The 98,460-nt window shown below is 46.1% G+C and carries 73 protein-coding genes and 1 pseudogene; 28 read left to right on the top strand and 46 right to left on the bottom strand.

The annotated features are described in order from the left end of the window. Window positions 1-75 (top strand): annotated as a pseudogene (locus DWX62_RS18170) (DNA-3-methyladenine glycosylase I); the annotation flags it as partial. A 125-nt stretch (window positions 76-200) separates the two neighbouring features. On the opposite strand, the gene DWX62_RS18165 reads toward DWX62_RS18170, so the two are convergent. The 9 genes from DWX62_RS18165 to DWX62_RS18125 all read right to left on the bottom strand — a co-directional run bounded on the left by DWX62_RS18165 (window position 201) and on the right by DWX62_RS18125 (window position 18,036). Next, on the bottom strand, window positions 201-3,296 hold the full coding sequence (locus tag DWX62_RS18165; RefSeq protein WP_120173059.1) for a glycoside hydrolase family 2 TIM barrel-domain containing protein: 3,096 nt from the start codon (window positions 3,294-3,296) through the stop codon (window positions 201-203). A 178-nt stretch (window positions 3,297-3,474) separates the two neighbouring features. Next, the gene (locus tag DWX62_RS18160; RefSeq protein WP_005830131.1) at window positions 3,475-5,424 is read right to left on the bottom strand and encodes an alpha-L-arabinofuranosidase C-terminal domain-containing protein; all 1,950 of its coding nucleotides are present in this window, start codon (window positions 5,422-5,424) and stop codon (window positions 3,475-3,477) included. 54 nt (window positions 5,425-5,478) lie between these two features. Then, entirely contained in the window at window positions 5,479-7,470 is a 1,992-nt protein-coding gene (locus DWX62_RS18155; RefSeq protein ID WP_016273052.1) for a glycoside hydrolase family 127 protein, read from the bottom strand. A 49-nt stretch (window positions 7,471-7,519) separates the two neighbouring features. Continuing rightward, window positions 7,520-10,060 (bottom strand): alpha-L-arabinofuranosidase C-terminal domain-containing protein, encoded by a 2,541-nt coding sequence (locus DWX62_RS18150; RefSeq protein WP_035449162.1) that lies wholly within the window; start codon window positions 10,058-10,060, stop codon window positions 7,520-7,522. 225 nt (window positions 10,061-10,285) lie between these two features. Continuing rightward, on the bottom strand, window positions 10,286-12,232 hold the full coding sequence (locus DWX62_RS18145; RefSeq protein WP_120173058.1) for a glycoside hydrolase family 97 protein: 1,947 nt from the start codon (window positions 12,230-12,232) through the stop codon (window positions 10,286-10,288). 30 nt (window positions 12,233-12,262) lie between these two features. Next, window positions 12,263-14,191 carry a family 43 glycosylhydrolase gene (locus DWX62_RS18140; RefSeq protein WP_229122389.1) on the bottom strand — a complete coding sequence of 643 codons (1,929 nt, stop codon included), beginning with the start codon at window positions 14,189-14,191 and terminating at the stop codon, window positions 12,263-12,265. 122 nt (window positions 14,192-14,313) lie between these two features. Next, window positions 14,314-15,441 (bottom strand): glycoside hydrolase family 88 protein, encoded by a 1,128-nt coding sequence (locus tag DWX62_RS18135; protein ID WP_120173057.1) that lies wholly within the window; start codon window positions 15,439-15,441, stop codon window positions 14,314-14,316. Between the two features lie 17 nt (window positions 15,442-15,458). Next, complete coding sequence (locus DWX62_RS18130; protein ID WP_120141496.1) at window positions 15,459-16,790, bottom strand: BNR repeat-containing protein; 1,332 nt, start codon at window positions 16,788-16,790, stop codon at window positions 15,459-15,461. After that, window positions 16,783-18,036 carry a DUF2264 domain-containing protein gene (locus DWX62_RS18125; RefSeq protein ID WP_061411251.1) on the bottom strand — a complete coding sequence of 418 codons (1,254 nt, stop codon included), beginning with the start codon at window positions 18,034-18,036 and terminating at the stop codon, window positions 16,783-16,785. Before DWX62_RS18125 ends, DWX62_RS18130 begins: the two co-directional genes overlap by 8 nt. 505 nt (window positions 18,037-18,541) lie before the next feature. Between DWX62_RS18125 and hemW the strand changes: the two genes are divergently transcribed. From hemW to DWX62_RS18095, 6 genes are all read left to right on the top strand, one after another. Continuing rightward, window positions 18,542-19,672 (top strand): radical SAM family heme chaperone HemW, encoded by a 1,131-nt coding sequence (hemW, locus tag DWX62_RS18120; RefSeq protein ID WP_119993524.1) that lies wholly within the window; start codon window positions 18,542-18,544, stop codon window positions 19,670-19,672. A 20-nt stretch (window positions 19,673-19,692) separates the two neighbouring features. Beyond that, window positions 19,693-20,238, top strand: a complete 546-nt coding sequence (locus DWX62_RS18115; protein WP_005833278.1) for an RNA polymerase sigma-70 factor — start codon at window positions 19,693-19,695, stop codon at window positions 20,236-20,238. Window positions 20,239-20,524: 286 nt separating this feature from the next. Next, window positions 20,525-21,043: a DUF4974 domain-containing protein gene (locus tag DWX62_RS18110; protein WP_005833280.1), complete on the top strand. Its 519-nt coding sequence runs from the start codon at window positions 20,525-20,527 to the stop codon at window positions 21,041-21,043. A gap of 2 nt (window positions 21,044-21,045) precedes the next feature. After that, complete coding sequence (locus DWX62_RS18105) at window positions 21,046-23,784, top strand: TonB-dependent receptor (RefSeq protein ID WP_243636288.1); 2,739 nt, start codon at window positions 21,046-21,048, stop codon at window positions 23,782-23,784. 15 nt (window positions 23,785-23,799) lie between these two features. Then, the gene (locus DWX62_RS18100; RefSeq protein WP_120173056.1) at window positions 23,800-24,942 is read left to right on the top strand and encodes a DUF4249 domain-containing protein; all 1,143 of its coding nucleotides are present in this window, start codon (window positions 23,800-23,802) and stop codon (window positions 24,940-24,942) included. Window positions 24,943-25,232: 290 nt separating this feature from the next. Next, the gene (locus tag DWX62_RS18095; RefSeq protein ID WP_005830102.1) at window positions 25,233-25,586 is read left to right on the top strand and encodes a hypothetical protein; all 354 of its coding nucleotides are present in this window, start codon (window positions 25,233-25,235) and stop codon (window positions 25,584-25,586) included. Between the two features lie 138 nt (window positions 25,587-25,724). Here DWX62_RS18095 and DWX62_RS18090 read toward each other — a convergent pair whose 3' ends face one another. Both DWX62_RS18090 and DWX62_RS18085 read right to left on the bottom strand, forming a co-directional pair. Then, window positions 25,725-26,477 (bottom strand): LytTR family DNA-binding domain-containing protein, encoded by a 753-nt coding sequence (locus DWX62_RS18090; RefSeq protein WP_120173055.1) that lies wholly within the window; start codon window positions 26,475-26,477, stop codon window positions 25,725-25,727. A gap of 132 nt (window positions 26,478-26,609) precedes the next feature. Then, the gene (locus DWX62_RS18085; RefSeq protein WP_005830098.1) at window positions 26,610-28,640 is read right to left on the bottom strand and encodes a histidine kinase; all 2,031 of its coding nucleotides are present in this window, start codon (window positions 28,638-28,640) and stop codon (window positions 26,610-26,612) included. A 346-nt stretch (window positions 28,641-28,986) separates the two neighbouring features. On the opposite strand from DWX62_RS18085, the gene DWX62_RS18080 reads away from it, so the two are divergent. The 7 genes from DWX62_RS18080 (at window position 28,987) to DWX62_RS18050 (ending at window position 37,693) form a co-directional block, all read left to right on the top strand. Beyond that, window positions 28,987-30,432, top strand: coding sequence for a serine/threonine-protein kinase (locus DWX62_RS18080; protein ID WP_005830096.1), 1,446 nt, complete (start codon window positions 28,987-28,989; stop codon window positions 30,430-30,432). Further along, a complete protein-coding gene (locus DWX62_RS18075; RefSeq protein ID WP_005830094.1) occupies window positions 30,419-31,189 on the top strand; it encodes a BACON domain-containing carbohydrate-binding protein in 771 nt (256 codons plus the stop codon). The genes DWX62_RS18080 and DWX62_RS18075 overlap by 14 nt, the downstream gene beginning before the upstream one ends. A gap of 72 nt (window positions 31,190-31,261) precedes the next feature. Then, entirely contained in the window at window positions 31,262-32,086 is an 825-nt protein-coding gene (locus DWX62_RS18070) for a zinc ribbon domain-containing protein (protein ID WP_034525861.1), read from the top strand. Between the two features lie 11 nt (window positions 32,087-32,097). Further along, window positions 32,098-33,372 (top strand): FHA domain-containing serine/threonine-protein kinase, encoded by a 1,275-nt coding sequence (locus tag DWX62_RS18065; RefSeq protein WP_005830090.1) that lies wholly within the window; start codon window positions 32,098-32,100, stop codon window positions 33,370-33,372. Between the two features lie 16 nt (window positions 33,373-33,388). After that, window positions 33,389-35,131, top strand: a complete 1,743-nt coding sequence (locus tag DWX62_RS18060; RefSeq protein WP_005830088.1) for an FHA domain-containing protein — start codon at window positions 33,389-33,391, stop codon at window positions 35,129-35,131. An 8-nt stretch (window positions 35,132-35,139) separates the two neighbouring features. Then, window positions 35,140-36,198 (top strand): protein phosphatase 2C domain-containing protein, encoded by a 1,059-nt coding sequence (locus DWX62_RS18055; protein WP_005830086.1) that lies wholly within the window; start codon window positions 35,140-35,142, stop codon window positions 36,196-36,198. A gap of 16 nt (window positions 36,199-36,214) precedes the next feature. After that, entirely contained in the window at window positions 36,215-37,693 is a 1,479-nt protein-coding gene (locus DWX62_RS18050) for a serine/threonine-protein kinase (protein ID WP_005833302.1), read from the top strand. A 59-nt stretch (window positions 37,694-37,752) separates the two neighbouring features. Here the strand turns inward: DWX62_RS18050 and DWX62_RS18045 are convergent, their stop codons facing one another. Next, window positions 37,753-38,883, bottom strand: a complete 1,131-nt coding sequence (locus DWX62_RS18045) for a DUF2027 domain-containing protein (RefSeq protein ID WP_005833304.1) — start codon at window positions 38,881-38,883, stop codon at window positions 37,753-37,755. 127 nt (window positions 38,884-39,010) lie between these two features. Between DWX62_RS18045 and DWX62_RS18040 the strand changes: the two genes are divergently transcribed. Further along, complete coding sequence (locus tag DWX62_RS18040) at window positions 39,011-40,240, top strand: S-adenosylmethionine:tRNA ribosyltransferase-isomerase (protein ID WP_005833306.1); 1,230 nt, start codon at window positions 39,011-39,013, stop codon at window positions 40,238-40,240. Between the two features lie 5 nt (window positions 40,241-40,245). Next, window positions 40,246-40,749, top strand: coding sequence for an NUDIX domain-containing protein (locus DWX62_RS18035; RefSeq protein ID WP_005830075.1), 504 nt, complete (start codon window positions 40,246-40,248; stop codon window positions 40,747-40,749). A gap of 16 nt (window positions 40,750-40,765) precedes the next feature. Here the strand turns inward: DWX62_RS18035 and DWX62_RS18030 are convergent, their stop codons facing one another. The 9 genes from DWX62_RS18030 to DWX62_RS17990 form a co-directional block, all read right to left on the bottom strand. Further along, complete coding sequence (locus DWX62_RS18030; RefSeq protein WP_120173054.1) at window positions 40,766-42,121, bottom strand: alanine/glycine:cation symporter family protein; 1,356 nt, start codon at window positions 42,119-42,121, stop codon at window positions 40,766-40,768. Between the two features lie 99 nt (window positions 42,122-42,220). Then, entirely contained in the window at window positions 42,221-43,609 is a 1,389-nt protein-coding gene (gene glmM, locus DWX62_RS18025; protein WP_035450077.1) for a phosphoglucosamine mutase, read from the bottom strand. A 25-nt stretch (window positions 43,610-43,634) separates the two neighbouring features. After that, window positions 43,635-44,246, bottom strand: a complete 612-nt coding sequence (locus tag DWX62_RS18020; protein ID WP_005830068.1) for a DUF4827 domain-containing protein — start codon at window positions 44,244-44,246, stop codon at window positions 43,635-43,637. 103 nt (window positions 44,247-44,349) lie between these two features. Further along, a complete protein-coding gene (locus DWX62_RS18015) occupies window positions 44,350-45,387 on the bottom strand; it encodes a bifunctional oligoribonuclease/PAP phosphatase NrnA (RefSeq protein WP_005830066.1) in 1,038 nt (345 codons plus the stop codon). Window positions 45,388-45,473: 86 nt separating this feature from the next. Continuing rightward, complete coding sequence (locus tag DWX62_RS18010) at window positions 45,474-47,510, bottom strand: ComEC/Rec2 family competence protein (protein WP_120173053.1); 2,037 nt, start codon at window positions 47,508-47,510, stop codon at window positions 45,474-45,476. Window positions 47,511-47,568: 58 nt separating this feature from the next. Next, window positions 47,569-48,219 (bottom strand): ribulose-phosphate 3-epimerase, encoded by a 651-nt coding sequence (rpe, locus tag DWX62_RS18005; RefSeq protein ID WP_044467757.1) that lies wholly within the window; start codon window positions 48,217-48,219, stop codon window positions 47,569-47,571. 265 nt (window positions 48,220-48,484) lie between these two features. Then, entirely contained in the window at window positions 48,485-49,456 is a 972-nt protein-coding gene (gene fmt / locus DWX62_RS18000) for a methionyl-tRNA formyltransferase (protein ID WP_005833316.1), read from the bottom strand. A gap of 173 nt (window positions 49,457-49,629) precedes the next feature. Further along, window positions 49,630-51,420, bottom strand: coding sequence for a chloride channel protein (locus DWX62_RS17995; RefSeq protein ID WP_016273078.1), 1,791 nt, complete (start codon window positions 51,418-51,420; stop codon window positions 49,630-49,632). Window positions 51,421-51,428: 8 nt separating this feature from the next. Beyond that, the gene (locus DWX62_RS17990) at window positions 51,429-51,992 is read right to left on the bottom strand and encodes an L-threonylcarbamoyladenylate synthase (protein ID WP_005830050.1); all 564 of its coding nucleotides are present in this window, start codon (window positions 51,990-51,992) and stop codon (window positions 51,429-51,431) included. A gap of 80 nt (window positions 51,993-52,072) precedes the next feature. On the opposite strand from DWX62_RS17990, the gene DWX62_RS17985 reads away from it, so the two are divergent. Next, window positions 52,073-52,507, top strand: a complete 435-nt coding sequence (locus DWX62_RS17985) for an acyl-CoA thioesterase (RefSeq protein WP_005830048.1) — start codon at window positions 52,073-52,075, stop codon at window positions 52,505-52,507. Between the two features lie 67 nt (window positions 52,508-52,574). Then, a complete protein-coding gene (locus tag DWX62_RS17980) occupies window positions 52,575-53,747 on the top strand; it encodes a DNA-binding transcriptional regulator (RefSeq protein WP_005830046.1) in 1,173 nt (390 codons plus the stop codon). 1 nt (window position 53,748) lies between these two features. Here DWX62_RS17980 and DWX62_RS17975 read toward each other — a convergent pair whose 3' ends face one another. The 12 genes from DWX62_RS17975 to yaaA all read right to left on the bottom strand — a co-directional run bounded on the left by DWX62_RS17975 (window position 53,749) and on the right by yaaA (window position 73,631). Further along, entirely contained in the window at window positions 53,749-55,197 is a 1,449-nt protein-coding gene (locus tag DWX62_RS17975; RefSeq protein ID WP_005830044.1) for a PA14 domain-containing protein, read from the bottom strand. Window positions 55,198-55,209: 12 nt separating this feature from the next. Further along, the gene (locus DWX62_RS17970) at window positions 55,210-57,531 is read right to left on the bottom strand and encodes a glycoside hydrolase family 20 protein (protein WP_120173052.1); all 2,322 of its coding nucleotides are present in this window, start codon (window positions 57,529-57,531) and stop codon (window positions 55,210-55,212) included. Further along, window positions 57,528-58,979, bottom strand: coding sequence for a glycoside hydrolase family 125 protein (locus DWX62_RS17965; RefSeq protein ID WP_119993509.1), 1,452 nt, complete (start codon window positions 58,977-58,979; stop codon window positions 57,528-57,530). The genes DWX62_RS17970 and DWX62_RS17965 overlap by 4 nt, the downstream gene beginning before the upstream one ends. A gap of 14 nt (window positions 58,980-58,993) precedes the next feature. Further along, complete coding sequence (locus DWX62_RS17960; protein ID WP_044468242.1) at window positions 58,994-60,598, bottom strand: trehalase family glycosidase; 1,605 nt, start codon at window positions 60,596-60,598, stop codon at window positions 58,994-58,996. Between the two features lie 21 nt (window positions 60,599-60,619). Beyond that, the gene (locus tag DWX62_RS17955) at window positions 60,620-61,762 is read right to left on the bottom strand and encodes an alkaline phosphatase (RefSeq protein WP_008664179.1); all 1,143 of its coding nucleotides are present in this window, start codon (window positions 61,760-61,762) and stop codon (window positions 60,620-60,622) included. A 13-nt stretch (window positions 61,763-61,775) separates the two neighbouring features. After that, the gene (locus DWX62_RS17950; protein ID WP_120173051.1) at window positions 61,776-62,639 is read right to left on the bottom strand and encodes an endonuclease/exonuclease/phosphatase family protein; all 864 of its coding nucleotides are present in this window, start codon (window positions 62,637-62,639) and stop codon (window positions 61,776-61,778) included. 18 nt (window positions 62,640-62,657) lie between these two features. Then, window positions 62,658-65,588 (bottom strand): GH92 family glycosyl hydrolase, encoded by a 2,931-nt coding sequence (locus DWX62_RS17945; RefSeq protein WP_120173050.1) that lies wholly within the window; start codon window positions 65,586-65,588, stop codon window positions 62,658-62,660. A 202-nt stretch (window positions 65,589-65,790) separates the two neighbouring features. Beyond that, window positions 65,791-67,428, bottom strand: coding sequence for a RagB/SusD family nutrient uptake outer membrane protein (locus tag DWX62_RS17940; protein WP_005833325.1), 1,638 nt, complete (start codon window positions 67,426-67,428; stop codon window positions 65,791-65,793). A 22-nt stretch (window positions 67,429-67,450) separates the two neighbouring features. Next, entirely contained in the window at window positions 67,451-70,633 is a 3,183-nt protein-coding gene (locus DWX62_RS17935) for a TonB-dependent receptor (protein WP_005830023.1), read from the bottom strand. A 173-nt stretch (window positions 70,634-70,806) separates the two neighbouring features. Further along, complete coding sequence (locus DWX62_RS17930) at window positions 70,807-71,631, bottom strand: ROK family protein (RefSeq protein WP_005833328.1); 825 nt, start codon at window positions 71,629-71,631, stop codon at window positions 70,807-70,809. Window positions 71,632-71,714: 83 nt separating this feature from the next. After that, on the bottom strand, window positions 71,715-72,710 hold the full coding sequence (locus DWX62_RS17925) for a phosphatidylinositol-specific phospholipase C (protein ID WP_005830019.1): 996 nt from the start codon (window positions 72,708-72,710) through the stop codon (window positions 71,715-71,717). A 147-nt stretch (window positions 72,711-72,857) separates the two neighbouring features. Next, a complete protein-coding gene (gene yaaA / locus DWX62_RS17920) occupies window positions 72,858-73,631 on the bottom strand; it encodes a peroxide stress protein YaaA (RefSeq protein WP_005830017.1) in 774 nt (257 codons plus the stop codon). A 195-nt stretch (window positions 73,632-73,826) separates the two neighbouring features. Here yaaA and recJ point away from each other — a divergent pair, with 195 nt between their 5' ends. The 9 genes from recJ (at window position 73,827) to dnaG (ending at window position 86,101) form a co-directional block, all read left to right on the top strand. Continuing rightward, on the top strand, window positions 73,827-75,542 hold the full coding sequence (recJ, locus tag DWX62_RS17915; protein WP_005833333.1) for a single-stranded-DNA-specific exonuclease RecJ: 1,716 nt from the start codon (window positions 73,827-73,829) through the stop codon (window positions 75,540-75,542). Between the two features lie 121 nt (window positions 75,543-75,663). Continuing rightward, the gene (locus tag DWX62_RS17910) at window positions 75,664-77,610 is read left to right on the top strand and encodes an ATP-dependent DNA helicase RecQ (RefSeq protein ID WP_120173049.1); all 1,947 of its coding nucleotides are present in this window, start codon (window positions 75,664-75,666) and stop codon (window positions 77,608-77,610) included. A gap of 113 nt (window positions 77,611-77,723) precedes the next feature. Continuing rightward, on the top strand, window positions 77,724-78,683 hold the full coding sequence (locus tag DWX62_RS17905; RefSeq protein WP_120173048.1) for a tetratricopeptide repeat protein: 960 nt from the start codon (window positions 77,724-77,726) through the stop codon (window positions 78,681-78,683). Between the two features lie 21 nt (window positions 78,684-78,704). Next, the gene (locus tag DWX62_RS17900; RefSeq protein WP_044468906.1) at window positions 78,705-79,454 is read left to right on the top strand and encodes an endonuclease/exonuclease/phosphatase family protein; all 750 of its coding nucleotides are present in this window, start codon (window positions 78,705-78,707) and stop codon (window positions 79,452-79,454) included. A 293-nt stretch (window positions 79,455-79,747) separates the two neighbouring features. Next, complete coding sequence (locus tag DWX62_RS17895; RefSeq protein WP_005830004.1) at window positions 79,748-80,596, top strand: prephenate dehydratase; 849 nt, start codon at window positions 79,748-79,750, stop codon at window positions 80,594-80,596. Then, window positions 80,571-81,752: an aminotransferase class I/II-fold pyridoxal phosphate-dependent enzyme gene (locus DWX62_RS17890; RefSeq protein ID WP_022401362.1), complete on the top strand. Its 1,182-nt coding sequence runs from the start codon at window positions 80,571-80,573 to the stop codon at window positions 81,750-81,752. Before DWX62_RS17895 ends, DWX62_RS17890 begins: the two co-directional genes overlap by 26 nt. A 214-nt stretch (window positions 81,753-81,966) precedes the next feature. Next, entirely contained in the window at window positions 81,967-83,034 is a 1,068-nt protein-coding gene (locus tag DWX62_RS17885; protein WP_005829998.1) for a bifunctional 3-deoxy-7-phosphoheptulonate synthase/chorismate mutase type II, read from the top strand. A 109-nt stretch (window positions 83,035-83,143) separates the two neighbouring features. Further along, window positions 83,144-83,917 (top strand): prephenate dehydrogenase/arogenate dehydrogenase family protein, encoded by a 774-nt coding sequence (locus tag DWX62_RS17880; protein WP_117681315.1) that lies wholly within the window; start codon window positions 83,144-83,146, stop codon window positions 83,915-83,917. 87 nt (window positions 83,918-84,004) lie between these two features. Continuing rightward, window positions 84,005-86,101, top strand: coding sequence for a DNA primase (dnaG, locus tag DWX62_RS17875; protein WP_120173047.1), 2,097 nt, complete (start codon window positions 84,005-84,007; stop codon window positions 86,099-86,101). 22 nt (window positions 86,102-86,123) lie between these two features. Here dnaG and folE read toward each other — a convergent pair whose 3' ends face one another. From folE to DWX62_RS17810, 13 genes are all read right to left on the bottom strand, one after another. After that, complete coding sequence (gene folE / locus DWX62_RS17870) at window positions 86,124-86,711, bottom strand: GTP cyclohydrolase I FolE (RefSeq protein ID WP_005829983.1); 588 nt, start codon at window positions 86,709-86,711, stop codon at window positions 86,124-86,126. Window positions 86,712-86,720: 9 nt separating this feature from the next. Next, window positions 86,721-87,179 (bottom strand): SPOR domain-containing protein, encoded by a 459-nt coding sequence (locus DWX62_RS17865; protein WP_005829980.1) that lies wholly within the window; start codon window positions 87,177-87,179, stop codon window positions 86,721-86,723. 122 nt (window positions 87,180-87,301) lie between these two features. Continuing rightward, complete coding sequence (gene tpiA, locus DWX62_RS17860; RefSeq protein ID WP_005829974.1) at window positions 87,302-88,057, bottom strand: triose-phosphate isomerase; 756 nt, start codon at window positions 88,055-88,057, stop codon at window positions 87,302-87,304. A gap of 65 nt (window positions 88,058-88,122) precedes the next feature. After that, complete coding sequence (locus DWX62_RS17855) at window positions 88,123-89,415, bottom strand: BT_3928 family protein (RefSeq protein WP_005829971.1); 1,293 nt, start codon at window positions 89,413-89,415, stop codon at window positions 88,123-88,125. Then, a complete protein-coding gene (locus DWX62_RS17850; protein WP_005833349.1) occupies window positions 89,405-89,947 on the bottom strand; it encodes a DUF1599 domain-containing protein in 543 nt (180 codons plus the stop codon). Before DWX62_RS17850 ends, DWX62_RS17855 begins: the two co-directional genes overlap by 11 nt. Before the next feature lie 109 nt (window positions 89,948-90,056). Continuing rightward, a complete protein-coding gene (locus DWX62_RS17845) occupies window positions 90,057-90,926 on the bottom strand; it encodes a M23 family metallopeptidase (protein ID WP_005837478.1) in 870 nt (289 codons plus the stop codon). Between the two features lie 269 nt (window positions 90,927-91,195). Continuing rightward, window positions 91,196-93,292 (bottom strand): ATP-dependent DNA helicase RecG, encoded by a 2,097-nt coding sequence (gene recG / locus DWX62_RS17840; RefSeq protein WP_035450091.1) that lies wholly within the window; start codon window positions 93,290-93,292, stop codon window positions 91,196-91,198. Continuing rightward, a complete protein-coding gene (locus tag DWX62_RS17835) occupies window positions 93,280-93,954 on the bottom strand; it encodes a 2-C-methyl-D-erythritol 4-phosphate cytidylyltransferase (RefSeq protein ID WP_009037872.1) in 675 nt (224 codons plus the stop codon). The genes recG and DWX62_RS17835 overlap by 13 nt, the downstream gene beginning before the upstream one ends. A 41-nt stretch (window positions 93,955-93,995) precedes the next feature. After that, window positions 93,996-94,550 (bottom strand): DJ-1 family glyoxalase III, encoded by a 555-nt coding sequence (locus DWX62_RS17830; protein WP_005829959.1) that lies wholly within the window; start codon window positions 94,548-94,550, stop codon window positions 93,996-93,998. Window positions 94,551-94,564: 14 nt separating this feature from the next. Beyond that, window positions 94,565-95,383: a TonB family protein gene (locus DWX62_RS17825; RefSeq protein WP_120173046.1), complete on the bottom strand. Its 819-nt coding sequence runs from the start codon at window positions 95,381-95,383 to the stop codon at window positions 94,565-94,567. 129 nt (window positions 95,384-95,512) lie between these two features. Then, window positions 95,513-95,926, bottom strand: coding sequence for a biopolymer transporter ExbD (locus DWX62_RS17820; protein WP_243636287.1), 414 nt, complete (start codon window positions 95,924-95,926; stop codon window positions 95,513-95,515). A 34-nt stretch (window positions 95,927-95,960) separates the two neighbouring features. Further along, window positions 95,961-96,677, bottom strand: a complete 717-nt coding sequence (locus tag DWX62_RS17815; RefSeq protein ID WP_005833356.1) for a MotA/TolQ/ExbB proton channel family protein — start codon at window positions 96,675-96,677, stop codon at window positions 95,961-95,963. Next, complete coding sequence (locus DWX62_RS17810) at window positions 96,677-97,390, bottom strand: pyridoxine 5'-phosphate synthase (RefSeq protein WP_005829949.1); 714 nt, start codon at window positions 97,388-97,390, stop codon at window positions 96,677-96,679. The genes DWX62_RS17815 and DWX62_RS17810 overlap by 1 nt, the downstream gene beginning before the upstream one ends. A 104-nt stretch (window positions 97,391-97,494) precedes the next feature. On the opposite strand from DWX62_RS17810, the gene DWX62_RS17805 reads away from it, so the two are divergent. Then, window positions 97,495-98,364 (top strand): NAD kinase, encoded by an 870-nt coding sequence (locus DWX62_RS17805; protein ID WP_009037868.1) that lies wholly within the window; start codon window positions 97,495-97,497, stop codon window positions 98,362-98,364. Window positions 98,365-98,460: the final 96 nt, after the last annotated feature.

Below are 98,460 nucleotides of genomic sequence, written 5' to 3'. Positions count from 1 at the left end.
TATGCCCATCTGCAAGCTTCGGGGTTTATCAACGACCATCTGACGGATTGCATTTGCCGAAATCAGAAACAATAAAACAAAGAAATATACAGAAGCAAGCAAAACATCAACACAAAGCGGTCACCCTCCCCCATCGGAAAGGCGACCGCTTCAGTGTTATAAAATCTGTTTCTCAGTATGTAATACACTGAGAAGAAATGTTATTCTATTCCGATACTATGGCATACGGGAAAAAGGATGAACGTAAACTCATAATCAGCGTATGGCACCAGGTATTCCGGACGGGCTATACGTCCCCAACTGTCTTCGCAACCCAGACCGGCTTGCACCTTGTCGATACAGAGATTAGTCAAATCAGCTTCATCCACCTCTTGCGAGTGTCCTTGCTCTTTGCTCCAGCCTTCATCTAAAGACTCGATGGTATAGTGCAAGGCAGATGCGGAGAAGGGAGCGGCTGCCACAATCTTGATGCCATTACCAGACTGATCCAACATCTTCCACCAACGAATATCGGTCTTTGTTCCATTTTCCTGCGGACGGATGTAGGGATAGAACTGCTCGGCCACACTTTGGCGATAAATGCCTAAGTCGGCGCAATGATTACGGTCAATATAGTTTTCAACCGGACCGCGTCCATAGTATTCAACGGTTTCAAAGCTGCGCGGCATAGGCATCTGCAGACCGAAACGGAACATGTTCGATACTTTGGCATTCTTGTCGGCAGTCAGCTTCTGGGTCACCTTGACGGCACCGGCATTGTTGATGACATAAACAAGGTTCAGCTTAGCTGAAACACCCGGCATGTCGTAAGCAGATTCTACAATCACCAGATTGTTCTCCGTGCGCTGTTTGAAAGAGGTCAGTTTGATTTCCGGATTCTTCCAAGCGATATATTTGCGTTGCAGATTGGCACCGTAGTCGTTGTCAACAGGCGCACGCCAGAAGTTTGGTTTTAAAGCCTCGCCGTCTTTAATCATATCCCGGCCATTCACTTCGTACTTAGTCAGATAACCGTTGTGCTTGTTGATTTCTACACGGAAAGCATCACCGGAGACGATGAGGTAGTTCCAATCGTTATCCTGTACTTGGGGAGCCGTCATCTCGATATTGCTCTGTTCGCAGTTCTTCAATTCCATGGAAGGAGCTTGGTAAGGATTGAGCGTCAACTGGTCTTTTGCCACTACATGTCCGGCGGAAAGCAATCCTTCACGGTTCTTCAGCTTATAGGAAACATTCAGCAACCACTCGGTGCATTGGCAAGTCTTGCCCAAGTCCAACTTGATTTTGGCTGTCTGTTGGGGAGCTACATTCAGATTATCCACACGACCGGTCCGTATCACCTTACCGCCTTTCAGTACCTCCCACTCCATATAATAGGCAGAAAGATCACGGAAGAAGTATTCATTGAACACATTGATTTCACCGTTCTTCAAGTCGGCCGGAGTAGTCCAGATGTCCTGATAGATACGGCCTACCTCATACATGTGGGGATTGGGCACACGGTCGGGGCTGATAAGACCGTTATCGCAGAAGTTACCGTCGCTGGCATCAAAACGGTTAAAGTCACCGCCGTAGGCATAAATCATCTTACCGTTTTTTCCTGTCCAACGTACAGACTGATCAACAAAATCCCAAATAAAGCCACCTTGGAATTTGGAATATTTACGCACCAAATCCCAATATTCTTTAAAACCTCCTTGCGAGTTTCCCATCGCATGAGCATATTCGCACTGAATCAGGGGCTTTGTCATAGAATCATCCTCACTGTATTTCTTACATCCGTCATAGCCATAATACATCGGGCAATAGATGTCTGTCTTGCCTGTTTTACCGGCTTGTTCATATTGTACGGCACGGCTCGGGTCTTCAGCCTTTATCCAATCGTAGGCAGCTTCGAAATTAGCGCCATAGCCGGCTTCGTTGCCCAAAGACCAGAAAATGATGCTGGGATGATTGAAGCTACGCTGCACATTGCGCTGGTTACGCTCCATATGTGCTTTCTTATAGTCCTCACGTTTGGCAAGTGTCTCTTCCCCATAACCCATTCCGTGGGATTCGATATTGGCTTCGGCCACTACGTAAATACCATATTGGTCGCAGAGGTCGTACCAGAGATTATTGTCGGGATAGTGGCAGGTGCGCACGGCATTCAGGTTGAACTGCTTCATCACCTGAATATCCTGAATCATGCGTTCGCGAGAAATGACGTAACCACCGTCCGGATCCATCTCGTGGCGGTTGGCTCCCTTGAAGAGAACGGGCTGGCCGTTGACAAGTATCTGACTTCCTTTCAGCTCTATCTTTCGGAAGCCCACCTTTACGGGAATCACTTCACTGCTGCCTTGCAAAGTGGCACGCAGGGTATACAAGTAAGGCGTTTCCGCCGTCCACTTATGAGGATTCTCCACATTTATCAAGGCAGTAGCGCTACCTTTAGCGACAGCTGTAGCCACCTGTTTTCCGGCAGCGTCCAGCAGTTCAAGACTGACATTGCCGCCACCCTTCACATCAAGCTGTACTTTCAGGGAACCGTTCTTATAAGCAGTATCCAAATCGGGAGTGACACGGATGTCCTGAATGCGCTTCTTGTCACGAACATACAAGTAGCAATCGCGCCCTACACCGCTATAACGGAAGAAGTCCTGGTCTTCCAGATACGTCCCGTCACACCAGCGGAATACCTGAAAGGCTATCAGATTCTTTTGTCCCGGCTTCAAGTAGGGTGTCAGGTTGAATTCAGCCTCCAGTTTGCTGTCCTCACTATAACCTACGTACTTGCCGTTTACCCACAAATACATATTGGAAGTCACGGAACCGAAATGAGCCATGATGTCCTTACTCTTCCAGTCGGCAGGTATTACAATCTCACGACGGTAGGAACCTACATTGTTATTCTCCGTTGGCACCTGCGGTGGATTGTTCTTGAACTGATTGCGCCAGGCATATCCGGTATTCACGTAGATAGGGTCGCCGAAACCGTTCAGTTCCCACATACCGGGAACGGCCATATCGCTCCATCCCTTGTCGTTGAACCCCACTTTCCAGAAATCCGTGGGACGGGCATCGGCATTCTTCACCCAGAAGAATTTCCAGATACCGTTCAGAGTCATGTAATTGGAAGAATGTTCTTTTGCTCCACGAGCCGCAGCATCTGCCGACTCATAGGCAAAATAGTTGGTGTGCATCGGAGCACGGTTCACGGCATTCACTTCAGGGTTTTGCCATTCAGTGAAGGACTGTGCGCTTGCGGCAATGGCAAAAGTCGCAAGCAGTCCGGTAATGAAATGTTTCTTCATGGTAAATAGTTTATAAAAATTAGCAACGGCATACAAGCAGAACCGGTATGCCGTCACAAAGATACGCCTATCCTATAATTAAAAGGAAGAATAATCGTTCAAAAAAGGCTGAATTTAATTCTTTAAATAAGTGTTCATAACTAGTTCACATAATTAAATTAGGTGACTAAATGGGAATTTATTTTGATTGAGTACTTATCCGCAAACGATAGACTCCGAACGAACGGGGCTGAAGCTCCAGGCTCAGAGAACGGGAAGCCACCTCCACCGGACGAATACGTGGAACAATAGCCTCCTGCTCCAGTGTATTCTTGGCTTTCCAGTCATCACTTTGCAAATAGGTGCAGGAACCCGAGACAAGCTGCCGCTTCTTCAATCCGCTGAACTCTATCTGTACCTTCTCCGATCTGCTGCCCGCATTGACAAGCTTCAGAATTACTTCTCCCGTAGGAGCATCCAGCACTGCCGATGCATAAAGGCTGTCCTGCCCCGTCACGGGTTTTCCGTCCATTTGCAGGTTCAGCACATCTGTTCCGGCATTCATACCGTACATCTGCTGTACGTAATAGTTGGGAGTCCGCATCATACGGAGATTGTCGAACCAAATCAAATCGGGATTCCACTGCCAGGCATCCACATGGGCAAACAACGGAGCATAGGTAGCCAGGCGCACCACATCAGCATTACGTTCCAGTCCCGTCATAAAAGCTGCTTCGGACAGTGCCGCCAAGAAATTATTGGCTTTCCCGGTGGGGTGGTCATGCGATGCATATTCACCGGCAAAGACTTTCGGTCCTTTACGGTCATAGTCATCATAGCGGGCAGCATTGGCAAAGAACCAGTCGGGAGCCATATAATAATGCTCGTCCACCAAATCCACCCCGATGCGTTTCATTTCGGGCCAGAGGTAATCGAACTTGTCCCCATCTGCACTCGGACCGGAAGAACCTACAATCTGCATATCGGGATATTCCGCACGGATGGCTTTCGTGAACACTTCCAGACGCTCGGGATAGACTTCCCCCCACTGTTCATTGCCGATGGCAATCATTTTCAGACCGAACGGTTCGGGATGTCCCATATCGGCACGCACCTTTCCCCACTTGGAGGTTGCAGCACCGTTGGCAAACTCGATGAGGTCGAGGGCATCCTGCACGTACGGGCCGAGTTCTCCAAGGGGAACCACTTCGTTGCTTTCGTATTGGCAGGACAGCCCGCAGCTCAGTACCGGCAGAGGCTCTGCACCGAGGTCTTCACTCAGCAGGAAATATTCGTAAAAGCCAAGTCCGTAACTCTGGAAATAATCCGGGAAAGCTTTATGCTTGAATGTATAGTTCCAGCGATTTTCGTTCAAAGGACGGTTCTCTACCGGACCCACGGAATTCTTCCATTGATAACGGGTGGCAAGGCTGTTGCCTTCGATGATACAACCGCCGGGAAAACGGAATACTCCGGGATTGAGGTCATAGAGGGCTTGTACCAAGTCGGCACGCAATCCATTCTCACGCTTCTTCCAAGTGTTCACCGGGAAGAGAGAGATGTGGTCCATATCTACCGTACCCTCCGTCTGCAACACAACACGCAGACGCGAGCGAACATCGGTAAAAGGAGCTTTCAGCACAGCCGTCAGCTTCTGCCATTCACTGCCTTTCACTTCCAGTTCCTTCTTCAGGAGATTCTCTCCGTTGGAATTCACCAGTTCGACGGAAAGCTTCATTGGTTTGGTATCCGGCGTACGGACATAGGCGGAGAAACGGTAATCTTCTCCTTTTTTCAGGCCGATGCCACGATAACCTTCATTATCCAGTCCGGCACGCAAAAGACAGCCGTCATTGGTAATGCGCACATAATGCGGATTGCGGTCGAAGCAGGGCCGCTCGTCCTGTACCGTCACCTCGCCGAAAGGTATCCACCCCACCAGCGGCTGCGGGAACTCAAAAGAGCGGTTCTTTACCAGTTCGGCATACAAACCACCGTCCGCACCGAAATTAATGTCTTCGAAGAAGATTCCATACATGGCAGGATTTATCCGAGCCGTCGGTTTTGATACATCAACAGTCATCACATGCTGTTGCGCCTGCATGCCAAGAACAACGAACAATGTCAATAGAAATAAAAGTCTTTTCATGGTTTTAATCTGTTTATAACGATAGCATAAGCTAAATTATGACGACATACTTACCTATTCTACATCAATCCTATTTACCGGCAACCATACATCCATCTTGCCCTCACCCCGGTGTGCCCATGCATAATAAGGTATCAGGGTCAGCGTCACATCTCTGGTTGCCAACTTTCCGGCAGCATCAAAACCAAGAGCCTGCACTTCTGTGGTAATTTCGTTGATGCCATACAGCAGTTCGGGCTTCTCCGTCACCTGGAATTTCGGATGACGGTTCAGGATGATATTCTGTATATTAAAATCATTATCGGCCCACTCGGCACAATAAACGATAGGACCACGCTCAACGGCCACCCGTCCACGGTCGGCAACCACTTTTTCATTGGCTTTCACCACACGGGGTTGCATGTCGAAATGCACCTCTACCACATCCCCTTTCTTCCACTTCCGGTCTATCCGGAGATAGCCTTTACGAAGTTCACCGGTCACCTCCTCGCCATTCACCAATACACGATAGCCCAACTTCAGGTCGTCGGCATACGAATAAAGGTCACTCGGAAGTACACTGCCGCGCACCCAACCCGGAATACGGATATTCATCGTAAACGGCAGGTTGCCCTGAGCCACCTTCACACGAATGTCTCCGTTCCAGGGGTATCCGGTTTCCTGCTCCAGCACCACTTTCTTTTCATTCAACTTCAGCTCGGCACGGTTGGACAAGAAAAGGTTGACGTACACCTGATTGTCTTTCACGGCATACACATATCCCGGCAAAGAAGGAATGAACCGGCTGATGTTGCTGGGACAGCAGGCACAACCAAACCACGGCTGACGTGTAATCGTATGGTCGGCATTAAAGTGATACTTACCATCGCAAGACAACGGATTGGGATAGAAGAACTTGCCTCCGTCCAATGAAACGCCGGAGATTAATCCGTTGTAAAGCGTACGTTCCAGCACGTCGAAATACTTGGAATCGCCATGCAGCAGAAAGAGGCGGTAATTCATGTAAACATTGCCGATGGCGGCACAGGTCTCATTGTAGGCAGTCAGATTCGGCAATTCATAGTTATCACCGAAAGCTTCGCCCGCATGACGCGCACCGATACCGCCGGTAATATATATCTTCTTGCCGACGATATTCTCCCATATCTTGTCGATAGCCTTGATGTAGGAGCTGTCACCCGTAATGGCAGCCACATCAGCCATACCGGAATACATGTAACCGGCACGTACGGCATGTCCCACTGCCTCTTCCTGCTCCAGTACAGGCTTGTGCGACTGCAAATAGATGTCCTTGCGTGCCGTAGTGCCGCGCGCGTCGAGGAAGAACTTGGCCTGGTCGAGATATTTCTTATCTCCTGTCACGGTATAGAGGCGTACCAATGCCATTTCGGCAATCTGATGTCCGGGAATCACACGCTTCTGTCCGGGGCCTTCACCGATATTCTTGCATACGCAGTCGGCATAACGGATAGCTATATCCAGGAAGTTCCGCTTGCCTGTAGCTTGATAATAAGCCACAGCCCCTTCCACCATGTGACCCAGATTATAGAACTCGTGGCTCAAATTCTCCACCTCCGACCAGCGTTCCGGCCCCGACCAATCGTGCGGATGCTTGGGGTTCATGGTACGTGCGGTGTAAAGATACCCGTCCGGTTCTTGGGCGGCGGCCACTATGACCAATACGCTGTCGATATATTCTTCCAGTTTCTTGTCCGGGTAAGTCTGCAAGGAGTAACTTGCACCTTCAATCGTCTTATAGACATCCGTATCGTCAAAGGAGAAGCCTCCCACCTTATACTCATCACTGGGATGAGTAGCTTTCACAAAGTTTTCATAACGTCCCGTTTCCTCACACTTACTGAAAGCCAACGGGATGGTTACCTCGCGGCTTGCCTTCAAGCGTTGTCCCCAGAAACTGTCCGTCACCTTCACTGAAGTGAAAGGAACCGGGTCGATGGGATAACCGGAATGCAAAGTCTGTTGCTTTTGTGCCGACACACTGCCGGTCATGGCTGCAACAAGTGCCAAAGTCAATAATCGTATCATATCTTTTAAGTTCTTAAGTTCCCACGCACGGAATTACACGGATTTATCCTTATTTCCCCTTATTCTCATGGATACGTATCACCGTAAACGAATAGGCAGGCAAGGTATAAGGAAACTCCGTACCGCCGATGTCGAAGGCGGAAGTCACGGAACGTGCCTGCTTGTCTTTCGGGTCACCCGTCAGGAGCGTCTTCACTGCCGAGGGATTCTGCAAGTCGATGCCCTTCAGCTTCACTGTAGAGGAAACCTCCACCGGAAGCAGGTTCACCAGCTTTACGATATGGTCACCCGTGGCCTCATCCTTTACCACCGAAACACCGACGCGCTTACGGACAGCCTCTTGCCCATTATTCAGTGTGACGTGCGAGGTGATGTACTGCGTACCCGCATTCTGTCCGTACATCTGCTGTGTGTAGTAGCCCACGGTAGGCTTCACTTCCGTGTTATTGAAATAAATCAAGTCGGGATTCCACTGCGTATGGCCTTCCTTCGCCAGCAACGGGGCGTACGAGGTCATCTCCACCACATCGGCATTACGTTCCACCGAAGTCAGATAGAGAGCTTCTGCCAACGCTGTCTCTATGTTGTTGGGACGTCCGGGCAGGTGGGCGGCATATTCGCCCAGATAGACCTTGGACTTGGTACGGTCATAACGGTCGTAGTAGTCCTGGTTGTGAATCATCCAGCCCGGATCCACGTAATAGTGTTCGTCCACCATGGGCACGCCCAGTTCCGTGGCAAGGCGCCAGCCCTCCGCATAGTCCGTGCCTTCGTAGAAGGGACCTACAGTGCCGACAACCGTAATTTCGGGATGCTTCTCCCTGACAGCCTTGTATATCATGGCAAAGCGCTCCTCAAACACTTCGGTAATCATATCCTCGTTGCCGATGCCGATATACTTCAGATTGAAAGGCTTGGGATGGCCTGCCTCAGCACGCTTCCTGCCCCACACGGTGCGGCGTGCATCGCCGTTGGCATACTCTATCAGGTCGAGCACATCCTGGATATAGGCAGGCATCTCTTCCATCGGGATGCCACCCTGCTGGCCGTAGCGCATCAGTTCCTTGTTGGCCCCCTGCGGACAGTTGTCGGCATAGTGCGAGTGTGTGCCCGAATTCTGGCACGGCACGCCCGCTGCCAATACCGGCAGAGGTTCGGCACCTATATCTTCGCAGAAGCGGAAGTACTCGAAGTAGCCCAGTCCGCGTGTCTGATGATACCCCCACAGATTGCGCAACGGCTTACGGGCTTCAAGCGGTCCGATAGAGCCTTTCCAATCATAGATATTGTCGATGCCGTCGCCATGAGCCACGCAGCCGCCGGGGAAGCGGACGAAGCGTGGATGCAGGTCGGCAAGCGTCTGCGCCAGGTCGGCACGCAAGCCGTTCTTATGGCCCTTGAATGTATTTTGCGGAAAAAGGGAAATCATATCGAGATGCAGTGTCCCCACCGTCTGCGGCTGAAGCGAGAGCACGGCGGCACGCACATCGGCGTTTGCCGTCAGCACCGTCTGCTGTTTCTTCCACTCTTTGGAGGACACATTGACGGAAGAGCGGGCAATCTCACGGCCCGTCTGGTCGAGCAGGCAAACAACCACCTTGCCTCCCTTGCTGCCCGGTGCCACGCGGGCGAAGAGAGAGAAATCGTACTTCTCCCCTTTCTTCAAGCTGATGCCGTCGAAACCGTCGTTCTGCAATGTCACTCCGGGACGCGCCTCCAATACGGCATAATGAGGGTTATTGGGATGAATGGGGTCGGCAGCGGCAATGGTAACGGCAGCCGAAGTATTCCCCTCTTTCACCGCCCAGGCATATGTGCCGTCCCAACCTTGGTGTGAACCGTCCTTAGACGAATACTCGAAGTCGCGGTTCTGTACCAGCTCGGCATACAGTCCTCCATCCGCAGCATAGTTGATGTCTTCGAAGAAAATACCTATCAGATGCTTGCTGATGGTTTTTGCACATTCCGTCTCCACTTCGATAGTCGCCTCCACCGGTTTCAGTCCGGCAAAACGTACGGGGTCTTGCTCGGTACGTTCGGCATGGAGTGCCTGGCGGTACTTCTTATGCTCTGCAAAGGAGATGACACGCTGCACCGTGGCATACGGTACACGCTGCATCCAACCCTGCTGTACGGTACCGTTCAGCAGAACCTCCTTCCGCACGTTAGGATAGACCTCCGCCGGCCGGTATTCGGCAAGGCGAGAACGGTCAAAGTATTTCTGCGCTTTCCATTGCAGCAAGTCGGGAGACTCGACGTATGCAAGGGAGTTTCCGCTTTCCGTCAGTTCCCAGATACAGTGCCAACGGTCGTCGGCACGGGTCTGCATCAAGTGCGGTTTCAGCATCCGCTTCATTTGCCCCCAGGGGCCGAAGTCCGAGTTGACAAAGGAGCTGCCCTCTGCCACGCTGAACCATCGGTTGCCATCGGGACTCCAGGCTAGTTTCAGACCGCCACTGCCGTCGGCATGGGAGTAGGAAAAGAGGTAGACTGAATCGGGTTCATTCGCCACTCCATTCGTCACAGCCTGCAAAGGAACGGTCAGTGTCAAGAACAGACACAAGGACAATAATTTCAAGAATCTATTCATGGTATTAAGTCGGTATTAATCATTCACATTTAGTTCGATAGTCACAATCAGCCGTATTCTGAATGCCATTCAGTCGTATAGTGAATAGGGTTCAGTCGTATAGTGAATGCCATTCAGTATACGACTGAATCAGGACAATTATAAACCTTTGATAATCAAAGATTTGCAAAAGGAGTAATCCGTTATGACATATCATTACAAAACAAGGGTTGCTCCATGCCTTCTTTATTCCACGATTACCGCCCCTCCCTGCGGCTGAACCGTGAGTTGCAGAGAGCCGTCAGTCTTTATCTTCTGCAGCTTTAATTGAGGCTGCATCTTCTTGTCATCACTATACAGAGACACCTCTTGTCCTGCCAGCATAGGAAGGTCAAGTTTCAGTTTCAACGGTTCCACCGTTGCATTGGCAGCGGCTATGTACCACGTGTTTCCATGACGACGGGCAAGAACAATATATCTCCCCGGATAGCCGTCAATGAAACGGGTCTCGTCCCAAGTAGTGGGCACTTGTTTCATAAAGTCGAGGCAGATTTGCGGAGCATCCGTCAAGTTATTAGGTGCCAAGGCGAAGTTCTGGATAGGATTTTGGAACAGCACTGCCGTTGCCAGCTGAAAGATGTCCGTGGTGCGGCGAATAGTTCCGCCATCGTTGCTGCGGTTCAAACGCTTGTTCAGGAACACACCGCCAAACTCCATGCATCCCACAGCATTGCGGATGAAAGGGTGCAGCGTGGCATTGAACGCCTCGTTATCACAGAAATGCTGGCTAAATACCAGATTCTCGGAAGCCAGCACCGCCTCGCTGCCTACGTAATTGGGATACATCCGTTCCCAGCCGCGAGGCAAGGTACAGCCGTGGAAGATAACCATCAGACCGTGGTCGTCGGCATCGCTCAGAATCTCCTCGTACAAACGCAGGGTCTCTTGCTTGTCACCGCCGAAGAAGTCTACTTTGATACCCTTCACACCCTGGCTTTGCAACCAGCGCATCTCTTGCTTGCGGGCAATGGAGTTATCCATCCGGTTGACGGGACTCTGCTCTATATCGTTCCAGTAACCACTGGAGCTATACCACAAGAATACCTCCACACCCTTGCTACGGGCATACTTGATAAACTGTTCCATGCGGTCGCGACCGATGTTGTTGTCCCACCAGTTGTCAATCAATACATATTCGTATCCCATGGCGGCTGCCAAGTCAACATAGCGCACCTGGTCGTCGTAGTTGATGCTGCCGTCCTGCCAGAGAATCCAGCTCCATGTGCCACGGCCCGGCTTGTAATCATGGGTGGTGGTATAGCGTGGTTCCACTACATCCCAGGGGACGGTGGTTTCCACAATCGGCTTCAAGGTTTCCCCCACCGTCACAGTACGCCACGGCGTGGAGCCCGGCAGGGAAAAGGCAGGTGCCACCGTTCCATTGCCGTTGTTCTCTTCCGGCATGGGGAAAGCAATGCGATACACGCCGTTATCCCAATCACTCAAACGCGAGCCACAATAACGGCTGTCCACTCCGGTTTCACTGAGCAGTACCCAGCCGTCATCCCCCACCTTGAACAAGCAGGGAAATGTATATCCATGTCCATAACCCGAACGTTCGTTCATCGGGGCATCTGCCTTATATTCTTCTTCGTAACTGGGTTTGGTACGCTTCCACCCTATCATGGCGTCGCTCTGCGGACAAAGGAAAGTGGTGGTCTGCGACGGGAAGCGGAAGCCGGTCCGTTCGCTGTTCACCGTGACGCTTCCTTTTCCCTGCTCCCTCGGCAGGGTGTAACGGAAAGCCACGTCATTGTTGCTGACGCGGAAAGTTATCTGCACATTCTTCCCCTCACCGTTGACGAATGAACAAAGCAATTCGTTTGCCCAGTAATGGATGCGCGAAGCTTTGATCCGGGATTGTTCATAAACCGTATCGAGAGCTGTGACTTTATGTTCCTTCAACTGCAATCCTCTATAGAAATCACCCACATTTGTCTCCATCCCCAAGGGAGAAGATTCCAGCATTTGCTTTCCATTGTAGGTGACGGCGTAAGACACTTCGCCGTTGGCTGACGGGCAGGATACCGTAAGCTGCAATTTTCCATCCGGACCATTGACAGATACACTCTGTGCTGCCAGCGGACCTGAGAGGGCAAACAACCAAACCAGTAATTTCAATCTATTCTTCATGGTATTAAATTATTATGTTATATCATTAAATTAAAAGGTAGGCACCACCGGCCTGATGGTTCCGTCTTCATTGAACTCCATCCGGTCTATGCAGACTTCACGATGAACGCCGGGGCCATCTTTCAAGTACCATTTATTAATACGGTGGTAAACGATTCTCCACTCATCTGTACCGGGAATCTGCAATACAGCGTTGTGTGCCGGACCGTAAATTTCCTTTTCCGGATTCTGAATCAGCACAACGGGTTGCTTGGCAACTTCGATAGGACCGAGCGGCGACTTGGATGTACCGTATGCCACATGGTAATTGGGCGAACCGGTATCGTCTACCGACCACATGAAATAGTAGAGCCCGTTGCGATAAAAGACATAGGCTGCTTCGCGGAAAGCATAGTCCTGCAAGGTGCCTCCCGCCGGTGTCATCACCGTAACGGTATTTTCCTTGATGGACACCATATCGTCGTTCAGCTCGGCACCTGCCATGTAGCCGTTGCCCCAGTAAAGATAGGATTTGCCCGAAACAGGGTCTGTAAACACATCCACATCAATCTGTTGCCCGCCACCGACGGGTGAAGCAGTAACGACAGGGCGTCCCAAATCGGTGAAAGGGCCGGCCGGAGAATCGCTCGTAGCCACTCCAATCTGCTTGCCGCCGCCATTCTTGGGGTTTCCACTGTAATAGAAGAAGTATTTATACTTACCGTCCACTTTTTTCTCTTCAATGCAAGGCGCCCAAGCATTGCCATCTGCCCAGGGCACTTGCTCCGACTTCAAGTCCAGCATGACGCCTTCATCCTGCCAGGTCTTCAAATCCGTGGAGGAGAATACGGTGAAATACCAGCCTCCCCAACCCGGCTGTCCGTCCGTAGTAGAATAGATGTAATACTTTTGGGTCTGATGGGAATAAAGGATTTCCGGGTCGGCATGGAAACCCGGCAATACGGGATTGTTGGGCAATGCGCCCAGTTCTGTCGGCTTGCCCCATTCATCGGTAATGCGCAACAGCTCATGGCGGGTAATGGGGATAATGGTCCCATGACGGGGATGGAAGTTCATCTTCACCTCGCTGTCTATCACCTTAAAATTCTTCAAGTCAGTGGTTTCCGTAAACTGATAGCTTCCTTTCATATAGACGTCGTACATCAGGATATACTTATCCTGCCCTATCAGTTTGAAAGTGCCCGCACCCTCTACGGCTTCCTTAGTCTGTTGCTTGTAATCGGGTTCTTCCGTCCATGCCCCGGAGGTCAAGGAACGGGTGGTGGCCACCTTTATGCCGTTTCCATGCCCTTCCGTCTTATAGAAAAGGTGGAAAACACCATCCTTATAGACAATGTCTCCATCGATGCACGATTTCCCGTTCTCCGGCAGAAACAATGGCTTGGGCTCTCCCTCCAAATCCGTAAACTCCGCATTGGCATAAGCATAATATATGACATCGGCTCCATCGCCATGCAGCATGGACCAATACACCATGTACTTTCCCACCTCCGGGTCGTAGATAGTCTGCGGAGCCCATACACGCTTCAAATCCTCCTGACCTGAATAACGTTTCTGTATATTGATAACGGAGTGGGACCAGTTGACCAAGTCGGTAGATTTCAGCAAAACCATGGCACGGTTGGAACTCCATCCATTGGCTGAAACCATATCTGTCACTACCATATAGAAAGTCTTGCCATCCTCGCAACGAAGGATATGCGGGTCGCGGACTCCCCCGGTGGAGCTGATGACTTTCGAGTCGATTACCGGTTCATTATCATTCAATGCCCAGTAGGTATAACCGTCCATGCTTACAGCATAGCGCACAGCTTCTTCATCGCCACTATTCCCAGTGAAATAAGTGAACAAATAAGCTACATAATCTTTTTCGGGAAAGGATTTTTGCCAGGAATATCCCGGAAGTGCAAACAACGACAATAACATTGCCGCCAAAAGCATCCGGAAAGTGTTTTTCATCCGTACAATCATAATCTTTTTATATTAAACCTTTTAACGGGTGTAAAATTAACACTATATACATTATAATACAAAGAAAGTGTATATGTTGTGTAACATATACACTTATTTAATCTCTCCAATCAGTCGGCATTCAAAAAACGCACCATCTCACAAGCTGCCAGCAGAAATGCCCCTACCCCAAAGTTAGCAGTAGAGTTGGCATCAACCACTTGTCCGGGAATGGCTTTCTCGCCAATCGGCTGTACATACCCTATGCGGGCATCGGGCTGCAAGGCTACAGTAGTCAGATAATTCCACGCCTTCATCACTACGGGTTGATAAGCAGCCTTGTCCAGCAAGCCGTTGTTCATCCCCCATAACAGACCATAGGTAAAGAAAGCCGTACCGCTGGTTTCAGGACCGGGAGCATGCTCAGGGTCGAGCATACTGCGTGTCCAGTAGCCTTCCGGCTGCTGGCAGGCAGCCACGGATTTGGCCATCGTCTGGAAGCGGTCTATGTACTCCTGGCGGTATTGGTCTGTTTCGGGCAGGTCTTTCAGTACCTTTGCCAAAGCAGCCAGCACCCAACCGTCGCCACGTGCCCAGAAGTCTTTCTTACCATTCACACTTTTGTGTTTTGGATAAATATATTTGCCGTCGCGATAGTATAGGCCTTCCTCCGAATCGTACATGATACTGTTGGCATAGGTCCAGTATTCATGCAGTTTCTCCAGATATAACGGATTGCCGGTCAGCTTGTACATCTTTGTCATAACGGGCATTACCATGTAAAGTCCGTCCGCCCACCACCAATAATCGTTCTTGTCCGTACTCATCTGGTATTCCATCACTTCGCGCGCACGGGCTATCTTCCCGGAATCCGGCTTCACGGTATACAAATCCGCATAAGTCTGGAAACAAATCTGATAATCACCGAAAAGCACATAATCATCACTCTCCCCATAGCTGTACTTCCACTCTTCCTTGTTGTCACTCTTCGCGCCTTTCCATTCATTATGTTCTGCCCACGCCTCGGAATAGGCATAGCATTCCGGATTACCGGTCAGGAAGAACACCTCCATGTTTCCCGTATGATAGGCGGCATTGTCCCAGAAAGAGCGCCCATGTTGCGGATGGGTCTCCTGCCAATAGTTGTTCACCCGATTGATAATCTCAATCACTTCTTCCGGTTTCGGCTGCTGAGCGGTGCATGAGAACAGTCCCCAGCAAAAAGCCAAACCCAATAAAAATAAGCATGTCGTTTTCATATACTAATACTGTTCTTTTATCTTATCACTTCCAATACATATACCGGTTGCGGTGCAAACTCCACAACCCGCTCTCCGTCTCCTTGCTTGGCATGCTGCACAAACAGATGCAGCCGCTTCCTGCTCTTCCACAATTCCGTGTCATGAGACGGTTCCCAGGCACCGACAGTGAAGTCGGTCAAATCGCTGATGCTCCACTTACTGTTTGCCACATCCGTAGCGTGCGCCAAAGAGACTTTGCTCCCCCGTTCTTCATCCCTAAATACATAAAATATCTCCCCGCCATCTACTACGATGCGCGGACGGGCCATCGGAATCATCTTCGTGCCTCCACCTTTCAGGGAAAACGGAGTGGTACGCCCGGAGACCTGGCGGCTGTGCCACATCTGCCCGTCATGCCAGACAATCCAGTATTGCGGGACGTCGCTGTCCGGGTCGCGCCAATAGGAAGCAATGTACGGATTGCCGCCTGCATCGGCACTCATGCTGGTCTGGTTTATCAGTTCCGAATTCTGAGGAATGCGGCAGGCATACTCTGCATTACCCAGACGGATGGGCAAATCATATTTCTTGCCATTTGCCTTATACCATGTTACGCCATTGTCAAAGGAACGGGCGTAGCATAGGTCATGGTTGGTTTCCACATGCCAAGTCTCGCGCCAGACCCACGACAGATGGATGGTTCCAAGCTCATCTACATATAGCTGCCAGTAAGCATTGCGCTTGTTCTCGCCATCAATCAGTACATCCTGCACACGGCTCCATTTCTTCTCCTTCAAGGAATAGCGGTTCATCACCAGGTTGCCCCGGCCGGAAGAACCGGAACGGTATGCAAACAGCAGGTCGCCTCCGGACAGCAGATAAAACTCCGGATAGGTTACATTGCCTTCATCCACGCCCGTCATGGGCTCCTTCTCACCCAATTCCAGTGAATGGGGTGCAATGCTGCGACAGTAGTTCAAGGGCTGTCCGTGATGGTCGAAGGCTACATGAATATACCCGTCACCATCCAGCATCATGCTGATGACGTTATGGGCATCCTTCACATTCCCTTTATACTGTGTGCGGTGCAGTGTCCACTGTCCGGCATGGAGGTTCCGTTTTCCAAGAGTCAGGAACCCTTCCGCATCATAGTAACTGATGTATTGCTCGTCACCTTGCGTCACCAGCGAATTATTACGGAATACGGCAGTGTTGACGGAAGTCTGGCTGTATCCTTTCCCCACTTCCACCAGATGCGTTTCGGGAAGGACACCGGCAGCACCCTGTGCACAGAGTGCCACCGGAAATCCACCAATCCCCCAAACAATTAATATAAATACTATAAAAAATGAATCAGTCTTACTCATAATAGGCATGGTCTTTGGGGAATTCTTCACCACCCCACGCCTTTTTCGAGGTCCATGCCTGCGGAGCATCTGTCCAGAACGGATGGTCGGCGGGCAAGCCCAGGGGCAAGAATGCCAGGGAAGCCATGTAAAGGCTGCCGTTGTTAGTATACCAGTCGGAGATATGAGGCTGGGAACCATTGAATCCCAATGTCAGAAAACCTTTCTCGTTGAAGTTCCGGTTGTCACCGAACATACGGTTGATGACAGCTGTCATGGCAGCACGTACCTGTCCGTTCGACAATTCCTTGGGCAACCATCCACGCCATGCCAACAAAGCCAATGGTTGGAGGGTACCGGTGCGGTAGGTAATGGAACGCCCGAATACGGGGAAGGCCCCCTCGGGAGAGATGAAACGTTCCAGAATCATGCCGAAACGCTGCATGCGCTTCTGGGCACGCTGGAAATTGCAATCCGGCGCATTCCATATCTTATTTTTTCCACTGTTCGTAAAGACTTCCAGACACTCCACATACATGGGATGGAGTACGAAGCTGTTGTAATAGTCAAAGGCAAATCCCGGTCCGTCGCTATAGAAGCCGTCACCTACATACCACTCTTCCACCTTGCGCAGAGCGGAGACAATACGGTAAGCATCACTCTTGGAACCAGCCTTGCGCAGGAAACATTCTACCGTAGACGAGAACAGCAGCCAGTTGGTATAAGGAGGGTCCACACGGCGCAACTGGGTGAACTCTTCAATGTAACGCCGTTTAGTCAAACTATCCAGAGGCACCCACAAAGCATCGTATCCTCGCAGGAAGCTTTCAGCAACATAAGCAGCATCGACCAGCGGCTGCCCCTCTTTCCGCCAAAGTAGGTAATCCTGACTTTCCGGGTCTACCGCCTGCGCATAACTTTTCAATGCCCATTCGCGGAGCTGCCTGCGCTGCTTGCCTTCGGCAGTGTCATCGTCCGGCAAAGAGAGCCAGGGCGCCAACCCCGCCATCAGACGGCCGAAACATTCCATATAGGTCACCCGTTTGTCGCGTCCATCCCAAGTGGGACTAAGCTCCACCTGCATATTTTCCTGGAGCTTCCCTTCACTCATATTGCTCAGTACCGGAGCAGCCATTTGATACAACACCCCGGCCCAAAGTTCGCGGTCTGTCACTTCCTTCTCTTTTTTCTTCTTGGCAGCCATTTCCTGAGCAGGCAGCAATAAAACTGCCACCAGCAGCAGCCATAAGTAGTTACTTTTTCTCATGATATTATTTAAGTTTGTTTTTCAATACTGCAAAATTACCCCATTCCCGGTAATTTCGGGGGCACTATTGTTTCAAAAAGGGGTAAATATCGGTCATTAGTGCCCCAAAAGCTCAGAAATCACAAGAAAAATCCTAAGATTAAACCGTGCTACGACGGAAGTGAATAAAGTATTTGCCGCTATATTTGTTTCTTCATGAACTGCACCAGTACGAGGGCAATGCAATAAGCTATAATCTGTTCAAACCAAAAGTCAAGTCCTTCAAACATATTACTCATTATTTTAATAGACACCCATTCCTTTTTCTGATAACAAAGGAAAGGAGTTTATTCGGAATAATGAATTTCCATACGACTCAAAAAATGTTCTATTTTTCCGGATTACAGACAAAACTGAGAATATCCACCAAGACACTGACTACTTCCATATTACATTAAATGTCCCGAAAACCGATATATTCTCCTGCCAAAAGACTATTTTTGCAACAAATATCCATAAGCATACCATGGCAGGCATCTATATTCATATACCTTTTTGCAAGACACGCTGTATCTATTGCGATTTTTATTCCACCACTCGCAGCGAATTGAAGCAGCAGTACATCCGTGCCTTGTGCACTGAACTGAAAACCCGCAAGGGTTATCTGAAGGAAGAACCGATAGAGACCATCTACTTTGGCGGAGGAACTCCCTCACAGCTCGCTCACGAAGATTTCGAGCAGATATTCCGGACTATCAAAGAGGTGTATGGAACAGAACATGCCGAAGAAATTACCCTCGAGGCCAATCCCGACGACCTGACGGAAGAATATGTGTCCATGCTGCGCACCCTCCCCTTCAACCGCATAAGCATGGGGATACAGACATTCGACGCCCCCACCCTGAAACTGTTGAACCGCCGGCACAATGCCGCGCAAGCCATCGCAGCCATACACCGCCTCCGCCAAGCCGGCTTCCGGAATATCAGCATCGACCTCATCTATGGACTACCGGATGAAACAGACCAACGGTGGGAACGCGACCTGCAACAAGCCGTCGGCCTTGATGTGGAGCATATCTCCGCTTATCATCTGACTTACGAAAAAGGCACCCGCATCTACGAAATGCTGCAGAGCCATCGTATCAGCGAAGTGGACGAAGAGAGTAGCCTGCGCTTCTTCTCGGTGCTCATGGACACCCTGGGAGCCGCGGGGTATGAGCATTACGAAATATCCAACTTCTGCAAGCCCGGCATGTACTCACGCCACAACACTGCTTACTGGAAAGGCATTCCGTATTTGGGCTGCGGCCCTTCAGCCCACTCCTTCAATGCGGAGACAAGGGAATGGAACACAGCTTCTCTGGAAGGATACATAAAGTCCATTGAAGAGGGGCACCGTTCCTCCGAAACAGAAATTCTGGATAAAGTGACCCGTTACAATGAATACATCATGACTTCCCTGCGTACCATGTGGGGAATCTCCCTGACATATACGGAAGAAGCCTTCGGCACAGAGTTGTGCCAATATTGCACGAAAATGGCAGCCCCCTACCTCCAAAGCCACAAACTGGAGATGCAGGCAGACCGCCTGCGCCTGACCCGGGAAGGTATCTTTGTTTCGGACGGCATAATAAGCGACCTGATGTTCATTGATTAACAGCAAAACCGGGAGACTGCATGACCGAACAAGAAGTCAGACGCTACTTGCGCCAAATGAAGGAAGAAGACTCGGAACGGGCTTTTCACAGTTTCTACAATCTGTGCTACGACCGCTTGTTCCGTATTGCCTGCTATTTCGTGAAGCACGAAGAATGGGCGCAAGAAATTGTGCTCGACGTCTTCATGAAGCTTTGGGAACAACGCGCCCTGTTGCCGGAAGTGAACAACATAGAGGATTACTGCTTTATCCTTACCAAAAATGCCTCCCTCAATTACCTGGAAAAAGAGAACCGGCACCCTACACTCTCGTCCGAACAGCTTCCCGAAGTTTCCGGCCAGGCCGATTCCCCCGAAGACACTCTTATCAGCGAAGAACTGTTTGCCCGATATGTCAAGGCGCTCGACCGCCTGCCGGAGCGTTGCCGTGAAGTATTCATCCGCCTGCGCGAAGAGAAACAAAGCTATGCACAAGTGGCGGAGGAGCTGAACATCAGCACAAAGACAGTAGACGCGCAACTGCAAAAAGCACTCACAAGACTCAAGGAAGCATTGCTGACGGAGTGAACTCTGCTTCATCTTCCTTGCAAGAAGCCGCGTATGCATGTATGAGATGTACATCTCGAGCTGCATGAGATACACATCTCGCACAACATGAGATGCACATCTCGAGCACACCTTCCCTATTGATTGAAACAGAGAAACAAGGAAGTCATACGTAGGCAGGACGGACTTTCACGGACAAAGAGCTTTAGATTAACATTATTTCAGGATATAGGCATAGGGAATTCCTGAAAAGGAGCTGTCTTTACATGCAGAAAAGGAGTCATAGGCTCTTAATAAATTGCCAAAAATGAAAGTGAATAACGAGAATTTCGACAAGGTACTGAACAAACTGGTTGCTTCTACCCGTTCCCCACGAGGACGCTTTACGGCAGAGAACAGCTGGAGGCTGCTGGAAAGCCGTTTGCTAAAGCGCCGCAGCATGAAGCGGTTCTGGATGCGTACAGCCAGTGCCGCAGCCGTAGTCCTGCTCTGTGTAACGAGCTGGGCAGCCTATCAGTTCTTATACGTAGCACCACCACGGGAAGCCATTCCCACAGAAGCCATACATACTACCGAGGAAACCCAAGTAATTCATAGCGTACTGACATTCGATCAGCAACCCTTGCAGGAAATCGTCCGTCAACTTTCCGAAACGTTCCGTACCGATATACGTATCGAAGGAGACAGCCTGAAGAACTATCATATGACAGCTACCTTCCGCGAAGGGGAGAGTCTTACAGAAATCCTCGACCTACTGAAGGACGCCGGCAACTTTACCTATAAAAAAGAAAACAACACTATTATCCTTACTACTAAACTTAACTGACAATGACCAGCTCTACTATCTGTTCGCACCACCGCATCAGAACCGTACTTCTGATGTGTGTGGTTCTTTTAAGCGCCTCACTCCATGCACAGGCACAAAACAAGGAAACACGTATAAACCTGAATATCCGTAACGCAACTTTAGAGAGTTTCGTGAAGCAACTGGAAAATGTAACCGGATTCTCCTTCATCTATGGGGAAGAAGTAAAGCTCACGCACCGCATCACACTGGAGATGAAACAAAAGAACATCAGTGAGATATTGCAACGTGCCTTTGAAAACGAACCCATCACGTTCGAAATATCCGGAAAGCACATTCTACTCCATAAGCGGCCCGTGCCGCAGAAACCCGTTAGCCGTAAGTTCACCATCAGCGGATACGTGACCGACGGAGCGTCTTCCGAGACGCTGATTGGTGCCAATATCCTTGAGAGTCGTCGTTCCACAGGTACTGCCACCAATCCTTTCGGTTTCTATTCCCTCACCCTGCCGGAAGGGGAAACGGAACTGGTTTTCTCCTACCTGGGCTACGAAAGCCGGCATAGCCGGTTCGAACTGACGAAAGACACCTTACTCAACGTCAGGCTGGACAGCAATAACCAGCTGGCAGAGGTCGTGGTGCTCTCGGACAAGCGGGAGGCCGGCATAGAAAGCACAGCCATGGGAGCGCATGAGATACCGATGACACAAATCAGGCATACCCCGTCCATATTGGGAGAAGCCGACCTGCTGAAGACCATTCAGCTGATGCCGGGTGTGCAAGCCGGTATGGAAGGTTTTGCAGGCATGTATGTGCGAGGGGGAGGTCCCGACCAAAACCTGGTTATGCTGGACGGAATTCCTGTTTACAACGCAGACCACCTGCTGGGAGTATTCTCCATCTTTACGCCCGAAGCGGTAAAGAACACCACACTCTTCAAAAGTTCTTTTCCTGCCCGCTACGGCGGGCGTCTTTCGTCTATAGTAGATGTACGGACCAACGACGGGGACATGCATAAATACCACGGCGCATTCAGCATAGGCCTGCTGACGGACAAACTGCATATCGAAGGCCCTATCTGGAAAGAACGGACCTCCTTCAGTTTCAGCGCACGAGCCATCCCCACCCTATTCTTCAAAAATCTCATTGTAGACAAAGACGACACCTATTCCGACAAATACAACTACTATTTTTACGACGTCAATGCAAAGGTCAACCATAAGTTCAGCGACCGTAGCCGCATCTTCCTCAGTTTCTACAAGGGGAAAGACCACTATCATTATGACAGTTACTACCACGGTGACAATTACGACAACAGCATTAAGAATTATTCCAAGGACAACAGCCATCTGAATTGGGGAAACACCATCGCCTACGGCCGCTGGAACTATGTATTCAACAGCAAGCTGTTTTGCAACACCACCGTCTCATACAACAAATATGAGATGGGGCTGGACGGAAACATGGAAGATACCTATACTGTCGCCAATAAAGTACAAGACAGATACTATTACTCCTCCAAGTTCAACTCCGGTATCCGTGACTGGAGTGCGCGTATGGACTTTGACTACACCCCCATGCCGCAGCACCACATCAAGTTCGGTGCAGAGTACATCCACCATACGTTCCGTCCGGGAATAGCTACCTCGAAAATACAAGATATAGATAATGGCGCCCTCCAGGAAGATACGGTTTACAATACCAGCAACAGCCATGCCATGCGCGGACAAGAAATCTCCCTTTACGCCGAAGACAATTTCAATGTAAACGCCAGGTTCAGTCTGAATGCAGGTGTACGCACATCGCTGTTCCACACACAAGGGAAAAGCTACTATTCGCTGCAGCCCCGCCTTTCCGCCCGCTATGACCTCGGACAAGGATATTCCGCCAAAGCATCCTATACGTGCATGGCACAGTATGTGCATATGCTGTCCTCCACTCCGCTGTCTATGCCTACCGACCTCTGGGTGCCCATTACCAAAGACATCAGTCCGATGTATGCCAACCAGTTCTCCATAGGAGGCTACTATTCCGGACTGCCGGGTTGGGAGTTCTCCGTCGAGGGATATTATAAACAGATGAAACACATACTTGAATATCAAGACGGTGTATCCTTCTTCGGCACCTCTACCAACTGGGAAGAAAAAGTGGAAATGGGCGAAGGCCGCTCCTTCGGTCTGGAACTGATGGTACAGAAAACATTGGGCAAGACTACCGGCTGGCTGGCATATACCCTATCCAAGACCGATCACCGTTTTAAGAACGGTACCATCAACCAAGGCCGATGGTTCCCCTACAAATATGACCGCCGCCACAGCATCAGCCTCAATCTCAGCCATAAGTTCAGTGACCGCATTGATGCAGGAGCTTCCTGGATATTCAATACCGGTGGATGTATCACTATCCCCGAAAAGGCAACAATCATCATCCGGCCCGATGGCTCTATTGAGGAAACCGGTTACATCTCCCGGCGTAACAATTACCGCCTTCCCGCCAGCCATCGTTTGAATCTCGGCGTCAACTTCAACAAGAAGACCAAACATGGTATTCGTACCTGGAATATCAGTATCTACAATGCATACAATGCCATGAATCCGAATATCGTTTACAGCAAATACCAAAATAGATACAACGTATACTACGATGATTTCTACGAAAGTATTTATCATGGAAATACCGGACAGAAGAAAGCTCAAACTGTCATCAAGAAAATAACAATACTGCCTTGTATTCCTTCTGTTACCTATACTTATAGATTTTAAAAACAAATCCGGCATATGAAAACAAAAATGAAATTACACCTTATTATATATATAACTATTGTAAGCTTCCTAACAGCCTGCGAAAACGAAATTCCTTACAATCCCGGACAACAAGATCCGCAAATCATCATGAACGCCTTGCTCGAAACCGGACAAGCTGAGAATGATGTCTATCTCCACTTAGGCGAGGGCTATAGCATTGAACATTTGAACGAAGCAACTCTTTCCCTCTACATCAATGGCAAAATAGCAGAAACTCCGAAAGCGGTTTCCCCGGAAGAAATTTATGGGCATCTGGAAGGAGAACTTGATAAGGACGTTTATGAATCATTACTGAAAAGTATACGTTTCAAGAAATATCGTCTGACCAGCACACTGCATCCCGGTGACAACATACGTCTGGAAGCCACTGCCGAAAACGGAAAATACCATGCCAGTGCCGAAGTCACCGTGCCACAGCCGATAGAGAGCCTGCACGTGGATACTTGCCTGGCCTACCTGCGCGAGTACAGCGGGAAAAACCTTTACCGCCAATACAAAATTACATTGCAAGACCGCCCCAACGAGAAGAACTACTACCGGCTGGACATTTGGAATGACCGTAGTTACTATTGCAAATGGAAAGAATATCTGGAGGATGAAAACGGCAGCCTCATCAAAGTGGAAGACGAGGACGGCTCTTGGCATTGGGCCTCCATACCTAGAGACACTACCATCCTTGCTCCCCGGCAGAACGAAATCATCAACCGGGAAGATGTTATACTGACTGACGGCCACCCCAGCAACTATGATGATGAAGAAAATGAATTGTTTCCCACCATAAATAACAAATACAACATATTCAATGATAACACTTTCCGTAACTCTTATGCCACATTGAAAGTATACACCCCTCTCTACCAAGATTATTATCCGATAGAGGGACACTACTACGACCATATATCCCGCAAACAAACCATCACCGTACGGTTGCTTAGCATCACTGAAGCCGAATACCGCTATCTAAAAGCCTTAAACTGCCTGGATGATGGGGATTACGACGATGCTTTAATGGAACCTATCAGTCTGCCTTGCAACGTCATAGGCGGATTAGGCTTTGTGGGAGTCTGCTCTGAAAGCAGAGTAATCATAGAATTACCCGAAACTATTTGGCAATAACATTTTGACTAATAAAAATCCTTTTATCCATTACTACAAATATAAATTCAGTTAGTCCACATTACATTCGTATTACAAAAAGCATCTAAACAAAGCATTTTCACACTATAAAATTGATTTAAGTCAAGAAATGAAGGTATAAACTACACTTTTTCCCTTATTCATTTTTGTGTTATAAAACATATACCTACATTTGCATAGGTAAAAGAAAAAGCTAAGCGCTTAGAGAGTTTTCAATAGGTATTAGATTGAAATTAGTTTTTAGGAATAACAATTAAAAAGTAGGTATTATGAAACGTTTAGGATTAACATTAGTGGCAGCAGTCTGCCTGACTGCTACAACATTTGCAGCAGGAAACCAACCTACAACTGCAAAATGGGAAGGTAACATCAACATAACAAAGTTGAGCAAGTATTTGAATCTGGATTCCAACCAGCATGAAGAAGTGGCAAACATCTGCGAATATTTTACAGAACAGATGGAACGCGCTACAAATTCCAAGAAGAATCAGGAGAAGTTACTCCGTAATGCAGTTTATGGTAATCTGAAGTTGATGAAAAAGACTCTGAATGAAAAGCAGTATGCTGATTATGCCAGAGTATTGAACGTCACACTGCAGAACAAAGGTATCGAAGTGAAATAAACTTCGCTTCTGATAAATACGAAAATAGTATTTGATAAATAAAAAGGCATTGGACTTTAGAGGTTCAATGCCTTTTCTTTACGTCAACGCCACCAAAACCTGCGGCGTCAACTCCCTAACCAAATAATTCTTATCACTTTACAAGCAGAATCTGTCTTGCAGCTCTTTCTTATACTTTCTGGAAACCAGCAGTTCCGTCACTTTGTCAAATGGTGGATAAAGCATGCATTTGCTATCCTTTATAATCATCAGATAATCAATATTGATAATATACGATTGATGTATCTGCACGAAACTGGATGAATATTGAGTAATCTGCTCAGCAGTCATTCCGCGACGCAACACCAACGGCGGCTGGTTGTTTAGTATCACCTCCCATTGTTTACGCTCGGAACAATAGCGAAAAAAGCCGATTTCAGCCGGACGCAACGCACGCATATCATTAGTTGGCGTAAATACGATAAATGTCTGTCCGGTATACAACGGTGCACCAATGGGATATGACATTCTCTGCCCAGCCTCTGCCTGCTCTACAAAACGCGCAAGAATATCCCGCAACTCCTGCTCTTCAAAAGGTTTCAGCAGATAGTCGAACGCAGCCTCCCGGATAGCCTGAATCATGTACTTATCATAAGCCGTATAGAAAACAATCCGCATATTCCACGAAACACTGTCACGTATTTCCTGCAGTAATTCCATTCCAGTCATGTCCGGCAGTTCCACATCCAAGAACAACAAATCCGGCTGTACCTTGGCAATGAGTTTTTTCCCTTGTTTACCATTACGGGCAGTTCCTTTCAAAAAGAAGCGTGCATCCTTTCCCAATTCAAAACTCAGATTCTCAAGAGCCACCTCATCGTCGTCAACTATTGCAACCTTATATTTATCCATGTTCCTTTTATGTTTTTCTTCTCGCGAATATATACATAATCCTACTCCCATACAAAGCAATAGAAGGTCATTTACGGACTATTTGTCTGTAAATATGCCTATCCTTGCAAAAAATAAGATTAAACGGTTCTTTTAAATTCTGTAATCGTAGTTGTCAGGCAGCCAGAAAGTCACCTCACAGCCCATCTCACCACTCTGTAGAGAGACATTGTGCACCAAAACATCAATGGCCTCCTTGTTCTTATTGTTGAGAATCCGAATGGTCTGCATAATGACTTTCATTCCCGTCCCCGTGCCCCGGTTCCGACTGTCCGGACGATAACCGCCACCATTATCCGTTATCTTTATACAGATACCATTTCCCCGGCGGCAGACCGAAACCCAAAGATTACGTTCACCTTCCTTCTCGCGCAACGCATGCTTCACTGCATTTTCAACCGGAATTTGAATCATCATAGACGGAATCCTTATTTGCTCCGGCTGCACATCCTTTTCTATCTTCAGTTCCGAATGAAAATCCGGACCTAAAGAACGGCGTTCCAGATTAATATATGTTTTCACAAAATCCAGCTCCTCTGCCAAGGTTACACACAGTTGTTCCGCCAATTCCAGATTGCGACGCATCAGTTTTACCAGCGACGAAAGCTCTTGCTTTTCTTCCACATTCCGCTCCGCCATCTCCCGGTTCAGCATATTGAAGATGAAATGAGGGGACAAGCGGTTACGGATATTCTCCAGACGAAGTGTAGAGACTGTGCGATGATTCCGTGCAAGCAACAAAGCACGTTTCTTTTTGCTGTACAGATAAAGGAAAACCGCCGTCAATATAGATACAACAGCTACAGCAAACACGACAAACTGTGTCTGCCTCAGCACCAGCACCTTGTTTTTCTGCTCCTGAAGCAAAACCCGATGTGCTATCAAGGTAGAATCCTGCTGATAACGCAAAGTCAAGTCTGCCGTACGCATCCGGACACGCTCATTCCTGATAGAATCATCAAGCTGGTTGTTCCTCTGCAGATAGTGATAAGCCCTCTTGTAGTTGCCGGTTTCCTCGTAAAACTGCTGAAGGTATTTATTACGGATATGTACCATATCAGGGTCGATGCCCGGAGGGACTACACTCTCGGACAATAAACGACGTGCCTCTTGAAAGTCTTTCTGAAGCAGAGCCAATTCTATTTTCTGCGTATCGATATAATATAGTGCAGTACTCACCCCCATTTCCTCAAAAAAAAGTTGGCATTCATTTATATATTTAACAGCCAAATCAACCATATTCAGTTGAAGATAACAGTCTCCTAAATTCAACCTCCCCAGATTAAGTTCAAAACTCATATCAGCATATCCTTCGACTAAATCAATAACCTTTTGGAAATATTTTATCGCTGTCTGGTAATCCTCCCTATAATAGTAAGAAGTCCCTCTATTATTCAAATAAATATATTTTTCATAAGGTAGCATACTGTCATAGCTTTCTCCTGCCAGATTATAATAGTAATCACACTGTTCAAAATCACGCATGGTAACATATACTTGTGCCAAACCATAATAAATGGGAGGTTTCTTGGTAGAAGCTATATGCAAAGAGTCGCACATCAACAAAGCTCTCCTATACCAAGCTGCCCCTATATCCAATTTTCCTAAACGGTTATTCGCATCTGCAAGATTCATCAAAATATCCGGCACCACTTCAATCCTAGTCCCTCTCATCCGTAATTCATAAGCCTTCCGGAAACAAATTTCGGCAGAATCCATATTCCCAACACGTGCAAAGATATTTCCCTTCATATTGAAACATTCAGACTCCAAATCTGCCATTTGAGAAGAACTATGCTGCCTTTCTATAAAGTCATGTATCTGCTGGATTACGATTTGTGCCGAATCAAGCTGTGAAGTAATCAAATATGTTTTCAGTGTCATTGCCAGATAATTATACTTGACCAAGCTATCCTTTGCCTCTTCCATCTTTTGAAAAGCCTTCAACCTTACCTTTCGGGGCACAATGGCCACAGAATCTCCATTTATATGGGAAAAATCCTCAAAAGCTCTCATTTCTGTGTATACGTCCTCTTTATCTCCGGGCGCACAAGCTCCTAGAAGCACAAACCCTAATATCCAATAAATATAAAATCGAATTCGCTTATCCATCCTCTCTCCCATGTTTCTCGTAATTAGATTATTTATTCAATACATCTGCAAACTTAAAATATTTTTGCGAAATACCGTCAAGCATAAGGCGTATTTCTCAACCACAAAAGAGCATACGCTACCGCTTTATTAAAACGAAACAAAAAAATCACATCATAGTACAATATTTAGCTACATAAGCCATTAAAACAACATTTTAGTACATTTCAAACTTTTTCTCATTTTCTTATTTACATTTTTATTAATTACTTTGTGGATAAAGAATTGCGAATATACTCAATCAAACAAAATAATACAATCACACAAAGAAAGGCTGTTTCCAAAAGAAAACAGTTCTTTTACATAATTTATAAGTTCTATGTTAGACAGTGGACAAATCATAGCAGATAGATACGAGCTACTCAAACAACTAGGAAGAGGAGGATTTTCTGAAGTTTGGCTGGCACAAGACAAACTTACGGATGTTAAGGTCGCCATAAAAATATATGCTCCGGGGATGGGGCTTGACGATGCGGGGATATCCCTTTTCACACAAGAGTTCTCCCTCGTATTTGATATGAATCATACCAATTTACTGCATCCTACTTATTATGACTGCTGGGAACGGATGCCATACCTGATTTTGCCTTTTTGCAAAAACGGTTCGGCCTTCCAATACCTTACTGACAACAACCGGATAACAGAAACGGAAAGCTGGCATTTGCTCCATGATGTTGCAGAGGGACTGGCTTATCTTCATGCAAAAACTCCCCCGGTTATCCATCAGGATATAAAACCCGATAATATTCTGATTAATGATGAGAATAGGTATATGATTACGGATTTCGGAATCAGCGCACGGATTAGAAGTACATTACGCAGGAACCAAGGCCAAGAATCCAGTGGAGGAACTTTGGCCTATATGGGACCAGAACGTTTTGGTCCATCTCCCGCCCCTATTATGGCTAGTGACATTTGGTCATTGGGAGCAACAATGTATGAGCTTCTAACCGGTATGCCGCCCTATGGCGATCATGGAGGCGTATTGCAAAAAAACGGTGCAGACATTCCACTTATCAACGAAGACTTTTCTCAAGAATTAAAAGATATCATTTACAAGTGCCTTGCCTTAAATCCATGGGACAGACCCACAGCCAGACAAATTGCAGACTACACTTCCCAACATATCAATGGAAGTCCCGTCCCCTTTAGTCTGTCAAACAACAGCCATGATACTTTGCAAGAGGAAGAGGACAAAACCCATGAGGATTCCATTAGCGCACACTCTTCTGACATAAATAAGATGTCACCCTATCAAGACAAAGGGAAACGCAAAAAAGTTATAGTCGTAGCAGCAATCACAGCTATATTCGCAACAATTGTCATCATCTTTTCGCTAATAAGCGGCAAAGAACCAGTAGTGGAATCCATACCGGAACCGACTCCAACGATTGATTACGACCAAATGTGTCTGTCAATCATTCAAGAAGGCGAAAACTCTAAAATACAAGGAGATGTTTTCCGATTTGACATTGACACTTTAAAGCAAAACAATGATTCCGTATTTGAGGATTTTTACATAAATGCCATTGGCAAATACCGCCAAATAAATTACTACAAAGATTCCATCTCCGCGAAAATATACTTAAATGCAACAGAACTGAAACAGCAAGTAGAGGCCATACTGGATTCTGCCTATCATGTTTTTAAAGAAAAGGCAAATATCATGAAAGACCTTGACCAAGCCGTAGCAGCCCAGGCTTTTGAAGACCGTGCAAAAAAAATAGAACCATATATAAACATAGACAACAATGAAAATGAATAAACTTATCAGACTGATTGTTTTAGCGTTCGCTCTCTCTATGCCAATAAGTATATGGGGGCAATGCGCCTCCATCTATCAAAAGGGAGAGACATACATGAAAAGAGGAAGATACAGAGACGCTATTAAAAGTTTTAAAGCAGCCATGAAATGCGACAGCAATCTGGAGCAAGCATGCAAAAATAAAATCAAAGAGTGTGAGGAAAAAATAAATCCCGCTCCCAAGCCAGCGCCTCCTGCCGAAATCACCAGACTTACCATAGACAGAAAAAGCCTGGAATTTGGGTGTGAGACAAAGACTGCAGAAAGTATAAAAATAGAAAGTCTTCCAGAACAATGGACTGCAATATCAGATGCAGACTGGTGTCAAGTGACTCCCGGTGAGAAGAAACTCTCCATAAGCTGCCAGACCAATTGGCTGACTACCGAACGTAAAGCCACCATTACAATCAGTAATGAAAAGATGAAAGCTACGGTCAGTGTTACCCAAGGTGGCCAAGAAGAATTCATTAATATCGCATTAGATAAATTGGAATTCGGCTCCAAAGGAGAAATTAAGGAACTGCAAGTAGACTCCAATGCCGAATGGGAAGTTGCAGATATTCCTGAATGGTGTGAAGCTATAGCAAAAGACCGTGGCAAACTCATTCTAAAAGTGGGAAAAACCAAGAAGGCCAGAGAAGGAACTCTCATAGTTAAAAGCAAAGGAGGAAAAATATCTTCAATTATTCTCTCCCAGAAAAAGGGAGGTCTATTCTAAATTCATGGTAAACCGACAATGGTGAGAAACTCTGATTTATACAAAGTAATTCCATTATTAAAGTAAAATCTTATGAGATGTATGAATTGCGGTTGGGACAACCATTCCAACACAACAGTATGCCTGAAATGCGGGCAACCTTTGCGAATGCCGGAGAATTATGCCAACAGTCAGGACATTTTTATTTCAAAAGAAGGTCATGGAGAAGCTATACCCAAACCGACAGTATTGAATGTCAGCTCTAATGAAGAAAAATGCAGAAAAACTGTGGTGTTTTCCACAACAAATGAAGAAGAGAATCATTCTACTGTTGTACAGCCAATTATAGAATGTCCCAATTGCAATTACCCGGTAGTAGGAGATTTCACAAGTTGCCCCTGCTGCGGAACTCCATTGAAAAGAGCAAACATATCAACAAACAATGAATACAAAACAATAAGAGTAGAAGAGGAAGCACCTTCCGTTTCTGAAGAGAAAATGCTCTGTCATGAATGTGGAAGTAAGATAGCAATAACCTGCTCTTTTTGCCCGAACTGCGGTGTCCGCGTACATCGGCCAACCATACGCCGACAAATAAAGAACATCACAGAGACAGAACCGGAAACCAAACCTCACTGTTCATTAACAATTATACCGGAAGAAGAAGAGAACATTCTTCCGAAAAGATTTGAATATGAAGGGAACTCCATCATCTTGAACCGGGAAAATACAGAAATGTCTAATCGTACAATCACCTCAAAGGAACAAGCTGAAATAGTTTTCGATGATGGTCATTGGTATCTGCTTGACCGAAGTATGCTCCAAACGACCTATATCCAGGTAAACAGAAAAATAGAAATCATACCGGATGATATCATTGTACTAGGCGACCGAAGATTCAAGTTTGAATGTGACTAAATATAACTCTTGTGAATAACCGGACTGTCGACAGATGTGATTATAATGTAGGGGAATATATCAATAACCGTTATAGGGTTTCCCAAACATTAGGCGAAGGTTCATTCGGTAAAGTATATCGGGTTACGGACAGCGCAAGCAAAGATTATGCGCTTAAACTACTGAGATTATGGGAAGTTCCTCCTGAAATACGTAAACCATTAATGGAACGTTTCGAGATGGAATTCAAAACTGGGCAAATTGATTGTGACTATTTAGTGCGTTCATTGGACTACGGTACAGTTGGAGGCAACCCTTATATTGTAATGGAATACTGTTCCGGAGGAGATTTAACACCTTATTTAGGTTCTGGAAGCAGTAAGATTCCTCTAATTTGCCAACAAATTCTAATAGGTTTACATGCTTTGCATACCAGAGGCAAGGTTCACCGTGACCTAAAGCCGGAGAATGTCCTTTTCAAGAGTAACGGAATTGCTGCGTTGACAGATTTCGGTATAGCAGGGGATAGAAACAAACGTATGACTGAACGCAATATTTTTGGTAAACCCAACCAAATCTTCGGGACTTATGCATATATGCCGCCAGAACAAGTGAACCGCATGCGAGGTGAGGCCACTGTCCTACCCACTACGGACATTTTTTCTTTTGGAGTATTAGCCTTTCAATTATTAACTGGCAGTTTGCCCTTTGGCGAATTGAGCAGTCATAATGAATTGGCACTATACCAGAAACGTGGGAAAAATGGAGATTGGAACCGGCAGAAATTGACACAGTTGAAACATAGAGAGCAGTGGCAGCAACTCTTTGCAGGATGTCTTAATCCAGATTTCAAAAAACGTTTCCAGTCTGTGCAAGAGGTATTGGAACACCTGCCAGCAATAAGCCAAGTCCCTATGGAAAGAGGATATTGTCCACCACAAACAGTCAATGGTTTCTGTATACGTATTATGCAAGGTGAAGAGTACGGAAAAATATATCAATTAAGTGAACTTATAAAATATGGCAATAGAATCCTTACTATCGGGAGAGAACGCGACAATCTGCTACATATAACAGAACAGCAAAGTGCCTATATATCACGCCATCATTGCACAATAGAAACAAATCCCGCCACTGATAAATGGATTATTCGGGACGGGCAATGGCAGAAGGAGTTAAAGTTGTGGCAGGAGTCCAGTAATGGGACTTATGTCAATTCCACCCAAGTCACCAAACAAGGGCATATACTGAAAATTGGAGATATCATCTCCATTGGGGATGTAAAAATGAGATTTGAAAACTATTAATTATATATCAAGTAGTATGGATACACAAAATTACAAACGTACCTTAGCCGGCTCAGTAGGGGCTGGTATGGGGGCATTAATGGGTGCTTCCGGTAGAACTTACTTTATTTTGGAGCACAAGACCTCTTCAAAGTATCATCAAGCGGGAGAATCCCAAAAAATCATTGTCGACCAAGTAGAATTAGGTAGAGACGCTTCCTGCCAAGTACGCTTTGATGAAAGTTTCGAAACAGTTAGCCGCAAACATGCTGCAATTGTACGCGACGGTGAAAACTGGAAACTTATCCACCTTTCACACTCCAATCCGACATTGGTCAACGGACATCCTATAAATGGGTCCTACTATTTACAAACAGGAGATGAAATACAATTATCCGTTGGCGGACCACGCTTGGGATTCATTGTTCCACAAGGTCGCCAAGCATTAACTTCCAGCATTGGATTGACTGAGAGAATGAGCCTTTTCCGCAAACAAGCCTTACGCCCCTACAAGACCGCATTAACAATCATGGGAATTGTTTTCGTACTGGCGGTGGCAGGATTGGCTGCCTGGAACTACAGTTTAGGTGTAAAAAATGATTTGTTGGCACAGAAGACAGAAGAACAAGAACTTCAACTGAAAGGATACCAAAACCAATTGGATTCACTGGGGACCGAAAGAGCATCTCTAGAAGCACAGCAACGGGAGTTAGAGACCAAATTACGAAACAGTGACGGTAATGCAGAGGCCTTAAAAACACAGTTGGACAACGTTAATAGTCAATTAAAGAATGTCAATGCAAGTTTCTATAAGGTCAAATCAGACTTGGACAATCTCTCAAACAGCATAAGCACTAAAAGCATTGAGAATTCAAGCAATGCCATTAACGCAAATATACAAGAAGGCACCAGACTCTCCAAAGACCAATATTATGAAGACCCTGATATAGCAGATGAACAAGACAGTAATGCTTCAGGAGATTTGAAAGATTATTATGATTATATCTATACAATTAAAGTCGACCGTATTGAAATCGAATATAATGGAACAAAGTTTGATCCGGGCATACAAGTTTCAGATATAATCTGCGGAACTGGCTTCATGCTATCAAACGGAATGTTTGTAACAGACAGGCAGAATGTCGAGCCATGGATATACTCCAACACAGAGTGGAAAGACCCATGGCGTAAACTATTGGCTGTATACAAAGGAGCAGGATGTAATATCATTATCCATTACCGTGCATACAGTACCAAAGGAACTGGAAAGCCTCTGACATTTACCAGTAGCGATTTTGCCAAAGACGGACGAAATGATGTACAAGTGACCGAAATAGAAGTAGATAAATCCATCAGGGTACAACTAAGGGAACATGGGATAAAATTGACCTATACACGTAGGAAATATATCAGTGTCAGCATTGTTACCCCTGCTGCCAACAGTTGGGCATACATTAGAGGAAAAGGCGTTTATGGTGAGGGATTGCCTTACGACATTACCGCCGCAGACAACATGAGTGGAGGTACAGAAGTTCAAATGGTGGGCTATGCAGGTTATGCTGATATTCATAATCTTACTCCGGCTCATTTCAATGACCATACCAATATAGCCGACACAAAATATGAGACTACCATATTACAGAATCGTGTGGCAGAGCCCGGTTATTATGGTTCTCCAGCATTCCTTCTAGAAAATGGTTCTTACAAAGTAGTGGGTTTCATGGTAGGAAGCATAGAGGGTAAGGATCGTTTAGTACCTATCAGAAATTTAATACATTAAAATTAAACATGTCCGAGATAAGCATTAAATTAGCGGCAGGTACCAATGTTGGTTTAGTCAGGAAAAACAACGAAGACAATTTTGTTGTCAATCGTGATTTATGCCAATCAGAGTGGATTATCCCCCAATCGATAGAACCCATTTCTTTAGGACGGTATGGCAGCATATTGGTAGTGGCCGACGGAATGGGCGGCACCAATGCCGGAGAAGTTGCTTCTGCCATAGCCATTGAGACGGTGCAAAATGCATTCACCCCCGAGAATTTAGGAGATATCGTTACGCAGGAAGGCATTGTTACCTCAGAAGAAGCCGTTGAAGAATTTCTGAGCAGAACTGTCAAAACCGCTGATTTAAATATTGTCAATGCAAGTAAAGAAGATAGTAGTACCCAGGGAATGGGTACTACTATTGTCATTGCTTGGATATTGAACGATAAAGCCTATATCTCTTGGTGTGGCGACAGTCGTTGTTATGTATTCAATGGCAATTCTGGTTTTTGCCGTTTATCTAAAGACCATTCCTATGTACAAGATTTAGTAGATCAGGGAAAACTAGATCCTGAAAATGCGTTTGACCATCCTTACAGTAATATCATTACCCGCTGTTTGGGAGACCCGACCAATCGTTCCAATCCCGATTTCCGTTCCTATAATTTAAAGGATGGCGATACTCTCCTACTGTGTAGTGATGGGTTATGTGGTTTATGCCACGACGAAGAGATAATGCAAATTATAGAAGAGAACCAGGATGATTTAATGACATGCAAGGATAGGTTGATAGAAGCTGCTCTTGAAGCAGGTGGATATGACAATATTACGATTGTGTTATGCCACATCATGCTACAGGATACCGAGCCCAAAGTAAAGTTGAATAATACAGTGTTCAGCAAACCCAACCACCACAAAATCCGGAAAATTCTTCTGTTACTCCTGGTACTGGCTTTAGCGGCAGGCTTCTATTTATATAGAAATCCACAGCAATATGCAAAATGGAAAACGATACTATATCAGGCAGATACGGTTCTAGTTACAGAGACAGACACTACTAACACTACCCTAACAGATTGATTACTATTGTGAAACTATGCAACTGAAAAATGGTGATATATTTGCTGAACACTATCAGCTGAAGAAACTATTAGGAGTCGGAAGCTTTGGTGAAGTCTGGCTTGCCCGAAATATATTAGCAGATGTAGACGTTGCCATAAAGTTGTACGGACTGTTGGATGACAACGGCATAAAAGATTTCCGGGAAGAATTCAAACTTGCCTACAAATTACACCATCCCAATCTACTGCACCTTAATCATTTTGATGTTTTTGGACAGTGCCCTTTTTTGGTAATGCCTTACTGTCCCAAAGGGTCCTCAGCGAGCTTGAAAGGCAAAATGTCTGAAAAGCAAATCTGGCGCTTCATACGCGATGTATCATGCGGATTGATGTTTCTTCATAATCAGAATCCTCCTATCATTCATCAAGATATAAAACCCGATAATATTTTGATAGGGGATGATGACAAATTCATCATCTCAGATTTTGGCATCAGCCGTAAACTGGAGCATACTTTTCGTAAAAGTATCAACAAAGTAGAAAGTTCCGGAACACTTGCCTATATGGGACCAGAACGTTTTGCAGAGAAACCACTGATTGTGGCTACCAGCGATATATGGTCTTTAGGGATGAGTGTTTATGAATTATCCACTGGTCTTGTATTATGGGAAGGTATGGGAGGTTGTGTCCAACTGAATGGTGCACATATTCCAGCATTAGATGAGAAATATTCTTCCCAATTGTCCCAGTTTGTTCACGCATGCCTTGCCCTCAACACTTGGGACCGCCCCACAGCCCAACAAGCCTATGAGTTTGCTTGCTCCATACTAAAACAAACAAAGACAGACTCTCCTTCAGTACAGCTGAAGCCTATTGCTCCACTTTTTCCTAAAACAACATCACCACGCCTTAAAGAAAAGTTCTGTCCTTCGAACATGCATAAACGCATAGCAGGATGGACCGGCCTTGGTATAGTATTGATTCTATTGCTTGTCAAAGGAGGTTCCATATACTTTAGACACCTTGAAGAAGAGCGCAAGTACGCTGCATGCCGTACAGAAGAAGACTACAGAGATTTTCTAAAAGAATACCCCTCCTCATCTCATGCAAACTTTATAAAACAATTTTTGGGAAACAAGGTAAATCCAATCTCCCCAATAAATAGAGAAGAAAACATCGTTATGGACTCGGTAAAAACGGATACTGCAAAACTTGAACAGTTCCAAGAGGAACCTAAAAAACAGATTGTCCACCCACATCCACAACCTTCTTCACAGCCAGTTCTTCCCATTACTGATATAAGAGAAGTCAGAAGAGAAAATGAAGAACGCCTCTTCTATAGTTGCCAGTCGGTAGCAGATTACGAAGAATATTTGCGAAAATATCCCAAAGGCAGGTTTGTACACAAAGCCAAAAGAGCAATCCAGCAAATAGAATCAGAAATGATGCAGTCCAATCCTTCCACTCAAGAAATACACATAAGGAAAAATACAAGAGTCAATGTCAGACTATAAATAATGAATAGGGCATTCCAATGTTTGAACTGCCCTATTCACTATTCAAATACTTGATTTTATTTAATCGTCACCATCGTCGCCCCAAATCCGTACTCCTGGAACGAAGCATCCTGATGGCGGCAGTCAGGATATTTACGTTTCAGCTCGTCCAGCAAGGCTTTACGCAGCACTCCATCTCCCTTGCCGTGAATAAAGACGATGCGTTGTTCGCGCTTTTTCTTGTATTGTTCCATCACTTCACGAAACTTATCCAGCTGGTAATTCAATATTTCGCTGTTGCTCATGCCGCAGGTGTCATCCAGCAACTCGCCAATATGCAGGTCAATTTCGACAATCCCATTCTTGCCACCACGCTTGATGACCGTCTGCGGTTTGGACGGAGTATCTGCCGTTTTTTTCTGTATCAAAGCCTCCTTCAGTTCCTCTGCCGAAACATACACCTGCTTGGCAGGCTGGTCATTCCGGACAATATCATACACCAAGGCCGGTGTTTCAAAGAAAACCGTCTGCTGGAATGTATGCAGTTTATAGAACTTTACCATATCTATGCGGACTTCCACACTGACAGCCGGTTTCATTGTGAACGCACGGTTATCTTTGAATGCCACCAGCTGTACCATCACACGTTCACGGTCGTTCAACTCGGACTTTTCGAACTCCTCCAGCAGAAGTTTCGTATTCGGCTCTATCAAACCATGCGAACGGGCTGTCCAGGACTTTCCTTCGGCACTCGAATAGGTGTAATACATATAATAATTACTGTCGTTCACCAAATATGCCTCGAAAGGTGTAGTGCTGACAGCCTTGATATCCTCCGGAACAAAAGCCAGAAAAACATTCAGGATATCTCCACCTTTCATCTCGGGCTGACGATAAACAGATATCTGCGGTTTCTCCAAACGGACCGATTGAGACTCTGAAACCTGAGACTCCATAGCAGACGGCCTTGCCGCAGTAGCGGCCGTGCGCAATTGTTGCTCTTCTTCCCGCTTCTTCTTGGCAGCCGCTTTGGCTGCCGGAGTGGGGATATTATAATCATCGGTCTCTATCACCACACATTCGTTTATGGGCATCGGTATGTCAAAACCGTCGGCATCTTCCACCAACACGATGTTTTTCCCTTGAAATCCTGTCACAACACCGCCCCCAACTTCGCTGAGGAAACGAACTTTATCTCCTATCTTCATAGTAACTTATCTTTTAGTTTGTCTTTTCCTACTTTCTTCCTGCAAAGTTAGGAATTATTTCCCTTATTCTTCAAATCTTCCCAAATATCCGTACCTTTGCAGCCGATATAATAAAGAGAAAGCCATCATGAAAGAAGACCCCAGACATATCAGAATCAGCGAATTCAACTACCCGTTGCCGGACGAACGCATTGCAAAGTTCCCATTGTCCGTACGTGACCAGTCCAAACTGTTATTGTATCGCCACGGAGAAGTTTCAGAAGACAGATTCACTTCACTGCCGGAGTATCTGCCATCGGGAAGCCTGATGATATTCAACAATACCAAAGTCATCCAAGCACGCCTGCATTTCCGGAAAGAAACGGGAGCACTGATTGAAGTATTCTGCCTGGAACCCATACAGCCGAACGACTACGCCCTCAACTTCCAGCAAACCGAGCATGCCGCCTGGCTCTGCATGGTCGGCAACCTGAAAAAATGGAAGGAAGGCATGCTGAGACGTGAGATGACCGTGAAAGGCAAGTCACTCACCCTGACCGCCGAACGGGGTGAATGCCACGGAACCAGCCATTGGATAAACTTCCGCTGGAATAATCCGGAAGTGACTTTTGCCGACATTCTCGAGGTCTTCGGTGAATTGCCCATCCCCCCCTACTTGAACCGGGAGACCCAGGAAAGTGACAAGGAGACTTACCAGACTGTCTACTCCAAAATCAAAGGTTCGGTGGCTGCCCCTACAGCGGGACTGCATTTCACCCCACGCGTATTGGACGCATTGCGCAATAAAGGAGTAGAATTGGAAGAGCTGACACTCCATGTGGGAGCCGGAACCTTCAAACCGGTGAAAAGTGAAGAAATAGAAGGGCACGAAATGCATACGGAATACATCTCTGTCTCGCGCAACACATTGGAAAAACTCATAGTACACGGCGGCAAGGCAGTGGCCGTAGGAACAACTTCAGTGCGCACATTGGAAAGCCTTTATCACATCGGAGTCACTTTACTGAATAATCCAGAAGCCACAGAGGAAGACTTGCACGTCCACCAATGGCAACCTTATGAAATGTCTGCCAAGGCCACCGCCACCTCTGCAGTAGAAGCCCTGCAAGCCATTGTTGCCTATCTGGACAGACATAGCATGGAGGCTCTGCATACCAGCACTCAAATCATTATCGCTCCGGGATATGAATACAAAATCGTGAAGGCTATGGTGACTAATTTCCACCAACCGCAAAGTACCTTGCTGCTGCTCGTATCAGCTTTCGTACACGGTGATTGGCCGAAGATTTACAACTATGCACTGGCACATGATTTCCGCTTCCTGAGCTATGGAGATTCATCATTATTAATACCCTAAGCACAATGAACCACGATAACAATCAAGAGATGTTCCCCCTTGTCGACGAACAAGGCAACATCACAGGTGCCGCCACCCGTGGCGAATGCCATAACGGTAGCAAACTGCTTCATCCGGTAATCCATCTTCATGTATTCAATTCCAAAGGTGAGTTGTATCTACAGAAACGTCCCGAATGGAAAGACATACAACCGGGGAAGTGGGACACCTCCGTAGGCGGACACGTCGATTTAGGTGAAAGTGTAGAGATGGCGCTGAAACGCGAGGTACGCGAAGAACTCGGCATTACCGACTTTATTCCCGAAACCGTCATGCATTACGTCTTCGAGTCTGCCCGCGAAAAGGAACTGGTCTTCGTACACAAAACTGTCTACGACGGTGAAATACATCCCAGTGACGAGCTGGACGGAGGACGTTTTTGGAGCCCCGATGAAATCAAGGCAAATATCGGCAAAGGTGTATTCACCCCGAATTTTGAAGGAGAGATAGGAAAGGTCATCAACTTGTAGTGGAAGCTGCTTTCTATCAGTTCGCAAAATATTCCTTCATCTTTCTCCTGACCCGTGGAGCAAGTAACAGCAGTGACGTCATCGTAGGCAATGCCATCAAGGCAAAAGCCAAATCCATGATGGCAACCACTGCTCCCAACGGAATCATGGCAGCCACAACAATCATCACCAAATAGAAGTAGTTATAATACTTGGCATTCTCCGCACCAAACAAGAAGTTAGTGCACTTCAGTCCATAATACGAATAAGAGAACATGGTAGAAAAGGCAAAGAAAAAGACCATCACCATCAACAGATAATGCCCATAGCCGGGAAGGAGCTGCTCAAAAGAATTCAAAGCAATATAAAGGCCTTTTATGCCTCCTTCCGACGCATAGTTTCCAGCTATAAGAATAGGGAAGGCCGTCAATGTACAAACAAGCCCCGAGTCGATGGCCGGTCCAATCATGGCTACCAGCCCCTCACGAATGGGATTGTCATTACGGGAGGCGCCATGCATCATAGAGGCCGTACCTACGCCTGCTTCATTGACGTAGGCAGCACGGCGGGCACCAGTCAGTGCAGTTCCCAAAATTCCACCGATACCGGCTTCCAGGCTGAAGGCAGACTGGAAAATGGAAGCCAACACTCCCGGCAACTTATCAAAATTCAAACAAAGAATAACGAAGACAAGCAGCATATAGCAAGTAACCATCACCGGCACTATTTTAGCCGAGATAACCGAAATGCGCCGGATGCCACCGATAATGACCGCCCCTACCACCAGGCTGATGACAATACCCATCACAAAACGCAGACCGAGTGTATTCTCTATTCCTGCCGGAGTAGTAAATACCGTAGTGACAGACTCGACCAACTGATTGGCTTGCATTACACACAACGTACCTATCAACCCCACCACCGCAAAGAAATAAGCAAACGGTTCCCAGCGTTCGCCCAACCCATGAAGAATGATATACATCGTCCCCCCTTGCGGTTCTCCGGCAGAATCGTGTCCTTTGTACATAATGGCAAGAGCCCCTTCAAAGAATTTGGTGGACATACCCACAACGGCACTTACCCACATCCAGAAAATGGCTCCGGGACCTCCTACTGTAATAGCGATAGCCACCCCCGCAATATTCCCCATACCCACTGTTGACGCTATGGCGCTCATCAAGGCCTGGAAAGAACTGATTTGTCCTTCGCCCGCCACTTCCGATTTATAGCGCAAGGCCTTTATCGAATATCCGATGCGGCAGAGGGACACAGCTCCGGAATAAAAGAACAAGAAAAGTCCTCCCCCTATCAGAAGGATAAATAAGGGATACCCGCAGACAAAGTCACTGACAGTGGTTATTGCTGAGCCTATAGAATCTAAAATGCCATTCATAGTAGTAGTTTGATGGAGGAGTTCATGGGAAGGTTTAAAAAAAGTCCCACTTCTCTTTCACGGGAAAGTGGGACATTCATTATAACATTTCGTTCGGCCTTATTTAGCCAGGTCTTCAATCACCTTCATAATCTGCTGGCCGATTTCCTCGGCAGCCTCCGGTGTGGCAGCCTCACTATAGACACGGATAATCGGTTCCGTATTGCTCTTACGCAGATGAACCCATTTGTCGGGGAAGTCAATCTTCACACCGTCTATATCATTGATTTCTTCATTCTTATACAGCTCCTTCACCTTGGCAAGAATAGCATCTACATCTGTTTCAGGAGTCAAGTCTACACGATTCTTTGCCATGAAGTATGCAGGATAGGATGCACGGAGTTCGCTCACCTTCTTACCTTCGTGTGCCAGATGGCTCAAGAACAAGGCAATACCTACCAAGGCATCACGTCCATAGTGGCTGGCCGGATAGATTACCCCACCGTTTCCTTCGCCACCGATAACGGCACCTACTTCCTTCATTTTGGTAGTTACATTCACTTCACCTACGGCAGAAGCGTAATATTCTTGCCCATACTTGCGAGTTACATCGCGCAAGGCACGGGTCGAACTCAAATTGGATACCGTATTGCCCGGAGTATGTTTCAATACGTAGTCGGCAACAGTAACCAGTGTATATTCTTCACCGTACATCTTGCCGTCTTCGCAAATCATTGCCAGGCGGTCTACATCAGGGTCTACAACAAATGCAACATCTGCCTTCCCCCCTTTCATCAGATTCATGATGTCACCCAAGTTCTTTTCCAGAGGCTCGGGATTATGCTGGAAGTTACCGGTCGGTTCGCAATAGAGCTTCTCTACGTGCTGAACGCCAAGTTGTTCAAGTAGTTGCGGCAGAATAATACCACCTACAGAGTTTACACAATCGATGGCTACACGGAAGTTTGCCTTTCGGATAGCTTCCACATCTACGAGGTCAAGTGCCAATACGCTGTCGATGTGTTTCTGGTTGTAGCTTAAATCCTGACGGTACGAGCCAAGTTGGTCCACTTCGGCATAGTCGAACTCTTCGGCAGCTGCAATGCGGAGTACTTCCTTACCTTCGGCAGCGTTCAGAAATTCGCCCTTTTCATTCAGCAGTTTCAACGCATTCCACTGCTTGGGATTATGCGAGGCAGTCAGGATAATACCTCCACTGGCACCTTCCATGGTTACAGCCAGCTCGGTAGTCGGAGTAGAAGCCAAATCAATGTCCACTACATCCCAGCCCATACCCATCAAGGTACCGACTACTACGTTCTTGACCATCTCGCCAGAGATGCGGGCATCACGCCCTACCACGATTTTGTTACTTTTTACAGTACACGTCTTACGAATCAGGGTAGCATAAGCTGAAGTGAACTTCACAATGTCGAGCGGATTCAATCCCTCGCCAGCACCACCGCCAATTGTTCCGCGGATTCCAGAAATAGATTTGATTAGAGTCATAGGTTAATGATTTAAAATTTATCGGTTAGTTCCAAATTTGGAGTTTATGTAAATCGTAATAATAAGGATGAACGTCCCGCATAGCATCCGACTGTCCCATCTTGGAAGGAACAATCAGCTTCACATGTGCTCCGTTACGAATATAATTCAACGCAACCAGCCAGCCAGCAGGTACAGACGAACCATGATATATAAGCATATAGCCTTGAGTGAAAAGTCCGGCAATAGACGAAGAAGTAACAGAATATCTAAACTCATCCACAACAGTCGGACTATTCATATTGGTTATATACGATTTCACCCCTCCAACAGCTATCAACCCTTGTTCTTCAAAGCGCACCAAAATCAAATCATTCGGTTTAACTGTATCTGCAGGATTCGTCGAACCTTTATCCACAATCTGCATATACACCCCGCTTGCCAGCTGCACATACTCATTCCTGCTTACATCCGTTGTCGAATCTTGCGCATAGAATTCACTTTGAGAAATAACGACAATGCTACTGTCTTTGATAAATGCTTTGATGGCATCTTTTTCTTCCTCAAGCATTTCGGCATAAGTTTTAGAATTATCGCATGCCTGGAAGGCTAAACAAACTGCAAGTAAGGCAAAAAAGAATAAAGTAAGTTTCTTCATTTCTGTTATTTAGTAATTTCGTACAAAAGTATCTGATTTCCTTGAAAGTTGAAAGCTGCGGATAGAAAGTTCGTAACTTTTAACCTTTACAACTGAACTTTTTTTATCCTTTGGCATTCAGCAGCGGTTTGTATTTCTCCAAAGCCTGCTCAAAGACCTTGCGGGCCTCATCCATCGTTCCATAAAATTCACCGCCGGAAGCATTCAAATGACCGCCGCCGCCAAAGAACTCGGCAGCCAGCTGATTGCAGGGGAATGTACCGACCGAACGTAAAGAAATCTTTATCATCGGCTTCTCCGTATCTTCACGCAGGAAGCAAGAGAAAATCACCCCTTTGATGCTTAAAGGAATGTTCACAAACCCCTCACTATCTCCACGCACATAGTCGAACTGGCTTTGTTCGGCTTTAGTCAGAGAAATTAAGGCTGCATGATAGTCCGGATAGACCTTCATTTGTGACAAGACATATCCCATTAGGCGCAAACGGCTTTCTGAATAAGTATTGAACACCTTGCGGTAAATCTCGTCCTTGTCAATACCTTTCGACAACAGTTCGCTGATGATGAAATAGATTTCCCGGTTATTGGAATTATAGGTGAACCCGCCGGTATCCGTCATCATACCCGTATAGATGCACTCCGCTCCTTCCCTTGAAATGTCACTGAAATAGCCCATACGGCAAATCAGGCGGAAAACCAGTTCCGAAGTGGAAGATATCTCCGGATGGGAAATGATAATCTTGCAGAAATCCTCCGGATGGAGATGATGGTCTATCAGTATTTTTCTTGCCGGGGATGCAAGAACAGCGTCACCCATGGCATCTATACGATGGATAGCATTAAAGTCCAGACAACAAATGACATCTGCCTCGGCAATCAGCTTGTCGGCAAACTCCTTGTAGCGGTCGTACAGAAGGACGTCCTTGCTCCCGGGCATCCATTTCAAGAAGTCGGGAAAGGCGTTCGGCACAATAACATTCGCCGTCTTTCCCTGCGAGCTGAAGAAGTGCCACAAGCCCAGAGAAGAGCCGATGGCGTCCCCGTCGGGACCCACATGTGAAACGATTACTATCTTGTCTGCACGGTCAAACCATTTGGTGAAATGGTCTATCTTGGATTGTTCTATTACTTTGGTCAACATATTTTTATTTACTATTTGACGATTGACTATTTACTATTTGGCGTTTATAACAAATTGAAGGGGCAAAAGTACGAAAAGTTTGTGATTTATAACAATATGCGGTAAGAACCTTTTTGAGAAAGAAGAAGATAGGGAATACCTAAGCGAACGCAATCATTGGCAATCTTATTCTGATAATAGTCTGAAAGAGAAGCGTCAAGCACCACCATGCCCATGGAAAAGAGCGAAGTAAGTTCCTCTATCCCACCTTGATACCCCTTGGAGACATACAAATAATCAACTGAAAGGGGATGGGAAGAGTTCTTGTTTCTCCAACGGTTGTCGGAAAGAAGACAGATGCGCTTACCGGCGTAAGAGACAATCTGGTTACGCATGGATAAGCCGGAAGTGGTATAATCTCCGGCAACCAATCGGGGAGTCTCCAGACGCAGGCGGTTCCAATGCGGAGAAAGGGCACGGCACAGACGCGGCATATCCGGCAAGCTATCGGCACATGCCAACCAAGAATGACGGTTGTCTGCCATACAATGGACAACGGGACAACCTCTCACGCTATAAAAAGCAATCCCCTGCCGGGGAGCATTGGACATGATGGAAAGGGAATGCCAGGAAATCACTGCCAACAATGCCAGCAACGCAAAGCAGACTCTACGTACCGTAAGGCGTAGAAAGCCATAATATGCCATCCCCAAGAACAGATAGACGAGCAAAACACCCCATATATCCAGCCAAATATCATCAACAGCAGCGCCGGGAAGATGCTCTATCCAGCGGAGCACTTCATTCTGGACATGTACCAATGCCTCTACTACCCTTGCAAACAGATGTTGTACAAAAGGCAGCGGCGTAAGCATCAACAGAAAGACAGCCGAATACAGAACGAGCGACACCATGGGAATTACCCAAAGATTAGTCAACAGAAAATGAGTGGAAAAACGGGAGAAATAGAAAATGACCAAAGGGGCCGTACCCAGCTGAGCCGCCATGGACACTGTCATAAGTCCCCACAAATATCGCAGGAAACGATTGTCAACCTTCCAAAGGGCATATAACTTAGGCTGTACAAGTACAATAGCTGCAACCGCCGAGAATGACAACTGAAAACCGACATCAAACAACCAGACCGGCTTGCACAGCAGCATCAGGAAAGCAGTTGCCGCCAGCGTATTCAGGGTCAGCGGCTTTTCCGGCTGCAAACCGGCAAACGCCAACAAAGAGAACATGATGACCGACCGCACCACCGAGGAAGACAATCCCGTGAAAAAAGCAAAACTCACCAAGAAAAGGACCAGAAGCAAAAGCAACAAAGGTTTCAACCGCCGCCATCGCCTCCACAAAGGACGAAGCACAAACAAGAGCAAAGCATACAGAAACCCTATATGCAATCCCGAAAGTGCCAGTACATGGCTGGCTCCCGAGACGGAGTAGGTCTCCACAATATCATCGCTCAGTTCCTCTTTATCCCCCACTGTCAACGCAGCAAGTACCGCCAATTCATCAGTTTCAAAACCCAAACTCCGGTATAAGCCAACCACTTTCTCCCTATAATCCAGTGCCACCTGGCTGACAGTGCGAGAGGCATCATGCCCCGTCTTCCGCCAATGTCCGTCAGCCATGTAAGCCGTGCCGCTATAGCCTTTCCGCCTCAGGTAGCGGGCATAGTCAAACTCGTCGGGATTACCATTGTTCGCCGGAGGAGCAAGCCGGGTAGATACCAGCAACTCATCACCACGGCACAAAGTGACCGTAGCAGAATCTTTCGGAAAATAAGCCAGAAAAAGATGATTCCGGGGGCAACCCGTAACTGTATCCTTCTCTACCTCTCCCAGCAGGGCAACCCTGCACAATATGCTGCGCTCCCTCTCTTCTGGATGCTCACGGATACAAACCCTATAAACAGCAGTTTTGCCCGAAAAGGGAAATGCCGTCTTTCCCTGCTGCCAACTCATCAAGCAGAACCCCGTACCACCCAAGAAAAGGTATACCGCCGCTCCATACACCCATCCGGTATGCTTGTATCTACCTATAATAAAAAGAAAAAGCAGAAAACCTGCCACATACTCCCATGCAGAAAGCACGTGTGGAAACACATCTCCACACAAAATACCAACTACCAACGGCATCAACAGTCGAAGGAAAGGATGCCGTTGCCAGCTGTCGATTATCAATCCAGAAGACGGATTACAGATTCCTTAATGCACGGATAGCTTCCTTCGGATCGGGAGCCGAGAAAACGGCATTGCCTGCCACCAGTACATCTGCTCCAGCTTCTACCAGACGCGCACCGGTATCCAAGTTTACGCCACCGTCCACTTCTATCAAGGCCTGCGAACCGGTAACCGTAATCAATTCACGCAACTCGCGCACTTTATCAAGAGAATGCTCTATGAACTTTTGTCCGCCGAAGCCAGGATTTACGCTCATTATCAGCACCATGTATACATCATTAATAATATCCTTCAACAAGGATACGGGAGTTGCCGGATTAATTGTTACCGCCGGCTGCATCCCTGCTTCGCGGATTTGCTGCACCACACGGTGCAGATGCGGACAAGCCTCGTAATGCACATTCATGACATGTGCCCCCAGAGCCTTCACCTCCGGAATAAACTTCTCCGGCTGTACAATCATCAGATGCACATCCAAAGGTTTCTGCGACAGTTTTGCCACATACTTCAGTACCGGGAATCCGAAAGAAATATTGGGGACAAACACACCGTCCATGATGTCGATATGTACCCACTCAGCCTCACTTTCGTTAATCATTTCAATGTCTCGTGCCAGATAACCAAAATCGGCAGAGAGAATAGAAGGGGATATGATTGGTTTCATAATGTTATGTTCTAAAGTTTACGAACTTTGTTATGTACAAATATAGAGAAAAGATTTAATTCAGCCTAACATTGGAAATCAAAACTCTCACTGCAAACTTACTGCATACCTTTTGCAGCGTCACTGCAAACGTGTTGCAGTAGCACTGCAAAGCAGTTGCAGTCACACTGCATATTAGTTGCAGCAACACTGCAAAGCGGTTTGCAGTGACGCTGCAAAACGAGTGCAGTAGTTTTGCAGTAGGAAGTCATTGAATGACAATCAGTTATTTCATCACGTATCCTTCCGTCAACCGGAAGCCGCGCAACAGTTCATCCGTTTTCAGTTTCTTCTTGCCCGGAAGCTGGAGGGAGCAGATGCCGACAAAGCCATCTTCGGCAGCAACGCGGATATAGGTCTTCCCGTCTGTCTGCAAGGTTCCGGGAACCAGTTGATGGGATTCCCCTATTTTCTCCGTCTCGAAGATTTTTACCACAACAGATTCTCCACCGGGTTGGACCAGCTCCGTCCAAGCGGCAGGATAGGGAGAAAGGCCGCGTACAAAATCGTAAATACGCTTCACCGGGCGGTTCCAGTCAATACGACAAGTATCTTTGAAGATTTTCGGTGCCGGACGCAGTTCACCCACGACGGCCATTTCTTCTTGAGGAATACTTTTCACTGTACCGGCAAGAATGGCATCTACGGTTTCTACCACCAGGCGACCGCCCAACAGCATCAGTTTGTCGTGGACGATACCCACGTTGTCCGTATCGGCAATGGGTACCCGTACCTGCTGGATAACCTCACCGGTGTCAATCTCATGTTTCAGGAAGAAAGTGGTGATGCCCGTTTCCGTATCACCATTAATCACCGCCCAGTTGATGGGGGCTGCGCCGCGATACTGCGGAAGCAGGGAAGCATGCAGGTTGAAGGTGCCCAATCGCGGCATGTTCCATACCACCTCCGGCAACATGCGGAAGGCAACGACTATCTGCAAATCGGCCTTCCATGCACGCAACGCCTCCACAAAAGCCTCATCCTTCAGCTTCTCCGGCTGAAGAAGCGGAAGATTATGTTCCAGTGCATACTGCTTCACCGGAGAGAATTGGAGCTTATGTCCCCGTCCGGCAGGCTTGTCGGGCATCGTAATGACACCCACCACATTGTAACCTCCTTCTACCAGACAACGAAGAGCCTCCACCGCAAAGTCGGGAGTACCCATATATACAATCCTCAAATTCTTCTTTTCCACCATTTCATTTACAATTTACCATTTACAATGTACCATTTGCGAGGCAACTCATTTGCCCATTTACAATTTACCATTTACAATGTACGAAGCATCTTCTTTGCGATTTACAATGCCCCATCACCCCGAACGGCAAATAGTAACTTGTAAATAGTAAAATAGTAAATACCAAAAAGTCCTCAGTCTTCTGAAAAATGTACCAATACTTCACGGTACGAGTTGAATATCTTCGACTTGGACACGAAGCCCAAGTATTTGTTTTCCGCATCCACCACCGGCAGATTCCACGCCTTCGTATCATCAAAGGTGCGCATCACCTGCTCCATACTGTCCGTATCATACAGACGTGCCGGAGCCGAAGTCATCAGTTTTCCCACCGTGAAGCGATGATATAACTCCTGGCGGAACATAATGTTCCGGATATCGTCCAACAAGACAATGCCAATCAACACCCCTTCCTTATCCGTCACGGGAAAAACATTGCGATGCGAGGCGGAAATAGCCTTTACCAGTTCACCCAAATCCATTTCGGGATGCACGGTCACAAAATCCTTTTCCACCACATTCTCCATTTTCATCAGGGTAAGGATAGCCTTGTCCTTATGGTGCGTCAACAGTTCTCCTTTCTTGGCCAAACGCATGGAATAGATACTATGAGGCTCGAACATGATGATGGTAAGATAGGAACTGACGGAAACAATCATCAGTGGCAGAAACAGGTCGTATCCTCCCGTAAGCTCGGCTATGAGGAACACGCCGGTCAGCGGAGCGTGCATGACCCCACTCATGACCCCCGCCATTCCCATCAAGGCAAAGTTCTTCTCGGGCAGATAAGCCGTCATCTCTATTTCATTGCTGAAATGTGAAAAGACAAAACCGGCAATACAACCCAGATACAACGAAGGTGCGAAGATACCGCCGCAACCGCCACCGCCATTCGTGGCACTCGAAGCAAAGACCTTAAACAGAATAATCAGTATGAGGTATATCAGCAACAGGTTGCCGTGCCCGTAGAAGAAGGAATTATTCATCACCGTGTCCCATTCGGCATTGCTCATCCCATTCAGCAACAACTCTATCGTATCGTAACCTTCGCCATACAACGGAGGAAAAAGGAATATCAAGATACTCAGCATGGCACCACCCATTATCAGCTTCTTATATGGAGTTCTCAACCTTCCGAACACGCCTTCCACAGAGTTCATGGCCCGGGTAAAATAAAGGGAAACCAATCCACAGAAGATACCCAGCATAATGACATACGGAATACGCTCCAATTCGAAAGCTTGGTCCAGATGGAATTTGAACATGGCATCCGTACCCGTCACGATATAGGAAACAGTTGCAGCCGTCACCGCAGATATCAGCAACGGCAACAAGGAGGACATTGTCAAATCTATCATCAGTACCTCCAGCGTAAATACCAGACCGGCAATCGGCGCCTTGAAAATGCCTGCAACCGCACCGGCAGCACCACATCCCACCAATAGCATCAGCGTACGATGCTCCATCTTGAAGATGGTTCCCAGATTGGAACCGATAGCCGAACCCGTCAGCACAATAGGCGCCTCCGCCCCGACCGAACCACCGAAACCGATGGTAATGGAACTGGCTATGATGGACGACCAAGTGTTATGCCGTTTGATGCGTCCCTGCCGCCGCGAGATGGCGTATAGGATTTTGGTAACACCATGACTGATGTCGTCCTTCACCACGTAGCGGACAAACAATCCGGTCAGGAAGATACCCACTACCGGATAGACCAGATAAAGGTAGTTGGCTTCCGTCGCATTGAAATTATCCGTCAGGAAGTTCTGTATCCAGTGTATGATGACTTTCAGTATCAGTGCGGCAAATGCCGTAAAGATACCTACAAGAAAACTGAGAATCAGTATGAACCGCTTTTCCTTGATATTCTTTTCGCGCCATATGATGAAGCGCTGCAACAAACTCCTCTTGTCCTCTGCCATTTTTCCTTTTATTCGCGAATAATCTTAATGACTCCTCCCTTGCCCAACTTGATGATACTGGACGGTTTCGGGCGTCCCGTTTCCTCCTGGCGGTATCCTACTATATAATCCACCGCAGACTTGATGTCTTCACTTATTTCACTGAAGTTACCGGGAGACGGTTGCCCGCTGACATTGGCAGAAGTAGAGACTATCGCCTTGCGGAACTGCTGACAAAGCCGTTTTGAAAATGCCTCACTGGTGACACGGATACCTACACTACCATCTTCGGCAAGCAAGTTAGGAGCCAGATTACGCGCTCCGGAATAAATTATGGTAAGGGGCTTGTCAGCCAGTTCTATCAAATCCCAGGCAACCTCCGGAACATCCTGCACATAGAAATCCACCTTTACCGGAGAATCTACCAATACCAGCATCGCCTTACTGTCAGAGCGTTGCTTGATTTCATATACACGGCGCACCGCTTCTTCATTGGTAGCGTCACAACCTATACCCCAAATCGTATCTGTCGGATACAGAATTACCCCACCTTCGCTCATTACCTGGCAGGCTTTTTTGATGTCTTCTATCATTTCTTGATATATAAGTTCACGGATTAACACGCAAAAATAGTATTTTTGCAGCGATTATAAACAAAGTTTAAGAGAAAACAATGGAAGAAATTCAATTTAACCACACCCTGCCCATACAACTACGCTTCAATGACGTCGACAAATTCGGCCATGTAAACAACACTGTTTACTTCTCTTTTTATGATTTAGGAAAAACGGAATATTTCGCTTCCGTATGCCCGGATGTAGATTGGGAAAAGGATGGTATCGTTGTCGTCCATATTGAAGCAAACTTCCTCGCACAGATTTACGGCTCAGACCATATCGCCGTGCAAACTGCCGTCACTGAGATAGGAACCAAAAGCTTCCACCTCGCCCAACGGGTCATTGATACGGAAACCCAAGAAGTAAAATGCGTATGTACCTCCGTCATGGTAGCCTTCGACCTCGCCAAACACGAATCCAAACCACTGGAAGAAAAATGGATTGAAGCAATCTGCAAATATGAGGGAAAAGATTTGAAGAAAAAGAAATAAAATCCTATATTTGTCAATTAAGCTAACATTTGTATAAGTAACAATCAGTTACATTTAGTCAACTGCTATGATTCGATTGATATTATTGACCGATTTTACAGAGTCCTTTTCGTACAATCTGCTAAAGGGGGTATTGGCCTATTCCAAAAGCCATGAGCCATGGGTAGTATGCCGTATGCCACCCTCCTACAAAAACAGTCATGGTATAGAAGGAGTCTTGAAATGGGCAAAGACATGGCATGCAGATGCAATCATCGGCAGATTTGACAATGATGACAACGTGGAGCTATTCCGTGAAAACGGAATTATCGCATTGGCCCAGGATTATAAATCAAGGTTCAGCAATATTCCAAACATCACCGGCGATTACCGCAAGACCGGCAGAATGGCAGCAGAGTTTTTTCTGAGTAAAGGCTTTCAGAACTTCGCATTCTATGGTTATCGCGATACGGTATGGTCACAAGAACGTTGCGAGGGTTTCTATGAATGTATAGCAGCCCAAGGGTTTGGAAACAATTTCTATTCTTATCAGGACCAATCCCTTGATGACTTATGGTTTTATGAAGCACCGCCCCTGCTCAACTGGTTAAAGTCATTGCCACAACCTACGGCACTCATGGCTTGCGATGACAATCAAGGTAACCGCATTACGGAAATCTGTAAAGTCAACAACATCAGAGTGCCCGACAAGATAGCAATATTAGGAGTCGACAATGATGAGATTATATGCAATCTTTCAGACCCTCCCCTATCCAGTATCAGCCAAAACATTGTAAGAGGCGGATTTGAGGCAGCTGCCCTCATAGAACATCTATTGAATGATGAGGAGGCCACTTATCAGGACGTAGTGCTCCAACCAGTTAATATAATCAACCGGCTTTCAACCGACTTCTATTCTACCACCGATGCCCATATCCAAACCGCTCTGAAATATATCCATCAGAATATAGCAGCTGATATCACTGTATCGGATATAGTGAAACAAGTACCATTATCACGCCGTTTATTGGAGATTCGCTTCAAGCAAGTCACCCAGCAATCCATCCACAAATACATCTTCAACCTTAGGATGGAACGCTTTGCCCAATTGCTGTTGGCCAGTGATGCTCCGATTGCAGATGTGGCGGAACAAGTCGGAATAAACAATCTGAAGAACTTGTCCCGCCAATTCAAAGCTTTGAAGAAAGTCTCTCCCAATGAATATCGGAAAGAGTACCAGACAAAGAGTTACCAGCGCTGATTTAATCCGGTACAAACAACATGGTATCAGGTAACACGGTTTCCAGAACATTCCGTCCCGAATACCCGACTTCCAATTCCTGGCCCATGTAATCTTCGAAATACAGCAGATGCAACTCGTGGTACCCTGCTTCGAGAGCGACTTTCCCTTCGGCACGGCGTCCGCTGTGTCCACCGTCGTTATCAACAATCAATTTACCGTCTATGTATAGTTTAGAACCATCATCGGAAAAAGTATAGAAACGGTATACTCCCCTTTCTGGAATTTTCACCAACGTACGGAAATCATAAGCAAAATGATCAGGGACGGCTACTTCTTCAATCGAGAAGTTCTTCATCACCCCTTCCTTCACTTTATTGCAGGCGGCAATATCGGCAACACGTTTACATTTGCCTTCATAATAGGTATATGCCACGCCCTGCTTCTTGGGAGAAGTTCCCGTAGCCGGCAAATAAGCCATACTCTGCTCCTCATCCGAATTCAGACCTGAAGGGTAATAGTAGGCAGCCTCCCTTCCCGAAGGAGTGGAAATCCATGTGTCAAATTTGAATTGGTCTTCGTACAGTTCAATGATACGGGCTCCTCTCGTCAACTCTCCATACGCATCCGCACCGGTCACCCGTCCGTATCCCAATGCAATACCTTTATCTATTCCTATAAAATCGTTATCATGGTCATGTCCTACAAATACTCCCATTACATCCCTCATGTCAAGGAAGGAAGCAAACATACCAGAATTGATATTAGCAGAGGCAACTCCACCTTCTTTGTCATTGCCATAAGTTTTCCCGTCACCTCTGATTTCGTTGTATTCAATCAGCGGAATATGGAAAAAGGCCAAAGCAGGAACGGGATTACCACCGTTCTTCTCTGCAAAGTGTTTACTTTGCTTTCTGTACCATTCTATTTGGTCGAAATGAATCCAGTCGTAAGCACCATAGATTTTATTAGGCTGATAGTCGTTGGAATCCATGCAATAGAGCAATGCCTCTACCTGGTCCTTCTTCTCCGGACTATAAATAGAAATCACACAATTACCACATCCCATAATATCTTCAGGGCCTTTTGCCCCCACATAGTAGGGAGACTTCAAGAGGAAATCATAGATTTCATTGCGCGTCAAGTATTCTGCATCATGGTTTCCCATCATCACCACAAAAGGCATCTTGGCTTCATTGAAAATATCCACTACACTTTTCCATCCATCCATAGCAGGGTCATCGGTCACCACATCCCCACTCAGTATAGCAATGTCCGGATGTTCGGCTGCCAGGACAGCACGGATAGTAGCTGCCGTTTCGGCACACTTTGCAGAACCCGGCATCCAGTGCAAATCTGTAAACTGTGCTACTACAAACCTGCCATCCTTAAAAAAGAATTGCTTCTGCGCAAAAGCCGTTACCGGCATACAGCCCAACAGTACAACTAAAAGAACAACTATTTTCTTCATAATTTCTTGAGATTAATATATTTCTATTTCATCTATTGCCAACTCACTCTGCAACCCTTCATGAAAATATCCTTTCGGGCACAAGCCACCACTCAATAATTCCAAGCGGACAAATGTAGCTTCCGTTTCGGCAAATGAAAGAGATGCCGGAAAACGGGTGCCTTCCGTCAAGCTAAAATCATAAGTCAGCCGTTTAGTGCCCACCGGAATAAAAGTCTGACCATCCATTGAAACAGAAACACTCATCGCCCTTGCCGGCCATATCTCATTTACCGGCCGCCATAAAGAAGAAAAGGCCACTTCCTTGACTTTTTGAGGTTTCTTCAGTTCCACTACAATCTGTACAGTATCCTGGTAGAAGCTAATCCAGCGACGCATGTCGCGGGCATAGCCACGTCGTCCATCAGTCAGCCCGAAGCCTTCATTCAGGTGTTCCCATCCTGCTGCAGGATTACAAGTATAGTCACATCCGGTTGCCTTGTTTACAGCAAAGCTCTTGCGGGTCACTTTCCCCAACGGCTTACCGTCTCTGTAAACTGCCGAATAAACAGTTGCATCCTCGTCCAACGGTATCGGAGTCTTATAAAGGGAAGATGAAGTGTTGACCGTTGAATCATTTACCGCATAGTAAATATCGGCATCCGGACAGAAGGTGTTCAAAGTCACCTCATAAGTCTGCTGCGACTTGTTCCACGCACCAGCCTGATTGACTTCATAGAAGTTGCGGCAAGCATTCACTCCGCAATAATCCAATCGTTCAAACTCCTTATCCAGCCTACGGGCAAACGACTCGAAGTCCTTATGTTCCGGCTGTGTCCATTGCACCTCTGACATAGCCAGCAAACGAGGGAAAGCCATATATTCAAAATACTCGGGAGTCTGTATGTACTCTCCCCAGATATTGGCTTGTACACCTATTATATAAGCTTGTTCTTCCGGAGTCAGTTCAGCAGGAAGCGGGTTATAATTGTACACCGTATCCAACGGAAGAAAACCGCCGATAGCCAACGGGGCAAATTCCGGACTTTCCTGGTAGTAATCCAAATAACACTTTTTGCCGGGTGTCATAATGACTTTATGCCGTTGGTGAGCCGCTTCGATACCTCCTTTTTCGCCACGCCATGACATGACGGTAGCATTAGGAGCAAGCCCTCCTTCCAGAATCTCATCCCACCCGATGATGTCACGCCCTTTACTGTTCACAAATTGCTCAATCCGATGGATAAACCAACTTTGCAGAGCTTCTTCGTTGGGCAGACCTTCCCGCTTCATCAAATGCTGGCAATGGACACACTTCTTCCATGCTTTCTTGGGACACTCATCTCCACCAATGTGGATATAATGGCTGGGGAAGAGTTCCATAACTTCGGTCAGCACATTTTGTAAAAATTCAAATGTATGCTCTTTGGGACAATAGACCTCATCAAAAACATCAAAATAATCACGCACCACATAAGTCTTTCCCAATCCGCAAGAAAGTTCCGGATAGGAAGCCAATGCTGCGGATGCATGTCCCGGCATTTCTATTTCGGGAATGACCGTAATGAAACGGTCGGATGCGTACTTCACAATTTCCTTTATTTCTTCCTGCGTATAATAGCCTCTCTTTTCTTTTCCATCGTAACGCCGTGGAAAATAATAATCAGAGTGTCCTATCTGAGTCTGTTTACGATAAGAACCTATTTCAGTCAGTTTCGGGTATTTCTTTATTTCTATTCTCCATCCTTGGTCATCTGTCAGATGAAAATGGAATTTATTCAATTTATAGAATGCCATCAAATCAAGAAACTTCAGCACTTCCTCTTTTGGCAGAAAATTACGCCCTACATCCATCATAGCCCCACGATGAGGGAAACGGGGAGCATCCGTAATGCTGACAGCAGGAATCCTAATCTTTCCTTCGTATTTCCGGTCACCATCATAAATGGCTGCCGGCATGAGCTGCAGCAAAGACTGGACACCATAAAAAAATCCGGCGGCAGTTTCATTGGAAGATATATTTATCCTATCGGAAGAAACCTCCAATGTATAGGCCTCATCGGGCAAGGAATTATCTATAGATAAGCAAATATCAGCCTTTCCCGTTTCCGAAATATCCTTCAGCGTTACAGAAGTGTTTTTCAACGCATCCTCCAAATAATGAAAAACTTTCATCGCGGCTTCCCCGGAAGGGACAGCCACTGTTTTTTTCCCTTGCAAGACATACACTCCCTGCATTGGAGCAAGTTCATTCGGCATGGGTATAATACCATAGTTTGCCGCTACATCATCAGCCACTCTCCCACAAGAGAGAAAAATGAATGACATAGCCAGTAACCAATATCTTATCTTCATAGTATTTGGGATAATAAGTTGGGATATTCCTTGATTGTATTCAGTATCAGTTCACCGAACAAAGTATTTGTCCAGGCAAACCAGGAACGAGTAAAGTCCGCGGCATCCTCCGAATGGAAAGACTCATGCATAAAGCCCGTCCCTCCATCCGTATCACGAAGTTGCTTCAGACAAGCACGTATTTCTTCGGAATCATCCGTTGTAAAAGCCTTCATAATGATGCTCATCGGCCAGATATAATTTAATCCCACATGAGGGCCTCCTACCCCTTCACCGGCTTTTCCTTTAAAGAAATAAGGATTATTGCCGCTCCATATCATTTTACGGGTATTCTGATAAATCGCATCTTTAAAAGAACAATAACCCAGATAAGGCGCAGCCAGCAAACTGGGTACATTGGCATCGTCCATACAAAGCGCGTTACCAAAACCGTCGACCTCAAAGGCATAAATACGTCCACAAACCGGATGATTGAAAGTACCATACCTACGGATAGCTGCATCCACTTCATCTGCCAATGTTATACATTCTCCGGAGAAGTCCTTGTTTCCATAAACTTTATCCTCTATCTCAGCCAATTGGCGCAATGACACAACCGCAAACATATTAGAAGGAATCAGAAAACCGTATTGTGTAGCATCATCTGACGGACGGAAAGAAGAAACGATTAAGCCGACCGGCTTTACCGGTGCTCCCCATCCGTTGTTAATCTGCGAATCTGTAGGGCGGTCGCAATCGCGCGTAAAGCTATAAGGTCCTAAGCCTTGTTTCCTCTGTTGCTCTTTAAAGGTCTTGACCACCAGCAGCATAGCTTTATGCCAATTTTCATCGAACACAGACGTGTCTTCCGTGTATTGCCAATAATGATAAGCCAGACGAATGGGATAGCACAAAGAATCTATCTCCCATTTGCGTTCATGCAGTTCCTTAACCATATGTTGTGTATGGTCGGTTTCCCAATAGCTGCCCAACGGCCCGTCGTTGAAGGCATTGGCATACGGGTCTATCAAGATACATTCAGTCTGTCTGTTGACAAGTCCTGCCACCATCAACTGCAAGTCCTTATCTTTCTTCATCAACGGCAGATAGGGCCATACTTGCGCTGAAGAGTCGCGCAGCCACATGGCATCTATATCACCTGTAATGACGAAAGTATCTGGTCTGCCATTCTTCACTCTATATCTGACAGTAGTGTCAAGCGTATTGGGAAAACAGTTCTCGAACATCCAACGCAACTTCTCGTCCTTTATTTTAGGCTTTGCTTCTTCAATGGCAGCATCTACTGCCTTCGAAATGAAGCTCCTTTTGCTTGCAGAAGGACGCAACGAAACATATCTCTGGCTGAAAGTCCCGGATGAAGATAATACGGAAGCGGGCTGAAAGGTCATTGCAGCCAAGGCAAGCCCGCCAGTCTTCAGAAATTGGCGTCTTGACATATTGTTTTTCATGATTGATTTCTTCTTTAATAGGTATGCTTACCGGATGTCACATTTATCTTTTTCTCTTTTCCACCATAGAGTACACACAGTTCAAAATCAATATTAGAATCTACTGTGATACGGGGTTCATCACTTGCAGAACGGCGTGCTTCAGCTTTTAAGGAGATAAGCCCTTCGGGACCAAAAGGATAGCGTTCTATGCCGTTAATCTCCGTCAAATTCATATCCCAGATAATCTGCTTTTTGGCATAATCTCCCCGAATACCGATAATAAATTCTATCAATTCAGCAATAGGAGGAAGTCCTGCCCAACCCACAAAATTATCCCTTGCCATAAATCCCGGCTCAGCACTTTCCGGAGCATAATATTCCCAAAAAGTTCCAGTCTTCTTATAGACCTCAAACACCTGGGCATAATGATTCAAACAAATCTCCCGTGCCAGTTTACCATAACCTTTCTGCACAAGGCCCTGCATCACCATGTAATTAGTTCCCGGCCATACGCCACCCTGCCAATAACGGCCATTCTCCTTGTACTTGGGATTATCGGCAGACAAAGAAGGAATACGGTGTTTCCGGTTGAATGTGGCAGGATTATCCAATTCCTTCACCATGCGGTCCAACTGTACAGAATCCAATACATCAGTAAACAGAGCCCAATAGGCACCTATTCCCTTGGTTGTACAGAGCGTACCGTCAGCATACTGGTCATAAAGGAAACCGGTCTTTTCATCCCAAAGATTGTCATGGATATATTTTCCCAGCATTTTGGCTTCGTCTTCAAACTCTTCTATCTCTTGCCAACGTTCCAGATAAAAGCCCATCTCAAGTAGTAAATTGGCAGTAAATAATTGCTGTAGGTTTGTATCTAACCAAATCATATGCCCGTGACTGTAGATAGGGCTGTATTCCGACGGAACACGGGGCATATTATCCATGCCGGTCCCCCATCCGCTTGACCAGTAGGTTCCATTTCTCCAAGTATGGTTCAATTTCAACCACTTATAATAAGCACAAAGTACCGGAAATATCTTGTGCAGGCGTTCCGTATCACCAAACTGATGGAAATAGACCATCTCACACCAAGGCATCAAATTCGGTCCGGTACTCACCGGATCATAGCGTTCAAAGCAATCGGCACCATCCGCCTTTATTTCACGGCAAATGAAACCGTCGGGATGCTGCTTGGCGTAAAAGTTGTTCAGCGTATTCTGGAAAGGAAAGAAACGGGTACCATAGCGGGCAAACATCAGAATGAAAGAGGAATCCCACATAAAGATATTACCATTATAAGCTGTATCCAAATAGCTTGAGACAAAACCCGAGCCTGCTTGAGGAGCACGAATATTGCCGATAGCTATTTCCCATGCCTTCCAATACATTTCAAGTTCCTTGTCATGTCCACCCCAAATGGGATTGGGAAGAATCTGCCGAGCTTCTTCGAAGCTTTTCGGCACAATCGTCTCAGGTTTTGCCACACGATACTCATTTTCAGTGACCAGCGGTTCCTTTACATATGTATTTTTATAAGGCAAATGATACTTTTCATCATTGCCACAGCTCTGAGCTTTCAGCAAAGGGAGAGTGGAAAAAGAAAGCAAGCCTACCAATAAAATGTGTTTCAACATAGGAAATAGTTATTTTTTAAATTACAAATTGAGCAGTTTTTTTATCTTGTCAAAGATAGCAGTATTTTCAAAAATCCCTGTAAACTCCTCTGCACCGGGACCAAAAGCATACACTGGTACCATTACACCGCTATGACCACCGGTAGAGAACTTACATACGATTCTGCCTTCTGCCAAATCTCCATCAACCAACGTAAGTCCACCAGTCTCATGGTCTGCAGTAACTACTACCAATGTTTCTCCATCCTTGGCAGCCCATTCATAAATGGCACCGATAGTACGGTCAAAGTCATGTGTTTCCTGCATCAGCAAATCAATGTCATTGAAGTGTCCGTAGTCATCCAGCTGCGAACCTTCTATCATCATAAAGAAACCGTTTTTATTTTGGTCCAGCAATTCGATACCTTTCAATGAAGCACGTGCCAAAAGGTCGCCACGTTCAGCAGGAAGAGGAGTATCGACGGGATAAGGTACGGCAAATACCTTACCACTCTTTATGCCAGCCAATTCATCCCAACTGCGAGGAGTCTGAAATCCTTTATCGCGTAGTTCCTTAAACAAGTCACGTCCATCTTCACGGTTTTCGAAAAGCTTGGCACCTCCACCGAATACATAATCGGCACTGCAATTAACGTAATCTGCTACGATTTCAGCTTCCGCATCCCTATCCTTGTTATGGCAACAAAAATCAGCAGGAGTGGCATCCCACAGACGGCAAGTCACCGCTATACCGGTCGATTTACCTTTAGCAGCAGCCAGGTCTACCAATGATTTCAAAGGACGTCCTTCGGTATCTACACCCACAGAATGATAGTTTGTCTTCTGCCCCGTAGCTATGGCTGTTCCACCCGCTCCCGAGTCTGTAATCAGCTTGTTGGCACAATAGGTTTTAGACAAACCCACTACCTGGCAGTTATCCAAAAACAACTTGCCTCGATTGGCTGTCCAGGCAGAATATACGTGCATAAGACTCATGCCATCACCAATCATCAAGATGACATTCTTTATCTTCTTGCCCTGGGGAGGGGTAATCTTTGTCACCTCATAAGGTTGGTCCAAAACATAGGTCTGTTCTTTATCACGGCGGCTTTGTGCCGATAACTCTACCGGCAGTAGCAAGACTGCCAAGAGCATAACGATACATATTCTTAATATCTTAGTCATAATTATTGTTTTATTATTCAACTGTTACTAAAATAGGGGCATGGTCGGAGAGGAAAGCATTATTCTCTGTTTCAGCCAATACACCATACCTCAAAACTTTCAGTCCATTACGTACAAAAACGTAATCAATCAGCGGACGTTTATCGTAAGGAATCTTTCCGAAATCATGGAAACTCCATGCCGGACCATAAACAATTGCCGATGCCTGGCGTGCATCTGTCAAGTGTTCCGGATTGGAAGGGTCAGTCACGTGTTTGATGACATCCGATTCCGGACTAGCATTAAAGTCGCCCGTTACTACTACGGGTAAGTTACCACTCAACTCATTTACTTTATCCAGCATAAGGCTTATACCTTCACGACGTGCAGCAACACCTACATGATCCAAGTGGGTATTCAATGCGAAGAACTCCTTACCACTTACTTTATCTTGCAGTTTTGCCCATGAAGCAATACGCTCACAAGCTCCATCCCAGCCCTTGGAACCGGCAACTTCAGGAGTCTCGCTCAACCAGAAATAGCCAGAATCCAGCAAGTTGAAACGATCTTTCTTATACCAGAGTGCACTATATTCACCCTTTTCCTTTCCATCTTCACGACCTACACCGATGACTCCGTATTCCGGCAATCGTTGTTTAAGGTCTTCCAACTGATTATGAAGTACTTCTTGCGTACCCAATATATCCACATCATAAAAACGGATGGCATTTGCCGCGCGGTCTTTACGGTATTGCCAGTTGTCCAAGCTATCTTCCGGATTGTCATAGCGAATATTGAAACTCATGACATTAACGGGCTCTGGTGCAGGTACCTGCTGCTTCACCTGTCCGCATGATGCAGCGAACAAAGGTAAAAATAACAAAAATAACTTTCTCATAGCATATATATTAAACTATTATTTCACAAATAAAGCCGATGCAGGGATGGGTGCCAACTTCTCGGCAGAAGGCAGTTTCCAAGCCCAGCTCAAATACTCACCTTCATAATCTTCAAAGTAATAGAGCTTGTAAGGATGAAAACCTTTCTTCAGCGCGACCATTCCGGTAGCAGGAATTGCAGCATGGGAAGCATCATTATTGACTACCTGCTCATCGTGAATGTACAAGACACTGCCATCGTCCGAACGGGTCTGGAAAGTATAGACTCCATCTTCGGGAACATTTATCAATCCAGAAAAGATATAACCGAAATGATCCTCCTGCTTAGCACCCTTAATAGAAGGTTCGGGCATGACACCAGACTCCAGCAACGGTGACTTTTCTACATCAGCCACTTTCTGGTAAGTGCCTTCAAAGTACTTATAAGATGTACCATTCTGAGTAGGATTTACAGAAAGAGCAGCCTTTAATTCAGCTTTCGTTGCCGATATGGATAATGTTCTGCTTGAGCGGAGACCTTCCTTGAATCCTTTGGCTTTTATTAAAGTGGTCTTGTCCAGTTCAAAAGGCTGCTCGTACAATGCCGACTGCTCTGTGGGCTCGCTGCCATCCAATGTATATCTGATTTCGGCATCCTTGGTTGTTGTGGCCAATGCAACCGTTACCTTATCCATAAACAAGTTCAAATCCTTATCCACATAGGGAATGGAAACGACTTCATCTTTAGTATAGGAATAAGGGGATGCTTCAGAGGAAACACCTCTCTCCATATTCGGCTTGTCGGACAAAGTAAAACGAAGTTCTCCACCTTCCATCAACTGTGCATAAGTAATAAAATTTACATCTATCGGTTGTCCGTTCAATTCTACTTTTGTGATATAGACATTCTTCTTCGGATTGTTGGCAAGGATGGTCAAAGTCTTTCTATTTGCCAGGTTGACAACCGCTTTCTCAAATAGAGGAGTAGTCAGTGCAAATTCATTGCTTCCCGGACAAACTGAATAAATACCCAAGCTGGATAATATATACCAACCGGACATCTGTCCACAATCTTCATTACCAATGATTCCTTCAGGCGTAGGAGCGTACATTTCATGGAGCAGACGGCGTGTCATTTCCTGCGTCTTCCAAGGCTGTCCGACGTAATCGTACAGATAGGCGATATGATGGCTCGGCTCATTGCCATGAACATATTGACCTATCAGTCCGGTAATATCCACTAAATCGCCATGTACATCCGACTCTACTGTAAAGATAGAATCGAGTGCGGTAATAAACTCTTTCTTACCACCAAACAGTTGTGCCATACCGCTTACATCGTGAGGTACAAAGAAGCGATACTGCCAGGCTGTGGCTTCCGTATAGGCACGACCTACCTCAATAGGATTGAAGGGAGTTTCCCAGTTCCCATCCATCCGCTTGGGGCGGAAGAATTTTGTATTACCATCAAAAACATTGATATAGTTCTGGGAACGTTGAATATACTTTTGATAAATATCATCCTTACTCATTTCCTGAGCCATACGTGCAATACACCAGTCATCATAGGCAAACTCCAGCAAACAAGAGATGGACTCTTTCTTTATATTAGAAGGAATAAAGCCATTCTGAATATAGTAATCAGCTCCCTTTTTGTTCTTTTCAGAAGAAACTACCATAGCTTCCAACGCCTTTTCCGCGTCAAATCCTCTAATACCCTTCATATAAACATCTGCTATAACGGACACTGCATGATAACCAATCATAGTTCCCGTCTCTCCGGCAGAAAGCGGCCAGATAGGAAGTTCACCCGAAGATTCGTAAATGTCCAGAAAGGAATTTATCATATTATTGACCAAAGTTGTATCAATCAAAGTCATCAACGGATTCCATGCACGGAAAGTATCCCAAAGCGAAAATGTAGAATATTGCACTTTGCCTTTTGGCAATTGCCCAATTTCCATATTATGACGGCGGTACTCACCATTGACATCACTCACGACATTGGGTACAACCATAGAATGATACATGGCTGTATAGAAATTCTTCAAGTCGTCCGTATTGCCGCCTTTTACCGTAATAGCAGAGAGAGCTTGTTCCCAAGCGGAACGGGCAGCACTACGCACGGCATCAAAATCGAAACCTATCACCTCGGTTTCCAAATTCTCACGTGCATTCTTTTCACTGACAATGGATAATCCAACTTTGGCTATAACCGGCTCTCCATTACTATTATCGAAGGACAAGCAAGCCTGCAAATCGGTACCGTTCAACTTAACTCCTGCAGAAACCATCTTTTTATTCTGTATAAAGTCTATGGCCTGAAAAGGTTTCGAGAACTGGGCTACAAAATAAACGTACTGATTGTCCGTCCATCCCCTGGTTCTGCGCATACCTGTTATTTCGTTGGCGGCAGTCTGTTCAAGTTCAGCCTCATAAATATATTCGTTATCAAGCAAATGAGTCAAATCTATAATAATAGATGCTTCTTTGCCGGAAGAAAACGTATAGCGGTGCATACCGGCGTGTGCCGTTACCGTCAATTCAGCTTTTATTCCTTCTTCTTTCAGAACAACCGAATAATATCCGGCAGAAGCATCTTCGTCTTTATGGGAAAAAGCCGCTGGCTGGTAAATGCTTTCCGTAGTCAAATCCGGTTTCAGCGTAGTAGGACGAAACAGTATATCCCCAAGATCAATGCATCCGGTCCCACTTAAATGTGTGTGTGAAAAACCTTTTAGAGTCGTATCATTATAATGATACCCCGAACAAGCATCCCAGTTTCCGGCACGCGTGTCAGGACTTAACTGTACCGCCCCGAACGGAACGGTTGCCCCCGGATAAGTATGCCCATGAAAGCCGGTACCTATAAAAGGGTCTACATAGTCTACGGGAGATAGTTCACCGGATGTACAAGAGCAGCAAGCCCAAAAGGCAGTAGTTGCACATATAAGAGTTTTTAATTTCATCAGACTGTATATTTGAAGAGCGCTGCAGACTGTCGGGAATGCCGTCTCTCCGTATATTAAAATGATTTTATGAATAGCCTTTGCAAATGAAAGAAAAAGAAGAAATATCTGCAAGGATCAATACCCGAAAATACCAACCCCTGCAGATTAGACCAATGGCAATGAGGTCTTTTTTTATATTTTATCTCTTTCAGAGAAAATATCAATCATAATGAGGATTCTGTTTTAACTTACCATCAGATTTGGTAATCTGAACCGAAGGATAAGGGAATACGATCATGTAATCCTGATAAGCAATCTTATCCGTATAATCCTCATACTCACCTACAACGAATGTGGAAGCAGGGTCCTGGCGGTTGGCATAATGACGTACGCGCGGACGGGCATTCAATTCGGCAGCAGCCAAAGCCTTTATTTCAGTATTGCCTGAGCGATACCAGCGTTTCAAATCATATAAATGGTCTGTAAACTCAAATGCCAATTCACAACGGCGTTCATGATATAGGTCAGCCATAGTAGCAGTGCCCGTCAATAATGCAACATTGGCACGTTTACGAATGCGATTCAAATCAGCCGTAGCCAAGTCCGCTTTATTAGTCATCAAATAAGCTTCCGCACGGAAAAGTAACATTTCTGCAAAACGGATAACCGGGAAATTAATACGTACCGTCGGCCAGTCTCCGTTTGTATTGATATACCCCTTATTGGCTGCATCTTCATACTTAAAGGGATCCATGTATTTATTAATCATAAAACCGGATTCAATATCCGAGCTTGAATAAAAAGCACGGGATTCACCCAAGAATTGAAATTCCTGACCATACTCTAAAACCGTACGAACCAAACGGTCATTACCAGCTCCGTCTTTCAACATCTCTTCGTAAATATCATAAGACGGCTTGTTCTGTCCCCAGCCATTATATTGTCCCCAGCCTTTGTTCTCAAGGACAACTCCCGGAAACTCCGAACCGCCACCTTGAGAGCCACCATTTCCAGGAATAGTCCAAATATACTCTTTATTCCACCATTTAGAGAAATCAGAAGAGAACAACTCTTCATAAGTACCGGCTAAATCACGTCCGTAAGCAGTTTCCAGTTCATTGACCATACTGATTACATTTCCCCATTGTGTAGCATCCCAAGTTGCCCAATAAGCATAAACTTTAGCTTTAAAAGCTACTGCAGCCGCATCGTGCGCGCGTCCTCTATCATTATCTCCATACTCTTCAAAACGGGGCAAATACTCTATTGCCTTGTCCATATCCGAGATAATCAATTTATAATTATCGATGACCGAAGCTTGCTGAGGAGGAATAGAATTGTCATAGCCACCTTCAAAATCTTCATAACGGACAAAAGGTACCCCTTGTGTATCAAGACCGTAACGATAAGCGATCAAGAAATGAGCCCATCCACGAGTGAAGTAAGCTTCACCGAGACTTCTCTTTTCAATATCACTCAAAGTGGTGCTTTTCCCTTTCTTAAGCAACTCTTGTATTACCCAGTTGGAACGTGCCATCACTTTGTACATAGTATCAAAAATAGTACGCAAAGGGGATTCGTCTCCTGTATATTTCAATGTAGCAAGTGTTGGAAAATCACGGGTCTTTCCCCACACAACGTCGCACGCGGCACCTTGTTCCCAAAACAGTTCGCGTCCATATACAGCTTCCTGATGAAATCTTTCATACAATGCATCTACAGCATCAATAGCCTGCAGGTCATTGGTAAAATAAGTCGTTGTAGTAGCATCTCCCTCTGGTTGCACATCAAGGAAGTCACTGCAAGAACTCATAAGCAATGTGGCAGACATCGCAAAAAATAATATATTTTTTTTCATAATCATTCTTCTCTATTAATTATTAGTAAGTCAATTTTACACCAACAGATAATACGCGAGATACCGGATATTTCAAAGCATCCCAGCCACCACATTCAGGATCCATACCAGAATATCCAGTGATAGTAGCAAGATTTTCACCACTGAAGTACACAGACAAACGGCTGTTACGGTCATTCAAATGAGACCACTTGCGGAATACATCGCTTAAATCATAAGAAAGGGTTACATTCTTCAAACGCAGATAAGAAGCATTCTCCAAATACCAATCAGATGCAGTCGTAAAGTTTCCATTCGGGTCATTCTTTGACAAACGAGGAATATCAGAACCGGTATTTGTAGGACTCCAAGCATTCAATATCCCGCTGGAACGGTTAAAGTTTCCTTCTACATCACTCAACAGCATGTACTTTCCTACATATAAAGCTTTTGCTCCACCTACTCCCTGGAACATGGCACTGAAAGAAAGTTTTTTCCACGTCATTCCCAATGTAAAGGCAAAAGTCGTCTTCGGAGTCGCACTACCCATATACTGACGGTCTGCATCCGTAATTTTACCATCGCCATTATGATCCACAAACTTCAAGTCACCAGCCTTGGCATTCGGCTGAATACCTACCCACTCTTTTTCACCATTATCATTGGTCACATATGTTCCATGTTTAGCATTCCACTCGGCAACTTCTGCATCACTTTGGAACAAACCATCTGTCTTAATCAAGTAGAAGGAATTCAGAGGTTCCCCTTCCGTACTCTGCATCATATAAGGGATGCTACGGAACCTTTTATCATTAGGCCACAAACCCGGATTGCCATCCGCATCCTTCACACCTATATCTGATACCCAGTTCTTTAAATACGAGAAGTTACCCGATACGAAATAAGAAAGGTTTTTGTTAATCTTATCGCTCCAATTAGCTTGAATCTCAAAGCCACGGTTACGCACTTCACCTTGATTGATTAACATGGCATCGAGTCCCATAGTAGAAGGCCACCCCATTGATTGTGTCTGAATCAAATTGAAAGTACGTTTATCAAAATAGTCTAATGATACCGACAAACGGTTTTTAAACATCTCAACATCCAAGCCCAAGTCAGTCTGTTCTGAAGTTTCCCAGGTCAAATCAGGATTTAACGCAGAGCCGTTGTAAATCAAAGTATTCCAGATATTATTTGCCTCAGGACCATATTGTGCTTGTTCTGTCCACGAGCTTTTCTTCAACAAAGCAGACTTATAATTAAGCCCTATAGAGCTCAAATTACCTACACGCCCCCAAGAAGCACGCAATTTCAGCAAACTGATAAAATCACTCTTCTTAAAGAATTTTTCATTAGATATTTTCCATCCAAGGGTCACTGCAGGGAAATCACCATAGTTATTTTCCTTAGGCAAACGTCCAGCATAATCACGACGCCAAGATGCAGTAGCAAAATAACGGTCATTATAAGAATAAGCCAAACGGGCAATCAACGACACATTGGCATCAGGTCCAGTCAAATAGTCAGATGCTGTCACTGATCCTGCATACGCCATGTATTGTAAAAATTCCGATTCATCCGCAAAATCCTTACCCGTCACTTCCAGTCCACGCGTTTCAGAATGATCTGCCGTAGTCGAGAACAAGGCACCAACCGTATGTTCACCGAATGTCTTATCATAAGTCAGGGTATTTTCCGTCTTCCAAGCATCTCTACGGTAAGTAGTTTCTTGAAGATTATTCGACAAAGCCGGTTTACCTACTTCATCACGAATAGGATTGAACTTCTTGTAATGATTAGTCTTCATATTATAAGTAAAACGACTCGTAAACTTCAATCCAGGAAGTACATTAGCTATCTCCAAGCTGGTAGTGCTCCATATGTCACTTATCTTGTCATACAAATTCTCTGCTTCCAATAGACGTACCGGATTTACAGCATCCCCGTGGATATCAGAGAAATTCGAACCATATTTTTCAATATAGGCAGGATCTTCCGTAGTCACACCACCATAACTTCCGTCCAACGGATTATAGACAGTGGCACTTGCCGGCATGTAGATAGCCGAAAGGATAGGTCCTGTATAAGCATCGTTATCCGTAGCTTTGGAACGTTGGGTAGTGTTCTGCCATACAAAATCCTCACTGACGCTCACCCACTTGTTCAGCTGCATTTTACCATTATAACGTAATGTAAGATTCTTCTTGAAAGTATTAATCAAAACACCTTCATCATTATCGTAAGCAAAAGATATACGATTTGAAAAATTATCAGAACCTACATTCAACGCTACGTTATGACGTTGGTAGAAGGCAGTGCGGAAAATCTCATCCATCCAATCAGTACGAGTCGTACCTATCCATGGATTTTTGGTAACATCCCAACCGACTGGAAGCGAAAGTCCTGCATTTTGATGAGATATCTTACGCATCTCAATCTGCTGCTCCGCATTCAGTGGTTCTATCAAATTGGTAGCCTGACGAATACCAAAAGTGCCGTCATAAGTCAACGAAGGAGCACCTTGTTTCGCTTTTTTGGTAGTTACCAACACAACACCACCTGCACCAGACTGTGCGCCATAGATAGCAGCAGAAGCAGCATCCTTCAAAACAACGATACTTTCAATATCATTCATGGATGAGATAGGTGCACCGGGAACACCGTCCACAACCCAAAGTACATTGTCTCCATCTTGTGAGCCTTGACCACGAATCACAATGTTAGGAGAAGAAGTTGGGTCGCCACCATCGGCCGTAATGGTAACACCTGCCAGCTGTCCCTGCAGCATGCCTTCGGTAGAAGTTACCGGGCGAGCAGCCAATTCTTCAGTATTACTTACTACACCCACTGAAGCAGACAAGTCCTGCTTACGTGTATTCGCACCATACCCTAATACAACAACCTCATCCAGAAGTTCTGTATCCTCTTTAAGCACAATTACCATTTGTTTTTCTGCCACTGGTACTTCCTGAGTCACATAGCCGACAAAACTGATTACCAATACGCCGTTTTTATCGGCCGAAACATTAAAGTTTCCGTCAACGTCCGTAATCACTCCATTAGTCGTCCCCTTTACTAACACATTGGCACCAATCACAGGTTCGCCAGTCTGATCCTTTACTGTTCCTTTCACAGAAATCTGCTGTGCATAAGCACCTGCCGACAAGAACAGTCCCAACAATAGGGTCAGAATCGTTCGATAGATTCTAAGATTTACTTGTTTCATGCATTCAAAATTTAAAGTTTATAATATAGAAAATTATAATTCCGCCACAAAGGTCAGAAAGCAGAATTACATAGTTATTACAAAAGGAACAATTCTCTAACAGTCCTTATTTATGCGTAAAATAATATAACTGCAAAATATTTATTATTTTCAATCAAACCGTATAGGGATTATTACTCAAGAAGAGCGGCAGCACCCAATAAACTGGAATCCTTTTGATGCGAAGCCACCACACTCACATTATCCGATATAATCTTGTAGGGAAAACTTTGCATTGTTTGTTCCATAGCATTTTTAAAGAAAGGAAAAGCCGATACAATACCGCCTCCTAAAACAATAGCCTGGGGAGCATAGGCAAAAAGAATTGCCTTTATAAGATTACCCAAATGCCTCCCAAACTCTTTCCAAATCTCCAATGCAGCTTGTTCTCCTTGCTGGGCTTTTTCAGCTACTACCGCACCGGTAGTGCCATAACGTTTAAACAAGAAACTACTGCAATAGTGTTCAAAATCAGAGTCCAAATAAGGAAATGAGCCTATCTCACCGGCTCCCATATATTGCCCACCATACAAACGACGGCCAATGACAACGCCAGCTCCAATTCCGGTCCCAATAGTAACGCCTACCATGTTGGTATAAGATTTTCCTTCGCCGTATAGGCTCTCCCCCAAAGTGAAACAGTTGGAATCATTATTAATGGCAACTGCCACCTTGAATTCGTTCTCCAAAATCTCCTTCAAGTGTATTTCTTTCCAAGAAGATATATTTGCTACATTATATACAATTCCTTTCTCCGGATCAACAATTGAAGGGACACCGATACCGATACCATCTACCTGCTCATTCATCATATTCCGAATAAGCTGGGAAAGCTGGTTTAGCACAGTAGAAGCATCTTGCTGAGCTAAACATGGAACCGACACTTTATTCAAGCAGTTCCCTTTTTCCACTTGGGCTATTCGAATATTGGTTCCTCCTAAATCTATTGACAGTTTCATAGTATATAACATTAAGGTGTTCAACATGTGCAAAATTAAGAAAATGCTTTTTTTTCAGTATTCCCAATTGCGCATATAAATCTTCATTTTGCGCAAACATTACTGTCAATCAAATATTCCACCAAATCTTTTCCTCCAGGTTCACTGACAAAATCGATAAAAACAATACCGCAATTCCGGCTATTCTTTTGTTTTAAATAGTCAGCAATAGGCTTGTTCACCTTATCAGCAAAGACTTTAGGGGTTCCCAAGGGCAGCCCCGTCGCACTTACAAAAGTAATTCCCCACCGACGTGAGGAAACCGGCTCAGCAGACATCCCTTCAATATTACGGACACAAACCCCTACCTTCTTCCCGGCCTCCTCACCCGATTCATATTGATATTCATCTTCGAGCAAAGCCACTCCTTCCTTACCATCTTTATTGCGAAGAGTGAGCAGGCAAGTACTGTCATCCTCCCAACCTACACATGCTGCTCCAGGATAATTATCCATAGCATGATCCCTATGCAGGAAAAGAATCTTTCCACGGCAATCTTTCAGCGTCAGTTCAGGGCGAAAGTCCATCACGAAATAACTTTGATACTCAGGGCTGCTTAAAGAAACGGACAGCAGAGAAGCATAATCCCGCAATTCTCCCCCTTCCTTTTTCAAGGAAACAATCAAAGTCTCAGAAGGATATGTTTGCAGAAAGTGTATAAAAGCAGGTAAAACATCATCTTCCCAATATATATCCTGAAAGGCATGACTGTGAAACACCCCCAGTTTATTACCCTTCTTTTCCAAACGGATATCGAAAGCACGGATGCCTTGCCGTAATTGAGCGGGAATATCTGTTGCTTGTGTTTTCAACATATGCCCTCCTTTGATACTACCGCTATCGTGTGAACCAGGAATAGAAATCTTACATATAGGAAGCGTATCATGGAGAATCCTCATCCACTCAGGCCGCAGTGCAACCTCATCCCGCGCCTCCGCACAAGTATCCTGCAATCTGGAAGCTGTAGCACAAACCGGAGCATTCAATAGAAATATGGTCAAAGCTAATACAACAACTGTTCTTAATCTGTTTCTCTTCATAGTATATTGCTTTTAAGTTTACTGCATGCAAATGTAGAGGGTTCATTCTTTTCCCTCATCCTAAATTGCGTATTTAGTTCTTCATTTTGCGCAAACATCGAAAGCAACATATAGTAACATCTGAGCCAAACGTAATGTACCTTTTCATTACATAAATGTACCTAACGAAAAATGCCATACATTCTCCGTACTGCGTATCTCATCCCAGACGAAGCCCTCCCAAGAAAAGGATTTCAACTCCTCAGGACACTCCAGACGGTTCTTGACAATAAAACGCGTCATCTCTCCGCGACACATCTTGGCATAGATAACGACAGTCTTCGGCTGTCCGGCCTTCCAAACTTGAAACTCGGGCGTAATAACACGCACCTCTTGCTCCACCCGCTTCCAGTCGAACAAATCTTTCATTTCAGCACTTGCCAAATTAATGAGAACACCGCCACAGTTTTTAATTTCCTCTATGAAGTAATCCGTCAACAAAGGCTTCCAATAATCAAACATGGATATTCCACCTTTTTCGGGCAAACGGACATCTCCTTCCAAACGATAGGGTTTGATACCGTCCAGCGGGCGAAGCAACCCATAAAGAAAAGAAGTGATACGCAGATGTTCTTGCGCATAACGAAAATCCTCCGCTGAAAAATCTTTCGGAAGAATGCGTTTAAAAACAGCTCCCGTGTAGGCGCAAACGGCTGGCATCGAACGATTCTCCTCCGAACAGAAATCATGAAAACGCAAACGGTTCTCGGCAGCAATTTTGGTATTCACCCGAAGAAGCCTTTCCAATTCGGATACTGAATACTGCGACATTTCCAACGCATTCCGCACAGCCTCCGTTTCGAATTTCGGGACTGTGACTTCGGGCACGACAACAGAGCAGCGCGCTGCCATGGTCTTTGCACAAGAGATAAAAACAAGCATAGCGATATTTTTTAATGGATACAAAAATAAAGTTTTTTAGTGGAGAATACATATACTTATAAAGTTTTTCCGCAGAATTCACCTCCGTTTCAAGAGTTTTTCATACCTTTACACCTTGTTGGAGAAAAGTGCACGTATTGCCCCCCTCTACTCCCCCAACATCTTGAGATAGAAAAAGAAAAAATAATATATAAAATGACTCACAAATGGAATTATCAACCCATTACACCCGAACAGGCAGAAGCAAGCCAACAACTGGCCCAAGAATTGGGAATTAGCCCAATATTGGGAAAATTGCTGGTGGAGCGGGGAATAACAACGGCAGCGGATGCCCGGAAGTTTTTCCGCCCCCAACTACCGGACTTATACGACCCATTCCTGATGAAGGATATGGATATAGCCGTAGAGCGCCTGAACAAGGCAATGGGAAAGAAAGAGCGCATTCTTGTTTATGGAGATTATGACGTAGACGGTACCACGGCTGTGGCATTGGTCTACAAGTTTATTCAACAGTTCTATTCGAACATCGACTACTATATCCCCGACCGTTACAATGAGGGGTATGGAGTTTCAATCCAAGGAGTAGACTATGCCGCAGAGAGTGGTGTAGGTTTGATTATTGTATTGGACTGCGGTATCAAAGCCGTCGAAGAAATCACATACGCCAAGGAGAAAGGCATTGATTTCATCATCTGCGACCATCATGTCCCCGATGATGTACTGCCCCCTGCTGTAGCCATTCTGAATGCCAAACGGGAAGACAACACCTATCCTTATGAACATCTGTCCGGATGCGGTGTAGGCTTTAAGTTCATGCAGGCATTTGCCCTCAACAACGGTATCGAGTTCCATCACCTTATCCCTTTACTGGACCTTTGCGCCGTCAGTATCGCATCGGATATTGTCCCCATTATGGGTGAAAACCGCATTCTCGCCTACCACGGTTTGAAGCAGTTGAACAGTAATCCCAGCGTAGGCCTGAAAGCAATCATTGATGTCTGCGGACTGACGGACAAGGACATCACCGTCAGTGACATTGTATTCAAAATAGGTCCCCGCATCAACGCCTCCGGACGTATCCAGAACGGGAAAGAAGCTGTTGACTTGCTTACTGAAAAAGATTTCTCTCTTGCCCTGGAGAAAGCCGGACAAATCAACCAATACAACGAGACACGCAAGGACCTGGACAAGACCATGACCGAGGAGGCCAACAAGATTGTAGCTGACCTGGACGGACTTGCCGACCGACGTTCCATCGTATTGTACAATGAAGACTGGCATAAAGGCGTCATCGGCATCGTAGCCTCCCGGCTGACGGAAATCTATTACCGGCCGGCAGTAGTACTGACACGTACGGATGACATGGCAACCGGATCTGCCCGTTCCGTCTCCGGATTCGATGTCTACAAAGCCATTGAATACTGCCGCGACCTTCTGGAAAACTTCGGAGGTCATACCTACGCCGCCGGTCTTTCCATGAAGGTGGAAAATGTACCGGCCTTTATCGAACGCTTCGAAGAGTTCGTATCACAAAATATCCTGCCGGAACAGACATGCGCCGTCATCGACATCAATGCCGAGATTGATTTCAGAGACATCACTCCGAAATTCTTCAGCGACCTGAAGAAATTCAATCCATTCGGACCGGACAATGCCAAACCCATTTTCTGTACGCACAATGTCTATGATTATGGTACCAGCAAAGTCGTAGGCCGTGACCAGGAACATATCAAGCTGGAACTGGTGGATAATAAATCGAACAATGTGATGAACGGCATCGCTTTCGGGCAAAGTTCCCACGTACGCTTCATCAAGACCAAACGTTCCTTCGACATCTGCTATTCCATTGAAGAGAATACCCATAAGAGGGGTGAGGTACAGTTGCAGATTGAAGACATAAAGCCGAATTAAGGCCTCTCCCCTAACCCCACCCCCTCCGGCTCCCCCGTTATCGGGGGAGAGCAATCCCGTAGGGAGGGGAATAAGAATAGTACTGTTTATATAAGGTATAGCAAGAAAGTACTGTATGGTTATGAGTAACAATAGTAACTTCAAAACTCCCCTCCCTACGGAGGAGGGGTTGGGGGTGAGGCTTCTGAAGCAATACTGGGGCTATGACACCTTCCGGGGAATCCAGGAAGACATCATCAACAGCATTACCGAGGGACGGGACACTTTAGGACTGATGCCCACGGGAGGAGGAAAATCCATCACTTTCCAAGTTCCGGCGCTTGCCCAGGAAGGACTTTGCCTGGTCATCACTCCGTTGATTGCCCTTATGAAGGACCAGGTACAAAACCTGAAAAAGCGGGGAATCAAGGCGCTTGCCATCTACTCAGGCATGAGCAGGCAGGAAATCATCGTCACACTGGAGAACTGTATATTCGGCAATTTCAAGTTCCTCTATATCTCCCCCGAAAGGCTCGATACTGAAATCTTCCGCACCAAACTGCAGAAGATGAAAATCAGTATGATTACGGTAGACGAAAGCCACTGCATATCGCAATGGGGCTACGATTTCCGTCCCGCCTATCTGAAGATAGCCGAAATACGCGAACTTCTGCCCGGCGTACCCATCCTGGCATTGACAGCCACCGCCACTCCGGAAGTAGTGAAAGATATCCAGGCCCGTCTGCATTTCCGTGAGGAAAATGTGTTCTGCATGAGTTTCGAACGCAAAAACCTTGCCTATATCGTCCGCAAGACGGAAAACAAGACGGGAGAGCTGTTGCACATCCTGCGCCGTATGCCCGGAAGCGCCATCATCTATGTGCGCAACCGCCGCCGCACCAAGGAAATTACCGAACTGCTGCACAACGAAGACATCACCGCAGATTTCTACCATGCCGGACTGGATGACGCCACCAAAGACATCCGCCAACAACGCTGGCAAACAGGAGAAAGCCGTGTCATGGTCGCCACCAATGCATTCGGTATGGGTATCGACAAACCGGATGTACGGATTGTCATCCACATGGATCTGCCCGATTCCATAGAAGCCTACTTCCAGGAAGCAGGACGTGCCGGAAGGGACGGACAAAAAGCCTACGCGGTCGTCCTTTACGCCAAGTCGGATAAGGCAACACTGCACAAACGCATTCCCGACACCTTTCCTGAAAAAGAATATATAAAGGAAGTATATGAGCATCTTCAATACTATTACCAGATGGCAATGGGAGATGGACAAGGCTGTGTACGCGAGTTCAATATAGAAGACTTTTGCCGAAAGTTCAAGTACTTCCCCGTTCCCGTGGACAGTGCCTTGAAGATTCTGACACAAGCGGGATACTTGGAATATACAGACGAACAAGACAATGCATCCCGGCTACTGTTCACTATCCGTCGAGACGAACTTTATAAACTGAGAGAGCTCGGCGAAGATATGGACAAACTCATCCAAACCATTCTCCGCTCCTATACCGGGGTCTTCACAGACCATGCTTTCATCAATGAAGATTCACTGGCCATACGCACTGGACTCACACGCCGGCAAGTGTATGAACAGCTCATCCACCTAGCCAAGCTACATATCGTCAGTTACATCCCCCGCAAAAAGACACCATATATAATATACACGCGAGAGAGGGTTGAAATGCGCCACCTGCAAATCCCTCCCACCGTGTACGAGGAACGCAAAGAGCGATATGAGAAACGCATAAGTGCCATGCTGGATTACGTGAGCAGCGATACCGTGTGCCGTAGCCGGATGCTGCTACACTACTTCGGAGAGAAGAACGAGCATAACTGCGGGCAGTGCGACACTTGTATCAATTTGAAGAACAAGAAACCTTCCGGCCACCTTTCGGAAAAGGAACTTTCTGAAAAGATTCTTCAAGCCCTATCTGATAAACCACAAACTCCAGCCACTTTGGCAGAACAGATACCAGACGATAAAAACATGCTCATCGATGTGTTACATGAATTGTTGGACGAAGGCAAGGTAATTGCTGTCAACGGAATGCTTCAAATCAAAAAATAATTCATTACTTTTGCCGTTGGAAAAGAATGTCCTGCCGCTGAGAGGAACATCTCCTATCAACCATGCCCCTCCTTTTCCTTTTTAATTTTTAATTCTTTAAATTTTAATCACCTATGGGATTCTTTAAATCTTTTTTCTCCGGCAAGTCAGACAGTCCGGCAAATGAGAAACAAAAAAACGAACAGAAGAATTTTGAGATATTCAAGTATGACGGTATGCGCGCACAACGCATGGGCCGTACAGACTACGCCATCAAATGCTTCACTGAAGCCCTTGCCATTCAGGAAGACTTCGAGACCATGGGATATCTCGCCCAAGTCTACACCCAGACCAGCGAACTGGACGAGGCGCACAAACTGCTGGAACGTATGACCGAAATAGAGCCGGAACATACCTCCACCTACCTCAGTCTAGCCAACGTATGCTACATGCAGGAAGACTATCCCGCCATGGCAGGAGCGGCAAAGAAAGCTATCGAAATAGAAGAGGGCAACGCCATGGCACACTACCTGCTCGGCAAAGCAGACAATGGGCAAGGGGACGGCATCATGTGCATCGCTCATCTTACGAAAGCCATCGTACTGAAAGATGATTTCATCGAAGCACGTCTGCTCCGTGCCGAAGCACTGGTCCAAATGCAGCAATACAAGGAAGCGATGGAAGACATAGACACCATTCTGGCACAAGACCCGGAAGACGAAAGTGCCATCTTGCTCCGCGGAAAGATAGAAGAAGCTACGGGAAACAAAGAAAAAGCAGAAAGCAGTTATCAGAAAGTGACAGAGTTGAATCCCTTCAACGAACAAGCCTTCCTCTACTTAGGACAGCTTTACATCACCCAAAACAAGCTGGCAGAAGCCATCGAGCTCTTTACGGAAGCCACAGAACTGAACCCTAATTTCGCAGAGGCCTATCATGAGCGCGGACGTGCCAAGTTGCTGAACGGAGACAAGGAAGGCTCTGCGGAGGACATGAAGAAAGGACTGGAACTCAATCCTAAAGAGATACAGAACTTTAACGGACAATATGGTAACCAACCGGGGGGAAGTACCGGTAATATCCTAGGATTATAACAAATTCAATTATTGCCGCCAATGAAACGAAATTTATTTCTATCAGTACTTTTTGTACTGATGTTCGCACCTGCCCATGCACAGCAAGTGAACATATTGTCCTATAACGTACATAATTGCATCGGTATGGACAAGGAGTACAATTACCGACGCATTGCCAATGTTATCAGTCAAACTTCTCCGGACATAGTCGCCCTGCAGGAACTTGACAGTGTAACGGTGCGCAACAAAGGAATCCATGCTCTCGGAGAACTAGAAAAACTGACCGGAATGCACGGGACTTATGCAGCAGCCATTCCTTTTCAGGGTGGAAGCTACGGCATCGGAATCCTCTCCAGAGAGATACCCATAAAATACAAAATCATTCCAATGCCCGGACGGGAAGAAAAACGTACCCTCATTATTGCAGAATTTAAAGATTATGTATTTTGTGCCACACACCAGTCCCTCACTCCAGAAGACCAGCTCCTTGCCGTACCATTGATAGAAAAAGCCTTGCAAAACGTCGATAAGCCCATCTTTATGGCAGGCGACATGAACTCTGCACCAGCAAGCGCTCCCCAGCTGGAATTGGCAAAACATTTTGCCACCCTCAATGACACAACCTCTTATACTTTCCCGGCAGACCGTCCCAACCGATGTATAGACTACATCTACGGCTATTCCAAGAATGGGTATCGGTTTGACGTACAATACCGGAAAGTCATAGAAGACACCATTTCATCCGACCATCGTCCGGTTCAAGTCATTGTACAAGTTAAAGGGAAATAAGTTAAATTGCTACTATCCCTAAAAAAAACATTGTTTTTTGTTTGTATATAAAAGAAAAGCATTACTTTTGTCACGTAATTCAAAAACAGAGAATACAAGTATGAAGTCATTTACTTATGCATATTACTTCTTTTTTTACTTTTACTTTAGCCAGAAAGTAGAGCGGGAGTTTGTATGTATCAAGTGACAGTGATGCTTAAGGACTGAATAGAGAAACAAGTAAATATACAGAATCCCGCTCCATCGTATGGAAGCGGGATTTTTTTTATAGCATAACCAAGAAAATAAAAATAATGAAAAAGGTAGCCATTCAAGGAACATTAGGCTCGTATCACGACATCGCCGCACACAAGTACTTCGAAGGAGAAGAAATAGAGTTAATCTGTTGCGCCAACTTTGAAGACGTGTTCGGTGCCATCAAAAAAGACAGTCAGACCATAGGAATGCTGGCAATAGAAAACACCATTGCAGGTAGTTTGCTGCATAACAATGAGCTATTACGCCAAAGTGGCGCACAGATTGTCGGCGAGTACAAGCTGCGTATTTCCCATAGTTTTGTCTGCCTGCCCGATGAAGACTGGGATGATATTACCGAAGTCAACTCCCACCCTATCGCCCTGATGCAATGCCGCGAATTCCTGGGGCAACACCCCGGAATCAAAGTGGTGGAAGGCGAAGATACCGCCCGCAGTGCCGAAATCATCCAACAGGAACATCTGAAAGGCCATGCAGCTATCTGCTCCAAAGCTGCTGCAGAGCGTTATGGCATGAAGGTCCTGCAGGAAGGTATCGAAACCAACAAACATAACTTCACCCGTTTCCTGGTCGTAGCCGACCCTTGGCAAGTAGATGAACTGAACCGGCATCGCAGCAAGGACGTCAACAAGGCAAGCATGGTATTCACACTTCCCCATACTGAAGGAAGCCTTTCCCAGGTATTGTCTATTTTGTCTTTCTACCGCATCAACCTGACCAAGATACAATCACTGCCCATCATCGGGCGTGAATGGGAATACCAGTTTTACGTAGATGTCGTCTTCGACAATGTGCTGAGATATAAACAATCCATTGCGGCCATCACACCGCTGACCAAAGAACTGAAAATATTAGGAGAATATGAAGATGGAAAATCAAACGTGTAGAATAAAGCCTGCCGACCGCCTGGCAAGCGTAAGCGAATACTACTTCTCGAAGAAGCTGAAAGAAGTGGCACAAATGAATGCCGAAGGAATGGATGTCATCAGCCTGGGAATCGGAAGCCCCGACATGCCGCCTTCCGAAAAGACAATCCGGACACTTTGCGAAGCTGCCTGCAATCCGGACGGACATGGTTACATGCCCTACGTAGGTATCCCCGAACTGCGCCGCGGTTTTGCGGACTGGTACAAAAAATGGTACGGTGTAGCATTGAATCCCAACACAGAGATACAACCGCTCATCGGCTCCAAAGAAGGCATCCTGCACGTGACGCTGGCCTTTGTCAACCCCGGTGAACAAGTATTGGTTCCCAATCCCGGCTATCCCACCTATACTTCATTAAGCAAGATTCTGGGTGCCGAGGTCGTGAACTATAACTTGAAAGAAGAAAACGGCTGGATGCCCGACTTCGACGAGCTGGAACGGATGGACATGAGCCGTGTAAAACTGATGTGGACCAACTATCCCAATATGCCCACCGGGGCGAACGCAACACCGGAACTGTACCGGAAACTGGTGGACTTCGCACGCCGCAAGGACATCGTCATCGTAAACGACAACCCCTACAGTTTCATCCTGAACGAACATCCCATCAGCATCCTCAGTATTCCGGGTGCCAAAGAGTGCTGCATAGAATTCAATTCCATGAGCAAAAGCCACAACATGCCGGGATGGCGTATCGGCATGCTTGCCTCGAATGCCGACTTCGTGCAATGGATATTGAAAGTAAAGAGCAACATCGACAGCGGTATGTTCCGTGCCATGCAACTGGCAGCCGCCACTGCCCTGGAAGCAGAGCAAGACTGGTATGACGGCAACAACGCGAATTACCGCAACCGCCGTCAGTTGGCAGGAGAAATCATGCATACCCTGGGTTGCACCTACGACGAAAACCAGGTAGGCATGTTCCTCTGGGGCAAGATACCCGACAGCTGTACAGACGTGGAAGAACTGACTGAACACGTGCTGCATAAAGCCAGAGTGTTCATTACTCCCGGATTTATCTTCGGAAGTAACGGGAAACGGTATATCCGCATCTCCCTCTGCTGTAAGGACAATAAACTGGCAGAAGCATTGAAGCGTATCAAGGACATGAAATAAATGCTTACAAGTAAGAGATGAACACTCTAAAGCCGGAATCCCGTTTACTAAAACTCCACCGGAGATTTACTAAAACGGGAGGAACGATTTAGTAAATCTTCTCCGACGTTTTACTAAATCTCCGGGACCTTGCTCAGAAAGTCTTCTGAAAAGGGGGAAACGTCACAAGGAAGAAAAAGCATAATTAAAGAATATTATTAAACAAATAAAGAATATGGAACTCGAATTAGAACCTATCACATTACCTGGTGTTGAAGACAAACGCCCTATGGTAATAGCCGGCCCCTGCAGTGCCGAAACCGAAGAACAAGTAATGAGCACCGCCAAACAATTGGCAGACAAAGGCCTCAAGCTATTCCGTGCCGGCATCTGGAAACCGCGCACCAAACCGGGCGGCTTCGAAGGAGTAGGCGTAGACGGCCTTGCATGGCTGAAGGAGGTAAAGAAAGAAACCGGCATGTACGTTTCAACAGAAGTTGCTACCGCCAAACATGTATACGAATGCCTAAAGGCTGGAATTGACCTTCTTTGGGTAGGTGCACGTACCACCGCCAATCCTTTCGCCGTACAGGAAATTGCCGATGCACTGAAAGGCGTAGATATCCCGGTACTGGTGAAGAATCCGGTAAATCCTGACCTGGAGCTGTGGATTGGAGCTTTGGAACGTATCAACAATGCAGGCTTGAAACGTCTGGGTGCCATCCACCGCGGGTTTAGCAGCTATGACAAAAAGCTCTACCGTAACTTGCCCCAATGGCATATCCCCATTGAGCTGCGCCGCCGAATTCCCAACCTTCCTATTATCTGTGACCCCAGCCACATAGGTGGAAAGCGCGAACTGGTTGCTCCACTCTGCCAGCAAGCTATGGATTTGGGCTTCAACGGACTGATTATCGAGAGCCACTGCAACCCGGACTGTGCCTGGAGCGATGCAGCCCAGCAAGTCACCCCGGATGTGCTGGATTACATCCTCAACCTGCTGGTCATCCGCAAGGAAACACAAAGCACCGAGAACCTCAGCGAATTGCGCAAGCAGATAGACGAATGCGACAACAATCTTATTCAGGAGCTGGCCAAACGGATGCGTGTGGCACGTGAAATCGGTACATACAAAAAAGAGCATGACATGACCATCCTGCAAACCGGACGCTACAACGAAATCCTCGAGAAACGCGGCTCGCAAGGCGCATTGTGTGGCATGGATGCTGAATTCATCAAAAAGGTATTTGAGGCGATACACGAAGAGAGTGTGAGGCAACAAATGGAAATTATAAATAAGTAATTATTTAATATGCTAATGTGCCAATGTGCTAATTGGCTGCGCAGTGATGCCGCATGGCAATTAGCACATTAGCACATTAGCACATTAGCACATTAGCACATTAAACATCATGAGAATACTAATACTTGGAGCCGGGAAAATGGGCTCTTTCTTTACAGATATATTGAGTTTCCAGCATGAGACGGCTGTGTTCGACGTCAATCCGCACCAACTGCGTTTTGTCTACAACACCTACCGCTTCACCACACTGGAAGAAATCAAGGACTTCGAGCCGGAGCTGGTCATCAATGCCGTTACGGTGAAATACACGCTGGACGCTTTCCGCCAAGTGCTGCCAGTACTGCCTAAGGACTGCATCATCAGTGACATTGCTTCGGTAAAGACCGGATTGAAGAAATTTTACGAAGAAAGCGGTTTCCGATATGTATCGACACATCCCATGTTCGGCCCTACTTTTGCCAGTCTCAGCAATCTGAATACAGAGAATGCCATCATCATCAGCGAAGGTGACCACTTGGGAAAAATCTTCTTCAAGGACCTCTACCAGACAATGAAACTGAACATCTTCGAATATACATTCGACGAGCATGATGAGACTGTAGCCTATTCGCTGTCCATTCCGTTTGTATCCACCTTCGTGTTTGCAGCGGTAATGAAACACCAGGAAGCTCCAGGCACTACATTCAAGAAGCACATGGCTATTGCCAAAGGACTGCTGAGTGAAGATGACTACTTGCTCCAAGAAATTCTCTTCAACCCGCGCACTCCCTCACAAGTGGAGAACATCCGCCTGGAACTGAAGAATCTGCTGGAAATCATCAACAACAAGGATGCGGAAGGCATGAAGAAGTATCTGACCAAAATCAGAGAAAAGATTAAATAGATAAAATGTCCATTGTGAAAACATCAGGTTCCCTCGTCCTCAACGAGGGATTTTTCCTATCTTTGCACTGTTAATAGAACCGCTTTCATGATAGACCAACCCACTATAGACAGAATTCTCGATGCCGCACAAATATACGATGTCGTATCGGACTTCGTTACCCTGCGCAAACGCGGCGTGAATTATGTAGGACTGTGTCCCTTCCACGATGACAAAACCCCTTCTTTCTATGTATCCCCCGCCAAAGGGCTCTGCAAGTGCTTTGCCTGTGGAAAAGGAGGAAATGCAGTGCATTTCATCATGGAGCACGAACAGATGTCTTATCCTGAGGCGCTGAAATATCTCGCAAAAAAATACGGCATTGAAATCAAAGAACGCGAACTATCCAGCGAGGAGAAGATAGCACAGAGCGAACGGGAAAGCCTCTTCATTGTGAACAACTTTGCCCGTGACTACTTCCAGAATATCCTAAAGAACCACGTAGACGGACGGAGTATCGGCATGGCCTATTTCCGCAGCCGCGGCTTCCGGGATGACATCATCGAGAAGTTCCAGTTGGGCTATTGTACCGAGAGCCACGATGCCCTTGCCCAGGAAGCTTTGAAAAAAGGCTATAAAAAGGATTATCTTGTCAAGACCGGCCTCTGCTACGAGACGGACGACCACCGACTGCGCGACCGCTTCTGGGGTCGGGTCATCTTTCCGGTACACACTCTCTCCGGCAAGGTGGTGGCTTTCGGGGGACGTGTGCTTGCCGGCGCCACCAAAGGCGTCAAGGTGAAGTACGTCAACTCGCCTGAATCGGAGATTTACCATAAAAGCAATGAACTGTACGGCATATATTTTGCCAAACAAGCCATTGTGAAACAAGACCGTTGTTTTCTGGTCGAAGGTTATACAGACGTCATTTCCATGCACCAATCGGGCATAGAGAATGTGGTTGCCTCTTCGGGCACAGCATTGACATCCGGACAAATCCGGATGATTCATCGTTTCACCAACAATATGACAGTGCTCTACGACGGTGACGCTGCCGGTATAAAGGCCTCTATCCGAGGTATTGATATGTTGCTGGAAGAAGGCATGAACGTCAAAGTCTGCCTCCTGCCCGATGGTGACGACCCGGACTCCTTTGCACGCAAACACAATGCGACGGAGTTCCAGGCCTTCATACAAGAGAATGAAACGGACTTTATCCGCTTCAAAACCAATCTGTTGCTGGAAGATGCTGGAAAAGACCCCATCAAGCGTGCCGAGCTTATCGGAAACCTTGTGCAGAGCATTTCCATCATTCCCGAAGCCATTGTGCGTGATGTCTATATCAAGGAGTGCGCCCAATTATTGCACGTAGAAGATAAACTGCTGGTTTCTGAGGTTGCCAAGCGTCGCGAAAAGCAAGCCGAGCAACAAGCTGAGCGAGCAGAATGTGAGCGTCGGTCGGCCAATGCCGCAAGAGCCAATGCAGAAACGGGGGTCAATGGCAGTCATACTGCAGCTACCAACCCCGACGCACAACAAGCTGGCTATCCGTCCCAATCACTGCCTGCCGGTCTCCCTTCCGAAACACCTCCACCTTTTCCACCCGAGGAAGAATATGTATCCTTCATCCCGCAGGAGGGCAAGGAGGGCCAGGAGTTCTATAAATACGAACGACTTATTCTGAAGATGGTAGTGCTCTATGGTGAGCGGGTGATGTGCAATGTCACCAATGAAGAGGGGCAGGAAACCCCTATCACTGTAACTGAATATATAGTCAATGATTTAAAAGAAGACGAACTTGCCTTCCACAATCCGCTTCACCGGCAAATCCTGACAGAGGCTGCCGAACGTATCCACAATGAGGGTTTTACCGCCGAACGGTATTTTGTGGCGCATCCCGACCCCGTCATCAGCAAGCTGAGTGTGGAGCTTATCAGCAACCGCTATCAGTTAAGGAAATCACAGATAGAACAAATGGTAACGGACGAAGAACGCCTCTATGAGCTAATTCCACGGTTAATGATAAACTTCAAATATGCCATCGTCTGCGAAGAATTGAAGCATACCCTATTTGCGTTACAGAACCCTGCCATAGCCAATGATGAAACCCAGTGTAACAGCATCATGGAGCGCTACAACGAATTGAACAAAGTAAAAAGCATCATGGCAAAGCGGCTGGGAGACAGAGTCATCCTGAATTTTTAAATTCAATTCGGGGAGTTCTCCGTCAAGAATTATGCCTGATTAAATTCATAAATTCCTCGCGAGTCTTCGCTTGGTTGAATGCTCCGGTAAAATCGGATGTAGTGGTAATGGAGTTCTGTTTCTCTACTCCGCGCATCTGCATGCACATGTGTTTGGCTTCCACAACAACCATAACCCCCAGCGGATTCAGCGTCTCCTGAATACACTCTTTTATTTGGAGAGTCATACGTTCCTGCACTTGCAGGCGGTGAGAGAAAATATCCACTACGCGGGCTATCTTGCTCAGTCCGGTAATGTAGCCGTTAGGAATATATGCCACATGTGCCTTTCCGTAGAAGGGAAGCATGTGATGTTCGCAAAGCGAGAAGAAGTCAATGTCTTTCACAATCACCATCTGACTGTATTCCTCTTGAAATTTGGCCGAACGGAGTACCTCGTGCGGGTCCATATGATACCCTTTCGTCAACGACAACATGGCCTTCGCCACCCGTTCAGGTGTCTTCTGCAAACCTTCACGTCCGGCATCTTCACCCAACAGAGTAAGGATGCGGTGATAATGTTCCTTCAATTCATCTAATGAAGGAGATACAATTTCTTCTTTTCCTAACATGATAATTCTTTATAAGGGGATGTTTATCTGCTCTTTCACGATAGAAACTTCCTTGAATACACCAGTAGCCCGCAACTGACGCATCATGGCATCCGCTTCTTCGATACTGCGGAAATCTCCTGCACGGCACAGCCAACGAGGGGGATTGAAAGAGGTATAAACTGTAAGTTCGGGAAAATGTTCCTTGATGCGGGTAGCTACCGCATAAGCTTCGTTCTTGGCCTGACGGGTATTATTCCCTGCATAAACTTGTATGCGGTAACCCGAACTTTTAATCACTTTCTGCTCATCCGAACCGGCAGGAACATACTCCGAACCTATCAATGCCGCAATGCGTGCATCTTGATGGATAGTCACCTTGCCTTGTCCCGGCACATTACGTTCCAGGCTTTTCACAATATTATTCTGCGCTACAGAAATCGTTGCAAAAGCGAAACATGCAACTAAAAGTAAACCAAGCTTTTTCATGAGTCAATATCTTTATATAACGGAAAATGGAAAGCTGAAAATGGAAAATAGAAAATGAAAAACAGTCATGCAGATACAACATGCAATCCATTTTCAATTTTCAACTTTCAGCTTTCAACTATTTAATTAAAGGCATCGATGATACCCTTGAAGTCAGAAACCTTCAAGGCAGCACCACCAATCAGACCGCCGTCAACATCCGGGTTGGCAAACAGTTCCTTTGCATTAGAAGGCTTACAGCTGCCACCATAAAGGATAGAGCAGTTGTCAGCAATTTCCTTACCATACTTTTCAGCAATCAAGGAACGGATGAAAGCGTGGATTTCCTGTGCTTGTTCTGCAGTAGCAGTCTTACCGGTACCGATAGCCCAAACCGGCTCGTAAGCCAAAATAATCTTAGAGAAATCTTCGGCAGACAAAGAGAATACAGAAGCCAGCTGAGCGGCTACCACTTCATTCTGCTTGTTTGCTTCACGTTCTTCCAATACCTCACCGATACAGAAAATCGGAGTCAGACCGTTAGCCAAAGCCAATTTTACTTTTTCTTCCAGAATAGCAACTGTTTCACCATAGTAAGCACGACGTTCAGAGTGACCCAGAATGACATATTTTGCACCAGTAGAAGCAACCATAGCAGCTGATACTTCGCCGGTATATGCGCCTGACTCCTTGTCTGCACAGTTTTCTGCACCTACACCAATCTTGGCAGCGTCTACCAAAGGAGTAACAGATGCCAGGTGGATAAACGGAGTACAGATGATTACATCACAGTTAGGCTTTTCGTTAGCCAATGTTTCATTCAGTTCTTTTGCAAGAGCAATACCCTCTTGGAGGGTTTTGTTCATTTTCCAGTTTCCTGCAACAATGTTTTTTCTCATTTTGTTTTATTATTAAAAGGGTTAATGTATTTACTATTTGACAATTTACTATTTACTATTTGATACTATTGTTGTCTGAGGCGTTGTTTCTCCCGGCGCCTTACGACTAAAATATCGACACAAAGCACCATCATCAGAGGAAGGATGAACCACAGCAACACATAGCCTATTGTTTGTAAGTCACTTTCCTGCTTCTGCTTGCCCAATTCCAACTTGTCCAGGCTATCGGTCAGCACATATTCATCAGGCAGCCGGTTGTCACTCCACTTATTCAAAATTGTTCCGTCCTTTACCAACAGCAAACCGGGATTTGAACGGATAATGGTCTTCAGCGTAATATCATCTGTCTGGCAGAAAGGGTATTCCGCTCCAGTCTTGTCACGCCACAATTCTATCTCGTCTTCCGGAGATGAAGTCAAGGCATAAAAGCCATAACCATGCTCCACACTGTAATCGTATATTTCATTGATAAGGTCGATGTTACTGTCGTCCGCTCCTTCTATCCGATGGGCAACCAGCAGAAACGTATATCCTTTATCCGACAGTACGCTGTCCGTTATATCTTCCCATGTATCCAGACTCATCATGGAAAAATCATGAATGGGAGGTTCATAACCTTTTTCCTTCAGTATCGTACGCGATTCTACAAACGTCCATGTACTGTCCGGATAGTTGTCCAATGTAAATTCCTGACGCTTTCCTCCTTTTTCCAAAATGAACCGGCTTTCAAACACGCTTGGTTTAGCACCTTCCGGAATTTCCATGCCCGCCTTGATATTCGCTCCAATTCTGTAAGGTCGGAAATCAAGTATCGGCAAATTCTCCAGGCAATAGAAGGACAACGCAAACACAAATAGAAACGTATACATGGAAATCATCCACTCCATCTTCGGAGTAATGAAACGCACCAGTAAATCCTGCCACTTGAATACAGATACTGCCGCCACCAACAATACTACGTTCTTGCCGAAAGTCTGCCAATTGGTCAATATCCACGCATCACCGAAGCATCCGCAGTCGGATACCGGATTCGCCAAAGCCAGATAAAGTGTTAGCGGAGTCATTACAACCATCAGCAATAATGCCAATACAGATGCCACCTTCCGGCGTATACCCAAAAACAAGAAAACACCTACACTGAACTCTATGGCAGACAACGCTATCCCTACCAGCAAGGGCGCATAAGAAGGAAACCAGGAAATCATGCCGAAAGCCGTCAGGTAATCTTGAATTTTATAGAAGAAACCCAACGGATCAACAGCTTTCACAAATCCGGAAAATATGAACAAAGCCCCCAGCAGAAAACGGCAGAGGTTCACCCAAACTTTCCCGACAATATGTTTCTTGTCAATCTCCAAATTCAATCTTAATTAAGCCGAATACAGAATAGTTAATCATATCCATATAGTTGGCATCAATACCTTCCGAAACCAAAGTCGCTCCGGACAAGCTTTCAATCTGCTTTGTCCGATAAATCTTCATCAATATCAAATCCGTATACGAACTGATACGCATACTACGCCAAGCCTCATCATAATCATGATTTTTGGCAAGCATCAACTCCAAAGAGGTTTTGGCATATTTATCATACAGCACCAACGCCTCTTCATTGGTCATATCGGCAGCTTCGGCATAACCAAGCTCCAACTGTATCAATCCTACAATTCCATAGTTGACAATAGCTATGAATTCAGAACGGATGCCTTCGTCTACCAAAGTCACCCCTTTCGTTTCAATACTTCTGATACGGTTGGCTTTGATGAATATCTGATCTGTTACGGAAGACGGACGAAGAATGCGCCACGCCGGACCGTAATCATGAAGTTTCTTAGAGAACAAGTCACGGCAAACCGCAATGACATGTTCAAATTGTTGCTTGGTATCTTTCATTTCCTTTTTTCACAGTGCGCTGCAAAGATAGGAATAATTAAAGAAAAAGAAAAAGAGGGCACTCTAAAATCTATTAAAGTACCCTCTTCTATAGAGATTGTTTACGTTTTTATGAGCAGCGCAATACTTGTCCCGGTCTCAGGATTGTTTTACGCGTAATTCTGTTCAGTTTGCAAAGCTTGTCGATGGAGGTTCCCTGACGTGCTGCAATCCGTCCCAATGTGTCTCCCTTCTTTACCTTATAGAACAGACCTTCACCCGATGCCATGCTACGCGCCGTACCGGAAGAGCCTTTTGTCTTATGGAAAGTATAGGAATCAGCTACGATATCCTGCTTTTCAAAATCAAACATAAGCGCAGGATTGATGGGAATACCCAAGAAACGGGTTTCAAAGTGAAGGTGTGAACCGGTAGAACGTCCGGTATTTCCTCCCAATGCAATCGGTTCGCCGGCTTTTACCAACTGGTTTGTATCAACTAATTGTTTAGACAAGTGTCCGTAAACTGTTTCCAAGCCATTGTCGTGACGAATAACGACGTATTTGCCGTATCCACGACGACCTTGATTCTTGACAACGCGTACTTTTCCATCAAAAGCCGCACGGATTGTATCGCCTACATACACCTTGATATCCAAACCATAATGAGCTCTTCTTCTCCGGGGACGGTAACCGAATACATCTGTGATACGGGTATTGGGAGTAGGCATACAGAAACCTGTCAAATCAAATGTATAGCTCTCAGGCACAATCGCATTGCCATAGGCTTGTACGAATTCGTTGTTCCAGTTGGGATACAAATCCAAACCCGGATACAATGATTGTTCCGCACGTATCTGTTTTTGCAAAGCCAGTGAATCAACACTCTTAAGTTTTCTGTCGATAGGGGCCTGGCGGGCAATCAGGTCTTGCGAGAAAGAATTCAAGCTAACCATTGCCGTCGCAGCCAATAAAGCAGTTTTTATCCAATTAAAATTCATCCGTTTCGTCATTCATTTTGATATCCGTTGCAAGCATCTCGGCAAATCAAACACCACTTGTTCTACGCGAATATCCAGATTGATTTTCAAAAATTCTCCCAAAGGTAACATTTCTCTCTGAAAAACGACATCAGTCATTAACTATTTTTTCGAAGAGGAGGAAACTGTAAAGCTCGCAAAGATGTCTTAATCCCCTATAGATAGGAGATTTACAAGCAAACATGTTTTACAACATAAAATGCAATAAAAGTGCATGTTTAACCGTTTTTTCAGCTAATGGCAGCCCAATTAACGTTCGTTTTTCTCAACGCTTTCAGTTGTCGCCACAAGACCTCGTTCTCAGGCAACATGCCATGTGGATCTGCATCCACCACCGTTTGCGCTACTTCACGGACATATTGCAGCAGTTGTCCGTCACGGGCTATATCGGCAATCTTCAGATCGAAAGCAATGCCGCTCTGCTGTGTCCCTTCCAAATCTCCAGGACCACGTAGTTTCAAGTCTGCTTCCGCTATTTCAAAGCCGTCATTAGTCCGCACCATTATCTCCAAACGCTTCCTTGTATCCTCCGCCAACTTGTAGCCGGTAACCAGGATACAATAGGACTGGTCAGCTCCACGTCCTACACGTCCCCGAAGCTGATGAAGCTGGGACAGCCCGAAACGCTCGGCGTTCTCAATCACCATCACCGAAGCATTGGGCACATTTACACCTACCTCAATCACGGTGGTAGCCACCATTATCTGTGCCTCGCCGGATACAAACAATTGCATCTGAGCATCCTTTTCAGCAGGTTTCATCTTTCCATGTACCTTGCAAACCCTACACTCGGGAAACTCTTCACAAACATGCAGATACCCTTCTTCAAGGTTCTTTAAGTCAATCTTTTCGCTTTCCTTAATCAGCGGGTAGACAATATAGACCTGCCGGCCTTCGGCAATCTGCTTGTGCATGGACTGATACAAGCTTATCCGACGGCTATCAAACTGATGAAGAGTGACAATCGGTTTACGTCCGGGAGGCAATTCATCGATGACAGACACATCCAAATCGCCATAAAGCGTCATTGCCAATGTACGGGGAATCGGGGTTGCCGTCATCACCAATACATGGGGAGGCTGCACATTCTTTGTCCACAACCGTGCCCGTTGGGCCACACCGAAACGATGCTGCTCGTCAATCACAACCAAACCGAGCGAAGCAAAATTCACCGTATCTTCAATGACGGCATGGGTACCTATCAGTATATGTATGTCTCCCGTCAACAAACCGACAAGGATAGCTTCGCGCCGCTTGCCCTTAACAGAACCGGTCAACAGTTCCACACGTACCTCCATTCCATACAGCAGCTCACGGATGGTTTCATAGTGCTGGTTTGCCAAAATCTCGGTAGGTGCCATCATGCATGCCTGAAAACCATTATCGAGCGCCATCAACATACTCATCAGTGCGACAAGCGTCTTTCCACTTCCCACATCCCCTTGCAGCAAGCGGTTCATCTGCTTTCCTGAGCCTACATCCTTACGGATTTCCTTCAATACCCGCTTCTGTGCATTGGTCAGTTCAAAAGGAAGATTACGGGAGTAGAAGGTATTGAACACTTCGCCCACCCTTTCAAAAATATAACCGCGATATTTCCGCTGACGGTCTTTTGCATACCTCAGAATATTCAACTGTACGTAAAAGAGCTCCTCAAACTTCAGGCGATACTGTGCCTTACGCAATAAATCCGGATTAGCGGGAAAGTGTATATTGACCAAAGCTTCCGTCAACGGCATCAGATGATGCTCGGCAAGTATAGCGGGAGAAAGGGTCTCGGGCAACGGCTCACGCAACTGCTGCACCACCGTATTCATCATCTTCTCGATGGCATGCGAATTGAGAGAACTCCGTTTCATCTTTTCAGTCGTATTATAATAAGGTTGTAACCCCATGGACGACAATTTCAAATCCGAAGCAGAGTCTATATCCGGATGAGCCATATTTATTCTACCATTGAAGAAGGTCGGTTTTCCAAACACAATATATTCCTGATGCACTTTATACTTCCCTACCAAATATTTGATGCCCTGGAACCAAACCAGGTCCACCACCCCCGTACCGTCCGAGAAATGAGCAATCAACCTGCGCTGGCGCCCTTCTCCAGCCGTCTCAAAACTTAGTATTTCACCTTTCAGCTGAATATAGGGCATCGTCCCATCGATCTCCTGAATATAATAAATCCGACTGCGGTCTACATATTTATATGGAAAGTAATATAGCAAATCGTGCAAGGAGTAAATGCCCAATTCCTTATTGAGCACCGAAGCACGCTGCGGCCCGACGCCCGACAAATATTTTATGTCACGCGTGGCTAAATCGAACATGAACCTATCAGAGCTGTGGCTATTTTTAAATCAAAAGGAGTGGTTATTTTAATGTTTTCCCGATTTCCCGGCGTCAAAAAGACAGATACACCCAATGCCTCCACCACAGAAGCATCATCGGTAAAATGGGGTGTATAGGGCTGCTCGTATGCCGCTTTCAGCAGTTCCGCATCAAAAACCTGGGGAGTCTGCACCAATCTATAATCATCCCTGCCGACAGTCACACTGCTTTCCCCTTCCATACGGCGAACGGTCTCCACCACACCGATTACCGGAATTACGGCCTTTTTCTCGGCTGCCAAGTCATAACAGCGTGCAATCACTTCCCGGGCCACGAACGGACGCACCCCATCGTGCACACCGACCAAAGCAGGTGTCTTGACCAAAGCCAAACCGTTCTTTACGGAGTGGAACCGCGTCTCCCCTCCATCTGCAATGGCATGCGGCAATGAAAAACAGTACTCCCTGCACAGCTGCCTCCAGTAATCCTGCTGGCTGTGGGGAAGCACCAATATTATCCGTATCTCAGCATTGTAGTCATAAAACGCCTCCAGAGTGCGCATCAAAACAGGTTTCCCCCCTATCGGGAGAAACTGTTTGGGGAGTTCGGTCCCCATGCGCAAGCCCTTGCCACCGGCAACAATCAGAGCATACTGAACCATTTATGATTTATGATTTATGATTTATGATTTATGATTTTAAATCATAAATCCGTTACGCACATAGCTTCTTTCAGTTCCTGCACCTTCTCTTTGCCTTGCAACAGCTCCACTACGGCCAATGCAAACTCCATGGCAGCGCCCGGTCCTTTACCAGTGATGATATTGCCGTCTCTTTCTACCGGAGCACCCGTACATTCGGCACCTTCCAAATACTGTTCAAAGCCGGGATAGCAAGTAGCCTTCTTGCCTTTCAGCAATCCCAGCTTACCCAATACCATAGGAGCCGCACAAATAGCAGCAATCGGTTTCTGCTCTTGGGCAAAACGCAGTACCAGATTACGCAGTTCTCCACACTTCTCCAAAGTGGACGCACCCGGCATACCGCCAGGCAATAATACAAGCTCTGCATCAAAGAAGTCGCAGTTCACTACATTCTTATCGCACAAGACCGGAACATCGTGTGCTCCCGTCACTATTTCATCAGGGGTTACCGTCACCATTTCTACGTTCAGTCCGGCGCGTCTCATCACATCCACAGAAGTAAAAGCTTCTATTTCTTCAAATCCGTCGGCAAAAAAAACATAAACTGTACCCATAATTGTTCCTCCTCTTATTTTAGATTAAAATAATACGTTATTGTTCCCGTCTGATTGTTCAAGCCGCTTACCGCATTGAAACGGGCTTTCTTGGCAGCATCCTCTGCCGCTTTCCGCAATGCGGGATTGACGGTATTGGTCTGGCGGTTGATGCTGGTTGCTATCACATGTCCGGCAGGGTTCACTGTGATGGTCACCACAACCCTACCTTCATCCTGCACATTATATACCGGCCGCGGCAATCCGCCCTCACCAAGAGAACGTCCGCCCAAATTAAACGAGCCGTAGCCTCCCGTACCCGAAGTGGCTCCGGACGGAGCATTTCCCGTAGGACTTCCTTGAATACCTTCGCCTTCCGTATCGCCTTTACTACCCATTTGGGCACCTTTGCCAAAAGCGCCAACTACCCGTTTACGGGCAGCTTCCTCGGCTTCCTTACGTTCCCGTTCGGCTTTTGCCGCTGCCAGTTTGCGGGCCTCTTCCGCTTTTTCGGCTTCCGTCTTTTCCGGTTTCTTCACCTCCTCCTTTTTCTTGGGTTCGGCTTTGGGCTTTATGGCAACGGTTTCTTCAGTTTCCTGCGTAATGATGTCCTGCTCCACCGTTTCCTGCACCTGAGGAGCGGTTTCCTCCGGCATGACATCTACCTTTACTAAAGAAGGGTCGGCAGCGCCCAGTGCATCGGGCACCTCTCCCAGCATAACGGGTACACCGCCTTCTTCCGAGGGTTCCGGCGGTGTGAATCCTACCAGTATCAGAAGGGCAATAATGGCAACATGCACCACAAGTGCACCTGCCATACCTATATATTTTCCTTTCTTCTTCCGATTCACCATTGCTATTTACAATTAGACAATTTACGATTTACGATTAAAGTTACTTTCCCACTCACGGCTACTTTCGACGCTTACTCTTTACGAGGTTCTTCCAATCGTAAATCGTAAATCGTCTAATCGTAAATCAATCTATTTTCCTTCCGGCGGCCGTGTAGCCAGCACCATCTTGAATTTATTCTCGTTTGCAATGTTCAGCACCTTCACGATTTCCCGGTAAGGCACTGTTTCGTCAGCATACAAAGCTATATACATTTCAGGCTCCCTCTCCGCACACGATTGTAGGAAAGGAGTCAATTCTTCAAGCGTCAGAGACAGTTCCTTGTCATTGCCAAAAGCAGCATAATAATTCAGATTCTTATCTATGATGACTCTTGTCAAAGGCTTTGCAGAAGTCTGTTGCTTTCCCTGCGGCAGCAGTACCTTGATAGCATTGGGCGATACCATGGTAGATGTTATCATAAAGAAAATCAGCAGCAGGAAAATCAGGTCCGTCATGGACGCCATACTGAAATTAGGTGATATTTTAGCTCTACGTTTTAACACGCCTTTAAGTTTTAATTCTTAATTCTTTAATTAATCATTTCGCCGGTTCGTTCAACAAATCCATGAATGCCATTGTCTTGGCTTCCATCTTGTTGACCACGCCATCTATCAATGTCACCAGGTAATTGTAGGCAAACATAGCTATGATACCGACTATCAAACCGCCCACCGTAGTAATCATCGCCTCATAAATACCACCGGAAAGCAACGTTATATCAATATTATTTCCGGCATTTGCCATTTGCCAAAATGCACGTACCATACCCGTCACCGTGCCAAGGAAGCCTAGCATAGGAGCGCCACCGGAAATCGTGGCCATAATCGTCATTCCCTTCTCCAGTTTGGCAACCTCAATATTACCCACATTCTCGATGGCAGCCTGCACATCGTTCACCGGGCGTCCCAAACGGCTGATACCCTTTTCAATCATACGGGCCGAGGGAGTATCCACACTGCGACAATAAGCAATGGCAGCTTTCAATTCCCCACCCAAAATATAATCCTTTATTTTATCCATGAACTGAGGGTCTTCTTTCCCCGCCTTCCGGATAACATAATTACGTTCAAACAAGATGTAGAAACAAAGTACGGACATCAAACCCAAGACAATCATAATCCAGCCACCTTTGATGGCCATGCTCCATAAATTCATTTCGTCGGAAGCGTTTACTTGTGTCAGTACCGGATTGGCACCTGCAATAGAGTCAGTCAGTGCCGGAGCCACTTGGGCCAATAACAACATTACATTCATCAGCGAAGACAGTTTTTATATTCCTTGACCGTACGCTCCAATCCCAGATACAACGCGTCACTAATCAGCGCATGCCCGATGGATACCTCGTCCAGCCACGGAATGTTTTGATAAAAATAATTCAGATTCACCAGACTCAGATCATGTCCGGCATTCAGCCCCAGACCTAAGCTGCGGGCCACCTTGGCAGCCTCGACAAAAGGAGCTACAGCCGCTTCCCGTCCTTTGGGATAAGCCGTAGCATAAGGTTCCGTATATAGCTCCACGCGATCGGCACCGGCTTTGGCAGCATATTCTATCATTTCGGCATCGGTGGAAACAAATACGGAAGTACGGATACCAGCATTGTTGAACTCATCCAACACTTCGTTCAAGAAGTCAAAATGGGTCTTGGTATCCCAGCCTGCGTTTGAAGTCAGCTGTGTAGGGCTGTCGGGCACCAAAGTTACCTGATGCGGTTTCACCTTCAAGACCAAATCCATAAATTCGGGTGCAGGATAACCCTCGATATTGAACTCTGTCCGCAGCAACGGCCGCAAATCATATACATCCTTACGGCGGATATGCCTCTCGTCAGGACGGGGATGCACCGTAATGCCATCAGCACCAAAGTCTTCACAATCCAGCGCTACCTTCACAACATTCGGGACATCACCTCCCCGGGCATTGCGCAGCGTTGCCACCTTATTTATATTAACGCTTAATCTAGTCATAATTCGGTTTATAGTTTGGGACAAAAGTACAAATAATAGTTATATATTGGCAGCATTCTGAGAAAAAAATAGCATCTTTGCACTTCAATCCAACAGAATTGATTATGAAATTTGCCATATTCGGAAATACCTACCAAGCAAAGAAATCCTCGCATGCAGAAAACCTCTTCCGGTTGCTCGGACAGCATAATGCACAGCTCTGCATCTGCCGGGAATTCCATCACTTCCTGACTACCGATTTACATTTAAACATACCTGACGCCGAATTGTTTGACGGAGATGATTTCTGTGCCGACATGGTTATCAGCATCGGTGGCGACGGCACTTTCCTGAAAGCAGCCAGCCGTGTAGGAAAGAAGAATATCCCCATATTGGGCATCAATACCGGCCGGCTGGGTTTCCTTGCCGACATCTCACCGGAAGAGATGGAAGAGACCTTCGATGAAATCTACAACAACCACTATAAGGTGGAAGAGCGTAGTGTACTGCAACTGAGGTGCGACGATGAACGCTTGATGCAATCCCCTTACGCCCTCAATGAGATAGCCGTATTGAAGCGGGACAGTTCGTCCATGATCAGTATCCACGCCGCCATCAATGGCGCTCCGTTGACCACTTATCAAGCTGACGGCCTAGTTATCTCCACACCTACCGGTTCCACCGCCTACTCACTCAGCGTCGGCGGTCCGGTCATTGTGCCCCACAGTAAAACCATTGCCATCACCCCGGTGGCTCCACACAGCCTCAACGTCCGTCCCATCGTCATTTGTGACGACTGGGAAATTACACTTGATGTGGAAAGCCGCAGCCACAACTTCTTGGTTGCCATCGACGGCCGTAGCGAGTCCTGCAAAGAAACGACCCAGTTGCACATCTCACGTGCCGACTATAGCATAAAGGTAGTGAAACGGTTCAACCATATTTTCTTTGATACCCTTCGCAATAAACTAATGTGGGGGGCAGACATCAGATAAGCCTATATCACTTCATTCACTCCAGCAGGATAACTTAATCTTTGCCTTCTGAACAAGAATCACCAGATATGTCCAATCGCAGCAAGGAAGCCTACA

The sequence above is a fragment of the Bacteroides sp. AF20-13LB genome (genome assembly GCF_003603065.1).
Taxonomy (GTDB): Bacteria; Bacteroidota; Bacteroidia; order Bacteroidales; family Bacteroidaceae; genus Bacteroides; species Bacteroides uniformis.
This window is presented reverse-complemented; position numbering and strand designations above follow the sequence as displayed.

What these genes read in the sequence shown, in the direction of transcription:
- DWX62_RS17955 (WP_008664179.1), bottom strand. Translation starts at nt 61,762, where the DNA reads ATGACTAAGATATTAAGAATATGTATCGTTATGCTCTTGGCAGTCTTG.
- DWX62_RS18020 (WP_005830068.1), bottom strand. Translation starts at nt 44,246, where the DNA reads ATGAAGAAACTTACTTTATTCTTTTTTGCCTTACTTGCAGTTTGTTTA.
- DWX62_RS18095 (WP_005830102.1), top strand. Translation starts at nt 25,233, where the DNA reads ATGAAACGTTTAGGATTAACATTAGTGGCAGCAGTCTGCCTGACTGCT.
- DWX62_RS18150 (WP_035449162.1), bottom strand. Translation starts at nt 10,060, where the DNA reads ATGAATAGATTCTTGAAATTATTGTCCTTGTGTCTGTTCTTGACACTG.
- rpe (WP_044467757.1), bottom strand. Translation starts at nt 48,219, where the DNA reads ATGAAACCAATCATATCCCCTTCTATTCTCTCTGCCGATTTTGGTTAT.
- DWX62_RS17980 (WP_005830046.1), top strand. Translation starts at nt 52,575, where the DNA reads ATGATTCGATTGATATTATTGACCGATTTTACAGAGTCCTTTTCGTAC.
- DWX62_RS17895 (WP_005830004.1), top strand. Translation starts at nt 79,748, where the DNA reads ATGAAAAAGGTAGCCATTCAAGGAACATTAGGCTCGTATCACGACATC.
- DWX62_RS18165 (WP_120173059.1), bottom strand. Translation starts at nt 3,296, where the DNA reads ATGAAGAAACATTTCATTACCGGACTGCTTGCGACTTTTGCCATTGCC.
- fmt (WP_005833316.1), bottom strand. Translation starts at nt 49,456, where the DNA reads ATGGTGGAAAAGAAGAATTTGAGGATTGTATATATGGGTACTCCCGAC.
- DWX62_RS17930 (WP_005833328.1), bottom strand. Translation starts at nt 71,631, where the DNA reads ATGAAACTGTCAATAGATTTAGGAGGAACCAATATTCGAATAGCCCAA.
- DWX62_RS17990 (WP_005830050.1), bottom strand. Translation starts at nt 51,992, where the DNA reads ATGATAGAAGACATCAAAAAAGCCTGCCAGGTAATGAGCGAAGGTGGG.
- dnaG (WP_120173047.1), top strand. Translation starts at nt 84,005, where the DNA reads ATGATAGACCAACCCACTATAGACAGAATTCTCGATGCCGCACAAATA.
- DWX62_RS17830 (WP_005829959.1), bottom strand. Translation starts at nt 94,550, where the DNA reads ATGGGTACAGTTTATGTTTTTTTTGCCGACGGATTTGAAGAAATAGAA.
- DWX62_RS17885 (WP_005829998.1), top strand. Translation starts at nt 81,967, where the DNA reads ATGGAACTCGAATTAGAACCTATCACATTACCTGGTGTTGAAGACAAA.
- DWX62_RS17995 (WP_016273078.1), bottom strand. Translation starts at nt 51,420, where the DNA reads ATGGCAGAGGACAAGAGGAGTTTGTTGCAGCGCTTCATCATATGGCGC.
- DWX62_RS18075 (WP_005830094.1), top strand. Translation starts at nt 30,419, where the DNA reads ATGAAAATGAATAAACTTATCAGACTGATTGTTTTAGCGTTCGCTCTC.
- DWX62_RS18145 (WP_120173058.1), bottom strand. Translation starts at nt 12,232, where the DNA reads ATGAAGAATAGATTGAAATTACTGGTTTGGTTGTTTGCCCTCTCAGGT.
- DWX62_RS18015 (WP_005830066.1), bottom strand. Translation starts at nt 45,387, where the DNA reads ATGTTGACCAAAGTAATAGAACAATCCAAGATAGACCATTTCACCAAA.
- DWX62_RS17910 (WP_120173049.1), top strand. Translation starts at nt 75,664, where the DNA reads ATGAGTAACAATAGTAACTTCAAAACTCCCCTCCCTACGGAGGAGGGG.
- DWX62_RS18080 (WP_005830096.1), top strand. Translation starts at nt 28,987, where the DNA reads ATGTTAGACAGTGGACAAATCATAGCAGATAGATACGAGCTACTCAAA.
- DWX62_RS18010 (WP_120173053.1), bottom strand. Translation starts at nt 47,510, where the DNA reads ATGCCGTTGGTAGTTGGTATTTTGTGTGGAGATGTGTTTCCACACGTG.
- DWX62_RS18105 (WP_243636288.1), top strand. Translation starts at nt 21,046, where the DNA reads ATGACCAGCTCTACTATCTGTTCGCACCACCGCATCAGAACCGTACTT.
- DWX62_RS18100 (WP_120173056.1), top strand. Translation starts at nt 23,800, where the DNA reads ATGAAAACAAAAATGAAATTACACCTTATTATATATATAACTATTGTA.
- DWX62_RS18115 (WP_005833278.1), top strand. Translation starts at nt 19,693, where the DNA reads ATGACCGAACAAGAAGTCAGACGCTACTTGCGCCAAATGAAGGAAGAA.
- DWX62_RS17815 (WP_005833356.1), bottom strand. Translation starts at nt 96,677, where the DNA reads ATGAATGTAATGTTGTTATTGGCCCAAGTGGCTCCGGCACTGACTGAC.
- tpiA (WP_005829974.1), bottom strand. Translation starts at nt 88,057, where the DNA reads ATGAGAAAAAACATTGTTGCAGGAAACTGGAAAATGAACAAAACCCTC.
- DWX62_RS17835 (WP_009037872.1), bottom strand. Translation starts at nt 93,954, where the DNA reads ATGGTTCAGTATGCTCTGATTGTTGCCGGTGGCAAGGGCTTGCGCATG.
- DWX62_RS18125 (WP_061411251.1), bottom strand. Translation starts at nt 18,036, where the DNA reads ATGAGAAAAAGTAACTACTTATGGCTGCTGCTGGTGGCAGTTTTATTG.
- DWX62_RS17890 (WP_022401362.1), top strand. Translation starts at nt 80,571, where the DNA reads ATGAAGATGGAAAATCAAACGTGTAGAATAAAGCCTGCCGACCGCCTG.
- DWX62_RS18055 (WP_005830086.1), top strand. Translation starts at nt 35,140, where the DNA reads ATGTCCGAGATAAGCATTAAATTAGCGGCAGGTACCAATGTTGGTTTA.
- DWX62_RS17945 (WP_120173050.1), bottom strand. Translation starts at nt 65,588, where the DNA reads ATGAAATTAAAAACTCTTATATGTGCAACTACTGCCTTTTGGGCTTGC.
- DWX62_RS18085 (WP_005830098.1), bottom strand. Translation starts at nt 28,640, where the DNA reads ATGGGAGAGAGGATGGATAAGCGAATTCGATTTTATATTTATTGGATA.
- DWX62_RS17925 (WP_005830019.1), bottom strand. Translation starts at nt 72,710, where the DNA reads ATGAAGAGAAACAGATTAAGAACAGTTGTTGTATTAGCTTTGACCATA.
- DWX62_RS18045 (WP_005833304.1), bottom strand. Translation starts at nt 38,883, where the DNA reads ATGAAGATAGGAGATAAAGTTCGTTTCCTCAGCGAAGTTGGGGGCGGT.
- DWX62_RS17850 (WP_005833349.1), bottom strand. Translation starts at nt 89,947, where the DNA reads ATGAAAGATACCAAGCAACAATTTGAACATGTCATTGCGGTTTGCCGT.
- folE (WP_005829983.1), bottom strand. Translation starts at nt 86,711, where the DNA reads ATGTTAGGAAAAGAAGAAATTGTATCTCCTTCATTAGATGAATTGAAG.
- DWX62_RS18060 (WP_005830088.1), top strand. Translation starts at nt 33,389, where the DNA reads ATGGATACACAAAATTACAAACGTACCTTAGCCGGCTCAGTAGGGGCT.
- yaaA (WP_005830017.1), bottom strand. Translation starts at nt 73,631, where the DNA reads ATGCTTGTTTTTATCTCTTGTGCAAAGACCATGGCAGCGCGCTGCTCT.
- DWX62_RS18030 (WP_120173054.1), bottom strand. Translation starts at nt 42,121, where the DNA reads ATGAATGGCATTTTAGATTCTATAGGCTCAGCAATAACCACTGTCAGT.
- DWX62_RS17935 (WP_005830023.1), bottom strand. Translation starts at nt 70,633, where the DNA reads ATGAAACAAGTAAATCTTAGAATCTATCGAACGATTCTGACCCTATTG.
- DWX62_RS18090 (WP_120173055.1), bottom strand. Translation starts at nt 26,477, where the DNA reads ATGGATAAATATAAGGTTGCAATAGTTGACGACGATGAGGTGGCTCTT.
- DWX62_RS17845 (WP_005837478.1), bottom strand. Translation starts at nt 90,926, where the DNA reads ATGAATTTTAATTGGATAAAAACTGCTTTATTGGCTGCGACGGCAATG.
- DWX62_RS17985 (WP_005830048.1), top strand. Translation starts at nt 52,073, where the DNA reads ATGGAAGAAATTCAATTTAACCACACCCTGCCCATACAACTACGCTTC.
- DWX62_RS17950 (WP_120173051.1), bottom strand. Translation starts at nt 62,639, where the DNA reads ATGAGAAAGTTATTTTTGTTATTTTTACCTTTGTTCGCTGCATCATGC.
- DWX62_RS17960 (WP_044468242.1), bottom strand. Translation starts at nt 60,598, where the DNA reads ATGTTGAAACACATTTTATTGGTAGGCTTGCTTTCTTTTTCCACTCTC.
- DWX62_RS17810 (WP_005829949.1), bottom strand. Translation starts at nt 97,390, where the DNA reads ATGACTAGATTAAGCGTTAATATAAATAAGGTGGCAACGCTGCGCAAT.
- recJ (WP_005833333.1), top strand. Translation starts at nt 73,827, where the DNA reads ATGACTCACAAATGGAATTATCAACCCATTACACCCGAACAGGCAGAA.
- DWX62_RS18140 (WP_229122389.1), bottom strand. Translation starts at nt 14,191, where the DNA reads ATGAAAAACACTTTCCGGATGCTTTTGGCGGCAATGTTATTGTCGTTG.
- DWX62_RS17975 (WP_005830044.1), bottom strand. Translation starts at nt 55,197, where the DNA reads ATGAAGAAAATAGTTGTTCTTTTAGTTGTACTGTTGGGCTGTATGCCG.
- DWX62_RS17805 (WP_009037868.1), top strand. Translation starts at nt 97,495, where the DNA reads ATGAAATTTGCCATATTCGGAAATACCTACCAAGCAAAGAAATCCTCG.
- DWX62_RS18160 (WP_005830131.1), bottom strand. Translation starts at nt 5,424, where the DNA reads ATGAAAAGACTTTTATTTCTATTGACATTGTTCGTTGTTCTTGGCATG.
- DWX62_RS18040 (WP_005833306.1), top strand. Translation starts at nt 39,011, where the DNA reads ATGAAAGAAGACCCCAGACATATCAGAATCAGCGAATTCAACTACCCG.
- DWX62_RS17865 (WP_005829980.1), bottom strand. Translation starts at nt 87,179, where the DNA reads ATGAAAAAGCTTGGTTTACTTTTAGTTGCATGTTTCGCTTTTGCAACG.
- DWX62_RS17900 (WP_044468906.1), top strand. Translation starts at nt 78,705, where the DNA reads ATGAAACGAAATTTATTTCTATCAGTACTTTTTGTACTGATGTTCGCA.
- DWX62_RS17880 (WP_117681315.1), top strand. Translation starts at nt 83,144, where the DNA reads ATGAGAATACTAATACTTGGAGCCGGGAAAATGGGCTCTTTCTTTACA.
- DWX62_RS17905 (WP_120173048.1), top strand. Translation starts at nt 77,724, where the DNA reads ATGGGATTCTTTAAATCTTTTTTCTCCGGCAAGTCAGACAGTCCGGCA.
- DWX62_RS18035 (WP_005830075.1), top strand. Translation starts at nt 40,246, where the DNA reads ATGAACCACGATAACAATCAAGAGATGTTCCCCCTTGTCGACGAACAA.
- glmM (WP_035450077.1), bottom strand. Translation starts at nt 43,609, where the DNA reads ATGACTCTAATCAAATCTATTTCTGGAATCCGCGGAACAATTGGCGGT.
- DWX62_RS17965 (WP_119993509.1), bottom strand. Translation starts at nt 58,979, where the DNA reads ATGAAAAACAATATGTCAAGACGCCAATTTCTGAAGACTGGCGGGCTT.
- DWX62_RS18070 (WP_034525861.1), top strand. Translation starts at nt 31,262, where the DNA reads ATGAGATGTATGAATTGCGGTTGGGACAACCATTCCAACACAACAGTA.
- DWX62_RS17970 (WP_120173052.1), bottom strand. Translation starts at nt 57,531, where the DNA reads ATGAAGATAAGATATTGGTTACTGGCTATGTCATTCATTTTTCTCTCT.
- DWX62_RS17940 (WP_005833325.1), bottom strand. Translation starts at nt 67,428, where the DNA reads ATGAAAAAAAATATATTATTTTTTGCGATGTCTGCCACATTGCTTATG.
- DWX62_RS18130 (WP_120141496.1), bottom strand. Translation starts at nt 16,790, where the DNA reads ATGAGTAAGACTGATTCATTTTTTATAGTATTTATATTAATTGTTTGG.
- recG (WP_035450091.1), bottom strand. Translation starts at nt 93,292, where the DNA reads ATGTTCGATTTAGCCACGCGTGACATAAAATATTTGTCGGGCGTCGGG.
- DWX62_RS18155 (WP_016273052.1), bottom strand. Translation starts at nt 7,470, where the DNA reads ATGATACGATTATTGACTTTGGCACTTGTTGCAGCCATGACCGGCAGT.
- DWX62_RS18050 (WP_005833302.1), top strand. Translation starts at nt 36,215, where the DNA reads ATGCAACTGAAAAATGGTGATATATTTGCTGAACACTATCAGCTGAAG.
- DWX62_RS18110 (WP_005833280.1), top strand. Translation starts at nt 20,525, where the DNA reads ATGAAAGTGAATAACGAGAATTTCGACAAGGTACTGAACAAACTGGTT.
- hemW (WP_119993524.1), top strand. Translation starts at nt 18,542, where the DNA reads ATGGCAGGCATCTATATTCATATACCTTTTTGCAAGACACGCTGTATC.
- DWX62_RS17825 (WP_120173046.1), bottom strand. Translation starts at nt 95,383, where the DNA reads ATGGTGAATCGGAAGAAGAAAGGAAAATATATAGGTATGGCAGGTGCA.
- DWX62_RS18135 (WP_120173057.1), bottom strand. Translation starts at nt 15,441, where the DNA reads ATGAAAACGACATGCTTATTTTTATTGGGTTTGGCTTTTTGCTGGGGA.